The 114,347-nt window shown below is 57.1% G+C and carries 110 protein-coding genes (1 of these 110 running past the window's edge); 73 read left to right on the top strand and 37 right to left on the bottom strand.

Translation table 11 applies throughout. From position 1 onward, the window contains the following. A protein-coding gene (locus SB719_RS14050; RefSeq protein WP_065648506.1) for an ABC transporter ATP-binding protein crosses the window boundary here: on the bottom strand, positions 1-44 show its 5' portion. The gene continues 1,789 nt to the left of window position 1, outside the view; 44 of the gene's 1,833 nt are visible here — the first part of the coding sequence; the start codon lies at positions 42-44; its stop codon lies off the left edge, out of view. Positions 45-107: 63 nt separating this feature from the next. Between SB719_RS14050 and SB719_RS14045 the strand changes: the two genes are divergently transcribed. Next, positions 108-608: a GNAT family N-acetyltransferase gene (locus SB719_RS14045; RefSeq protein ID WP_065648507.1), complete on the top strand. Its 501-nt coding sequence runs from the start codon at positions 108-110 to the stop codon at positions 606-608. An 88-nt stretch (positions 609-696) separates the two neighbouring features. Here the strand turns inward: SB719_RS14045 and SB719_RS14040 are convergent, their stop codons facing one another. Further along, a complete protein-coding gene (locus SB719_RS14040; protein ID WP_412159313.1) occupies positions 697-1,611 on the bottom strand; it encodes a sugar ABC transporter substrate-binding protein in 915 nt (304 codons plus the stop codon). Positions 1,612-2,030: 419 nt separating this feature from the next. On the opposite strand from SB719_RS14040, the gene SB719_RS14035 reads away from it, so the two are divergent. The 8 genes from SB719_RS14035 (at position 2,031) to SB719_RS14000 (ending at position 12,588) form a co-directional block, all read left to right on the top strand. After that, positions 2,031-3,425: an MFS transporter gene (locus tag SB719_RS14035; RefSeq protein WP_065648509.1), complete on the top strand. Its 1,395-nt coding sequence runs from the start codon at positions 2,031-2,033 to the stop codon at positions 3,423-3,425. A gap of 155 nt (positions 3,426-3,580) precedes the next feature. After that, positions 3,581-4,744, top strand: a complete 1,164-nt coding sequence (locus SB719_RS14030; RefSeq protein WP_065648510.1) for an HD-GYP domain-containing protein — start codon at positions 3,581-3,583, stop codon at positions 4,742-4,744. Positions 4,745-4,852: 108 nt separating this feature from the next. After that, positions 4,853-4,942: a K(+)-transporting ATPase subunit F gene (gene kdpF, locus SB719_RS14025; RefSeq protein ID WP_139074177.1), complete on the top strand. Its 90-nt coding sequence runs from the start codon at positions 4,853-4,855 to the stop codon at positions 4,940-4,942. After that, positions 4,942-6,621: a potassium-transporting ATPase subunit KdpA gene (gene kdpA / locus SB719_RS14020; RefSeq protein ID WP_065648512.1), complete on the top strand. Its 1,680-nt coding sequence runs from the start codon at positions 4,942-4,944 to the stop codon at positions 6,619-6,621. Before kdpF ends, kdpA begins: the two co-directional genes overlap by 1 nt. Positions 6,622-6,628: 7 nt before the next feature. Further along, positions 6,629-8,677 carry a potassium-transporting ATPase subunit KdpB gene (gene kdpB, locus SB719_RS14015; protein WP_304234066.1) on the top strand — a complete coding sequence of 683 codons (2,049 nt, stop codon included), beginning with the start codon at positions 6,629-6,631 and terminating at the stop codon, positions 8,675-8,677. Positions 8,678-8,688: 11 nt separating this feature from the next. Next, on the top strand, positions 8,689-9,288 hold the full coding sequence (gene kdpC, locus SB719_RS14010; protein ID WP_304234069.1) for a potassium-transporting ATPase subunit KdpC: 600 nt from the start codon (positions 8,689-8,691) through the stop codon (positions 9,286-9,288). Between the two features lie 57 nt (positions 9,289-9,345). After that, positions 9,346-12,027 carry a two-component system sensor histidine kinase KdpD gene (gene kdpD / locus SB719_RS14005; RefSeq protein ID WP_314687312.1) on the top strand — a complete coding sequence of 894 codons (2,682 nt, stop codon included), beginning with the start codon at positions 9,346-9,348 and terminating at the stop codon, positions 12,025-12,027. A 54-nt stretch (positions 12,028-12,081) separates the two neighbouring features. Then, a complete protein-coding gene (locus SB719_RS14000) occupies positions 12,082-12,588 on the top strand; it encodes a TIGR00645 family protein (RefSeq protein WP_065648516.1) in 507 nt (168 codons plus the stop codon). Between the two features lie 5 nt (positions 12,589-12,593). On the opposite strand, the gene SB719_RS13995 is transcribed toward SB719_RS14000, so the two are convergent. Next, positions 12,594-13,526, bottom strand: coding sequence for a LysR family transcriptional regulator (locus SB719_RS13995; protein WP_304234071.1), 933 nt, complete (start codon positions 13,524-13,526; stop codon positions 12,594-12,596). A gap of 92 nt (positions 13,527-13,618) precedes the next feature. Between SB719_RS13995 and SB719_RS13990 the strand changes: the two genes are divergently transcribed. The 5 genes from SB719_RS13990 to SB719_RS13970 all read left to right on the top strand — a co-directional run bounded on the left by SB719_RS13990 (position 13,619) and on the right by SB719_RS13970 (position 18,802). Next, a complete protein-coding gene (locus SB719_RS13990) occupies positions 13,619-14,824 on the top strand; it encodes an MFS transporter (RefSeq protein WP_065648518.1) in 1,206 nt (401 codons plus the stop codon). A 54-nt stretch (positions 14,825-14,878) separates the two neighbouring features. Further along, entirely contained in the window at positions 14,879-16,228 is a 1,350-nt protein-coding gene (locus SB719_RS13985) for a cation:proton antiporter (RefSeq protein ID WP_065648519.1), read from the top strand. Positions 16,229-16,253: 25 nt separating this feature from the next. Then, positions 16,254-16,595 carry a hypothetical protein gene (locus tag SB719_RS13980; protein ID WP_065648520.1) on the top strand — a complete coding sequence of 114 codons (342 nt, stop codon included), beginning with the start codon at positions 16,254-16,256 and terminating at the stop codon, positions 16,593-16,595. Positions 16,596-16,781: 186 nt separating this feature from the next. Beyond that, a complete protein-coding gene (locus SB719_RS13975; RefSeq protein ID WP_412159312.1) occupies positions 16,782-17,678 on the top strand; it encodes an alpha/beta hydrolase in 897 nt (298 codons plus the stop codon). 107 nt (positions 17,679-17,785) lie between these two features. Next, a complete protein-coding gene (locus SB719_RS13970) occupies positions 17,786-18,802 on the top strand; it encodes a zinc-dependent alcohol dehydrogenase family protein (protein WP_293005848.1) in 1,017 nt (338 codons plus the stop codon). A 45-nt stretch (positions 18,803-18,847) separates the two neighbouring features. On the opposite strand, the gene gorA is transcribed toward SB719_RS13970, so the two are convergent. Then, the gene (gene gorA, locus SB719_RS13965) at positions 18,848-20,200 is read right to left on the bottom strand and encodes a glutathione-disulfide reductase (RefSeq protein ID WP_304234079.1); all 1,353 of its coding nucleotides are present in this window, start codon (positions 20,198-20,200) and stop codon (positions 18,848-18,850) included. Between the two features lie 186 nt (positions 20,201-20,386). Between gorA and SB719_RS13960 the strand changes: the two genes are divergently transcribed. Both SB719_RS13960 and rnz read left to right on the top strand, forming a co-directional pair. Beyond that, positions 20,387-21,508, top strand: coding sequence for an RNA-guided endonuclease TnpB family protein (locus SB719_RS13960; protein ID WP_314687286.1), 1,122 nt, complete (start codon positions 20,387-20,389; stop codon positions 21,506-21,508). A 103-nt stretch (positions 21,509-21,611) separates the two neighbouring features. Continuing rightward, entirely contained in the window at positions 21,612-22,523 is a 912-nt protein-coding gene (rnz, locus tag SB719_RS13955) for a ribonuclease Z (protein ID WP_293005854.1), read from the top strand. Between the two features lie 12 nt (positions 22,524-22,535). Here the strand turns inward: rnz and SB719_RS13950 are convergent, their stop codons facing one another. Further along, positions 22,536-23,378, bottom strand: coding sequence for a 23S rRNA (adenine(2030)-N(6))-methyltransferase RlmJ (locus SB719_RS13950; protein ID WP_304234086.1), 843 nt, complete (start codon positions 23,376-23,378; stop codon positions 22,536-22,538). Positions 23,379-23,734: 356 nt separating this feature from the next. Between SB719_RS13950 and prlC the strand changes: the two genes are divergently transcribed. Both prlC and rsmJ read left to right on the top strand, forming a co-directional pair. Next, on the top strand, positions 23,735-25,777 hold the full coding sequence (gene prlC, locus SB719_RS13945) for an oligopeptidase A (RefSeq protein WP_412159311.1): 2,043 nt from the start codon (positions 23,735-23,737) through the stop codon (positions 25,775-25,777). 8 nt (positions 25,778-25,785) lie between these two features. After that, complete coding sequence (rsmJ, locus tag SB719_RS13940) at positions 25,786-26,535, top strand: 16S rRNA (guanine(1516)-N(2))-methyltransferase RsmJ (protein WP_314687280.1); 750 nt, start codon at positions 25,786-25,788, stop codon at positions 26,533-26,535. A 55-nt stretch (positions 26,536-26,590) separates the two neighbouring features. Here rsmJ and uspA read toward each other — a convergent pair whose 3' ends face one another. Continuing rightward, positions 26,591-27,028, bottom strand: coding sequence for a universal stress protein UspA (gene uspA / locus SB719_RS13935; protein WP_065648529.1), 438 nt, complete (start codon positions 27,026-27,028; stop codon positions 26,591-26,593). Positions 27,029-27,092: 64 nt separating this feature from the next. Beyond that, complete coding sequence (locus tag SB719_RS13930; protein WP_412159310.1) at positions 27,093-27,302, bottom strand: hypothetical protein; 210 nt, start codon at positions 27,300-27,302, stop codon at positions 27,093-27,095. A 141-nt stretch (positions 27,303-27,443) separates the two neighbouring features. On the opposite strand from SB719_RS13930, the gene uspB reads away from it, so the two are divergent. Then, complete coding sequence (uspB, locus tag SB719_RS13925; protein WP_065648530.1) at positions 27,444-27,779, top strand: universal stress protein UspB; 336 nt, start codon at positions 27,444-27,446, stop codon at positions 27,777-27,779. Between the two features lie 77 nt (positions 27,780-27,856). Here the strand turns inward: uspB and pitA are convergent, their stop codons facing one another. Next, positions 27,857-29,356, bottom strand: coding sequence for an inorganic phosphate transporter PitA (pitA, locus tag SB719_RS13920; protein ID WP_065648531.1), 1,500 nt, complete (start codon positions 29,354-29,356; stop codon positions 27,857-27,859). A gap of 241 nt (positions 29,357-29,597) precedes the next feature. On the opposite strand from pitA, the gene SB719_RS13915 reads away from it, so the two are divergent. Then, positions 29,598-30,782: an NAD(P)/FAD-dependent oxidoreductase gene (locus SB719_RS13915; RefSeq protein ID WP_075050717.1), complete on the top strand. Its 1,185-nt coding sequence runs from the start codon at positions 29,598-29,600 to the stop codon at positions 30,780-30,782. A gap of 3 nt (positions 30,783-30,785) precedes the next feature. Here the strand turns inward: SB719_RS13915 and SB719_RS13910 are convergent, their stop codons facing one another. After that, positions 30,786-31,730, bottom strand: coding sequence for a glycosyltransferase family 32 protein (locus tag SB719_RS13910; RefSeq protein ID WP_065648533.1), 945 nt, complete (start codon positions 31,728-31,730; stop codon positions 30,786-30,788). A 268-nt stretch (positions 31,731-31,998) separates the two neighbouring features. Between SB719_RS13910 and SB719_RS13905 the strand changes: the two genes are divergently transcribed. Then, the gene (locus SB719_RS13905; protein ID WP_314687271.1) at positions 31,999-32,346 is read left to right on the top strand and encodes a hypothetical protein; all 348 of its coding nucleotides are present in this window, start codon (positions 31,999-32,001) and stop codon (positions 32,344-32,346) included. Between the two features lie 48 nt (positions 32,347-32,394). Here SB719_RS13905 and SB719_RS13900 read toward each other — a convergent pair whose 3' ends face one another. The 5 genes from SB719_RS13900 to SB719_RS13880 all read right to left on the bottom strand — a co-directional run bounded on the left by SB719_RS13900 (position 32,395) and on the right by SB719_RS13880 (position 38,943). Beyond that, a complete protein-coding gene (locus tag SB719_RS13900; protein ID WP_065648535.1) occupies positions 32,395-32,829 on the bottom strand; it encodes a helix-turn-helix domain-containing protein in 435 nt (144 codons plus the stop codon). Positions 32,830-33,100: 271 nt separating this feature from the next. Then, positions 33,101-34,078, bottom strand: coding sequence for a porphobilinogen synthase (gene hemB, locus SB719_RS13895; protein WP_065648536.1), 978 nt, complete (start codon positions 34,076-34,078; stop codon positions 33,101-33,103). Positions 34,079-34,213: 135 nt separating this feature from the next. Continuing rightward, positions 34,214-35,719: a glycine betaine/L-proline transporter ProP gene (gene proP, locus SB719_RS13890; protein WP_065648537.1), complete on the bottom strand. Its 1,506-nt coding sequence runs from the start codon at positions 35,717-35,719 to the stop codon at positions 34,214-34,216. A gap of 315 nt (positions 35,720-36,034) precedes the next feature. After that, positions 36,035-37,624, bottom strand: a complete 1,590-nt coding sequence (locus tag SB719_RS13885; RefSeq protein ID WP_412159309.1) for an EAL domain-containing protein — start codon at positions 37,622-37,624, stop codon at positions 36,035-36,037. Positions 37,625-37,875: 251 nt separating this feature from the next. After that, positions 37,876-38,943, bottom strand: a complete 1,068-nt coding sequence (locus SB719_RS13880; protein ID WP_065648539.1) for an AI-2E family transporter — start codon at positions 38,941-38,943, stop codon at positions 37,876-37,878. 204 nt (positions 38,944-39,147) lie between these two features. Between SB719_RS13880 and SB719_RS13875 the strand changes: the two genes are divergently transcribed. The 3 genes from SB719_RS13875 to iolB all read left to right on the top strand — a co-directional run bounded on the left by SB719_RS13875 (position 39,148) and on the right by iolB (position 43,108). After that, on the top strand, positions 39,148-40,356 hold the full coding sequence (locus tag SB719_RS13875; protein WP_412159308.1) for an MFS transporter: 1,209 nt from the start codon (positions 39,148-39,150) through the stop codon (positions 40,354-40,356). 406 nt (positions 40,357-40,762) lie between these two features. Next, positions 40,763-42,268 carry a CoA-acylating methylmalonate-semialdehyde dehydrogenase gene (locus tag SB719_RS13870; protein ID WP_065648541.1) on the top strand — a complete coding sequence of 502 codons (1,506 nt, stop codon included), beginning with the start codon at positions 40,763-40,765 and terminating at the stop codon, positions 42,266-42,268. A gap of 21 nt (positions 42,269-42,289) precedes the next feature. Next, positions 42,290-43,108 (top strand): 5-deoxy-glucuronate isomerase, encoded by an 819-nt coding sequence (gene iolB / locus SB719_RS13865; protein ID WP_412159307.1) that lies wholly within the window; start codon positions 42,290-42,292, stop codon positions 43,106-43,108. Positions 43,109-43,165: 57 nt separating this feature from the next. Here iolB and SB719_RS13860 read toward each other — a convergent pair whose 3' ends face one another. Together SB719_RS13860 and SB719_RS13855 are read right to left on the bottom strand one after the other, a co-directional pair. Then, positions 43,166-44,011, bottom strand: coding sequence for a MurR/RpiR family transcriptional regulator (locus tag SB719_RS13860; protein WP_065648543.1), 846 nt, complete (start codon positions 44,009-44,011; stop codon positions 43,166-43,168). A 261-nt stretch (positions 44,012-44,272) separates the two neighbouring features. After that, a complete protein-coding gene (locus SB719_RS13855; RefSeq protein WP_304234110.1) occupies positions 44,273-46,186 on the bottom strand; it encodes a bifunctional 5-dehydro-2-deoxygluconokinase/5-dehydro-2-deoxyphosphogluconate aldolase in 1,914 nt (637 codons plus the stop codon). Positions 46,187-46,724: 538 nt separating this feature from the next. Between SB719_RS13855 and iolD the strand changes: the two genes are divergently transcribed. The 3 genes from iolD to iolE are packed head-to-tail and all read left to right on the top strand — an operon-like array spanning position 46,725 to position 50,688. Continuing rightward, positions 46,725-48,659 (top strand): 3D-(3,5/4)-trihydroxycyclohexane-1,2-dione acylhydrolase (decyclizing), encoded by a 1,935-nt coding sequence (gene iolD / locus SB719_RS13850; protein WP_304234113.1) that lies wholly within the window; start codon positions 46,725-46,727, stop codon positions 48,657-48,659. A gap of 59 nt (positions 48,660-48,718) precedes the next feature. Beyond that, positions 48,719-49,732 carry a Gfo/Idh/MocA family protein gene (locus SB719_RS13845; RefSeq protein WP_065648546.1) on the top strand — a complete coding sequence of 338 codons (1,014 nt, stop codon included), beginning with the start codon at positions 48,719-48,721 and terminating at the stop codon, positions 49,730-49,732. A 59-nt stretch (positions 49,733-49,791) separates the two neighbouring features. Next, complete coding sequence (gene iolE / locus SB719_RS13840) at positions 49,792-50,688, top strand: myo-inosose-2 dehydratase (protein ID WP_292974371.1); 897 nt, start codon at positions 49,792-49,794, stop codon at positions 50,686-50,688. A gap of 174 nt (positions 50,689-50,862) precedes the next feature. On the opposite strand, the gene glpD is transcribed toward iolE, so the two are convergent. After that, positions 50,863-52,371, bottom strand: coding sequence for a glycerol-3-phosphate dehydrogenase (gene glpD, locus SB719_RS13835; RefSeq protein WP_065648548.1), 1,509 nt, complete (start codon positions 52,369-52,371; stop codon positions 50,863-50,865). A gap of 33 nt (positions 52,372-52,404) precedes the next feature. Between glpD and SB719_RS13830 the strand changes: the two genes are divergently transcribed. From SB719_RS13830 to malQ, 5 genes are all read left to right on the top strand, one after another. Beyond that, positions 52,405-52,590 carry a hypothetical protein gene (locus tag SB719_RS13830; protein WP_412159306.1) on the top strand — a complete coding sequence of 62 codons (186 nt, stop codon included), beginning with the start codon at positions 52,405-52,407 and terminating at the stop codon, positions 52,588-52,590. A gap of 9 nt (positions 52,591-52,599) precedes the next feature. Continuing rightward, complete coding sequence (gene glpE / locus SB719_RS13825; RefSeq protein ID WP_065648549.1) at positions 52,600-52,926, top strand: thiosulfate sulfurtransferase GlpE; 327 nt, start codon at positions 52,600-52,602, stop codon at positions 52,924-52,926. A gap of 33 nt (positions 52,927-52,959) precedes the next feature. Beyond that, complete coding sequence (glpG, locus tag SB719_RS13820) at positions 52,960-53,790, top strand: rhomboid family intramembrane serine protease GlpG (protein WP_412159318.1); 831 nt, start codon at positions 52,960-52,962, stop codon at positions 53,788-53,790. Positions 53,791-53,822: 32 nt separating this feature from the next. Beyond that, a complete protein-coding gene (locus tag SB719_RS13815; protein WP_065648550.1) occupies positions 53,823-54,581 on the top strand; it encodes a DeoR/GlpR family transcriptional regulator in 759 nt (252 codons plus the stop codon). A gap of 133 nt (positions 54,582-54,714) precedes the next feature. Beyond that, positions 54,715-56,769, top strand: a complete 2,055-nt coding sequence (gene malQ / locus SB719_RS13810) for a 4-alpha-glucanotransferase (protein ID WP_314687611.1) — start codon at positions 54,715-54,717, stop codon at positions 56,767-56,769. Positions 56,770-56,808: 39 nt separating this feature from the next. On the opposite strand, the gene nfuA is transcribed toward malQ, so the two are convergent. Together nfuA and gntX are read right to left on the bottom strand one after the other, a co-directional pair. After that, positions 56,809-57,384: a Fe-S biogenesis protein NfuA gene (gene nfuA / locus SB719_RS13805; protein WP_039380973.1), complete on the bottom strand. Its 576-nt coding sequence runs from the start codon at positions 57,382-57,384 to the stop codon at positions 56,809-56,811. A gap of 58 nt (positions 57,385-57,442) precedes the next feature. Continuing rightward, positions 57,443-58,120, bottom strand: a complete 678-nt coding sequence (gene gntX, locus SB719_RS13800; RefSeq protein WP_292974379.1) for a DNA utilization protein GntX — start codon at positions 58,118-58,120, stop codon at positions 57,443-57,445. A gap of 35 nt (positions 58,121-58,155) precedes the next feature. On the opposite strand from gntX, the gene bioH reads away from it, so the two are divergent. Beyond that, positions 58,156-58,929 carry a pimeloyl-ACP methyl ester esterase BioH gene (gene bioH, locus SB719_RS13795; RefSeq protein WP_065648553.1) on the top strand — a complete coding sequence of 258 codons (774 nt, stop codon included), beginning with the start codon at positions 58,156-58,158 and terminating at the stop codon, positions 58,927-58,929. Here bioH and SB719_RS13790 read toward each other — a convergent pair. Beyond that, entirely contained in the window at positions 58,910-60,595 is a 1,686-nt protein-coding gene (locus SB719_RS13790) for an alpha-amylase family glycosyl hydrolase (RefSeq protein ID WP_314687608.1), read from the bottom strand. The genes bioH and SB719_RS13790 overlap by 20 nt on opposite strands. Positions 60,596-60,721: 126 nt before the next feature. Next, positions 60,722-63,043 carry a Tex family protein gene (locus tag SB719_RS13785; protein ID WP_412159317.1) on the bottom strand — a complete coding sequence of 774 codons (2,322 nt, stop codon included), beginning with the start codon at positions 63,041-63,043 and terminating at the stop codon, positions 60,722-60,724. A gap of 191 nt (positions 63,044-63,234) precedes the next feature. Between SB719_RS13785 and greB the strand changes: the two genes are divergently transcribed. After that, positions 63,235-63,720, top strand: a complete 486-nt coding sequence (gene greB / locus SB719_RS13780; protein ID WP_065648556.1) for a transcription elongation factor GreB — start codon at positions 63,235-63,237, stop codon at positions 63,718-63,720. 56 nt (positions 63,721-63,776) lie between these two features. Here the strand turns inward: greB and yjbE are convergent, their stop codons facing one another. Continuing rightward, complete coding sequence (yjbE, locus tag SB719_RS13775) at positions 63,777-64,016, bottom strand: exopolysaccharide production protein YjbE (protein WP_304234141.1); 240 nt, start codon at positions 64,014-64,016, stop codon at positions 63,777-63,779. A 497-nt stretch (positions 64,017-64,513) separates the two neighbouring features. On the opposite strand from yjbE, the gene ompR reads away from it, so the two are divergent. Both ompR and envZ read left to right on the top strand, forming a co-directional pair. After that, positions 64,514-65,233, top strand: coding sequence for a two-component system response regulator OmpR (gene ompR / locus SB719_RS13770; RefSeq protein WP_001157751.1), 720 nt, complete (start codon positions 64,514-64,516; stop codon positions 65,231-65,233). Continuing rightward, entirely contained in the window at positions 65,230-66,588 is a 1,359-nt protein-coding gene (gene envZ, locus SB719_RS13765; RefSeq protein WP_065648558.1) for a two-component system sensor histidine kinase EnvZ, read from the top strand. Before ompR ends, envZ begins: the two co-directional genes overlap by 4 nt. Positions 66,589-66,641: 53 nt before the next feature. Here the strand turns inward: envZ and pckA are convergent, their stop codons facing one another. The 5 genes from pckA to SB719_RS13740 all read right to left on the bottom strand — a co-directional run bounded on the left by pckA (position 66,642) and on the right by SB719_RS13740 (position 72,311). Next, entirely contained in the window at positions 66,642-68,261 is a 1,620-nt protein-coding gene (pckA, locus tag SB719_RS13760; protein WP_314687601.1) for a phosphoenolpyruvate carboxykinase (ATP), read from the bottom strand. Between the two features lie 268 nt (positions 68,262-68,529). Next, positions 68,530-69,402 carry an Hsp33 family molecular chaperone HslO gene (hslO, locus tag SB719_RS13755; RefSeq protein WP_412159305.1) on the bottom strand — a complete coding sequence of 291 codons (873 nt, stop codon included), beginning with the start codon at positions 69,400-69,402 and terminating at the stop codon, positions 68,530-68,532. A 25-nt stretch (positions 69,403-69,427) separates the two neighbouring features. After that, positions 69,428-69,829: a ribosome-associated heat shock protein Hsp15 gene (gene hslR / locus SB719_RS13750; protein ID WP_065648561.1), complete on the bottom strand. Its 402-nt coding sequence runs from the start codon at positions 69,827-69,829 to the stop codon at positions 69,428-69,430. Positions 69,830-69,842: 13 nt separating this feature from the next. Further along, positions 69,843-70,133: a hypothetical protein gene (locus SB719_RS13745; RefSeq protein ID WP_292974406.1), complete on the bottom strand. Its 291-nt coding sequence runs from the start codon at positions 70,131-70,133 to the stop codon at positions 69,843-69,845. 42 nt (positions 70,134-70,175) lie between these two features. Further along, entirely contained in the window at positions 70,176-72,311 is a 2,136-nt protein-coding gene (locus tag SB719_RS13740; RefSeq protein ID WP_313066961.1) for an intracellular growth attenuator family protein, read from the bottom strand. 388 nt (positions 72,312-72,699) lie between these two features. Here SB719_RS13740 and nudE point away from each other — a divergent pair, with 388 nt between their 5' ends. Beyond that, positions 72,700-73,266: an ADP compounds hydrolase NudE gene (gene nudE, locus SB719_RS13735; RefSeq protein ID WP_065648563.1), complete on the top strand. Its 567-nt coding sequence runs from the start codon at positions 72,700-72,702 to the stop codon at positions 73,264-73,266. 31 nt (positions 73,267-73,297) lie between these two features. Here the strand turns inward: nudE and mrcA are convergent, their stop codons facing one another. After that, positions 73,298-75,847 (bottom strand): peptidoglycan glycosyltransferase/peptidoglycan DD-transpeptidase MrcA, encoded by a 2,550-nt coding sequence (mrcA, locus tag SB719_RS13730; protein ID WP_293005876.1) that lies wholly within the window; start codon positions 75,845-75,847, stop codon positions 73,298-73,300. Positions 75,848-76,000: 153 nt separating this feature from the next. Between mrcA and pilM the strand changes: the two genes are divergently transcribed. The 12 genes from pilM (at position 76,001) to trpS (ending at position 86,026) form a co-directional block, all read left to right on the top strand. After that, complete coding sequence (gene pilM / locus SB719_RS13725; protein ID WP_412159304.1) at positions 76,001-76,816, top strand: pilus assembly protein PilM; 816 nt, start codon at positions 76,001-76,003, stop codon at positions 76,814-76,816. Continuing rightward, complete coding sequence (locus SB719_RS13720) at positions 76,810-77,352, top strand: PilN domain-containing protein (RefSeq protein WP_304234176.1); 543 nt, start codon at positions 76,810-76,812, stop codon at positions 77,350-77,352. The genes pilM and SB719_RS13720 overlap by 7 nt, the downstream gene beginning before the upstream one ends. Then, positions 77,345-77,833, top strand: a complete 489-nt coding sequence (locus tag SB719_RS13715; protein ID WP_065648566.1) for a hypothetical protein — start codon at positions 77,345-77,347, stop codon at positions 77,831-77,833. The genes SB719_RS13720 and SB719_RS13715 overlap by 8 nt, the downstream gene beginning before the upstream one ends. Then, entirely contained in the window at positions 77,823-78,230 is a 408-nt protein-coding gene (locus SB719_RS13710) for a HofP DNA utilization family protein (RefSeq protein WP_314687591.1), read from the top strand. The genes SB719_RS13715 and SB719_RS13710 overlap by 11 nt, the downstream gene beginning before the upstream one ends. Continuing rightward, entirely contained in the window at positions 78,148-79,407 is a 1,260-nt protein-coding gene (gene hofQ, locus SB719_RS13705; RefSeq protein WP_304234182.1) for a DNA uptake porin HofQ, read from the top strand. Before SB719_RS13710 ends, hofQ begins: the two co-directional genes overlap by 83 nt. Positions 79,408-79,890: 483 nt before the next feature. Next, entirely contained in the window at positions 79,891-80,412 is a 522-nt protein-coding gene (aroK, locus tag SB719_RS13700) for a shikimate kinase AroK (protein WP_039380929.1), read from the top strand. A gap of 39 nt (positions 80,413-80,451) precedes the next feature. Beyond that, on the top strand, positions 80,452-81,540 hold the full coding sequence (gene aroB / locus SB719_RS13695; protein WP_065648569.1) for a 3-dehydroquinate synthase: 1,089 nt from the start codon (positions 80,452-80,454) through the stop codon (positions 81,538-81,540). 120 nt (positions 81,541-81,660) lie between these two features. Continuing rightward, positions 81,661-82,692, top strand: a complete 1,032-nt coding sequence (locus SB719_RS13690) for an SPOR domain-containing protein (protein ID WP_412159303.1) — start codon at positions 81,661-81,663, stop codon at positions 82,690-82,692. A 94-nt stretch (positions 82,693-82,786) separates the two neighbouring features. Further along, complete coding sequence (gene dam, locus SB719_RS13685) at positions 82,787-83,596, top strand: adenine-specific DNA-methyltransferase (protein WP_065648571.1); 810 nt, start codon at positions 82,787-82,789, stop codon at positions 83,594-83,596. Between the two features lie 65 nt (positions 83,597-83,661). Further along, on the top strand, positions 83,662-84,345 hold the full coding sequence (gene rpe / locus SB719_RS13680) for a ribulose-phosphate 3-epimerase (protein WP_065648572.1): 684 nt from the start codon (positions 83,662-83,664) through the stop codon (positions 84,343-84,345). After that, positions 84,329-85,006 carry a phosphoglycolate phosphatase gene (locus SB719_RS13675; protein WP_065648573.1) on the top strand — a complete coding sequence of 226 codons (678 nt, stop codon included), beginning with the start codon at positions 84,329-84,331 and terminating at the stop codon, positions 85,004-85,006. The genes rpe and SB719_RS13675 overlap by 17 nt, the downstream gene beginning before the upstream one ends. Before the next feature lie 15 nt (positions 85,007-85,021). Further along, positions 85,022-86,026 carry a tryptophan--tRNA ligase gene (trpS, locus tag SB719_RS13670; RefSeq protein WP_065648574.1) on the top strand — a complete coding sequence of 335 codons (1,005 nt, stop codon included), beginning with the start codon at positions 85,022-85,024 and terminating at the stop codon, positions 86,024-86,026. 90 nt (positions 86,027-86,116) lie between these two features. Here trpS and tsgA read toward each other — a convergent pair whose 3' ends face one another. Next, positions 86,117-87,295 carry an MFS transporter TsgA gene (tsgA, locus tag SB719_RS13665; protein WP_065648575.1) on the bottom strand — a complete coding sequence of 393 codons (1,179 nt, stop codon included), beginning with the start codon at positions 87,293-87,295 and terminating at the stop codon, positions 86,117-86,119. A gap of 260 nt (positions 87,296-87,555) precedes the next feature. Here tsgA and ppiA point away from each other — a divergent pair, with 260 nt between their 5' ends. From ppiA to argD, 5 genes are all read left to right on the top strand, one after another. Further along, a complete protein-coding gene (ppiA, locus tag SB719_RS13660) occupies positions 87,556-88,128 on the top strand; it encodes a peptidylprolyl isomerase A (RefSeq protein ID WP_065648576.1) in 573 nt (190 codons plus the stop codon). A 101-nt stretch (positions 88,129-88,229) separates the two neighbouring features. Then, a complete protein-coding gene (locus SB719_RS13655) occupies positions 88,230-88,400 on the top strand; it encodes a YhfG family protein (protein ID WP_075050720.1) in 171 nt (56 codons plus the stop codon). Next, positions 88,390-88,983, top strand: coding sequence for a putative adenosine monophosphate-protein transferase Fic (locus SB719_RS13650; RefSeq protein WP_065648577.1), 594 nt, complete (start codon positions 88,390-88,392; stop codon positions 88,981-88,983). The genes SB719_RS13655 and SB719_RS13650 overlap by 11 nt, the downstream gene beginning before the upstream one ends. A gap of 41 nt (positions 88,984-89,024) precedes the next feature. Beyond that, on the top strand, positions 89,025-89,600 hold the full coding sequence (locus SB719_RS13645) for an aminodeoxychorismate synthase component II (protein WP_065648578.1): 576 nt from the start codon (positions 89,025-89,027) through the stop codon (positions 89,598-89,600). 87 nt (positions 89,601-89,687) lie between these two features. Beyond that, positions 89,688-90,908 carry a bifunctional acetylornithine/succinyldiaminopimelate transaminase gene (gene argD, locus SB719_RS13640; RefSeq protein WP_412159302.1) on the top strand — a complete coding sequence of 407 codons (1,221 nt, stop codon included), beginning with the start codon at positions 89,688-89,690 and terminating at the stop codon, positions 90,906-90,908. Here argD and SB719_RS13635 read toward each other — a convergent pair whose 3' ends face one another. Together SB719_RS13635 and crp are read right to left on the bottom strand one after the other, a co-directional pair. After that, positions 90,909-92,984, bottom strand: coding sequence for a YccS/YhfK family putative transporter (locus SB719_RS13635; protein WP_065648580.1), 2,076 nt, complete (start codon positions 92,982-92,984; stop codon positions 90,909-90,911). A 59-nt stretch (positions 92,985-93,043) separates the two neighbouring features. After that, positions 93,044-93,676, bottom strand: a complete 633-nt coding sequence (gene crp / locus SB719_RS13630) for a cAMP-activated global transcriptional regulator CRP (RefSeq protein WP_000242755.1) — start codon at positions 93,674-93,676, stop codon at positions 93,044-93,046. Between the two features lie 290 nt (positions 93,677-93,966). On the opposite strand from crp, the gene SB719_RS13625 reads away from it, so the two are divergent. Beyond that, a complete protein-coding gene (locus SB719_RS13625; protein ID WP_039380892.1) occupies positions 93,967-94,371 on the top strand; it encodes an OsmC family protein in 405 nt (134 codons plus the stop codon). Positions 94,372-94,467: 96 nt separating this feature from the next. Here SB719_RS13625 and SB719_RS13620 read toward each other — a convergent pair whose 3' ends face one another. The 3 genes from SB719_RS13620 to SB719_RS13610 all read right to left on the bottom strand — a co-directional run bounded on the left by SB719_RS13620 (position 94,468) and on the right by SB719_RS13610 (position 96,636). Continuing rightward, positions 94,468-95,337, bottom strand: a complete 870-nt coding sequence (locus SB719_RS13620) for a phosphoribulokinase (protein ID WP_292975202.1) — start codon at positions 95,335-95,337, stop codon at positions 94,468-94,470. Between the two features lie 61 nt (positions 95,338-95,398). Further along, positions 95,399-95,617 (bottom strand): YheU family protein, encoded by a 219-nt coding sequence (locus SB719_RS13615; protein WP_065648582.1) that lies wholly within the window; start codon positions 95,615-95,617, stop codon positions 95,399-95,401. Then, positions 95,614-96,636 (bottom strand): hydrolase, encoded by a 1,023-nt coding sequence (locus tag SB719_RS13610; protein WP_304234215.1) that lies wholly within the window; start codon positions 96,634-96,636, stop codon positions 95,614-95,616. Before SB719_RS13610 ends, SB719_RS13615 begins: the two co-directional genes overlap by 4 nt. A gap of 60 nt (positions 96,637-96,696) precedes the next feature. Between SB719_RS13610 and SB719_RS13605 the strand changes: the two genes are divergently transcribed. After that, on the top strand, positions 96,697-97,299 hold the full coding sequence (locus SB719_RS13605; protein WP_065648584.1) for a LysE family translocator: 603 nt from the start codon (positions 96,697-96,699) through the stop codon (positions 97,297-97,299). A gap of 1 nt (position 97,300) precedes the next feature. Here SB719_RS13605 and SB719_RS13600 read toward each other — a convergent pair whose 3' ends face one another. Next, complete coding sequence (locus SB719_RS13600; RefSeq protein WP_292975206.1) at positions 97,301-98,281, bottom strand: LacI family DNA-binding transcriptional regulator; 981 nt, start codon at positions 98,279-98,281, stop codon at positions 97,301-97,303. A gap of 233 nt (positions 98,282-98,514) precedes the next feature. Here SB719_RS13600 and tauA point away from each other — a divergent pair, with 233 nt between their 5' ends. The 4 genes from tauA to tauD are packed head-to-tail and all read left to right on the top strand — an operon-like array spanning position 98,515 to position 101,936. Next, positions 98,515-99,495, top strand: coding sequence for a taurine ABC transporter substrate-binding protein (tauA, locus tag SB719_RS13595; protein ID WP_314688843.1), 981 nt, complete (start codon positions 98,515-98,517; stop codon positions 99,493-99,495). A 10-nt stretch (positions 99,496-99,505) separates the two neighbouring features. Then, on the top strand, positions 99,506-100,273 hold the full coding sequence (gene tauB, locus SB719_RS13590; protein WP_412159301.1) for a taurine ABC transporter ATP-binding subunit: 768 nt from the start codon (positions 99,506-99,508) through the stop codon (positions 100,271-100,273). Next, positions 100,270-101,100 (top strand): taurine ABC transporter permease TauC, encoded by an 831-nt coding sequence (tauC, locus tag SB719_RS13585; RefSeq protein ID WP_292975212.1) that lies wholly within the window; start codon positions 100,270-100,272, stop codon positions 101,098-101,100. The genes tauB and tauC overlap by 4 nt, the downstream gene beginning before the upstream one ends. After that, on the top strand, positions 101,097-101,936 hold the full coding sequence (tauD, locus tag SB719_RS13580; RefSeq protein WP_292975215.1) for a taurine dioxygenase: 840 nt from the start codon (positions 101,097-101,099) through the stop codon (positions 101,934-101,936). The genes tauC and tauD overlap by 4 nt, the downstream gene beginning before the upstream one ends. A 93-nt stretch (positions 101,937-102,029) precedes the next feature. Here tauD and SB719_RS13575 read toward each other — a convergent pair whose 3' ends face one another. Continuing rightward, positions 102,030-103,934 carry an ABC transporter ATP-binding protein gene (locus tag SB719_RS13575; protein WP_293005898.1) on the bottom strand — a complete coding sequence of 635 codons (1,905 nt, stop codon included), beginning with the start codon at positions 103,932-103,934 and terminating at the stop codon, positions 102,030-102,032. Positions 103,935-104,049: 115 nt separating this feature from the next. Here SB719_RS13575 and kefG point away from each other — a divergent pair, with 115 nt between their 5' ends. The 4 genes from kefG (at position 104,050) to slyD (ending at position 107,436) form a co-directional block, all read left to right on the top strand. Then, positions 104,050-104,601 carry a glutathione-regulated potassium-efflux system ancillary protein KefG gene (gene kefG, locus SB719_RS13570; protein WP_065648591.1) on the top strand — a complete coding sequence of 184 codons (552 nt, stop codon included), beginning with the start codon at positions 104,050-104,052 and terminating at the stop codon, positions 104,599-104,601. Further along, positions 104,601-106,403 carry a glutathione-regulated potassium-efflux system protein KefB gene (gene kefB, locus SB719_RS13565; RefSeq protein WP_412159300.1) on the top strand — a complete coding sequence of 601 codons (1,803 nt, stop codon included), beginning with the start codon at positions 104,601-104,603 and terminating at the stop codon, positions 106,401-106,403. Before kefG ends, kefB begins: the two co-directional genes overlap by 1 nt. 88 nt (positions 106,404-106,491) lie before the next feature. Next, positions 106,492-106,686 carry a YheV family putative zinc ribbon protein gene (locus SB719_RS13560; RefSeq protein WP_006120567.1) on the top strand — a complete coding sequence of 65 codons (195 nt, stop codon included), beginning with the start codon at positions 106,492-106,494 and terminating at the stop codon, positions 106,684-106,686. A gap of 195 nt (positions 106,687-106,881) precedes the next feature. Then, positions 106,882-107,436, top strand: a complete 555-nt coding sequence (slyD, locus tag SB719_RS13555) for a peptidylprolyl isomerase (protein ID WP_304234230.1) — start codon at positions 106,882-106,884, stop codon at positions 107,434-107,436. Positions 107,437-107,505: 69 nt separating this feature from the next. Here slyD and SB719_RS13550 read toward each other — a convergent pair whose 3' ends face one another. Continuing rightward, positions 107,506-107,724: a protein SlyX gene (locus SB719_RS13550; RefSeq protein WP_039380849.1), complete on the bottom strand. Its 219-nt coding sequence runs from the start codon at positions 107,722-107,724 to the stop codon at positions 107,506-107,508. Between the two features lie 279 nt (positions 107,725-108,003). Between SB719_RS13550 and fkpA the strand changes: the two genes are divergently transcribed. The 9 genes from fkpA to SB719_RS13505 form a co-directional block, all read left to right on the top strand. Continuing rightward, positions 108,004-108,834, top strand: a complete 831-nt coding sequence (gene fkpA, locus SB719_RS13545; protein ID WP_039380847.1) for an FKBP-type peptidyl-prolyl cis-trans isomerase — start codon at positions 108,004-108,006, stop codon at positions 108,832-108,834. Between the two features lie 196 nt (positions 108,835-109,030). Continuing rightward, positions 109,031-109,753, top strand: coding sequence for a transcriptional regulator (locus SB719_RS13540; RefSeq protein WP_065648594.1), 723 nt, complete (start codon positions 109,031-109,033; stop codon positions 109,751-109,753). After that, entirely contained in the window at positions 109,753-110,139 is a 387-nt protein-coding gene (gene tusD / locus SB719_RS13535; protein WP_065648595.1) for a sulfurtransferase complex subunit TusD, read from the top strand. Before SB719_RS13540 ends, tusD begins: the two co-directional genes overlap by 1 nt. After that, complete coding sequence (gene tusC, locus SB719_RS13530; protein ID WP_065648596.1) at positions 110,139-110,498, top strand: sulfurtransferase complex subunit TusC; 360 nt, start codon at positions 110,139-110,141, stop codon at positions 110,496-110,498. The genes tusD and tusC overlap by 1 nt, the downstream gene beginning before the upstream one ends. 9 nt (positions 110,499-110,507) lie before the next feature. After that, positions 110,508-110,795 (top strand): sulfurtransferase complex subunit TusB, encoded by a 288-nt coding sequence (gene tusB, locus SB719_RS13525; RefSeq protein WP_065648597.1) that lies wholly within the window; start codon positions 110,508-110,510, stop codon positions 110,793-110,795. Positions 110,796-110,919: 124 nt separating this feature from the next. Then, the gene (rpsL, locus tag SB719_RS13520; protein WP_010616440.1) at positions 110,920-111,294 is read left to right on the top strand and encodes a 30S ribosomal protein S12; all 375 of its coding nucleotides are present in this window, start codon (positions 110,920-110,922) and stop codon (positions 111,292-111,294) included. A gap of 96 nt (positions 111,295-111,390) precedes the next feature. Then, the gene (rpsG, locus tag SB719_RS13515) at positions 111,391-111,861 is read left to right on the top strand and encodes a 30S ribosomal protein S7 (RefSeq protein WP_007886246.1); all 471 of its coding nucleotides are present in this window, start codon (positions 111,391-111,393) and stop codon (positions 111,859-111,861) included. Between the two features lie 93 nt (positions 111,862-111,954). Beyond that, positions 111,955-114,069: an elongation factor G gene (gene fusA, locus SB719_RS13510; RefSeq protein WP_065648598.1), complete on the top strand. Its 2,115-nt coding sequence runs from the start codon at positions 111,955-111,957 to the stop codon at positions 114,067-114,069. A gap of 69 nt (positions 114,070-114,138) precedes the next feature. Continuing rightward, positions 114,139-114,347: GTP-binding protein (locus SB719_RS13505; protein WP_412159299.1), on the top strand; the 209-nt coding region annotated here is incomplete at its 3' end.

Below are 114,347 nucleotides of genomic sequence, written 5' to 3'. Positions count from 1 at the left end.
TCCTGGAAAATATTGATAAAACGTTCAAAACGGCGAAACAACATAGGGTCACTCTTTCCGGAAGGTCAGAGTTAACAGCTTAGTGCAATCAGACGGAGATCACGGATATGGAGATAAAGATTCGCGGCCGCGAACCGCGCGACGCCGCGGCTTACCAGCGCCTCTACAGTCAGCCAGAGGTCTATCGCTGGACCACGCAGCTGCCCTTTCCCAGCGTAGCCACGTGGGAGAAAAAATTTGAGCGTATGGATGCCGAAGGCTATATCGCGTTTGTCGCTGAGCTGGAGGGGCAGATGGTGGGCGAACTGACGCTGTTTACCGAACAGCGGCTGCGCACCCGCCACAGCCTGAGCTTTGGCATCAGCGTTGATCCGGCGTTTGCCGGACGCGGTATCGGCGAGCAGCTGATCCGCACCGGGCTTGACTACGCCTTTAACTGGATGGGAATTATCCGCGTGGAGCTGGAGGCATTTCATGACAACGCGCGCGCGCTGCGTCTCTATACGCGTCTGGGCTTTGAGCATGAGGGCGTAAAGCGCCAGGCCTGCCTGCGCGATGGCGACTATCACGATATCGTGGTGATGGCGAAACTGCGCGACCGTCAGTGACGGTGCGCGCGCATTCTGAGGTGCGCGAAAACAAGACCTGACAGCAGAGCCGCCGCACCGGGCGGCTCTGCTGCGTTCTCAGGCGGGGCTACTGGCTCTTTTTAACGTCGTTCTGCATATTCTCTTTGGTGACCAGCTCAAACGGGATCCAGACGTGAGAGGCAACCTTTTCACCGCCGATCAGCTTTTGTGCGACCTCAACAGACGTTTTGCCCTGGCCGATAGCGTCCTGAAATACGGTGACCTGGATTTTATCCTGCGCCAGCGCCTGCAGTCCGTCCGGCGTGGCGTCAATGCCGCCAATCAGCAGCTTTTTGTTGCTTTTTGCCAGCGCCATTGCCGCGCCGATTGCCATCTCATCGTTGTTCGCTGCGACGATATCAATCGACTCGCCGTTGCCAAGCCAGTTGAGCATTAAATCCATGCCTTCGTTGCGTGCATAGTTAGCGGGCTGTTTCTGCACCACCTTCATACCGGGATATTTCGCGACGACCTGCTCCACATCCTTCGTACGCTGCAGAGCGCCGGCATCAGTAAGATTGCCGATCATAATCGCCACATTGCCTTTGTAATTAGCCATCTTAGCCAGCGCTTCCATCTGCAGCGTGCCGGATTCGCGTTCATCTGAGCCAACAAACACTACGCCCGGCGGCAGCGCTTTATCGCCCGGCGTACGGTTCACATACACCAGCGGAATCTTTGCCTGCTGCGCCAGACGGGTAAGCTGTGGCGTGCTGGCCGAGTCGACCGGATCGACAATAATGGCGTCCACGCCCGCGCCGATAAAACTCTGTACCTGATCGGTCTGACGACCGACATCGCCGCGCGCATCCTCAAACTGTACCTCCAGCCCGCGCGCTTTCGCCTCTTTATCGATCGACTGGCGGATAATGGTTAAAAAATTCTGATCAAAGTAGGCCATCGACACGCCGATTTTATCCGCCAGTGACGACGCAGAGGCCGAAAGTAATCCCACCAGCAGCACCGCTTTTACTGTTTTCATTGCGTACTCCAGAGCATGAGAGAAAAGGGTTTGGAACAAATATTTCAGTAGAGTTGAAAATGACCTGTTGAAACCATTTGAGACTACGATCGGCGTACAAACCTGACAATCTGCCGGTGCGCGTTTTGCTGCCGGGAGCACATATCAGCCCGTACATAGTCAGCAGTAACCCGCTTTTCTTTCGCCTGGCGCACACTCTGCAGCGCTCGCCGGAGAAAGATCGGCAATCTGTGCGGCACAGCACGCTGCATTGTGCCAAACGCTAAAAGCGGGGACGTTTTTAACCTGCCGATCCCTGCAACCGCACAATGACCGCCCCCCAGCCCGCTTTCTATAGTTGCTGAACAGTAAAGATTGCGCGGTATTGCTGACCCCTGTCGCATCGCGGCAGGACGCTTCCCTTTCAAGGAACTGAGCCTATGTTGCAACGTCAAACCCGCAGTGAAACCAGCCGTGTGCGCCTCTGGATCCTGTGTCTGATCCTGTTTCTGTCGGTAGTGGCCTATGCTGACCGGTCGATCCTGTCGATCTCCGGTTCCGCGATCAAAGAGGAGTTCGGGCTTTCGGCGATCCAGCTTGGCCTGATCCTCTCCGCCTTCAGCTGGGCCTACGTGATTGGTCAGATCCCCGGCGGCCTGCTGCTCGACCGCTTCGGCACGAAAAAAGTCTACGGCGTGACGCTGGGGCTCTGGTCGATATCCACGCTGCTGATGGGCTTTGTCGGTGAGTTCTCAGCCGGCGTGACCATGACGCTGACGCTGATGTTTGCGCTGCGCTTTGCACTGGGCCTGATAGAAGCACCCAGCTTTCCCGCCAACGCCCGTGCGGTCATTATGTGGTTTCCCGGTGCCGAGCGCGGGCGCGCTTCATCGCTGTTTGCCTCTGCCCAGTATTTCGCCGTCGCCATTTTTTCGCCGATCTCAGGCTGGCTGGTCATGCGGTTTGGCTGGGAATGGCCGTTCTTTGTGCTGGGCACCCTCGGCATTCTGGCCGTGTTTGTCTGGATGGCGTGGATGCACACGCCGCGCCAGCATCCGCGCGTGTCAAAAAGCGAGCTGAACTACATCGAGCAGGGCGGTGCGCTGGTGGATATCGATGCCGCAGAGACGCTGAAAGCCCGTCCTCCGGTTGATAAACGCATGTTTAAACTGCTGCTCAGCAGCCGCATGCTGTGGTGTGTTTACCTCGGACAGTACTGCACTATCGCGCTCAGCTATTTCTTTATTACCTGGTTTCCCATCTATCTGGTCCAGGCGCGCGGTATGAATATTATGGATGCCGGGTTTGCCACGATTGCGCCCGCGCTGTTTGGCTTCCTGGGCGGGATCAGCGGCGGTTTTCTCTCTGACAAGCTGCTGGCACGCGGCTGGAGCCTCTCCTGGGCGCGCAAGGGGCCGTTTATCGCCGGTATGCTGATGGCGGCTTCGCTGACGCTGGCCGCGGTGATCCCGACCAACGCCGGCATTATCGCTATCATGTCTTTCGCCTTCTTTGGCAAGGGAGTGGCAGCCGGTGCCGGCACCTGGACCATTGTCAGTGACACCGCGCCAAAAGAGGCAGTGGGGCTGGCGGGCGCCATCTTCAACGGTATCGGGAATATGGCTGGCTTTATCACGCCGCTGCTGTTTGGCATTATTGTCGGGCTGACCGGCAGCTACAGCGTCGGCCTGCTGTTTGTCGGCGCGCACTGCGTTATTGCAGCCCTGCTGTTTCTGCTGGTGATGGGGCCGATTCAGCGCGCAGACAGCCAGACGCCAGCGGGCCAGACGCGCACGTCGCACCGTGAGCAGGGAGATGAAGCAAAAGCGCTCTGAGCCGGTAGTCTGGCCGCCGCCACCGGTAAAGGGCACCACCGGAAAAAATGTGCGCTTTACCGGCGGGCTCACAGTCGCACAAAACGCCTCTGAAGATTTTTTGATCAGCTGCCGATACCCCTCCTGACCATCCACAGCGAGTCAGGAGAGTATGTGTGATAAAGCTGATTTCCGTGGACGAACTGCAAGAGGGCATGTTTATCCACAAACTTGAGGTCTGGTGGCTGAAAGATCTGCGCATCCGCAACCTCATGCTGATTACTGACCAGCGCCAGATCGCCATGATCCGTAGTGAAGGGATCCGCAATGTCTGGATCGATCTCGATAAGTCGGTACCGATCCCGCGCAGCCTGCCTGTCAGAACGCCGGTAGCGGAAAGTGCCTTTTTCCGCGAGCTGGATCAGGCGCAGCAGATTTTCGCCCAGGGCAAACCGCGCGTGCTGGCGATGTTTAATGAAGCCCGTATGGGCCAGCGGCTTGACCTCAGCTTTACGCTCGATCTGGTTGAGCAGATAGCCGGATCGATTGCGCGTGAACCTTCGGCGCTGCTCAGCGTGGCGCGCCTGAAAAATCATGATGATTACACCTATCTGCACTCCATGGCGGTGTGCGGGCTGATGATCTCACTCGGTAAAAAACTGGGGCTGGAAGCCGATCAGCTGCGTCGCGTGGGCATGGCCGGCCTGCTGCACGATGTCGGCAAGGCGGCGGTGCCGCTGGCTATCCTTAATAAGCCCGGCAAACTGAGCGACGATGAGTTCGCGGTAATGCGTGAACACCCGATTGTTGGCGCACAGATGCTGATGGACGCGGATGCCGGCTACGATCTGCTGGATGTGGCGCTGCATCACCACGAAAAATTTGACGGCAGCGGCTATCCGCACGGCCTGCGCGGCGAGGAGATCACACTCTATGCCCGCATGTCCTCCGTCTGTGATGTTTATGACGCGCTCACCTCGCATCGTCCCTATCGTAAAGGCTGGACGCCCGCAGAAGCGATGCACAACATGCTGAGCTGGCGTGGCCATTTCGACCCGGCAGTGCTGCACAGTTTTGTGCGGGCGATTGGCATTTATCCGGTAGGATCGCTGGTACGGCTGGCGTCGGGACGGGTCGCGCTGGTGGTGCAGGCGGGCGAAAAATCGCTGCTGAAGCCTAAGCTGCACGTCTTCTGGTCGCTGCATGCCCGGCGCGAAGTCAAACCGGAAATTGTCGATTTAGGTGACAGCTTCTGCACCGACAGCATCACCGGCGCTGAAGAGGGGTCGCTGTGGCAGAACATTGACCTTAACCGCGTCTGGGCGCTGGAAAGCGCTTAATTTTCCGCTTTTTTTATACTTTCTTTACGCCTGCCTTCCGCCTTTTTATCTCTTCTTTATACCGCGCCGCGCATGCTTGTCGCTCTACTGATGACTCCGGAGGTTGCTGTGAGCATGGGCGTAATAGCGGGCATTGTGCTGCTGATTTTGTTGCTGGGCTATCTGGTATATGCCCTGCTTAATGCGGAGGCATTCTGATGGCGGCGAATGCCTTTTTATTGATCGCGCTGTTTCTGCTGGTGCTGATGGCGCTGGCGCAGCCGCTGGGGCGCTTTCTGGCGCGGCTGGTCGCGGATAAACCGCTGCTGCCGCGCACCGAGCGCCTGCTGTGGCAGCTGACGGGCGCCGGGGAGGCGGCGATGCGCTGGCAGCACTATCTGCTGGCACTGCTGCTGTTTAATGCCGTCGGCTTTGTGGTGCTGCTGGCGATACTGATGCTGCAGGGGACGCTGCCGCTTAATCCGCAGCAGATGCCGGGCCTGAGCTGGGATCTGGCGTTTAACACCGCCGTAAGCTTTGTCACCAATACTAACTGGCAGGCGTATGGCGGTGAGAGCAGCCTGAGCTACTTCAGCCAGATGGCGGGGCTGACGGTACAAAACGTTCTCTCTGCGGCAACCGGTATCGCCGTGGCGTTTGCCCTGATGCGCGGCTTTGCTAACCGCTCGCTGGCCACGCTCGGCAACGCCTGGCGTGATCTGACGCGCATCACGCTCTATGTCCTGCTGCCGCTCAGCCTGGTGCTTGCGCTGTTTTATGTCAGCCAGGGCACGATCCAGAGCTTTGCGCCTTATCACACCCTGACCACGCTGGAAGGCGCACAGCAGACGCTGCCGTTCGGTCCGGTGGCGTCACAGGAAGCCATCAAGATGCTCGGCACCAACGGCGGCGGGTTCTTTAACGCGAACTCTGCACACCCGTTTGAGAATCCAACCGCACTGACCAACGTTGTTCAGATGCTGAGCATTTTTCTGATCCCGGCGGCGCTCTGCTTTACGTTCGGGCAACACCTGGGCGATCGCCGTCAGGGTCATATGCTGCTGTGGACCATGAGCATTCTGTTTGTCCTCGCCGCATCGGCGGTGATGTGGGCAGAGGTGCGGGGCAACCCGCATTTCCTGGCGCTGGGCGCTGACAGCGCGCTCAACATGGAGGGCAAGGAGACGCGCTTCGGCATACTCAACTCTGGCCTGTTCGCGGTGGTCACCACGGCCGCCTCCTGCGGCGCGGTCAATGCGATGCACGACTCCTTTACCGCGCTGGGCGGCATGGTACCGATGTGGCTGATGCAGCTGGGCGAAGTGGTGTTCGGCGGCGTGGGTGCAGGGCTGTACGGCATGCTGCTGTTTGTCCTGCTGGCGGTGTTTATCGCCGGGCTGATGATCGGGCGCACCCCGGAGTATCGCGGTAAAAAAATCGACGTGTGGGAGATGAAAATGACCGCGCTGGCGATCCTGGTCACGCCCGCGCTGGTGCTGTCGGGCACTGCCCTGGCGCTGATGACCGATGCCGGCCGCGCAGCGATGGCCAACCCCGGCATTCACGGTTTCAGCGAGGTGCTTTATGCGGTGTCGTCTGCGGCAAATAACAACGGCAGTGCCTTTGCCGGACTTAGCGCCAGCACGCCGTTCTGGAACCTGCTGCTCGGGGTCTGCATGCTGGCGGGCCGCTTCGGCATCATCATTCCGGTCCTGGCGATTGCCGGATCGCTGGCGGCGAAAAACGTGCAGCCCGCGGGCAACGGGACGCTGCCGACGCACGGCCCGCTGTTTATCGGCCTGCTGATCGGCACCGTACTGCTGGTGGGTGCGCTGACCTTCATTCCCGCGCTGGCGCTTGGGCCGGTCGCGGAACATCTGCAACTGATTCAGGAATAACGCAATCATGAGTCGTCAACATCTGGCGCTGTTTGATGCACAGCTGACCCGCACCGCGCTGCTGGATGCGGTCAAAAAACTCGATCCGCGCGTGCAGTTCCGCAATCCGGTAATGTTTCTGGTGTGGCTGGGCAGCGTGCTGACGTCGCTGCTCGTCGCCGGCATGCTGGCCGGCTGGCTGAGCGGCAGCGCCGGCTTCACCGCCGCAATTGCCTTCTGGCTCTGGATCACCGTGCTGTTCGCCAGCTTTGCGGAAGCGCTGGCGGAAGGGCGCAGCAAAGCGCAGGCCAACAGCCTGAAAGGCATAAAGAAAACCAGCGAGGCGAAGAAGCTGGCGGCGCCGCACTATGGGGCAGCATGGCAGCCAGCCTCTGCTGATACGCTGCGCAAAGGTGACGTGGTACTGGCTGAAGCGGGAGATGTGATCCCCTGCGACGGCGAGGTTCTGGAAGGCGGCGCGTCGGTGGATGAGAGCGCCATTACCGGTGAGTCAGCGCCGGTGATACGCGAGTCCGGCGGTGATTTTGCTTCCGTGACCGGCGGCACGCGTATTCTGTCTGACTGGCTGGTGATCCGGTGCAGCGTGAATCCGGGTGAAACCTTTCTCGATCGCATGATCGCTATGGTGGAGGGCGCAAAACGTCGCAAAACCCCGAATGAGATCGCGCTGACCATTCTGCTGGTTTCACTGACCATCGTATTTCTGCTGGCAACCGCCACGCTGTGGCCGTTTTCCGCGTATGGCGGGACGCCGGTCAGCGTAACGGTGCTGGTGGCGCTGCTGGTCTGCCTTATCCCTACCACGATTGGTGGCCTGCTGTCGGCCATTGGTGTCGCGGGCATGAGCCGCATGCTGGGGGCAAACGTGATTGCCACCAGCGGACGCGCCGTAGAGGCGGCGGGGGATGTCGACGTCCTGCTGCTGGATAAAACCGGCACCATCACGCTCGGTAATCGCCAGGCGACGCAGTTTCTGCCCGCGCCGGGCGTCAGCGAAGAGCAGCTGGCGGATGCGGCACAGCTCGCCTCGCTGGCCGATGAAACGCCGGAAGGACGCAGTATTGTGGTGCTGGCAAAGCAGCGGTTTAACCTGCGCGAACGCGATCTCAGCGCCATGGGCGCCAGCTTTATCCCTTTTTCCGCCCAGACCCGCATGAGCGGCGTGAACGTGCAGAATCGGCTGATCCGCAAAGGCGCGGTGGATGCCGTGCGCCGTTATATTGATGCCGGCAATGGACGTTTTCCGGCGGAGGTCAACGCCCGGGTTGAGGAGGTGGCACGCGCCGGCGGTACGCCGCTGGTGGTGGCCGAAGGCGCGCAGGTTCTGGGCGTGGTGGCGCTGAAAGATATTGTCAAAGGCGGCATTAAAGAACGGTTTGCTGAACTGCGCCGGATGGGGATCAAAACCGTGATGATCACCGGCGACAACCCGCTGACCGCAGCGGCTATCGCGGCGGAAGCAGGCGTGGATGATTTTCTGTCAGAGGCGACGCCGGAAGCCAAGCTGGCGCTGATCCGTCAGTATCAGTCAGAAGGCCGGCTGGTGGCAATGACCGGCGACGGCACCAACGATGCGCCTGCGCTGGCGCAGGCAGACGTCGCGGTGGCGATGAATTCCGGCACCCAGGCGGCGAAAGAGGCAGGGAACATGGTCGATCTCGACTCTAATCCGACCAAACTGCTGGAGGTGGTGCATATCGGTAAACAGATGCTGATGACGCGGGGCTCGCTGACCACCTTCAGCATCGCCAACGACGTGGCAAAATATTTTGCCATTATTCCGGCGGCGTTTGCCGTGACCTACCCGCAGCTCAACATGCTCAACGTCATGGCGCTGCACTCTCCCGCTTCGGCGATTTTGTCGGCGGTGATGTTTAACGCCCTGGTGATTGTGTTTCTTATTCCGCTGGCGCTGAAAGGGGTGAGCTACCGGCCGATGAGCGCGGCGGCGCTGCTGCGACGCAATCTGTGGATTTACGGTGCGGGCGGGCTGGTGGTGCCTTTTATCGGTATCAAAGCGATTGACCTGCTGCTCACGCTGTCAGGCCTGGTATAAGGAGAAGAGAGATGAGTCAGTTACGTCCGGCTGTTGTATTGTTTATGGTGCTGATGCTGTTCACCGGTGCACTCTATCCGCTGCTGACCACCGGGCTGGCACAGTGGTGGTTTCCGCAGCAGGCGAGCGGTTCGCTGCTGGAGCAGGCGGGCAGCGTGCGCGGCTCGGCGCTGATTGGGCAGCTGTTCACTCAGCCCGGCTATTTCCAGGGACGGCCATCGGCCACGGCAGAGCATCCTTATAACGCCCGGGCCTCCGGCGGCAGCAACCTGGCCGGGAGTAACCCGGCGCTGGACAGTGCCGTCGCGGCGCGCGTGGCCGCACTGCGGGCAGCAAACCCGCAGGCGGCGGCTGCCGTGCCGGTTGAGCTGGTCACCGCGTCTGCCAGCGGGCTGGACCCCGATATTTCACCTGCGGCCGCGCGCTGGCAGGCGCCGCGCATTGCGGCGGCACGCGGTATCACACCGGCCCAGGTGGCCGCGCTGATTGCGCAGCTTACCGTGCGTCCGCTGCTGCCGTTTATCGGTGAAGAGACCGTTAACGTACTGCGGCTCAATCTGGCGCTGGATAATTTGAATCCGGTGCGCATTCATGCGCACCCGACACTGTAGGGTCACCCTTCATGGCGACCGTTTCAATGATGGTACGGAACTCACTCTTTGAACGACATGAATGATGAACTGTCCCGGCCCGATCCCGACGCGCTGCTGCTGACGCAGCAGGACGGGCATCGCGGCAAGCTGAAAATTTATTTTGGTGCCTGTGCCGGCGTGGGTAAAACCTTTGCGATGCTGCAGGAGGCGCAGCGGCTGCGTGCGCAGGGGCTGGATGTGCTGGCCGGTATTGTGGAGACCCATAATCGCGCAGAAACGGCGGCGCTGCTTGATGGCCTGACGCTGCTGCCGCGCCGCGCCGCCGGTCGCTCACACCATACGGAGTTCGATCTGGACGCGGCACTGGCGCGTCACCCGGCGGTGATCCTGATGGATGAGCTGGCGCATACCAACGTGCAGGGCGCGCGCCATCCTAAACGCTGGCAGGATATTGACGAGCTGCTTGATGCCGGCATCGATGTCATTACCACGGTTAACGTACAGCATCTCGAAAGCCTGAATGACGTGGTGGCCGGAATTACCGGGATCCAGGTGCGCGAAACCGTGCCCGATCCCTTTTTCGACAGCGCGGATGAGGTCGTGCTGGTGGACCTGCCGCCGGACGATCTGCGTCAGCGGCTGAAAGAGGGCAAGGTCTACATCGGCGACCGGGCCGAACGCGCGATTGAAAACTTTTTCCGCAAGGGCAACCTGTTTGCGCTGCGTGAACTGGCGCTGCGCCGTACTGCCGATCGCGTGGACGATCAGATGCGCGCCTGGCGTGATCAGCAGGGACGCGATCGGGTCTGGCATACCCGGGATGCGATTTTACTCTGTATTGGTGATGACACCGGCAGCGAAAAGCTGGTGCGCACCGCTGCGCGTCTGGCGGCACGGCTCGGCAGCGTCTGGCACGCCATTTATGTGGAAACCCCGCGCCTGCATCGCCTGCCGGAGACGCAGCGGCGCGCGATCCTGCGTACGCTGCAGCTGGCGCAGGAGCTGGGCGCAGAAACCGCCACGCTCGCCGATCCGGATGAAGTGCGCGCGGTGCTGCGCTACGCGCGCGAGCATAATCTGGGCAAAATTGTCGCCGGACGCCAGCCGCACCGGCGCTTCCGCCGCGACAGCTTCGCCCAGCGTCTCGGCGAGCTGGGGCCGGATCTCGATCTGCTGGTCGTGGCGCTGGATGAGCCGCTGCGTCCGGCGCTGCATGCGGCCAGCAGCAAACCGGCCAGCAGCGATAAGTGGCGGCTGCGGCTGCGCGGCTGCGTCATGGCGCTGCTGCTCTGCCTTGCGGTAACGTTTATCGGGCGCGGCCTGCTTGCGGAGTTCGACAGCGCCAATGCCGTCATGATCTATCTGCTGTCGGTGGTGCTGGTGGCGCTGCGCTACGGGCGCTGGCCCTCGGTGTTTGCCACCGTAATTAATGTTCTCGCGTTTGATCTGATGTTTGTCGCGCCCACCGGCACCGTCGCCGTTTCTGACCTGCAGTATCTGGTCACCTTTGGCGTGATGCTGGCGGTCGGCGTGATCGTCGGAAATCTCACCGCCGGGGTGCGCTATCAGGCCAGGGTGGCGCGCTATCGCGAGCAGCGCGCCCGCTACCTTTATGAGATGGCAAAATCGCTCGGCAGCGCGCTGACGCCGCAGGATATTGCCGCTACCGCACAGCGGGTCATTGAGGTGACATTGCAGGCGCGCAGTCAGCTGCTGCTGCCCGATGAGCAGGGGGAGCTGCAGGCGACCGGACCGGATTTACGCGGCACGCCGCCCGATGCCGGGATCGCAAAATGGAGCTACAGCAAAGGCCAGCCCGCCGGTGCCGGCACCGATACGCTGCCGGCCGTGCCCTATCAGATTGTGCCGCTGAAGAGCGGTCAGCAGTGCCGGGGTCTGCTGGTGGTCGAGCCGGAGAACCTGCGCCAGCTGATGATCCCGGAGCAGCAGCGGCTGGTGGAGACGTTTACCGTGCTGATCGCCAACGCGCTGGAGCGCATGGCGCTGACGCAGAGCGAAGCGGCGTCGCGCCTCGCAGCAGAGCGGGAGCAGCTGCGGAATGCGCTGCTGTCAGCGCTGTCACACGATCTGCGCACGCCGCTGACGGTGCTGTTTGGTCAGGCAGAGATGCTGATGCTCGACCTTGCGCATGCGCATGCGCAGTCGCCGTTTGTCGCGCAGGCCGGCCAGATCCGTGAGCAGACGCTGAGCACGATTCGCCTGGTCAGCAATATGCTGGATATGGCGCGCATTCAGTCCGGCGGCCTGCAGCTGCGCGAAGAGTGGGTGGCGCTGGATGAGGTGATCGATGGCGCGCTGCGCAGCATGGGGCCGATGCTGAAAGGTCACGCGTTTGAGCTGGCGCTGCCGTCGGAGCTGGTCCTGATTAAAGGCGACAGCGCGATGCTGGAGCGGGTATTTTCCAATCTGATTGAGAACAGCCTGAAGTATGCCGGTAACGCGGCGCAGCACGGTATTCGCGCCTGGCGCGACGGCACCCGGCTCGAAATCGGCGTCTGGGACAGCGGGCCGGGCATCGCGGGCGACAGCCTGACGCAGATTTTTGATAAGTTTGCCCGGGGCGATAAAGAGTCTGCCGTACCAGGGGTCGGGCTGGGGCTGGCGATCAGCAAGACCATCACCGAAGCGCATCGCGGACGCATCTGGGCGGAAAACCGTGCCAGCGGCGGGGCTGAATTTCGCCTGTCGCTGCCGCTCCCGGCGCCGCCGGAAATTTCCGAGGCCGCGCTTAAATAACTTCACACAAGTTCGGGTATACTCGGCAGCTTCGCTGCTAACTTATGGAAACTTATGGAACGTTTTACCGAAAACCTGATGTATTCATCACGCTGGCTGCTGGCACCGGTTTACATTGGACTTTCGCTGGGCCTGCTGGCGCTGACCGTTAAATTTTTTCAGGAAATTTTCCATCTGCTGCCGAACATCCTCAGCATTGCGGAAAACGATCTGATCCTGCTGCTGCTGTCGCTGGTTGACATGACGCTGGTCGGGGGGCTGCTGGTGATGGTGATGCTCTCCGGCTATGAAAACTTTGTCTCGAAGCTCGATATCGCCGAACACAAAGAGAAGCTGAGCTGGCTGGGCAAGATGGACTCCGGCTCGCTTAAAAATAAAGTCGCCGCCTCTATTGTCGCGATCTCCTCTATCCATCTGCTGCGCATCTTTATGGATGCGCGCAACGTCGCCAACGACAAACTGATGTGGTACGTGATCATCCATCTGACCTTTGTGCTCTCCGCGTTTGTTATGGGCTGGCTGGATAACATGTCCAAGATGGAGAAAAAGAAGGCTGACTGACCGGCTCAGCGTGCCGGCGGCCGGGTACCCAGCAGCTGCGGCATCACCGCTTTGATCAGCGTAAAAAAATGGCGCAGCCTTGCCGGATAGTAGCTGGCCCACGGATAGGTCAGCCAGACCGGCAGCGGCGGTGCCTGCCACGCCGGCAGCAGCTGCACCAGCGCGCCGGATGCCAGATCGTCCTGCACGACCCACGATGACACCACCGCAGCGCCCATTCCGGCCAGCGCGGCCTTGCGCACGGCATAGAGGCTGTCGCTGGCGAGCCGCGGCGCGATAGCCAGACTTACCATTGTGCTATCGCTGACGCGCTGCAGCGCAATCTCATTGCGATAAAAGCTGGTCAGCGCCAGCCACGGCAGCTGTGCCAGTTCATCGGTCTGCGTCACCGGGGGATGGGCGGCCAGCAGCGCCGGCGCCGCCACCACAATACGCGGCACCTCGGCCAGCAGCACGGCCACAATGCCCGGATCGTCGGGCGCGCCAACCTGAATCGCACAATCAATATTTTCACGGATAAAGTCCGGCGTGCGATCGTTGAGCATCCACTCCACATTCAGACGCGGGTAGCGCTGCAGCCAGGTCACCAGTGGCGTAATCAGCTGATCCTGTCCGAAGGCGTGCGGTGCGCGTACCCGCAGCGTGCCCGCCGGTTCATCATGCGACCCGGTCAGCTCATCTTCCAGCGCATACCACGTGGCCATTAACTGTCGCGCCTGCGTATAGCAGCGCTCCCCGTCATCCGTCAGTTTAAGCGCATGTGTGGTGCGCAGTATCAGCTTCAGGCCGAGATAGTGCTCCAGCGCCTGCAGACGGCGGCTGATGGTGGGCTGTGTGATGCTGAGCTGCCGCGCGGCGGCAGAGAGAGAGCCACTCTCAACGATACGGATAAAGGTCTGCATCAGGGCGATACGATCGGTACTGGTCAGGTTGTTCATACGTGTCATGCATAACAGTTGTGTGTTACCGCACTCTACCGCGTATGGCTGCCGTGCGCTTTACTGGATGCAACTTTTCAGGAGAACTGCCCATGTCTGTTTTATCCTCATCTGCCCGTCGCGCAGAAACGCTTCCCGCTCCGCTGCTGTTTACGCTTGCCGCCGGTGCCGGGCTGAGCGTCGCTTCTATTTATTACAGCCAGCCCATGCTGGATATCATCAGTAAAACATTTAACACCGGCATCAGCAGCACCGGTATGGTGCCGATGCTGACGCAGGCGGGCTATGCGCTGGGGATCCTGCTGCTGGCCCCGCTGGGCGATCGCCATGACCGGCGCACCATTATTCTGATTAAGGGATTACTGCTGGTGGCCTCGCTGCTGCTGTGCGGGTTTGCCGGCGGGATCGGCGCGCTGCTGATCGCCAGCTTTGTGACCGGACTGACCGCCACCGTGGCACAGGATATTGTGCCCGCTTCTGCCGCGCTGGCGCCTGAGCATCGCCGCGGCAGGGCGGTTGGCGTGGTAATGACCGGGTTGCTGGCGGGTATTCTGCTGTCGCGGGTGATCAGCGGTCTGGTGGCGGAGTATGCCGGCTGGCGTACGCTCTATTTTATCGCCGCGGGCGCTATGCTGCTGATGACGCTGGCACTCTGGCGCGTGCTGCCGCGCTTCACACCCGGTACCGCCGTCAGCTATCCGCGCCTGCTGCTGTCGCTGGCGCAGCTGTGGCGTCAGCATCAGACGCTGCGCCGCGCCGCGCTGGCACAGGGACTGTTATCCGTGGGATTCAGCGCCTTCTGGTCCACGCTGGCGCTGATGCTGAGCGAGCGCTTTCATTTCGACAGTGCCGTTGCGGGCGCGTTTGGCCTGGCGGGTGCGGCAGGGGCGCTGGCAGCCCCGCTGGCCGGTAGCGTGGCCGATCGCATCGGTCCGGCGCGGGTGACACAGTACGGCTCTGCGCTGGTGATGGGGTCGTTCGCGCTGATGTTCCTGCTGCCGCTGCTGCCGCTGCCAGCGCAGCCGGGCGTGATTATCCTGAGTACGGTGGGATTTGATCTGGGGGTGCAGGCGACGCTGGTCGCGCATCAGACGCTGGTCTACAGTCTGGCACCTGAGGCGCGCAGCCGCCTGAATGCCCTGATGTTTACCGTAATATTTGTCGGTATGGCCGCCGGTGCGGCACTGGGCAGCCTGGCCCTGGCGCATTTTGGCTGGAGCGGCGTGGTCACGCTGGCAACGGCGGCGGCACTGCTGGCCCTGCTGGTACGTCTGCGCAGCGCACACCTCAAAAACTAATTTTCAATCATGTGCCAGGCTTAAGAGAGTTATGTTTTTGAAAAGCGGAGCGTTATGAATTTCCTTGCCTGGACCGCCGTTGTCGGCGGTCTGTTACTGATCATGTCACTGGCCTCCGGCTGGATCCATCGCGGACCGGTGACCTCATTCGGCCTCTATCTTATCGCCGGGATTATCTGCGGTCCCTGGGTGCTGGATCTGCTGCGTATCGATATTGTGGGTCACTCTGAGCTGGTGGCGCATATCACCGAAATCACGATGGCCGCGTCGCTGTTTATCACCGGGCTGAAGCTGCGTCTGCCGCTGAAAGCGCACGCGTGGCGGGTCGGACTGCGGCTGGCATTTCCGGCGATGCTGCTGACGGTGGGCGGTATGGCGTGCCTGGTGCACTGGATCACCGGTTTTAACTGGCCGCTGTCGCTGGCGTTTGGCGCCATTGTTGCGCCAACCGATCCGGTGCTGGCCAGCCTGATTTCAGTCAACGATGCGCGCGATGATGATGCACTGCGCGTTGCGCTCTCCAGCGAAGCGGGGATGAACGATGGTTCGGCGCTGCCGCTGCTGATCCTGGCGCTGCTGCTGATGCGCCCGGAAGGGTTTGATCTCGCCAGCCTGGGGGAGTGGGCGACGCTGGATGTGCTCTGGTCTATTGGCGGTGGTATTGCGATTGGCTATCTGCTGGGGCGCATTATCGGCCAGCTGGCGGCGCGGCTGCGCAGCGCGCACGATGACGTAGCGCCAAACGATTTTCTTGCGCTGGCGCTTATTGCGTTCAGCTATGCTGCCTCGCAGGCGCTGGATGCCTCTGGCTTTCTGGCGACCTTCGCCGCAGGCGTCGGCCTGCGTCGCGCTGAACTGCGCGTAACGCGCTGTTTTCCGCTGGAAGATCTGCCGGAAGAGAAACAACATCTGCCGGCCGAGGTTATGGTGAACCCCAATCAGCGCGTACGGCAGAGCGGTGGCGGAATGGTTAAATCCGTGGGCCTGGTGATTGGCGATGCGCTCTCATTTGGCGATACGGTGGAACGCCTGCTGGCCGCCGCGCTGATGGTTGTGCTGGGCATTACGCTGGCGCACCACTGGAACCCGATGGGCATTGGCCTGGCGCTGCTGCTGTTTATCGTGGTGCGACCGCTGGCAGTCTGGCTTACTACCTGGCGCTGTGAAATGCCGCGCGCGCGCCGGCTGCTGATTGGCTGGCTCGGCATTCGCGGAATTGGCAGTATCAACTATATCGCTTTTGCCTGGGTGCACGGCCTGCAGGGCACTGAAGCGCAGCAGATGGTGGATATGGCCCTGACCATTGTAGTATGCAGCGTGGTGCTGCACGGTATCACAGTGACACCGCTCTTAAACTGGCGTGCTGCCCGTCAGGCGGCACGCGCGCAACAGGATGAAACCTGAGTTTCCGGAAACAACAGGAGCCTTTATGAAACGCTTATTGATTGCCCTGATGGGCTTAACCCTTTCTGCCGGTGCGCTGGCGGAAGAGGCGGATGCACAAGAGAATATCTACGCTGGTCAGCTCTGCCATCTGGTCAGCAGCGAGCAGAAAACCGGTGACATGGAGAGCTATACCGCGAAGCTGAAAGCGCAAATGGCCGCCAGCCAGTCGCCTTCTGCAATGAACAAGCCTGAGTTCGATGAAGAGATCGCACAGGAAGTGATCAACGGCTGGCTGGAACTGGGTGAAGAAGAGCGCGGTAAGCTGCGTCACGATCAGCAGCAGTGCGAGCAGACCGTCATGACGCAGTTTCAGCAGCAGGATTAAGCCGCGTCTTTGGTCTGCAGGCCGCCGCAGCTGTAACAATCACATTATACGCGCCTTTTACGGCGCGTTTTTTTATGGCTTTTTGGTGCGGAATGCGTACATTATCGCCGGATAGAAATCAGACTTTCGTCACACCAATAATCTGACCCGGAGCCGGGTGTTTCCTGAGAGTGGCTGGCACGCAACATGATGACACGTCGTCGTTTTTTACAGGCGAGCGGAGCAACCGTTCTCGCGATGACCACCGGCAAGCTGTTTGCCCGTGATGACATCATTCCGCTCTGGCCGGATGAGCCGCCGGGCGGTGGCGGCCCGTCTGGCTTGTTGAGGGTCAACACCAAAGGCTCATGGACCAACATCGTTTCACCCGCTATTCAGCGCTTTCGTCCGGAGAATCCCAACGGCGAGGCGGTGCTGATTGCCGCAGGCGGCGGTTATCGCTTTATCGGTATGGGCCGGGAGGCGTGGCCGGTTGCGCGCTGGCTGAATGCCAATGGCTATACCGCCTATGTGCTGAGCTATCGCCTGCCCGGTGAGAAGTGGCAGGCGGGCAATCTGGCACCGCTGCAGGATGCGCAGCGCGCCATTCGCATGGTGCGCGCGATGGAGTCGAACGTACACCTGCTCGGCTTTTCGGCCGGAGGTCATCTGATGGGCATGGCCGCCGCGCGGCCTGATTTTCGCACTTACCCGCAGCAGGACGCGCTGGATGAGATCGTGCCGTCGGCCAGCAGCGTAGGGCTTATCTATCCGGTGATCACGCTGGAAGCGCCGTTTCAGCATACGCAGACCCGCCTGATGATGGTGGGGGCACACGCCACCGCGACTCAGGCGGCAAACTGGTCAGTGCAAAACTATGTCACCCGCGTCTATCCACCGACGTTTCTCGCCCAGGCAGAGGACGATCGCACCTCTAATCCCTACAACACCGAACTGATGCGCGACGTCTGCCGGCGCATGCGCGTACCGGTTGAGCTGATTGAGCTTAGCAGCGGCGGGCACGGCTTTGGCCTGGGTAAAGCGGGCACGCCTGCTGCGCTCTGGGACCAGGCGTATGTGCGCTGGCTTGATAAACTGAGCTGATCGCTGCGGCGTGTCCGCCGCACACCTTACCAGGCACGAATGCTGTTGCACTGCCACACTCAGTAACCGGTAGCGCGTTATTGTGTGTTCTGACAGGAGAAAAGCGAATGAAAGCGATGATTCTTAACCAGCCCGGCGGCCTGGATAATCTGCAGCAGGTGGATCTGCCCGATCCTGGCAAGCCCGCTGCTGATGAGATCCGCGTCCGTATCCACGCCACCTCACTTAACTATCACGATCTGCTGGTCGCAGACGGCTCGATCCCGACTGAAGCAGGGCGCATCATGATGGCGGACGGCGCCGGCGTTGTGGAAGAGGTGGGCAGCAGCGTCAGCGAATTCCGGCCCGGCGACCATGTGGTCTCCTGCTTTTTCCCGCAGTGGCAGGATGGCCTGCCTTACGCCCGCGTGGGTGACTTTACCCGTACGCCAGGGGATGGTGCCCACGGCTTTGCCGCTGAAATCGTGGTGCGTCCGGCGCATCACTTTACGCTGGCACCGCGCGGCTGGAGCCATGCCGAAGCGGCGACTATCACCACCTCCGGGCTGACGGCGTGGCGGGCGCTGGTGGGGGATGCACAGATCAAAGCGGGTGATACCATCGTTACGCTCGGCACCGGCGGTGTCTCTATCACCGCACTGCAGATTGCTAAAGCGATGGGTGCACGGGTGATTGTCACGTCCTCTTCTGATGAAAAGCTGGCGCGTGCGCGCGAGCTGGGCGCCGATGCCGGTATCAACTATCGCACCACGCCCGGCTGGGGCAGCGAAGTACAGCAGCTGACGGAGGGTGTCGGTGCGGACGTGGTGATTGAACTGGGCGGACCCGGCACCATGGCAGAGTCGATCAAAGCAGTGCGCATCGGCGGACATATCGCGCTGATTGGCGTACTGACCGGCCATGAGGGTGTGATCCCGACCTCGCTGTTAATGGCGAAGCAGGCGCGGATCCAGGGGCTGATTGTGGGTCATCGTCGTCAGCAGCAGGAGTTTGTACGTGCGCTGGAGCAGATTGCGGTCCGGCCGGTAATCGGCGAGCATTTCAACGCTCTGGGCGAGCTGCCGGCGGCGTTCCGTCATCAGCAGGGTGCCAGCCACTTTGGCAAAATTACCGTCTCCTGGTAATAGGCTACGGCGATCAAAAAAGGCGCCCGTCCGGGCGCCTTTTTGTTAACGCATCGTCACAAACTCTTCCGCTGCGGTGGGGTGAATCGCCACGGTATTGTCGAAATCTTTTTTCGTGGCACCCATCTTCAGCGCCACGGCAAAGCCCTGCAGCATCTCATCCATGCCGCTGCCGATGCCGTGAATACCAACAATCTTCTCTTCCGGGCCGACGCAGACCAGCTTCATGCGGCACGGCTGGCGATGCTGCGTGACCGCGGTATACATGGCGGTAAAAGAGGATTTATAGACCTTCACATGATCGTCGCCATACTGCTCACGCGCCTGCGGTTCGGTCAGGCCCACCGTGCCGATAGGCGGATGGCTGAATACCACGGTCGGGACATTGCTGTAGTCGAGATGCTCATCCGGCTTGTTGTTAAACAGACGCTCAGAGAGGCGGCGGCCTGCCGCTACTGCCACCGGCGTCAGCTCGACGGCACCGGTGTTATCGCCCACCGCATAAATGCCGGCAACGCTGGTATTCTGAAACTTATCGACCCGGATATAGCCTTTCTCATCAAGCGCAACGCCGGTCACGTCAAGGTTGAGATTATCGGTCGCCGGTTCGCGGCCCACGGCCCAGACCAGGCAATCCACCGTCTGTTCGCTGCCATTTTCCAGCTGCAGCGTCAGGCTGCCGTCGGCATTTTTCACCACGGCTTTTGGCGTCGCTTCGGTGTGCAGCTGCGGGCCTTCCGCCTGCATCACCTCCACCAGCGTTTCACTCAATAGCGGATCAAAACTGCGCAGCGGAGCGTGTTTACGCACAAACAGATGCGTTTCCGCGCCCAGCGCATTGACCACGCCTGCCAGCTCAACGGCAATATAGCCTGCACCCACGACGGCCACGCGCCGCGGCAAAGATTCCAGCTCAAAGAAACCGTCAGAATCGATGCCATATTCTGCACCCGGCACAGCAGGGCGCACCGGGCGTCCGCCGGTGGCGATCAGGATATGATCGGCGGTGATCGTTTCACCATTCACTTCCACCGTGTGCGCATCCACAAAGCGGGCAAAGCCTTTGATGACCTCGACCTTGTTTTTGCCCAGTACGTTGTCATAGGAGCTGTGAATGCGATCGATATAGGCGCTGCGGTTTTTTACCAGCGTGGCCCAGTCAAAGCGATTCACCGTGGTGTCAAAGCCATAATCCGGTCCGTACAGGTGAATAGCTTCGGCGATCTGCGCCGCATGCCACATGACCTTTTTCGGCACGCAACCGACGTTAACGCAGGTGCCACCCAGCTCTTTCGCTTCGATCAGCGCACACGTCTGGCCGTGCATGGCTGCACGATTAATGGAGGCGATGCCGCCGCTGCCGCCGCCGATAGCGAGGTAGTCAAAATGTCTGGTCATCCGTTGTTTCCGTCTGTTGAGAAAATATGGCGTAAAGTTTACCGCTACCTGACGGAGCGGCGCAAAGGTTCCGCCTATGATTATCAATTTGCGCGTAAGACCTCGCCCAATCGGGCGGGGATATAAGCGCGGTAACTGCGTAACATTCCTTGACCTTCTTACATAATGCGCCATAATATGTAAAGCATGAAACGCGCATATAAATACAGATTCTATCCAACACCCGATCAGATTGAGTTACTGGCTCAAACGTTCGGTTGTGTGCGTTTTGTCTATAACAGCATCTTGCGCTGGCGCACCGATGCTTATTACGAACGACAAGAGAAGATCGGCTATACACAAGCCAGCGCACGATTAACCGCACTGAAAAAAGAGCCAGATTTTGCCTGGCTCAATGACGTTTCCAGCGTGCCACTACAGCAAGCCTTGCGCCACCAACAAGCCGCCTTTTCTAACTTCTTTGCAGGTCGGGCAAAGTATCCGACATTCAAAAGCAAGCGCCATAAACAGGCCGCTACGCTGACGGATGCCGCGTTTAAATACCGCGACGGCAAGTTGTACATGGCAAAGAGCAAAGCGCCTTTAGACGTGCGCTGGAGTCGCCCTTTGCCGTCCGTGCCGTCTACCGTCACCGTGTCCAAAGATTCAGCGGGGCGCTACTTTGTTTCGTGCCTCTGCGAGTTTGAACCTGTATCACTGCCGATCACCGCGTCCACGGTCGGCATTGATGTTGGTTTAAAAGATTTGTTCGTCACCGATACCGGATTCAAAACCGGCAATCCCCGCCATACTGCTAAATATGCGAAGCGATTAGCCCTGCTACAGCGACGTTTGAGCAAGAAACAAAAAGGCTCAAAGAACCGCGCCAAAGCCCGCGCCAAAGTCGCCCGCATTCACGTGAAAATTGCTGATTGCCGCCTGGATAACTTGCACAAGCTATCCCGCAAGCTCATTAACGAAAACCAAGTTGTTTGCGTCGAATCCCTGAAAGTGAAGAACATGATCCGTAACCCGAAGTTATCCAAAGCGATAGCAGACGCAAGCTGGGGTGAATTCGTGCGCCAGCTTGAATATAAGGGCGAATGGTCGGGGCGATCCGTGGTCGCCATTGACCAGTTTTTCCCGTCCTCAAAACGCTGTAGCGGTTGCGGCTATACCATGCCAAAGATGGCGCTTAACGTTCGTTCGTGGATCTGCCCTGAGTGCGGGGCTAACCATGATCGTGACGTAAACGCTGCGAAGAATATAAAAGCGGTCGGGCTGACCGCGTTAGCCCACGGAGCGACTGTAAACCCTAAAGCCGCGTAATGCGGCTTAGGTAGGTTGCGTTGAAGTAGGAATCCTCGCCCTTTAGGGCGGGGAGCAGTCAAGATAGAGTGAAATCCAGGTTTCGCTTACAGGTAAGGCTATTATGCATCTGACTTTTTTAGGCACCGGCGCGGGTGCGCCCAGTTTACAGCGCAACGTTACCGCGATCGCCCTGACGCTTTCAAAGCGTGGCGACACCTGGCTGTTTGACTGCGGTGAGGCGACGCAGCATCAGTTTATGCGCTCGGCGCTTCGCCCCGGCAAACTGGAGAAAATTTTCATTACGCACCTGCACGGCGATCACATCTTTGGCCTGCCGGGTCTGCTCACCAGCCGTTCAATGGCAGGCATGCCCGATCCGCTGACGATCTATGGACCTAAGGGACTGAAGGCGTTCGTTGAAAATGCGCTGAGCCTGAGCAGCTCCTGGACCACTTATCCGCTGGAAATTATAGAGATTGAGGCAGGTCCGGTGCTGGATAACGGCGAGTTCCGGGTGATCGCTTATCCGATGAACCACGTCGTGGAGTGCTATGGCTACCGCATTGAACAGCATGATAAGCCCGGATTTCTGGATGCTGCACGGCTGAAAGCCGAAGGCGTTCCGCGCGGTCCCTGGTATCAGGATTTAAAGCAGGGGAAAGTTATCCGTCTGGAGGACGGGCGCGAAATTAACGGCGCAGACTATCTGGGGCCCGCTACGCCAGGTAAAGTGCTGGCAATATTTGGCGATACCGCGCCGACCGACACCGCGCTGGCGCTGGCGGCCAATGCCGATGTAATGGTGCATGAAACCACGCTTGAAGCCGCAATGGCGGAAAAGGCCAACGGGCGGGGGCACTCAACAACGGTTCAGGCGGCAGCCGTGGCGCAGCAGGCGGGCGCCAGGCGTATGATCGCGACGCACTTCAGTTCGCGCTATCTCTCTGCGGATCGGGAAAAGCTGCTGGCAGAGTGCCAGTCGGTGTTTGCGGCAACCGAGCTGGCACACGATTTTGCTGTGGTGGAGATTTAACGCGCCGGGCCGTTACTCAGGTACCACCTGCGTGACGCTATAGTGCCCGGTGCCGGCGGGCACCAGCGTTTTGTGCAGCCACGGCAGCAGTTCTTCCATCTGCGCTTTGAGTTTCCACGGCGGATTGATCACAATCATGCCGGAGGCGGTCATGCCGCGCTGGTCGCTGTCCGGACGCACTGCCAGCTCAATCTGCAGAATATTGCGGATACCAGTGGCTTCCAGATCGCGAAGCATATGTTTGATCTGCTGACGCATCACAACCGGATACCAGAGCGCATAAATACCGGTGGCAAAGCGCTTATAGCCTTCCTGAATCCCTTTCACCACCTCCTGGTAGTCACTTTTCATCTCATAAGGGGGATCGATCAGGATCAGGCCGCGCCGCGCCGGCGGTGGCAGTTTCGCCTTCAGCTGCTGATAACCATCGCCGCGTTCCACGCGCGCGCGCGCATCTTTGCTGAACTCATTGCGTAACAGCGGATAGTCGCTGGGATGCAGTTCGGTCAGCTGCAGCTTATCCTCTTCGCGCAGCAGATAACGGGCGATCAGCGGTGAACCTGGGTAGTAGCGCAGGTTGCCACCGGGATTCAGGTTACGCACCGCGTTCAGATAGGGTTTCAGCAGCGCGGGCGCGTCAGGCTGCTGCCAGATGCGGGCGATGCCTTCCAGATATTCACCCGTGCGCTCGGCGTGTGCGCTGCTCAGCTGGTAGCGTCCGGCACCGGCGTGCGTATCCAGATAGAGAAAGGGCTTATCCTTCTCCATGAGTGCGGTCAGGATCAGGCTTTCAACGGTGTGTTTCAGCACGTCGGCATGGTTGCCGGCGTGAAAACTGTGGCGATAACTCAGCATAAAAAATGGGGGTCCGCAGTTGGATCAAAGGAGTTGACGATGGAATATGGCGCGATTATAGCCGGATCAAAGAGAAATTGCTGCGCTTTCGCGACACCCGACCCGGTGCTGCGGCTGCGCTGCGCAAACCGGAGCGGCTGCAGGAAAGCGCGACGGGCCAGCAAAATAGTAACGGGTCGATTTAGGCGAATGCTTAATTTGCTGTCAGATCGCGCCTGGAAATGCAATTTTGAGCGTTTTTTCCTACTTCTATTCCATTATACGGCATTGATTTTAATGTCCGGCGCCCGCATTTTAGTAAAATTGCGTAGCGCGAGTATTCGCGCCCATAATTCCATGATGAAAGGATCGCGCTTATGACTAACCCATTACTTACCCCTTTTACCCTGCCCCCTTTTTCTGCCATCAAACCTGAACATGTCGTGCCTGCCGTGACCGAGGTTCTTGAAGAGTGCCGCGATACGGTAGACCGTGTGGTGACGCGGGGAGCGCCTTACACCTGGGAGAGCCTGGTTCAGCCAATTGCAGAAGCAGACGATCGCCTGAGCCGTGTATTTTCACCGGTCAGCCATCTGAATGCGGTAAAAAATAATCCCGATTTGCGCGACGCTTTCGACAAAGCGCTGCCGCTGCTTTCTGAATATTCTACCTGGGTTGGCCAGCACGAGGGACTCTACAAGGCGTACCGCAGCCTGAAGCAAAGCGAAAGTTTTGCTGCACTCAGCCCGGAGCAGCAGCGCGCTATTGATAACAGCCTGCGTGATTTCGAGCTGTCAGGCATCGGGCTGGAAAGAGACAAACAGCGGCGCTATGGCAAAATTATGGCGCGCTTGTCGGAGCTGGGCTCAGCCTACAGCAACAATGTGCTGGACGCGACCATGGGCTGGAGCAAGCTGGTCACCGATGAAGCTGAGCTGGCAGGCGTACCGGAAGATGCGCTTTCTGCCGCCCGTGAGCAGGCCAAACTTCGCAAGCAGGAAGGCTGGCTGCTGACGCTGGATATCCCGAGCTATCTGCCGGTTATCACCTATTGCGACAACGCCGCGCTGCGTGAAGAGCTGTACCGTGCATACGCCACGCGCGCTTCCGATCAGGGACCCAACGCAGGCAAATGGGACAACGGCCCGATAATGGAAGAGCAGCTGGCACTGCGCCATGAGCTGGCCCAGCTGCTTGGCTATGACTCTTATGCCGATAAATCGCTGGTGACCAAAATGGCCGATAGCCCGTCTCAGGTGATCGACTTCCTGGGCGATCTGGCAAAACGCGCGCGTCCGCAGGCTGAACAGGAGCTGGCGCAGCTGCGCGAGTTTGCTAAAGAGGTGTACGGGGTTGATAACATGCAGCCCTGGGATATCACCTATTTTAGTGAAAAGCAGAAGCAGCATCTCTACGCGATCAGTGATGAACAGCTGCGTCCCTATTTCCCGGAAGCCCGCGTGTTAAAAGGTCTGTTTGAGGTCGTAAAACGTATCTACGGCATCAATGTAAAAGAGCGCAAGAACGTTGAGATCTATCATCACGATGTCCGCTTTTTCGACATCTTTGATGAAAGCGGTGAGCTGCGCGGCAGTTTTTATCTGGATCTCTACGCGCGCGAGCATAAGCGCGGTGGCGCCTGGATGGATAATTGCGTTGATAAAATGCGCAAAACAGACGGCAGCCTGCAGAAGCCGATCGCCTATCTGACCTGTAATTTCAGCCAGCCGCTGGCGGGCAAACCTGCCCTGTTTACGCACGATGAAGTTATCACGCTGTTCCATGAATTTGGCCATGGTCTGCACCATATGCTGACGCAGGTTGAGGTTCCGGGAATATCGGGTATCAACGGCGTGCCGTGGGATGCGGTCGAACTGCCGAGCCAGTTTATGGAAAACTGGTGCTGGGAACCGGATGCACTGGATTTTATCTCTGGCCACTACGAAACCGGCGCCTCCCTGCCGGACGAGCTGCTGGAAAAAATGCTGAAAGCGAAGAACTATCACGCGGCGCTGTTTATTCTGCGTCAGCTTGAATTCGGACTGTTCGATTTGCGGCTCCATACGGGTTTTGACCCGCAGCACGGAGCGAAGGTGATGGACACCCTGCATGCGGTCAAAAAACAGGTTGCCGTTGTGGAAGCGCCACAGTGGGGACGCTTCCCGCATGCGTTCAGCCATATCTTTGCAGGCGGATATGCCGCCGGTTACTACAGCTATTTATGGGCCGACGTGCTCGCAGCCGATGCGTGGGCGCGCCTCAGCGATGAGGGCATCTTCAATCGTGAAACCGGTCAGGCTTTCCTTGACAATATCCTGACGCGCGGCGGTGCTGAAGAGCCGATGGAGCTGTTCAAACGCTTCCGCGGCCGTGAGCCGCAGCTTGATGCCATGCTGAAAAGCTACGGGATTCAGGGATAAACCGGCTGGTGAACATTGGTTTAGTGGATGAAACAGGCGCCGGAAACGGCGCCTTATTACAACTGGCAACGCGCTGGGGGCTTGAGCAGGATGAGACCGCGCCGCTTGCGCTGGTACTTACCCCTTCGCATCTTGAGCTGCGCAAGCGCGATGAGCCAAAGCTGGGCGGTATTTTCGTCGATTTTGTCTCCGGTGCCATGGCGCACCGGCGCAAATTCGGCGGCGGACGCGGTGAGGCGGTGGCCAAAGCGGTGGGCATTAAGGGCGGCTATCTGCCGGATGTGGTCGACGCAACGGCCGGTCTCGGACGCGATGCGTTTGTGCTTGCTGCGCTGGGGTGCCGGGTACGGATGCTGGAGCGCCACCCGGTGGTCGCCGCGCTGCTTGAGGATGGCCTGCAGCGCGGCTATGCCGATAGCGAAATTGGCGGCTGGCTGCGCGAGCGGCTGACGCTGCTGCACGTAGCGAGCCAGCAGGCGCTGAGCGATATCGCACCCGCGCCGGATGTGGTCTATCTCGATCCCATGTATCCGCACAGGCAGAAAAGTGCGATGGTAAAAAAAGAGATGCGCGTATTTCAGTCGCTGGTCGGAGCCGATGAGGATGCCGATGCGCTGCTGGAGCCCGCCCGTCGCCTGGCGAAAAAGCGTATCGTGGTTAAGCGTCCTGACTACGCGCCGCCGCTGGCAGGCGTGGCAACACAGTCTGCCGTGGTAACAAAAAGCCACCGCTTCGATATCTATCCGCCGCTAACCTGAAGCGGCAAAGCAGGGCAGCAGAAATAAAACAGGCCGGTTCTCCCGGCCTGTTTTTTTATTCTTCTTCGGCGTCGCGCAGCGGCACAATCAGCATGTCGATATGCACGGTGTTAATCAGCTGACGCGCGGATGACATTAGCTTGCTCCAGAAATCCTGGTGATGACCGCAGACCACCAGATCCACGTCATATTTCCGGATTGCATCCACCAGCACCTGGCCCAAATCGCCGCTGCCGCTCAGCGTTTCGCCAACCGGATAGCCTGCGCTGGCAGAGAGGGCTTTCAGGGCGCTGTGCGTCTCCTCAGAAATACGCTTCTGCATATCGCCGAGGTTAACGTCAATCAGGCCGGTATAGAGATCGGAATAGTTAACGTCAACGTGAATAAGCGAGATTTTGGCGTCATAAGGGCGCGCCAGAGACACCGCTTTATCCACCAGCAGCTGGCTTTCCGGAGAGAGATCGACTGCAATCAGGATATGTTTATAGGCCATGATAAAACTCCTTTCTCAATATTCTGGGGGGCCACCCTCCCGCAAACCACGGCGGGCGTTTTCCTTAGCGCGAAGCGGCGATGATGCGCCGGTGACTCAATGAAACGGCAGGATCTGTTGTTATCTGCTGAGTATAGCCAGTGTCACCGGCAAATGCTGCACCGCTGCGCCTGAGTGTGATGACGATGCGCAGAGCAGGGAGCAGGTATAGAGTGACGATACGCGTCGCTGGAAAAAATTTGAGCAGATATTCTACACTGAAATTGCGTGCCACTTTTCTCTGGTGGCGAGGCGCAGATCTGTAAAACAACAATGCCAATCTGCTTATCGATGGCTGGCTTATTTTCCACAGGACGTTTGCAGCACTTCCCCGCTGCAGAACACGTCATTGCGGTACCAGCCAGAAGGGGGAACTATGATCAGCACTATCGCGCTTTTTTGGGCTCTTTGTGTGGTTTGTCTGGTGAATATGGCGCGCTACTTCTCTTCTTTACGTGCGCTGCTTTACGTATTGCGCGGCTGCGATCCGCTGTTATACCAGTATGTTGACGGGGCTGGCTTTTTTACGTCTCATGGTCAGCCGGGCAAGCAGGTACGGCTGGTACGCTATATCTGGCTGAAACGCTATCTTGACCATCATGACGATGAGTTTATCCGCCGCTGCGAACGCGTACGCGGTCAGTTTGTGCTGACCAGCGGGCTCTGTTTTCTGGTCGTGGTGAGCCTGGTGGCCATGGCGATCTGGCAGTAAAACGGCCTCCTCATGCCGGACGCCGGCAATAAAAAAGGGCGACACGGTTGTCGCCCTTTTGCCGGAATACTGCGGTATCAGATCAGATGCAATGCAATCCAGTAGAGTCCGCCTGACAGCAAAATACAGACCGGCAGCGTGAAGATCCACGCCATGGCGATGTTTTTGATGGTGCGACTCTGCAGTCCGCCGCCGTCAACCAGCATGGTGCCGGCCACAGAGGAAGAGAGGATATGCGTGGTTGAAACCGGCATACCGGTATAGCTTGCCACCCCAATCGATAGGGCAGCAGTCACCTGCGCTGACATACCCTGCGCATAGGTCATGCCTTTCTTACCGATTTTCTCACCGATGGTTGTCGCCACACGCCGCCAGCCGATCATAGTGCCGATGCCCAGCGCCAGCGCCACGGCAACGATAATCCAGACCGGCGCATACTCGATAGTGCCAAGCAGATCGCCCTTCAGCTTGCTGAGGAAGCGCTTATCATCCGCGCCGGTTTCCGGCAGCTTGGCCGCTTTATCCGCAGTATCAGAGATGCACAGCAGCAGACGACGCATCTGGCTACGCTGATCGACAGAGAGCTGATCGTAGCTCTGCAGATTGTTCAGCAGGCCCTGAGCCCGGCCGATTGCCTGCAGCGCACGCGCGCTGTCACAGTGGAACTCCTGCGGGCCGCTCGGAACTTCTTCCGGCGTTGGCAGTGCAGGCGGTGCCATCTGCACAATGTGCGTCAGTGAATCGCCGTGCTGGCGGTAATACTGTTCGAGATGATTAACCGCATCGCGCGTGCGGGTGATGTCATAACCTGACGCATTCATATTCACGACAAAACCCGCCGGAGCCACGCCAATCAGCACCAGCATGATCAGGCCAATGCCTTTCTGTCCGTCGTTAGCGCCGTGTGAATAGCTGACACCGATGGCCGAAACAATCAGCGCGATGCGCGTCCAGAACGGCGGCTTTTTCTTGCCGTCTATCTTTTCACGGTCAGCGGGAGTCATATGAATACGCGCGCGTTTCTTCGTACTGCTCCAGTAACGGCGCAGCAGGAAAATCAGGCCGCCGGCGATGATCAATCCAATAATCGGTGACAGGATCAGCGACAGAAAGATATTGATCACTTTCGGCAGATTGAGCGCATCCACCACAGAGGTGCCGGTCATCAGTGCATTGGTGAGACCAATACCGATAATCGCGCCAATCAGCGTATGAGAACTGGAGGCCGGCAGGCCCAGATACCAGGTGCCGAGGTTCCAGATAATGGCAGCCAGCAGCATGGAAAAGACCATGGCGAGGCCGTGCGCCGAACCGACATTCAACAGCAGATCGGTAGGAAGCATATGTACGATAGCGTAGGCCACGCTCAGACCGCCGAGCAGCACGCCAAAAAAGTTGAACACACCTGCCATCACCACTGCCAGCTGCGCCCGCATCGCACGGGTGTAGATGACGGTAGCGACCGCGTTGGCTGTGTCGTGGAAGCCGTTGATTGCCTCATAAAACAATACAAACAGCAGGGCAAGAACCAATAACAGGCCGGTACTCAGGTCAAGACCAGCAAACAGATGTAGCATAAACGTTACGCCATTTTGGAGGACATGAACGCGGCGCATTATCTGCGACAACGCACTGTATGGGAAAGAGAAATATAGCCTTTTTTTGTCTTAAAATGGTAACCCGGAGGACAAAACAAGGTAAAAGAGCCTAAAAATGAAACAGTTACATTATGACATATTTACAGCATTTTTTTGAAGGTGGCGCAAAAAGCCGCAGATCACTACAATCAGCGCCTTTCGTAATCAGGTGGACATCGCAGTGGAAAAGTTTGACGTTATCGTAATAGGGGCAGGCGCAGCCGGTATGTTCTGTGCAGCGCAGGCGGGACAGCGCGGGCGCCGCGTACTGCTGCTGGATAACGGCAAAAAAGCGGGCCGTAAGATCCTGATGTCAGGCGGCGGCCGCTGCAACTTTACGAATCTGTATACCGAGCCGGCGGCCTACCTGTCGCACAATCCGCACTTCTGCAAATCTGCGCTGGCGCGTTACACCCAGTGGGATTTTATCGATCTGGTTAACCGGTACGGCATCGCCTGGCACGAAAAAACGCTGGGTCAGCTGTTTTGCGACGACTCAGCGCAGCACATTGTCGATATGCTGCTGAAAGAGTGTGAGGCGGGTGCGGTGACGCTGCGGCTGCGCAGCGAAGTGCTGAGCACGGCACGCGACGGCGAGGGGTTCCGGTTGCAGCTTAATGGCACAGACGTATGGGCAGAGAAGCTGGTGATCGCCAGCGGCGGATTATCGATGCCGGGACTGGGTGCGTCGCCGTTTGGTTACAAAGTGGCAGAGCAGTTTGGTCTGCGCGTCTACCCGACCCGCGCCGGACTGGTGCCGTTTACGCTGCATAAACCGCTGCTGGAGCAGCTCAGCACGCTGTCGGGCGTTGCGCTGCCAGCCACCATTGAAGCGCAGGACGGCACGCTGTTTAAGGAAGCGATGCTGTTTACCCATCGCGGCCTATCTGGTCCGGCAGTGCTGCAGATCTCCAGTTACTGGCAGCCAGGGGAGTTTGTCAGCGTTAACCTGTTGCCGGCACTGGCGCTGACGGATTACCTCGATGAGCAGCGCAGCGCGCACCCCAACCTCAGCCTGAAAAACAGCCTGGCGAAGATCCTGCCGAAGCGACTGGTGGAGGTCCTGCAGGCGATGAACCAGATCCCGGATGTCACCCTGAAGCAGCTCAACAGCAAACAGCAGGCTGAGCTGGCGCAGTTACTGCACCAGTGGCGCGTACAGCCAAACGGCACCGAAGGCTATCGCACCGCGGAGGTTACGCTGGGCGGCGTTGATACCACGCAGCTCTCTTCAAAAACCATGGAAGCGCGTGACGTACCGGGCCTCTATTTCATTGGCGAAGTCGCGGATGTGACCGGCTGGCTGGGTGGCTATAATTTCCAGTGGGCGTGGAGTTCTGCCTGGGCCTGCGCCCAGGCACTCTGAGCATTACTGGCGGCTCAGCAGCAGCTGGCCCAGCAGGCTGTCGCGGTTAACCACGCCATATTTCAGATTGGTAGCGAGATATTTGCGATCAAATCCGGTGAGCTTGGTCAGCGGCGGCAGCACGTCTGGCAGGCGATCAACCATCAGCATGCGGCTCAGCCGGACCGGGCGCCACTCGCTCAGACTTTGATAGAGCAGCGCGCTGGCTTCGCACTTACGCAGATAAAGGTTGTAATCATTGCTTTCGCGCAGCGCCTGCTGCTGTGCCAGATAGACCACCAGGTAATCAGGTGGCGTAATGCCCTGTACCAGGGTGTCATAGTCAGGCTGCGCCAGCAGCTGCCGGAAGAAAGCTTCAGCACCCAGCGTGACAATCGGGCGGAAATAGTGCAGCCAGCGACCAATAAAGGCATTATGCGCGGGGGCCGCAAGGAACCACGACTCAATCACCGGATACGCCATATCGTGCGTTGAGCCGGCCCGGTAAAACGCAATCAGGTCGTAACGCGCATCGGCGTTAACGGCCAGCAGTGCATCCAGCGTCTGGTTGAGAATAATGGTGGCGTCCATCCAGATGCCGCCATAGCGATAAAGCAGCTCCAGCCGGATGACATCGCTTTTGTGCGACGGACGCATATCGGGATGCGTAAACTGCAGGTCCGGCAGATAGCGGGCGAGATTGCGATTGTTGATCACCGTCATCTGATAACCCGGGTTTTCCCGGACAATTTTATCCACAAAAATCTGCACTTCAGCGGGCAGCGTTTCGCTCTCCCAGTACATCCAGATCTGCTGCGGGATCGGCGTGCCGGTGGCGGGCTGGCTGCACATATTGATATCCTGCTCATCGCGCGGATTATAGCTTGCCAGCTGTTTACGCCGCGTCAGCATCTTCTCTGCCCGCAGACCCAGCGAGACCAGATGAGTTTTAAGATTATTTTTGTTCATGCTTTTTCCTGTCGCAGGCCGTCAGCTATCGCAGTTTTTATGCAGGCAAAAAAACTGGCCCTGTGGCAACGTCCTGAATGCACCCTGAGCGGCGCGAAATGAAGGTTAAAATTAACAAAGGGCGGGAAGTTGCTCAATCAATAAACCGTAAAACAACAACTTTAAGAGAATCCGCAGAAACCAGCGCTGATGGCCGATACGTGCGGGTAGCCATGCTGCTAATCTGCTATTATCGGCAGGTTTTTTACTCCGCTGATGCTGTGACACTATGTTAAAAATGAAATTTCTGCTGCCGGTTCTGCTTTTGCTGAGCGCCGCAGTATGGTGGCTGATGCCACATTATGATGATGAAGATAAAGCTTATTATATTGCCGTATTTTGTACGCTGACTCACGACGGGCGCGATAACAGCCCGCAGGCGATGCAGCAGATTATTGAAGGCAGTAACTCCGATTATGCCCTGCAGAAAATCCGCTTTAAGGCTGATCTGGCAACACATCTGCAGCAGGTGTGGCAGGATCTGACCTTGCCGCAGCAGCAGCAGGCGCATCAGGAAGCGCTGCGCTGCCGGCAGCTCATGTCAACCGTGATGCTGCCGGGTAAGCCAGTAGAGTAGAGGCTATAGCGCTGATCCGCGGCAGACGCAAAGCGTCTCACCGGATGGTTATGCCGTGTCTTCCTCCGGAGAACCCGGCTGACCCTCCATCCGCCGGCAAATTGCACAGGGATCATCACTGCTGCGGAGTTGCGCTTCCGCTTCGCGGCATAGCCTGCGTCTGCGGCACTGCAGCGGTGTGCAGCCCAGCGTCTGCTTAAAGGAACGGGTCAGTGATTGCTGACTTTCAAAATGGTATTTCAGCGCCAGGCGAATTATCGGCGTGTCGCTGTATTTAAGATCGGCAATACACTGTGTCAGCTTTTTCCTGCGAATATAGCGCGCCAGAGTTTCACTATAATAGCGGGCAAATAATTTCTGCAGATACCATTTCGAATATCCTGATTTCTGGGCGATATCGTCGATGCTTAAGCGTTGCTCCAGATTGTCAGTGAGCCACTCTTTGATCGTAGTGATAACCTGCTGATTATATTTCTGCTTCATGCCGATGTTTTCCTTCACGCGTCATCATGAAAGTCAATTAAACGGTATAAAGCAGAGGCGTGCTAAATTATTTTTTGAGTTTTAAGTAATATATTTTTATATCGGGAATAGTCTTGTATTTATATAAGTGATTTATCGCGCCTTCTGGAAATAACAGAATAAAAGCAGCGTTAATTATTTTAATTTATGCTCAGAAAGTATTATTCGCGTGTGTATGATTATTGAGTAAGGCCAGCCCGGCGATAGCGATCGCCGGGCTGTAAAATGCTTATCAGAGCAGCTTTTGCTCGGCGAGATCCAGCGCAAAGTAGCTGAATATCAGGTCGGCACCGGCACGCTTAATGGCGCCCAGGCTTTCCAGAACGACATTACGCTCGTCAATGGCGCCCGCCTGCGCGGCAAACTTGATCATCGCATATTCACCGCTTACCTGGTAAGCCGCCAGCGGCAGCGTGGTGCGTTCGCGAATATCACGCAGAATGTCGAGATAGGCACCGGCAGGTTTAACCATCAGTGAATCCGCACCTTCGGCTTCATCCAGCAGGGATTCGCGGATCGCCTCGCGGCGGTTCATCGGGTTCATCTGATACGTTTTGCGATCGCCTTTCAGCGCCGTGCCTGCCGCTTCACGGAACGGGCCGTAGAACGAGGACGCAAACTTAGTGGAGTAAGACATGATCGCCGTATCGGTAAAGCCCGCCCCATCCAGCGCCTGACGGATCGCCTTAACCTGACCATCCATAGCCGCTGAGGGAGCGATAAAGTCAGCACCTGCCTGCGCGGCAACCACCGCCTGTTTACCCAGATTAATCAGCGTCTGGTCATTATCCACACCGTGATCGCACAGCACACCGCAGTGGCCGTGGCTGGTGTATTCACAGAAGCAGGTATCGGACATCACGATCATCTCCGGCACCGTCTCTTTACAGATGCGCGCCATACGCGCCACCAGGCCATTTTCCTGCCACGCGTCGCTGCCGGTAGCGTCGGTATGATGGGAAATACCGAAGGTCATGACAGAACGGATACCCGCTTTGGCAATACGCTCAATTTCATACGCCAGACGTTTTTCCGGAATACGCATCACGCCCGGCATGGCGTTGATCGGGACGTAATCATCCACCTCTTCTTCGACAAAGATCGGCAGCGCCAGATCGTTGATGCTGAGGCCGGACTCCTGGAACATTGTGCGCATTGACGCGCTTTTACGCAGCCTTCTCGGGCGCTGGATCAGATTAAATTCAGACATGCTCACACAACTTATTCGGATGAAAATAGTGACTACAGTTTACTCTTTTTCGCGCCGGGTAATGAAGAATGTGTGCTGCTGACAGGTTCAGGCGGGAGATAAAAAAGTCCCGCCGGGCGGCGGGACTGGTGGATATTACTCTTTAATAACCGGATGCTGGTCGACCAGATTGCGACGTTTAGCCTCAAGGCGTGCAATCTCTGCATCAATATCTTCAATCTTCTGTTCGATATTGTCGTGATGCTCCTGCAGGATCTCACGCGCTTCATCAAGGTCAGACGCCGCAGGCGTGGCGCCACGCAGGGGCTTGTTCGCCGTCTCTTTCATATAGAGACCGGTAATCAGGCCCACCACAGCTACCACCATCAGATAGTAAGCTGGCATATAGAGATTATTGGTCGCTTCTACTGCCCAGGCGGTCACGGTTGGCGTCAGACCGGCAACCAGAATCGAGATGTTGAATGCACTGGCCAGCGCACTGTAGCGAATATGCGTCGGGAACATCGCCGGCAGGGAAGAGGCCATCACGCCGGTAAAGGCGTTGAGGATCACTGCCAGCAGCAGCAGGCCGGCAAAAATCAGCCCCAGCACGTTGCTGTTGATAAGCGTAAACGCAGGGATGGCACAGAAGAACAGCGCAATACTGCCGAGAATGATAAACGGACGACGGCCAAAGCGGTCGCTCAGCATACCCATCACCGGCTGTACAAACAGCATACCCATCATGATGGCGATGATGATCAGCACCCCATGATCTTCCGAGTAGTGCAGGTTATGCGACAGGTAGCTCGGCATGTAAGTCAGCAGCATGTAATAGGTCACGTTGGTAGCAAGTACCAGACCGATACAGGCCAGCAGGCTTTTCCAGTGTTTGGTGGCGATCTCTTTAAATGACACTTTCGGTCCATCGCGCAGACCGTCACGGTCACCCTGCTCCAGACCTTCAACGTGCTGCTGGAAAGCCGGGGTCTCTTCCAGCGCATGACGCAGGTAGAGGCCAATCAGACCCAGCGGCAGTGCCAGGAAGAAAGGTACGCGCCAGCCCCACTCAAGGAAGTTATCTTCCCCGATGATGGTTGAGAGCAGCACCACAACGCCTGCACCCAGTACGAAACCGGCGATAGAACCAAAGTCGAGCCAGCTGCCCATAAAGCCGCGCTTACGGTCCGGGGAGTACTCTGCGACAAAAATCGATGCGCCGGTATACTCGCCGCCGACCGAGAAGCCCTGTGCCATTTTGGCCAGCAGCAGCAGAATCGGTGCCCAGATGCCAATGGAGGCGTAGGAGGGGATCAGGCCGATACAGAACGTACTGATCGACATAATAACAATGGTGATAGAAAGAATTTTCTGCCGGCCATACTTGTCACCCAGCATGCCGAAGAAGAGCCCGCCCAGCGGACGGATCAGGAAGGGAACCGAAAAGGTACCCAGCGCCGCGATCATCTGCACGCCCGGGGAGGCGTCAGGGAAAAAGACTTTACCCAGCGCATAGGCAACAAAGCCATAGACACCAAAATCGAACCACTCCATCGCATTGCCCAGCGATGCTGCAGTAATAGCCTTGCGTAAGCGGGCGTCATCAATAATGGTGACGTCATCCAGCCCGATAGGTTTTACACGCTTCCTACGTAATTTCATGATGTTACCCTGTATTGGAATTCGAAAAATCCTCAACGCCGCAGGCTGTTTGCTATCAACTCAGTCCGCGGCGTTGAGAAGATTAAAGCATAGCCGTGAAAAAGGGTTTTTCCCTGGCCAGCCACAGCAATTATTACTCAGGTAATTATTGCGAACCGCGACAGAGTATACCGTTTTTATGTGATATTTGTCATGTTTTCACCAGTAAGTGGTTACTTTTTAACTGATTATATGGTCGTAAAGCAGTGTCATAAGGGTGAAAAATATTTTACTTTTTTTGACATAACCCACATACCATGCGGGCTGCGGCGGGAATTAATGCGGGGCGGAAGTAATGCCGGAAAGCGGCTGAGTACCGTGCTCTTCCATCCAGCGGAGGAACGTCTGGCTGGCAACAGGACGGGCATAATAATAGCCCTGAATAAAGGTGACCTGACGCTGCTGCAGATACGTGAGCTGCAGCGCGGTTTCTACCCCTTCGCCCAGCACCTCCAGCTTCAGTTTGTGGCAAAGATTGATAATGGCATCCAGCACCGGCGTTTCTATCTCCAGCCCTTCAATGGCATTGATAAAGCCGCGATCGATTTTCAGATAGTCGAGCGGGAAGGTCATCAGGTAGGAAAGGGAGCAGTGTCCGGTGCCAAAATCGTCAATGGCGACTTTCATGCCCTGCGCCTGCAGAAAACGCAGCTTGCGCGCGACTGCTTCGCCATCCTTAATCAAACTGCGCTCGGTAAGTTCAAGGGTGATCAGCATCTGCTTGTCGCGGATAGCCTGCGCAAATTGCATGATGTCCTGAGTAAAGTCTGTGTGTTGCAGATGATCTGCCGCCAGATTAAAACCGAGGTGAAAACCCGGCATCACCGGCCAGCTGGCAATATCTTCACTCATCAGTTCCAGCAGATGCCGGGTGAGATCCACAATCACCCCCTCCGACTCCGCGTGCGTAATAAAAATATCGGGCCGCACCATTTCACCATTGGGCAGCTGCCAGCGCAGCAGCGCCTCGGCCCCTGAACAGCGGGCAAGCGTATTGTTGTAAACCGGCTGATAGTGAACAGAAAACTGACGATTACGCATGGCGCGGCGGATCTCATCGGCCCAGGAAATACGCCGGCGCAGCCAGTTCGCCGTCAGTATCATCAGCATGATCGAGAAGATGGAAGCCATCGGCAGGAAAATAAACAGCGCCTGCCGCCAGGCGGCGATCAGCTCTGCCGGAGGCACAATTACGCTAACGCGAATAGGATAACGCTGTGATTCGCGCTGAAACGGCGTGCTCTGCATATAGCGTTCAGCGGGTGCTTCACCCTTACCGCTGGCGATAATTGCGCCCTCGCCGAACTGCAGGCTCATTTGATAGCTGCGTGACTCTCCCATTGCGTGCATAAAGTCCATCAGATACTGGCCATCAATGACCGCCCAGACGCCGCTGCTGTCCGGTAACTGGCGTACAAATATGACTGCCGGACGATGCGGTACGCCCGAGGTGCCTGGCAGCGAGAGGCTCCACGAAGCTTTACCGGTTACCGGTAGCGGACGCATCATCATCGCTTCAAGCGTGCCGTCACTGATGCCGTAAGCAGAGGAGCAGGTGATGTTATTGCCCTGCAAGATCCCCACCGACCGGAAATAGGCGTTAAGCGTGCCGATACGCTGCAGGTGCTGTTCAATGTTACTGCAGGGGCGAGACGGGTATTGTCCCAGTTCAGCAATCATGTTCCAGGCGTTGTCGCTCATCTTTTCTGCCTGAGCCAGCAAAATAGTGGCTGTCGCCACCTGCTGCTGCCGGACCATATGGCGCGCCTCAATCGCCGTACAGACGATACCCAGCACCAGCGGCAGGAGTCCGGCGCAGACAATATAGAGCCAGCCAAAATCACGACGTTTTTTTCGCAGAGGCACCAGACTCTCCTCGGTGGGGTTAGGCGTTTATCCGCCGCGCCAGCAGCATAACATCTTATTGACGCTGTGCAGGGCAGCGATTCGCCGGCTGTGCAGTCAGCCGACGCTGATGATCGCTGCCCGTTGCGCTTAATGCCCGCTTTTTTCTGCTCCGTTTGGATTTATTCAGCAGATAACTCGCGATTTTACAGTTAAAAGCAACGATAACGCGGTATTCCCCGGTAAAAGAAAAACGGCAGCGGAACCAGAGACTATCTGCTCTGTCGCGGTGGTTCGCGCCGTTTCAGACGTGGCCTGCCGGTGCCCAGCATGATCGCCAGACGGCTGCCGCCCGGCGTGGTTTCCATCAAAATTTTTGTCACGCTGGTCAGCGGCACCGAGAGCAGCATGCCGACCGGCCCCAGCAGCCAGCCCCAGAAGATCAGGGACAGAAAGACCACCAGCGTGGAAAGGCCCAGCCCGCGTCCCATCAGACGCGGTTCCAGCATATTGCCAAATACCATATGGATTGCGCTGAACAAAAACGCGACCAGCATCGCATCGTAAATATCGTTCAGCACCAGAGCCTGAATAAAGGGCGGAATGCCGGCGATAATCGGGCCGATATTGGGGATAAAATTAAGAATAAAGGCAACCACCCCCCAGAACAGCGCAAACTTCACGTCCAGCAGCAGCAGTACCAGCCACACGGAGAATCCGGTTATCAGACTCACCAGCGTTTTCAGCGCCAGATAGTGGGTCACGCCTTTGAGCGCTTTGTGCAGGCCCGCGATGCGGATTTGCGGGTTAGTCAGGGCGTTACGCATTTTATAGGGCAGGTGATGCACTTCAAACAGCATAAAGACCACGGTCAGGATCAGCAGCACTATATTGGTCATCGCGCCGGAAAACTGCGCCAGTACCGTAGTCGCCATGTTCATGATCAGATTCGGATCAAAGTGCTGCGCCAGCGTTTCGGTTGAAATATTAATGTGAAAACCGGCTGCCAGATGCTGGATCACCGTAAGTTTCTGCTCCAGCATGGCGCGGATTTGCGGATAGGTATCGCTGAACTCTCCGACTGAACTTGCCAGTACAGCCACCAGCAGCAGCATCATAATAAAGATAACGGTAATAACCAGTGAGATGGCCACACCGCGTCGTAAACCACGACGCATCAGTGTACTGACCAGCGGATTCAGCACGATAGCCAGAAAGCTGGCGAGCAGAAAGGGCACCAGTATGTCTGACGCGGCGCGGACGCCAGCCAGAATAATCACTAACATCGCCAGCTTGACCAGAATATTCTGGCCAATTCTCTCCTGTGGCTTTTCGTTCATTGCTGCTCCTGAGGGGATTTTTTCTGATCCAAGTGTAGCCGAAGGCGGGTAAGAGGTTGTTTATACACATGCAGGCAGCAGAGACGCCAGGGCACAGCGCCAGAAAGAGGGCGGCAATCCAGGGCGTTCAGCAGATGCATACCCTCTGAAAAGGCGTATAGTTAATTTTCTGTTATCAAATGCCTGTCGTGAGCGCGTTTATTTATGCCTGACCTGCCTGCTGCTACAGAGCACAGCCGTCTCCGGCTGAATCTGCAGATTCTGTCTGTCGTAAAATTTAATTTTGCCACCTATCTGACCATCGGACTGCCGCTGGCGGTGCTGCCCGGGTTCGTACATGACAATCTGGGGTATAGCGCGTTCTGGGCCGGAGTAGTCATCAGTCTGCAGTATATCGCCACGCTGCTCAGCCGGCCCTATGCCGGCCGCTTTGCCGACAGCTGGGGACCCAAACGCGTTGTGGTACTGGGGCTGGCAGGCAGCCTGCTAAGCGGCCTCTGTATGCTGCTCTCCGCTCTGACGCAGGAGCAGGCGTTACTCAGTCTGACGCTGCTCTGCCTGGGACGCATTATTCTCGGCGTCGGTCAGAGCTTTTGCGGCACCGGCACGTCGCTCTGGGGCGTGGCAAAAGCGGGCTCTTTGCACATCGGGCGTGTGATTTCCTGGAACGGGATCGTGACCTACGGTGCCATGGCGCTGGGGGCACCGCTGGGTGTCGCGTTGTTTCGCAGCGGCGGACTGCTGCAGCTCTCAGGAGTAATTGTGGCCATTAGTCTGCTGGCGATGGTGCTGGCGCTGCCACGGGCAGCGGTCAAAGGCAGTAAAGCGCGCCCGCTGCCGTTCCGGGCGGTACTGGGCAAAATATATGGTTTTGGACTGCTGCTGGCGATGGGATCGGCCGGATTTGGCGTGATTGCGACCTTTATTACCCTGTTTTACCGCGAACGTGGCTGGGAAGGCGCGGCTTTTGCCCTGACGCTGTTCAGCAGTGCGTTCGTGGGCATGCGCCTGCTGTTTCCGGATGCGATTAACAAATGGGGCGGGCTGCGCGTCGCCAGCGTCTGCTTTGCCATTGAGGCAGCGGGCCTGTTTCTGGTCGCAGGCGCAGCCGATCCGTGGATGGCAAAGCTGGGGGCTTTTCTGACCGGCGCAGGATTTTCCCTGGTGTTTCCGGCTATCGGCGTCGTTGCGGTTAAAGCGGTGCCGCAGCAAAACCAGGGCAGCGCGCTGGCAACCTATACCGCATTTATGGATCTGGCGCTGGGCATCACAGGGCCACTCGCCGGCCTGATCATGAGCTACGCCGGCGTATCACTGGTCTATCTGCTGACGGCGCTGCTGGTCTGTATTGCGCTGGGCTGCACGCTGCATATGATGAAATCCCGCCTGCAGGATGACGCAGATACGCCATAAAAAAAGGCCCCCGACCGGGGCCAGCAACGGCAAATGTATCCTGAAAGGACACCAATAAGGATCGCTGAGACATCTGCAGAGGCAAATGCACTGATGGAAAACAATAAGAACATTTATTTCATATTAATTGAATATTGAAACGTAAAAGATTAGATCTGCTTCGCAAAATTGTGCATTTGATTTCATTAAGCGCGCGCGATTTTTTGTCTGAGGCGCTGGAAATCGGCCCACCAGCCAGAAAAAATGCGATCCAGTCCGCTAAAAGTAAATCTTTCAAAAAAGAGTATTTGAAAAATTTATTTCATTGTAATAGCTTCATAGCACGCTTTTCATCTCACCTGCCCGGGTAGCCTGACGCTAACCCCTTTGCTGCCTGCAGGGCCCTTTACATCAATGAGGCATCGACATGACTATTATTGGAAACTTTATCGGTGGCAGCATCACGCACAGCGCCAGTAATGAAACCATTCCGGTTTACGATCCGGCAACCGGCAAAGTGGTGCGTGAGCTGACGCAAAGCACCGCTGCAGAAGTGGAGCAGGCGATTGCGGTAGCGCACGCTGCCTTTCCGGAATGGTCAAAAACCGCGCCGCTGCGTCGTGCGCGCGTCATGTTTAATTTCAAAGCGCTGATGGAAAAGCATCGTGAGGAGCTGGCAGAACTGATTGTTTCAGAGCATGGCAAGGTCTGGTCTGATGCGCTGGGTGAGCTGACGCGCGGTATTGAAGTGATTGAGTTTGCCTGCGGCATTCCGCACCTGCTGAAAGGTGAAAACTCACCGGGCGTAGGGACTGGCGTTGACAGCTATTCACTGATGCAGCCGGTGGGCGTGGTGGCAGGCATTACGCCATTTAACTTCCCGGCGATGGTGCCGCTCTGGATGTTCCCGATTGCGCTGGCGTGCGGTAATACCTTTATTCTCAAACCACCGGCCCTGGATCCATCCGCATCGGTACGTATGGCGGAGCTGCTGAAAGAGGCAGGCCTGCCGGATGGCGTATTCAATGTGGTGCACTCATCTAATGATGATGCAGAACAGCTGTATAAAGATCCGCGCATCGCGGCTGTCAGCTTTGTCGGCTCGTCCGGCGTGGCGGAGCACATCTATAAAACGGCCAGCGCGCACGGCAAACGCGTACAGGCGTTTGGCGCGGCGAAAAACCACGCTATCGTCATGCCGGATGCCGATCTGGATGCCACCGTCAATGCGATCATGGGCGGCGCGTTTGGCTCAGCAGGCGAGCGTTGCATGGCGCTGCCGGTGGTGGTTGCCGTCGGTGATGATACGGCAGATAAACTGATCGCCCGCCTGACGCCGCTGATCAAAGCGCTGCGCGTGGGGCCGGGCATGCAGCAGGGTGCAGAAGAGAATGAGATGGGACCGGTGGTCTCTGCCGCCCATCAGAAAAAAGTGCTGGGCTACATCGACAAAGGTGAGCAGGAGGGGGCGAAGCTGGTGGTCGATGGCCGCGCTATCCGGGTCGCGGGCCATGAAGAGGGCTACTATGTAGGCGGCACGCTGTTCGATAATGTTACGTCAGATATGGTGATCTGGCGTGAAGAGATCTTTGGTCCGGTGCTGAGCATTATGCGCGCCAGCGACTACAGCAGCGCACTGCAGCTGGTCAACAGCCATGAGTTTGGTAACGGCAGCGCCATCTTTACCAGCAACGGCCACACCGCGCGTGAGTTTATCCAGAATGTTGAGGCAGGCATGGTGGGCGTTAACGTTCCGGTCCCGGTTCCAATGGCATTCCACAGCTTTGGCGGCTGGAAACGTTCTGTATTTGGCGCGCTGAACGTGCACGGCCCGGATGGCGTACGCTTCTATACGCGGATGAAAACCGCCACCGTACGCTGGCCCAGCGGTCAGCAGACCGTATCGGAATTCAGTATGCCGACGCTGGGTTAAGGCGACGCACAGGAGGAAAGCATGTCCCTGATTTCAAAAGCACAGCAGCCTGACAGCAGCGGTCGTATTCAGCACGTCACGCCGCAGAGCGCGGGCTGGGAATATGTTGGTTTTGCGGCTTACCTGCTAAAACAGGGCGAGACGCTGACGCTGCAGAGCGGTGAGAACGAGCTCTGCCTGGTGCTGGTTGCCGGGCGGGCGTCGGTGAAAACCCGTCACGCTGCCTTTGCCGGCATTGGCAAACGCATGTCGCCGTTTGAGCGCATTCCCCCGTGGTCGGTCTATGTGCCGCATCACGATGAAGCGGAGATCACCGCAGAAACCGATCTTGAGCTGGCCGTATGCAGCGCGCCGGGGCATGGCGATCTGCCGGCCCGGCTCATCCCGCCGGAAGACGTAGGCATTGAGCATCGCGGCAAAGGGCGTAACCAGCGTCTGGTGCATAATATTCTGCCGGATAACAAAGCGGCGGACAGTCTGCTGGTGGTCGAGGTCTATACCGACGAAGGAGCAAGCAGCTCCTGGCCAAGCCATAAGCATGATGAGAAAGCGAGTCCGGATGAGACCTATCTGGAGGAGACTTACTATCATCGCTTTGACCCGGAACCCGGTTTTGCTATGCAGCGGGTCTATACCGACGATCGCTCACTCGATGTCTGTATGGCACCCGGCAATCGCGATGTTGTCATGGTGCCACGCGGTTATCACCCGGTCGCCACGCTGGCAGGGTATGACAACTACTATCTGAACGTGATGGCGGGGCCGGTGCGGCTGTGGAAATTTACCTGGGAGAAAGATCACGCCTGGGTAAATAGCGAAAACTACCCGCGCAGCCGCTGAGTCGCGGCATAAATGACAAGAGGGCAGCCAGCGCGCTGCCCTTTTTTATGGATGCGGTTATTCCTGCTCGCTGCTGTTATTCAGCGCCAGCGATACGGCCAGCGTCTGCGCCAGGCAGAGTGAGGCAACCTGAGAACGAAATCCATCGACCTGCGCTTCACGTACCACAAAGCAGACGTCGCTGAAGGCGGCCAGCGGGCTGACCTGACTGTCGGTGATGGCGATCTGATGTGCGCCGCGCCGGGCACCCAGTTCGACCAGCTCAACGGCTTCACGCGCATAAGGCGAGTAGCTGATAGCGATAACCACATCTTTGGGATTCACCATGCTCAGCTGCTCCGCAAACATGCCGCCGAGGCCATCAATCAGAAACGCACGGCGCTCAAGGTGACGCAGCGCGTAAACCAGATAGGAAGCCACGCTAAATGAACGGCGCAGGCCAATAATGTAGATATTCTCCGCCTCATTCAGCATCTGTACCGCTTTGTTGAGCTGCTCAGGGTTAATCTGCATCGCCAGCTGCTGCAGCGCCTGACTGTTCACCATGGTGAAGACGTTGAGGATCTCCATCGGGCTTTCCGGCGAGCTGGCGCTGTCATCGGTTGCCGTCTGGCGAAACAGGCGGGCGCGCTCGGTATAGTTAACGGTCTCTTCCATCAGGTGCTGACGAAATACCTGTTTCATTTCATTGAAGCCGCTGAAGCCAAAGGCGTTAGCAAAACGGATCAGCGTGGAGGGCGGCACATCAGCCTGCTGCGCGATAGAGGCTACGGTATCAAAGGCAATACTATTGCTGTTATCAAGAATATAACGAGCCACCTGCTTCAGACGCTTGCTCAGCGTCTCATAGCGACGACGGATATCGTCCTGTAACAGGGTCAGCTGGGTTGGATTATTGGTCATGACTTCGGCCCGTTAACAAAGAAAAAATGGCTGGATAATGAGCGCTATAGTATCAGATGGATGGAAAATTTCATTCAATTGTCATCTGCAGCGCATCTATTTCATCGGATTATGCAATACCTCACAAAACCGCGCGGCGGCGGCACATTTTGCGCTAAAGGGATCGGGACCGGATAGAGAGAAGCGGAAAAACAGCCTGTGCAGAGGGTTTTCACCCTCTCCGCCAGGGGAGAGGGTGTGCTGAAACACTACCTGCCTGGCTTAACCGCGCGCTGCGCGCCAGTAGCCAATCAGGCGCAGATAGTTGCCTTTTACTGTCTCAATCAGCGTCTGGTCATCCAGCTCGCCTTTCAGCCACTGACGTGACGGCTGACCAAAGATGGTGCGCCCGACGGCAAATCCTTTTACCCACTCCGCCTGCGCCGCAGCGGCAAAGCCCGCCTTGAGCTTATCTTCCGGCGCGTCCAGGCCAAGCAGCAGTATGCCGCGACAGTACGGATCCTGCTGCTCAATCAGTGCACCTATTTCCTGCCAGCTCTCTGCAGAAAGCGGCGGCAGTTTCCACCAGTCGGGCTGAATGCCCAGGCTGTAGAAATGGCTCAGCATCTCATGATAGTAAGACTCGTTATGATCGGGATTACTCTCCGGCAGGATCACTTCGACCAGCAGTTCATGACCGCTTTTGTTACAGCCGCGCCACACATCCAGCAGCAGGTCATCCTGCTCATTGCGCAGCTCCGCGCTGTCATGCGGATGGTAAAACACCAGACATTTCACCACATGCTCTGCCGGCCAGTCGATCAGCTGTGAGCCGATATTGCCATGCTCCAGCCGCAGCGGCCGCGATCCAGGCTGCTCAATCGGACGACCAATCCACCACTTTTTGCCGGTAATGGCGTTCAGCGCTTTCTGCCCGTAAGTGGTATCTGCCAGAATGCCGCTCTTTTCATTCAGGCCCGCTTCTGTCGCCGCCTCCTGCGCCGCCTGCAGCAGCAGGAGTTTTAACTGCGGAATGCGCTCTTCGCTGACGCCCGCTTCCTGCGCCATATCGGCCAGCTGTTTACGGTGGTCGAAGGCAAACACATTCAGCTCCGGCCACTGCTGCCGGCGCGTGGTGACACGGTGCAGGTGAGTAAGACGCGTATCGCGATCCGGTCGTTTAACCTCACGGTCGCGGCTGAGGAAATCATCCAGCTCCGCTTTGGTTGGCATTGCCGGTGCGCAGCCGTGCCGCGACACCACCAGCGCGCCACAGGCATTCGCGTAGCGACACGCCTGCTCCCAGCTCTCATCGTTCAGCCAGCCGCGCAGCAGACCGGACATAAATGCGTCGCCCGCGCCCAGTACATTCAGCACTTCAACCTGCACGCCGCTCTGCAGCCGGGTCTGCTCCCAGCTGTCCGGAATATCGCCCTCAAACACCACACAGCCCAGCGGGCCGCGTTTGCACACCAGCGTGGCCTGACTTGCCTGACGCACATTTTTCAGCGCCGTCAGCGTATCGGTGCTGCCGCCGGCGATGTGAAACTCCTCTTCGGTGCCAACAACAAGGTCAAAGTAGTGCAGGACTTCCTGCAGCTGGCGGGTCACCTGGCCCGATTCAATAAAGCGTGTTTCACCATCGCCCAGTGAGGTCAATCCCCACAACACCGGACGATAGTCGATATCCAGCGCGGTACGCAGCCCGTTGCGGCGGGCAATATCCAGCGCTTTCAGTACGGCGGCGCGGGTATCCGGATGGGAAAGGTGCGTGCCGGTAATGGCTACCGCGCGTGAGGACGTAATAAATGCCTCCTCTATATCATCCGGCACCAGTCCCATATCCGCGCAGTTATCGCGGTAGAAGATGAGCGGGAAGGTCTCTTCATCTTTAATACCCAGGATCACCAGTCCGGTCAGACGCGTTTTATCGGTGATCAGGCCGTCAGTATTACAGCCGACGCGCTGCAGCTCTTCACGTAAAAAACGACCATTGTGTTCATCGCCGACGCGCGCCAGCATCGCAGATTTCAGCCCCTGAATGGCCGTGCCGTAAGCAACATTGCCTGAGGAGCCACCCAGATACTTATTAAAGCTGGTCATATCTTCCAGGCGCGAACCGATTTGCTGGCCATAGAGATCAACGGCGATGCGTCCGATACAAATCACATCAAGCCGCTTCTGTTGTGTACTCATACCTATAGTTTCCTTCTGTGATAAGCAGGCACGAACGTCATCACCCGTGTCGGGTGCGCTGCTGTCGGGTTCTCAGATTGCCTGACTGGCTGGAAAATCAGTATGAGGAATGAATATTTCATAAACAACATAAAATGAAACATACATCTTTATTTTGTGAGCCAGGTAAAATTACCGTGCTGCACAGCAGCTCAGGGACAACACCGTAAACAGGCCCGGTATTTCCGGGCTGTGAACCCGATCGCAGGAAATATCTGGCAAATAGCGGAAGCTCTCCGGGTGAAACAAAAGTTCACAGCGCTGCCCCTCTTTCTGTCTTCTGTTCCACTTTAGCCACGCAGAAACGGCTGCTCAGCCCCGTTACTCTGCTGAATTTGATCTCCATCGCAAAATGAAATGTTTCTTCTGTAATTGTATTTTATGGAAAAAATATTTGTTTATAATCGCCGCATGTTTCACTTATGCGCGGGGCAGCCAGACACTCTGCTCCGGGTCGCAAGGCTCCTCTGCGGAGGCCGGCAAGTAAAGGAAAAGAGATATGGGCACGATCAGACTGACGACGGCACAGGCGCTGGTGAAGTTTCTCGATAATCAGTATCTGAATGTCGATGGCGCAGAGAACAAGTTTGTGAAAGGTGTGTTCGCCATTTTCGGCCACGGTAACGTACTCGGTATGGGCCAGGCGCTGGAGCAGGATAGCGGCGATCTGATTGTGTATCAGGGGCGTAACGAGCAGGGTATGGCGCATGCCGCGACCGGGTTTGCTAAACAGTCGCTGCGCCGTCAAATCATCGCCTGTACCTCGTCGGTAGGCCCGGGCGCAGCCAACATGATTACGGCTGCGGCTACTGCCACGGCTAACCGTATTCCGCTGCTGCTGCTGCCCGGAGATGTATTCGCGACCCGCCAGCCCGATCCGGTGCTGCAGCAGATTGAGCAGAGCCATGATTTAAGCATCAGTACCAATGATGCTTTCCGTGCCGTCAGCAAATACTGGGACCGCATCAGCCGGCCGGAGCAGCTGATGTCCGCCTGTATTAACGCCATGCGCGTGCTGACCGATCCCGCCGAAACCGGCGCAGTAACGCTCGCACTGCCGCAGGATGTGCAGGGTGAAGCCTGGGATTTTCCGGACTATTTCTTTCAGAAGCGGGTGCATCGGCTCGATCGCCGGCTGCCTTCTCCTGCGCAGCTGGAAGCAGCGCTGGCACTGATTGCGCGCAAGCACAAGCCAATGATTGTGGTGGGCGGCGGCGTGAAATATTCCGGCGCGGGCGAGGCGCTGCTGAAGTTTGCTGAACGCTTTGCCATTCCGTTTGCGGAAACGCAGGCGGGCAAGGGCACCCTGATTTCCGATCATCCGCTGAACCTGGGGGGCGTGGGAGAAACCGGCTCTCTGGCTGCGAATCTGCTGGCGAAAGAGGCCGATCTGGTCATCGGTATCGGCACCCGCTACACCGACTTTACCACCGCCTCAAAATGGATTTTCCGTCATCCGGAGGTCAGCTTCCTTAACCTCAACGTCAGTAACTTCGACAGCTACAAGCTGGATGGCGTACAGCTGCTGGCCGATGCGCGTGAAGGTCTGACCGCGCTGGCGCAGCAGCTGCAGGGTTTTGAAAGCCACTGGGGCGATCAGATTGAAGAGGCGCAGCGTCAGCTGCAGCAGGAGACGCAGCGCGTTTATGCTGCCACCTGGAACAGCCATGATTTTGTGCCGGAAATTGCCGATCATATCGATCGCGACGCGCTGTTTGCTGAATTTCAGCGCCTCACTCAATCCGTGCTGACGCAGAGCAGCGTACTCGGGACCCTGAACGAGCAGCTGCCTGATGATGCTGTGATAGTTGCCGCAGCGGGCAGCCTGCCGGGCGATCTGCAGCGCGTATGGCGCACCCGCAGTTACAACGATTATCACGTGGAATATGGCTACTCCTGCATGGGCTACGAAGTCAACGCCGCACTGGGCGCCAAGCTGGCTCAGCCGCAGCGTGAGGTCTATGCCATGGTCGGTGATGGCTCTTTTATGATGCTGCACTCAGAGCTGGTGACGTCGATTCAGGAGGGCGCAAAGATCAACGTCATCCTGCTGGATAACATGACCAACGGCTGCATTAACAATCTGCAGATGGAACACGGTATGGACAGCTTTACGACCGAATTCCGCTTCCGCAATCCGGAAGGGGGTCGGCTGGATGGGGGCTTTGTGCCGGTAGACTTTGCGGCCATTGCCGCCGGGTACGGCTGCAAAACCTACCGCGTTACCACGCTTGAGCAGCTGAAGGCGGCGCTGACCGATGCACAGCAGCAAAGCGTGTCCACCCTGATCGATATCAAAGTGCTGCCAAAAACCATGGTGCACAAATATTTCAGCTGGTGGAACGTCGGCGTGGCGCAAACCTCTGAATCTGAACGTACGCAGCAGGTTGCTGACAAGCTGAATCAGCACATTCAGCAGGCACGTAAATATTAACGCTTCTGGCCGGCGCAGACCGGCCGTCTTATCTCTTATCTGACTCTACAGGTGTAATCATGACGCTCAAACTCGGGGTAATCGGGACCGGTGCAATTGGTCAGGAGCATATCCGCCGCTGTAATAACGTATTGCAGGGCGCAAAAGTGGTGGCGGTTTCCGACATCAACGTTGAGGGAGCGCGGGCGGCGCTGCAGCGGCTGAACATCAGCGCAGAGGTTTATCAGGATGGTCATGAGGTCATCGCCTCACCGGAAGTGGACGCCATTCTGGTGACCTCCTGGGATCCGACCCATGAAGAATTTACGCTGGCGGCCATCGCCGCCGGCAAGCCGGTGTTCTGCGAAAAGCCGCTGGCGATGAGTGCGGAAGGCTGCCGCCGTATTGTGGATGCGGAAATTCAGCACGGCAAACGGCTGGTGCAGGTAGGCTTTATGCGCCCCTATGATGCGGGCTATCGCGCCCTGAAAAAAGTCATTACCGCAGGTGAGATTGGCGAACCGCTGATGCTGCACTGCGCGCACCGCAATCAGAGCGTGGGTGAGAATTACACTACCGATATGGCGATCACCAACACGCTGATCCATGAGCTGGACGTGCTGCGCTGGCTGACTGAGGATGACTACAAATCAGTGCAGGTGGTCTTTCCGCGTACCACATCAAAATCGCATGCGCAGCTGAAGGATCCGCAGATTGTTCTGTTTGAAACGCAGAAAGGGATCCGCATCGATGTGGAGATCTTTGTGAACTGCGCCTATGGCTACGATATCCAGTGTGAAGTGGTGGGCGAAGAGGGGATTGCGCGCCTGCCGGAGCCGTCGGCGATACAGACGCGTAAAAACGCATGCCTCGGCACGCCGCTGCTGACCGACTGGAAAGATCGCTTTATCGACGCCTATGACGTTGAGCTGCAGGCGTTTATCAACGACGTCAAAGCCGGTGAGCTTACCGGACCTTCTGCATGGGACGGCTTTGCTGCTTCCGTTGCGGCTGACGCCTGCCTGAAAGCGCAGAACAGTGGCGCGATTGAGCCGGTTGAAATGCCGCCGCGTCCGGCATTCTACAGCAACTAACCTGCTACCTATTTTGCGGCGGCACGGCTGTCCCGCCGCCCTGATTCCGGGATCTGAAGATGAACAAAGAGAATGTAAAGCTGGCGATAGCACCGATCGGCTGGACCAATGACGACATGCCCGATCTGGGCAAAGAGAACACTTTCCAGCAGACAGTCAGTGAAATGGCGCTGGCCGGGTTTACCGGCAGCGAAGTCGGCAGTAAATACCCGCGCGATCCGGCTATTCTGAAACCGATGCTTGATATTCGCGGCATTGAGATCTGCAACGCCTGGTTCAGCACCTTTTTTGCTAATGGCGATAAAGCGAAGACCATCGATGAGTTCGTTAATCATATGAACTTTCTGCACGCCATGGGCGCGCGCGTTATCGGCTGTTCAGAGCAGAGCAAAAGTATTCAGGGCACTACGCTGGCGGTGTTTGAGCAGAAACCGGTGTTCAGCGATGAAGAGTGGCGTCTGACGGCAGAAGGCTATAACGAACTGGCGCAGCTGGCTGCAGAAAAGGGCATGCGCGTGACGCTGCATCACCATATGGGCACCGGGATCCAGACGCCGGAAGAGATTGACCGCTTTATGGCGCTGACCCATGACAATGTAGGCCTGCTCTATGATACCGGCCATATTTACTACTCCGAAGGCTCACAGCAGGCGATGCTGGATGTGCTGACCACGCATCTGCCGCGTATTTTCCACGTGCATCTGAAAGATGTCCGCGACGAAGTGGTGGCTGAAGTACGTGAGAACTCCCTGTCGTTTCTTGATGGCGTGAAGAAAGGCACCTTTACCGTGCCGGGAGATGGCGCGATCGATTTCGCGCCGGTGTTTAAAATTCTCGACGATGCGGGTTATAAAGGCTGGATGGTGGTAGAGGCGGAACAGGATCCGGCTATTGCCAACCCGTTTGAGTATGCGGTAAAAGCGCGCAACTATATCCGGGAACACGCCGGACTCTGACAACGGCTGCTGTGCCTCTGCACCCCTGCGCCGCTGCCGCTCCCCGGAGCCGCCGCGGCGCTCGCTTATTGCCACGCCGTACCGCTGGCATCTGCGCCCCTGACTGAAACGCTTATCCGGCGACATAAAAAAACCCCGCAGCGTGTGCGGGGTCGGGAAAGCGAGGAACGGCGTTTATGATGCGAGCGAAAGCGCCGGCTTCTGGCTGTTGCGGGCCAGCCACTCGCTGATGCGCGCCTGCTGGGCCTTGTTCAGCCACATACCCTGCTTGGTACGACGCCAGATGGCATCATCCAGTTCGCGTACCCACTCGTTTTTCACCAGGTAGCGCAGTTCAGCTTCATAAAACTCATGGCCAAAGTTCTCACCCAGATCGGTCAGGCTGGTGGCACCCTCAAGCAGCATTTCGGTACGGCTGCCGTAGGTGCGGGCATAGTGCCGCGCCATGTTTTCACTGATAAACGGATAGCGGCGACGCAGGCTGGCAGCGTAGTCGTCACGCGTGCCGGAGAAGTCACCACCCGGCAGCACGGCGCTCTTCGTCCAGGCCGGACCGGCGTTCGGATAGTACTTCGCCAGTTTCTCCATTGCGTGCTCAGCCAGCTTGCGATAAGTGGTCAGCTTGCCGCCAAACACCGACAGCAGCGGCGCTTCACCGTTATCGTCACGCACGTCCAGCGTATAATCACGGGTGATCGCCTGCGGTGAATCTGACTCATCATCACACAGCGGGCGTACGCCGGAGTAGCTCCAGACGATATCGTCTGCGGTCAGCTGCTTTTTAAAGTGCGCGTTAAACACCTTCAGCAGATAGCGCGTCTCTTCCTCGTCAATCTTGACGTTTTTCGGATCGCCTTTGTACTCTACGTCAGTGGTACCGATGATAGAAAACTCATCCATCCACGGGATCACAAACACAATACGATTATCTTCGTTCTGCAGAATATACGCCTGCTTCTCGGTGTGCACACGCGGCACCACAATGTGGCTGCCTTTGATCAGGCGAATACCGTAGGGTGATTTCAGCTGCAGGCCGTCGTCAAACAGCTGTTTAACCCACGGACCGGCTGCGTTGACCAGGCCTTTAGCGCGCCAGGTCAGGATTTTGCCGGTATCGACCTCTTCTGCCTCAACCATCCACATGCCGCCTTCACGCCATGCGCGATTAACGCGGGTGCGGGTGCGCACTTCGCCACCTTTGCGCTCAACTTCCTGCGCATTCAGCACCACCATACGGGCATCATCCACCCAGCAGTCGGAATATTCGAAACCGCGCGTAATTTCCGGCTTCAGCGCTGACTCCGCGCCAAAACGCAGGCCTTTACTGCCTGGCAGCGTGGTGCGCTTGCCGAGACGGTCATACATAAACAGGCCCATGCGGATCATCCACGCCGGGCGCAGGTGCGGGCGGTGCGGCAGACGAAAGCGCATCGGGAAAGCGATGTGCGGTGCCATTTTTAACAGCACTTCACGCTCTGCCAGCGCTTCGCCGACCAGGCGAAACTCGTAGTGCTCAAGATAGCGCAGGCCACCGTGAATCAGTTTTGAACTGGCGGAGGAGGTGGCACACGCCAGATCCCGCGCCTCCAGCATCAGCACAGACAGTCCGCGTCCTGCAGCGTCCACTGCAATGCCGGCTCCGTTGATGCCGCCGCCGATCACGATCAGGTCTTTGGTTTCCACGTCATCTCCTCCGATGTTCGGAATAGTTCTAAAATGTTCGTTTTCGAGCGTAATGATAATCGGAAACCAACATTTTCGCCAGTCTTTAACGCAATAAAAACATTCCTGCGTGATGCAGCTAACATTCCGGCAGGAAAAAAAACAGATAACCCTTTTCTTTATCAGGTTATGGCACCTGTTTCTCAGGGTAAACTAGGCGCAAACAGAACAGCGGAATGAGAGATAACGATGGAAACCTTCGAGTGTATTAATGTTCAGCAGGCAAACGCGCAGCTGGCGCAGGGCGCACAGTTAGTCGATATTCGCGACCCGCAAAGTTTCGCCATGGGACATGCTGCTGGCGCGCAGCATCTCTCTAATGACAACCTGGCAGACTTTATTGCACAGGCCCGCCATGACCTGCCGGTACTGGTGATGTGTTATCACGGCAACAGCAGTAAAGGCGCAGCACAATTTCTGCTGGGGCAGGGTTTCAGCGAGGTATACAGCATTGATGGCGGTTTTGATGCCTGGCGTGCAGCGTTTCCTGCGCAGACCGCGACCGGCAGTCTCTGATCCGCCATTTTATCCTGAGGAGAGCACCGCATGATGCGTATTACTCAGTTCAGTCACGCCCGCACCGCGCAGGCGTTTGTGGATTATATGGCGACGCGCGGTGTGACGCTGCGCATAGAGCAGGAAAGTCACTCCGTGATCGTGCTGGATGATGAGAGCCAGCTGCAGATGGTCGAAAACGAACTTGCACAATTCGTTCGCGACCCCAATCACCCGCGCTATCAGGCGGCCAGCTGGCACAGCGGCACTACCCGCAGCGGGCTGCGCTATGAGCGCAGCAATATCTGGGCCGCTATCCGGGAGCGTGCCGGACCACTGACGCTTTCGGTTATGACGCTCTGCGTCGCCGTGTTTATTCTGATGCAGATAGCAGGCGATGATGTCGCGCTGGCATGGCTGGGGTGGCCGGCTGACGCCTCGCAATATTTTCAGGTGTGGCGCTGGTTCAGCCATGCGCTGCTGCACTTTTCGCTGCTTCATATCCTGTTTAACCTGATGTGGTGGTGGTATCTGGGCGGGGCGGTAGAGAAACGACTCGGCAGCGGTAAGCTGTTTGTTATTACGCTGATTTCTGCGCTGCTCAGCGGCTGGATGCAGGCCAAATTCAGTGGCGTGCTCTTTGGTGGTCTCTCAGGTGTGGTGTATGCGCTGATGGGCTATTGCTGGCTGCGCGGCGAGCGCGATCCCGAAAGCGGTATTTATCTGGAGCGCGGACTGATTGGTTTCGCTATTGTATGGCTGGTGATTGGCTGGTATGGCGCGTTTGGTCTGGCAATTGCCAACGCCGCGCACGTGACCGGCCTGCTGGTCGGGCTGGCCATGGCTTTTATGGATACCCGCCGCGCCGTCCGTCATCAGAGATAAAAAGAACACGGCTGCAAGCCGAGGAGAGAGATGTGAAGCAGACGCAACGTCATGACGCCATTATCGATCTGGTCCGGCGTCAGGGGTATGTCAGTACGGAAGAGCTGGTTGAGCATTTTGCGGTCAGTCCGCAAACCATCCGCCGCGATTTAAACGATCTGGCCGATCAGAACAAAATTCAGCGCCATCACGGCGGCGCGGCACTCCCCTCCAGTTCGGAAAACACCGCCTGGCAGGATCGCAAAATGATGTGGTCAGCAGAAAAAGCCCGCATTGCCGCGCGCGTGGCCAGCCAGATCCCCGATGGCGCAACGCTGTTTATTGATATTGGCACCACCCCGGAAGCGGTAGCCCATGCGCTGCTGAACCATAACGATCTGCGCATTGTCACTAATAATCTGAACGTTGCCATTCTGCTGATGGGCAAGCCCGATTTCCGGGTGATCATTGCCGGCGGAGAAGTGCGCACGCGTGATGGCGGGATCATGGGCGAAGCCACGCTCGACTTTATTTCTCAGTTCCGCCTCGACTACGGCATTCTCGGTATCAGCGGCATCGATATGGACGGCTCGCTGCTGGAGTTTGACTATCATGAAGTGCGCACCAAACGGGCCATCATCGACAATTCGCGCTGCGTAATGCTGGTTGTGGATCACTCAAAGTTCGGGCGTAACGCCATGGTCAATCTGGGCAACATGGGACTGATTGATTATATGTATACGGACCAGAAGCCTCCTGCCAGCGTGCTTAAAGTGATCGAGCAGCACGAGGTCCATCTCGAACTCTGCTGATCCTGTGCCGGGCTGTGTGCCCGGCCAGCTATTTTTATCCTCTCCGTCCTGATCCGGTCGCTTTTTTCACCAGGCGCGACTTTACTTATCCTTTTGAGCAGTAGCCGCTAGCCCGGACGCGAAAGGAGCGTTGATGTCTCTCAGTAAACTGGATAAGGCCGCAGAAGCGGCGGGAATTGCTTTGCGTTTTGTGAATGCCAGAGGGGAACAGGAAACCATCAGCGATGAGACTAAAGAGGCGCTGCTGAGGGTGATGGAAGCGCCTGCCGGCAAAACGCCGCCGGTGCCGCCGGTGCAGGTCTTTGTGGCGCGCGCACGACGTGAACTCACGGTGAATGGCAAAGGAGAATTTACCTGGCATCTGACCACCGAGCAGGGTAAAAGCCACAGCGGCACGGTACAGGGCGGTGAGCGGCTGACGCTGCCGCCGCGTCTGGCGCAGGGCTACCATCAGCTCAGCCTGCGTAAGGGACGTCAGCAGTGGCAGTCGCGCCTGATTATCGCGCCGCGTCGCTGCTATCTGCCTGAGCCGCTGGCACAGGGAGAAAAGCGCTGGGGGGCGCTGGTGCAGCTCTATACGCTGCGCTCAGAGCAGAACTGGGGTATCGGCGACTTTGGCGATTTAAAGCGCATGCTGGAACAGGTGGCGGCGCACGGTGGCGATTTTATCGGCCTTAACCCGCTGCATGCGCTCTATCCGGCGCAGCCTGAACTTGCCAGCCCCTATAGCCCGGCATCGCGCCGCTGGCTGAATATTCTCTATATTGACGTCAGCCAGGTGGCAGGGTTTCAGCAGAGCGCAGCGGCGCAGCGCTGGTGGAAAAGTGCCAAAACCCGTAAGGCGCTGGAGAATGCGCGTGCGGCAGAGGCGGTTGACTATACGGCGGTAGCGGCACTCAAGCTGGAGGCGCTGCGTCTCGCCTGGCAGCAGTATCAGCCGCAGGCGGCGGATGACACGGCGTTCCAGGCATTTCTGACGGCGGGCGGCGAGCCTTTACGTTACCAGGCGGCGTTTGACGGCATTCTGGCTGAGCGCAGCGGGCAGGATCGGCAGGCGTGGGGCTGGGAAACGTGGCCGGAGGGCTGGCGCAATGCCGCACAGCCTGAAGTACAGACGTGGTGCGCGCAGCATGAAGAAGAAATTGGCTTCTGGAGCTGGCTGCAGTGGCTGGCGCATCAGCAGTTCAGCGACTGCTGGCTGCGCAGTCAGGAGCTGGGTATGGCGGTGGGTCTCTACCGCGATCTGGCGGTGGGTGTGGCTGAACATAGTGCAGAAACCTGGCAGGATCCGCAGCTGTATAAACTTGGCGCCTCGGTCGGTGCGCCGCCCGATCCGCTGGGACCGCTGGGACAGAACTGGGGGCTGCCGCCGCTCGATCCGCACGTGCTGCGCGCACGTGGTTATCAGCCGTTTATCGACCTGCTGCGCGCAAATATGCGCGACTGTGGCGCGCTGCGCATCGACCATGTGATGTCCCTGCTGCGGCTGTGGTGGATCCCGCACGGGGAAAACGCGGATAAAGGTGCCTATGTCTCCTATCCGGTAGACGATCTGCTGGCGATTCTGGCGCTGGAGAGTCAGCGGCTGCGCTGCATGGTGATTGGTGAAGATCTCGGCACCGTGCCGCAGGAAATTGTCAGACTGCTACGTGACAGCGGCGTTTTTTCCTGGAAAGTACTGTTCTTTGAGCAGGAAAAAGAGGGGCGCTATCGCCTGCCCGACAGCTATCCGCAGCAATCTATCGCCAGTGCCAGCACCCACGATCTGCCTACGCTGAGCGGCTTCTGGCAGGCAGACGATCTGGCGCTGGGTGAGAAGCTGGGGATGTATAAAGGCAGCACGCTGCAGTCGCTGCAGGCGCAGCGCGTTAAGCAGAAGCAGGCGCTGCTGGATGCGCTGCATCAGGCTGGCGCAATGCCGGCGCGCAGTGTAAAGCAGGCAGAAAAGCAGGCGCTGACGCCGGCGTTTAATCAGGCTATCCATCGTTTTCTGGCGCTCACCGGCAGCGCGCTGCTGGGCCTGCAGCCGGAAGACTGGATGGGCATGACGACCCCGGTTAACGTACCGGGCACGACAGATGAGTATCCTAACTGGCGACGCAAATGGAGCTTTACGCTGGAAGAGGCGTTTGCGGATAACAACGTGAAGAAGCTGCTGAAAACGGTAAGCGAGGCGCGCAAAGCGTAGCGAAAATGCGGCAGCACAGCGTGCTGCCGCATGAAACCATCAATAGTAGGAGTGTTCGCCGCGCTGATGTTCAGTGAGATCGCGGACACCTTTCAGTTCCGGGAAGGCCGCCAGCAGCTCTTTCTCAATGCCATCTTTGAGCGTGACATCAATCATCGAGCAACCGTTACAGCCGCCGCCAAACTGCAGAACGGCGATGCCATCATCAGTGATCTCCATCAGCGAAACACGGCCGCCGTGGCTGGCCAGCTGCGGATTGATTTGTGCCTGCAGCAGATACTCTACCCGCTCTGCCATCGGTGCATCGTCAGAGACTTTACGCATTTTCGCGTTTGGCGCTTTCAGGGTCAGCTGGGAGCCGAGATTATCCGTAACGAAGTCAATCTCTGCATCTTCAAGATAGGGCGCGCTCAGCTCGTCCACATAGGCGGAGAGTTTATCGAACTTCAGTTCGGTATCCGTGGCTTCTACCGCGTCAGGCGGGCAGTAGGAGACGCCGCACTCGGCGGTTGGCGTACCCGGGTTGATAACGAATACGCGGATCTGGGTGCCATCTTCCTGTTTTGACAGCAGTTTTGCGAAATGCTCTTGCGCAGTATCAGTAATACGGATCATGGCGATTGCTCAATAGTTGACTAAATTACCTGGTTATAATACGCCCAACACCGACGCTCTACAAGGTACGGCACAGGCAGCCAATATGGATGCTGGCAGCGCCCTGAGCCTGCAGCAGGCGGCTGATTTCCGCTACGGTGCTGCCGGTGGTGACCACATCATCAATCAGCAGGATATGGCGATTCTGCACCGGCATTTCAAGGCGGAATGCGCTACGCAGATTATGACGGCGCGCGCGGGCATCAAGCTGATGCTGGACGCTGCTCTGCCGTATCCGGCTGACACCTTCACGATATTCACAGCGCAGCCAGCGTGCCAGCGGCTGCGCGAGCAGCGCAGACTGATTAAAGCCACGCTGCCAGGCGCGCTGGTGATGCAGCGGCACGCTCAGCACCAAATCGAACGCGGGATCGGGTTCACTCCGGCGCTTTGTTAACAATTTTAACAAAAGCAGCCGCGCCAGCATCACCCTGAGTGCTATCGCGCGGGAAAATTTCAGCTGCTGTACCCAGTGACTCAGGGGCGGAATGTAATCGCTGACGCAGGTTAAGCTGTGCCACGGCGGCGGCTGATTCAGGCAGCGTCCGCAGCGCTGCGGTGTGGTGGCAGGCAGGCCGCAGCAGGGGCAGAGCGCGGGCAGAGCGGGCAGCTGATGCAGACAAAGACTGCACAGACCGTGATGGGCAATCTGCAGCGGAAGATGGCATAGCCAGCAGCGGGCCGGGGTTGATAGCATAGCGACCTCTTTTTCTCTTTTCGGGAGTGTAACCGATGAGTTCGCTTTACTGGCACACCACGGGCACGGGCGATCGCGATCTTGTGCTGCTGCACGGCTGGGGACTGAACGCCGAAGTGTGGCAACACATTGTTCCGCGACTCAGCCCTCATTTTCGCCTGCATCTGGTGGATCTGCCCGGGTTTGGCCGCAGCGCCGCGGCTGGTCCGCTGACGCTGATGCAGATGGCGCAACACCTGCTGCCGCAGCTGCCTGATCGCGCCACGCTGCTGGGCTGGTCACTGGGCGGGCTGGTGGCCAGCCAGCTGGCGCTGCTGCAGCCCGCGCGTGTGGCTGCGTTAATCAGCGTGGCCTCCTCACCCTGCTTCACCGCACAGGCGAGCTGGCCGGGTATTAAACCCGACACGCTGACCGGCTTTCAGCAGCAGCTCAGTGACGATTTCCGGCGTACCGTTGAGCGCTTTCTGGCATTGCAGACCATGGGGACAGAAAACGCCCGTCAGGATGCGCGTCAGCTGAAAGAGGTGGTGCTGTCGCAGCCGATGCCGTCAGTGGCGGCGCTGCAGGGCGGTCTGGAGATTTTGCGGCAGAGTGATTTACGTCAGGCGCTGGACCACCTTAGCGTGCCGTTTCTGCGCCTGTATGGTGCACTGGATGGGCTGGTCCCGCGCCGTATTGCCGGTGAGCTGGATACGCGCTGGCCCGGCTCCCCGTCGGTGATAATGGAGAAGGCGGCGCACGCACCGTTTATTTCACACCCTGAGGCGTTCTGCGGGCACGTAACGCAGTTTATCCGCGCAGCCACATAAACTGCCATGCGGCCAGCGTCACCGGCGCGCCGCCGTCCACTTTTTGGCCGCTGACCAGATCCTGATAATGGCGCGCCTGGGGCAGCGTGGTGGTCATTTCACGGCTGCTCAGGTTGAACAGACACAGCAGCCCCTCCTCATCTGGCGCATGGCGGCGAAACAGCAGGAGTGCATTGTCGCTCTCCAGCAGCGTCATGGCATTATCAGGATGAAACGCGGGCTGACGGGTGCGCAGCTGGATCAGCGCACTCAGCCGTTCAAACACCTGCTGACGCAGCCAGTCGCCACCGCTGATCCACTGCTCCATTTCGCGCAGGCTATATTTTTCGCGATTGATGGCGCGGTTGTGGCCGGCAGCGCGCACCCCTTCGTTATCGTTACGCGAGCCGAGGATGCTCTGAATATAAATGGCGGGCACGCCCGGAAACGCCAGCAGAATGGCGTGCGCCAGCAGGAAACGGCGCAGGCGCGTCTCATCATCGTCGGTCTGGTGGTTAAGCGCATCGAGATAGGTAACGTTGATTTCATAAGGGCTGGTGGTGCCGTCAGGATTATTTTTATACGACACCAGCGCCCCCTCCAGCGCCAGTTCACGCACCAGCGCAACAATTTCAGGCTCTGACAGAATGCCGCGCGCCGGATTCAGGCCAATACCGTCGTGCGAGGCGAGAAAGTTAAAAAAGGTGGTGCTGCCGCTGCCAGGCGTCAGCGAGGCGGCCCACTGACGCAGCGCGCGCGCTGAACCGGCATGGATCGCCTGCAGCACCAGCGGCGGCAGAGAAAACTGATACACCATCTGCGCCTCGTCGTCACCGCGGCCAAAGTAGCTGATGTTATCCTGATGCGGCACATTGGTTTCTGTGATGATCACCGTACCCGGTGCGACGACATCGGCAACGGCCCGGAACAGCTTCACCAGCAAATGGGTTTTGTGCAGGTGAATGCAGCGCGTGCCTGGTGTTTTCCACATATAGCCAACCGCATCCAGCCGCACATAGTCCGCACCTTTTTTCAGGTAGTCGAGCAGTACCCCGATCATGCGGATCAGCACATCCGGGCTGGCGAAGTTAAGGTCGATTTGGTCGGCGCTGAAGGTGGTCCAGATATAGCGCGTGGTACCATCGGCCAGGGTAAAAGGCGTGAGCAGCGGCGAAGTACGCGGGCGGGTTACGGCGCTGAGATCGGTGGCTGGCGGCATGCTGATAAAAAAATCATCCCAGCCCGGATCCTGCGCCAGATAGTGGCGAAACCAGGCGCTGTGCGCCGAGATATGATTACAGACAAAATCGAACATCAGCCGCGTCTGGCTGTGCAGCGCCGCAATCTGCTGCCAGTCACCGCAAATCGGATTGACGTTATGGTAGTCGATAACCGAAAAGCCATCATCGGACGAATAGGGGAAAAAGGGCAGCAGGTGCACCAGGTTAAAGACCGATTGCAGGTGCTGCTGATAAAAGCGCGTAAAACTGGCGAGGGTGGGCTGTTCCGGCTCACGAAACTGATCGGCGTAAGTGATGAGCACCACATCTTTCTCATCCCAGTGCGCTTTGCGCGGCAGCTTTACGCTGTCACGCGCGGCGCGAATATGTGACAGCAGGCGCTCGCGCGCCATGGCGGGCAGGCGTCCTTCATAGATCTCATCGAGCAGGGCGTTGATTTTATCCATCAGATTGTCAGGCCACGCGGAAGGTCAGTGGATCACACAGATTTTTTCAGCGTAGCCTGACAGGACGATTTCGCAACCCGTTACCTGCAGCCCCGGGCCGGCTGCAGGCAAATCTGGGGGCTGAAATCAGCGCTTTTTACCAAAAGCCGCAGCCAGCGCATCGCCCATTGCGCTGTTGCCCGCCGCCGCAGGCTTACCGCGTGCTTTGGCCGGATTCGCTGCGCGCGCCGGTTCTCTGGCAGCCGGACGGCTACCGCTGCGCGCGTTGCTCTCACCCGGCTGCTCATCCAGACGCATCGTGAGCGCGATACGTTTACGCTGCAGATCCACTTCCATGACTTTGACCTTCACGATATCACCCGCTTTCACCACCTGATGCGGATCTTCCACGAAGCGATCGGAGAGGGAAGAGATATGCACCAGTCCGTCCTGATGCACGCCGATATCCACGAAAGCACCGAAATTCGTCACGTTGGTGACGGCACCTTCCAGAATCATGCCGGGCAGCAGATCGTTCATGGTTTCCACGCCTTCGGCAAACTGCGCGGTTTTGAATTCAGGACGCGGATCGCGGCCTGGCTTTTCCAGCTCTTTGATGATGTCGGTTACGGTTGGCAGACCAAAGCGTTCATCGGTAAAGTCGCGCGCGTTAAGATCGCGCAGGCTGCCGGGATTCCCCATTAGCGCATCCAGCGCCTGCTCAGTGGCAGACAGAATGCGCTCCACCAGCGGATACGCTTCCGGATGCACCGTAGAGGCATCCAGCGGATTATCACCGTGATTGATCCGCAGAAAGCCGGCGCACTGTTCAAACGCTTTTGGCCCGAGACGGCTCACTTTCAGCAGCTGCTGACGATTCTGAAAACGCCCGTTTTCATCGCGCCAGCTGACAATATTCTGCGCCATCATGCGCGTCAGGCCCGCCACGCGCGTGAGCAGCGCGACCGAGGCGGTATTGAGATCGACGCCGACGGCGTTGACGCAATCTTCAACCACCGCATCCAGTTTTTTCGCCAGCTGGCTCTGACTGACATCATGCTGATACTGGCCGACACCAATTGATTTAGGGTCGATTTTCACCAGCTCGGCCAGCGGATCCTGCAGGCGGCGGGCAATAGAGACTGCACCGCGCAGCGAGACGTCGAGGTCGGGGAATTCCAGAGCCGCCAGCTCGGAGGCGGAGTAAACAGAGGCGCCCGCTTCACTGACAATCACTTTTTGCGCGCTGACCTGCGGGAACTGTTTCTGCACATCGAGGAAAAAGCGCTCGGTTTCACGCGAGGCGGTTCCGTTACCAATCGCCACCAGCTCAACCTGATGTTTTATGCAGAGTGCTGCAACGGCAGCAGCAGCTTTCGCCGCCTGACCGGTATGCGGATAGACCGTATCGGTGGCCACCAGCTTGCCGGTCGCATCGACTACGGCAACTTTCACGCCCGTGCGCAGGCCGGGATCGAGACCCATTGTCGCGCGCATCCCGGCCGGAGCGGCCATCAGCAGATCGTGCAGATTGCGGGCAAAGACGTTGATCGCTTCATCTTCAGCGCGTTCGCGGATAGTTCCCATCAGTTCAGTTTCGAGATGCAGCAGCACCTTGATGCGCCATGTCCAGCTAACCACCGCTTTGCGCCAGCTGTCAGCCGGCGCATTGTTCAGCCGCAGACCCAGGTGATCGGCAATCAGCGTTTCGCCATAGCTTTCACGTGGTGCCTCTTCACTCTGCGGATCGGCATTCAGCGACAGCTGCAGTACACCTTCGTTGCGGCCGCGAAACATCGCCAGAGCGCGGTGCGAAGGCACGCTGCTCAGCGCCTCGTGATGATCGAAGTAATCGCGGAATTTAGCGCCCGCATCTTCTTTGCCTTCAATGACGCGTGCCGTCAGGTGGGCATTTTTCCACAAATAGTCGCGCACTTTAGCCAGCAGCGCAGCGTCCTCGGCAAACCGCTCCATCAGGATATAGCGTGCACCATCAAGCGCTGCGCGCGTATCCGCCACGCCTTTATCCGCATCCACAAAGCCTGCCGCAACCGCTTCCGGCTGCTGCGAGGGATCGTTCCACAATGACTCAGCCAGCGGTTCCAGGCCCGCTTCAATGGCGATCTGCCCGCGCGTACGGCGCTTCTGCTTATAGGGCAGATAGAGATCTTCCAGCTCGGTTTTACTCAGCGTGCTGTTGATAGCCTGCGCCAGTTCCGGCGAGAGTTTGCCCTGATCGTCAATCGACTTCAGAATTGACTGGCGGCGATCGTCCAGCTCGCGCAGATAGCTCAGGCGGCTCTCCAGCGCGCGTAGCTGGGTATCATCCAGCCCGCCGGTGACTTCCTTACGGTAACGTGCAATAAAGGGGACGGTATTCCCTTCATCCAGCAGGCGTACGGCGGCATCGACCTGTTCGGCGCGTGCCTGCAACTCACCTGCGATAATCTGGCTCAGCGAATCTTTCATCATCAGTAACGATCTTGCTTATCCGGGGTTAAAAACAGGGGACAGTTATACGGACTGAGGGCGTAAATTGCCAGCCGGCAGGGCGGCAATCCATCTTTTTCTGAATGGCGCCCGCATCTTGCTGCCTGCGGCAGCGTCGCTTATTGTACGCAGCTGGCGACCTGCAAAACTGACATGAATGAGCCGATGTAATGAAAACTCAACTGATAACCCGCGAAGGCTATAACAAGCTGCGTGCCGAGCACGATCATCTGTGGAATGAGAAGCGTCCGGAGGTCACCCGTATCGTCTCCTGGGCCGCCAGCCTCGGCGATCGGTCAGAAAATGCGGACTACACCTATAACAAGCGCCTGCTGCGGCAGATCGACCGGCGGGTACGCTACCTGCGCAAATGCCTCGCTGAACTGAAAATTGTTGATTACGCCCCACAGCAGGAGGGCAAGGTCTTTTTCGGCGCGTGGGTTGAAGTGGAGAATGAGCAGGGTGAGAAAAAGCGTTTTCGCATCGTCGGACCGGATGAGATCTATGGCGACAATGTGAAAGCGTACATCTCTATTGATTCTCCCATGGCGCGGGCGCTGATCAAAAAAGAGGTCGATGATGAAGTCACCGTTAATACGCCTGAAGGACAAAAGACCTGGTTTGTGAATCAGATTAACTATCACAACCCGGCATGAGTGAACTGCGCTGCACGTGACGACAGTCACAGGCAGCGCAGGCCGCTTTATGACGCTTACTTGCCCGGCACCGTTGCGGTCGTGGTTGAGGTGCTGCTGCCATTACCATCACCACCGCCCATGGTCGCCAGCGCCACACCCAGCAATGCTGCTACCGCGCCCACGCCAATTGCATCCGAGTTGCCTTTTGCCGTCGTTGACGCCTGCGTACCCGCGGCTTCACCGACTGACGTTGCCGCCTGAACCTGGGTAAGGCTGGAGAGAACCAGCGCGCTCAGCAGAACAACTTTTTTCATTTTTCTTCTCCACATGACACCGATAGGGTCGATACAGCAGAAGTGTCGGAGATCATCGGGCCGGACGAAAGTAGTGTTTACTCGCTGATTTAACTGTCTTTATTTACAAGTGGTCTTGGATCGTACCGCTGCTGGCACTCTTCCGAGAGCGTTATCAGGAGCTAACCGGAATCTGCGCAGTTTTGTGCTGCTGGGGGGTGCTATCCCGCTGAATTGGGGGGAAAGTACAGGGCAGGCCGTCACACAGCCAGAAAAGTGTGACTGAACCACGCGCAGTGAGAAAAAGTGCCGTTTTTTCAGACAAGCGCTAAAGAGGGTAAAATCAGCGCCCAAAAGCGGGAGCAGAGCCGCATTTCAGGCAAGAAATTAAATATAAGCTCCTGTTTAATATGCTTTGTAACAATTTCGCTTAGAATATAAACCATAAATGTCTGTCACAGACAGGTCCCTTATCCTCACAATATTGCTTCAGGCAATGGCGCCTTTGGGAGTTGAACATGCAAGAGAACTACAAAATTCTGGTCGTTGATGACGATATGCGTCTGCGCGCGCTGCTGGAACGCTATCTCACCGAACAGGGCTTTCAGGTGCGCAGTGTCGCGAATGCTGAACAGATGGATCGCCTGCTGACGCGTGAATCTTTTCATCTGATGGTGCTGGATTTAATGCTGCCGGGTGAAGATGGCCTCTCTATTTGTCGCCGTCTGCGCAGCCAGAGCAACCCGATGCCGATTATCATGGTAACGGCTAAGGGTGAAGAGGTTGACCGCATTGTCGGACTGGAAATCGGCGCCGATGACTATATTCCCAAGCCGTTTAACCCGCGTGAACTGCTGGCGCGTATCCGCGCGGTACTGCGCCGTCAGGCCAACGAGCTGCCGGGTGCGCCGTCACAGGAAGAGGCGGTAATCGCGTTTGGTAAATTCAAACTGAACCTCGGCACACGTGAAATGTTCCGTGAAGATGAGCCTATGCCGCTGACCAGCGGAGAATTTGCCGTGCTGAAAGCGCTGGTGAGTCATCCGCGCGAGCCGCTTTCGCGTGACAAGCTGATGAACCTGGCCCGCGGGCGTGAATACAGCGCCATGGAACGTTCAATCGACGTGCAGATTTCGCGCCTGCGCCGCATGGTGGAAGAAGATCCCGCGCATCCGCGCTATATCCAGACCGTCTGGGGTCTGGGCTACGTCTTTGTGCCGGACGGCAGTAAAGCATGAGGCGACTGCGCTTCTCGCCCCGCAGCTCCTTTGCCCGCACCCTGCTGCTGATCGTTACCCTGCTGTTTGTCAGCCTGGTAACGACGTATCTGGTGGTGCTGAACTTCGCTATTCTTCCCAGCCTGCAGCAGTTTAATAAGGTACTAGCCTACGAAGTGCGTATGCTGATGACCGATCGGCTGCAGCTGGAAGATGGGACACAGCTGGAAGTGCCACCCGCCTTCCGGCGCGAAATTTACCGCGAGCTGGGGATTTCGCTCTATACCAACGCGGCGGCAGAGGAGAGCGGGCTGCGCTGGGCGCAGCACTATGAGTTTCTTAGTGAGCAGATGGCGCAGCAGCTTGGCGGCCCGACCGATGTGCGCGTCGAGGTCAACAAAAACTCGCCGGTCGTCTGGCTGAAAACCTGGCTTTCGCCCGATATCTGGGTACGGGTGCCGCTGACGGAAATTCATCAGGGCGACTTCTCACCGCTGTTCCGCTACACGCTGGCGATTATGCTGCTGGCGATTGGCGGAGCCTGGCTGTTTATCCGGATGCAAAACCGGCCGCTGGTGGATCTGGAGCACGCGGCGCTGCAGGTGGGCAAAGGCATTATTCCGCCACCGCTGCGTGAATATGGTGCCTCTGAGGTCCGTTCGGTGACACGCGCCTTTAATCAGATGGCGGCAGGGGTCAAGCAGCTGGCTGACGATCGCACATTGCTGATGGCGGGTGTCAGCCACGATCTGCGCACGCCGCTGACGCGCATCCGTCTTGCGACCGAAATGATGGGTGAGCAGGATGGCTATCTGGCTGAGTCGATTAATAAAGATATCGAAGAGTGCAACGCCATCATTGAGCAGTTTATCGATTATCTGCGCACCGGGCAGGAGATGCAGACCGAGCGGGCCGATCTCAACAGCGTGCTGGGAGAAGTGGTTGCGGCTGAAAGCGGTTATGAACGCGAGATTGAAAATGCGGTCATGACCGATGAGCTCATACTGGATATCAATCCGCTCTCTATTAAACGCGCGGTGGCGAATCTGGTGGTCAACGCTGCGCGTTATGGTAACGGCTGGATCAAAGTCAGCAGCGGTCAGGAGCTTAACCGCGCCTGGTTCCAGGTGGATGATGATGGTCCCGGCATTAAACCCGATCAGCTGCAGCATCTGTTCCAGCCATTTGTGCGCGGCGACAGCGCCCGCAGCACCAGCGGCACCGGGCTGGGACTGGCGATTGTGCAGCGCATAATCGATGCGCATGAAGGGTCGCTGGAGATCGGGGCCAGCGAGCGCGGCGGATTGCGTATCCGCGCCTGGCTGCCGATGCCGGAAAACAGCACCGCGCTGGCCAGCGTCGCGCACAGCGCCTGAACAGATAAAAAAGGGCGGCAATAATGCCGCCCGCTGCCACTGCTCAGCCGTGCTTACAGCTGCGGACCCGCCTGTACCAGCGCTTTACCCGCGTCGTTGTCAGTATACTTCTCAAAGTTGGTGATAAAACGCTGTGCCAGATCCTGCGCGGCCTGCTGCCACTCCGCTTCGCTCTGCCAGCTGCGGCGCGGATCCAGCGTGGCGGCGTCCACCCCGGTCAGCTGCGTCGGGATCTGCAGATTGAACACCGGCAGGGTCTCGGTCGCAGCGTTATCCAGCTCGCCTGCCAGAATCGCATTGATGATCGCCCGCGTATCTTTCAGTGAGTTACGCTTGCCGCTGCCGTTCCAGCCGGTGTTAACCAGATAAGCCTGTGCGCCTGCCGCTTCCATGCGCTTAACCAGCACTTCAGCATATTGCGTCGGATGCAGGGTCAGAAATGCGGCGCCAAAGCAGGCAGAGAAGGTGGGCGTCGGCTGCGTAACGCCGCGTTCCGTGCCGGCCAGCTTGGCTGTGAAGCCGGAAAGGAAATGATACTGCGTCTGCTCTGGCGTGAGCCGTGACACCGGCGGCAGCACGCCAAACGCGTCAGCCGTAAGGAAAATCACCTTTTTCGCGTGACCCGCCCTGGACACCGGCTGCACGATGTTTTCGATGTGATTGATCGGATAGGAGACGCGGGTGTTTTCGGTTTTGCTGCCATCGGCGTAATCCACGCTGCCGTCGGCACGCACTACCACGTTTTCCAGCAGCGCATCGCGACGGATGGCGCGATAGATTTCCGGCTCTGCCTGTTCAGACAGGTTGATGGTTTTTGCATAGCAGCCGCCTTCGAAATTAAAGACGCCGTCGTCATCCCAGCCGTGCTCATCATCGCCAATCAGCTGCCGTTCAGGATCGGTGGAGAGCGTGGTCTTACCGGTGCCGGAGAGGCCAAAGAACACGGCCACGTCGCCCGCTTTACCCACGTTTGCGGAGCAGTGCATTGAGGCGATGCCTTTCAGCGGCAGCAGGTAGTTCATGATGGCAAACAGGCCTTTCTTCATTTCGCCGCCGTACCAGGTGCCGCCGATCAGCTGCATGCGCTCAGTGAGGTTAAATGCAACGAAGTTTTCTGAGTTCAGCCCCTGCGCCTGCCAGTCCGGATTGGTGCACTGCGCCGCGTTCATCACCACAAAATCAGGCGTGAAGCTGGCCAGCTCTTCATCGGTCGGACGGATAAACATGTTTTTGACAAAGTGCGCCTGCCAGGCGACTTCCATCACAAAGCGTACGCTCAGGCGGGAGTCAGGATTGGCACCGCAAAATGCATCAATCACAAACAGGCGTTTGCCTGAAAGCTGCTGCGTACAGCGATCCTTCAGCGCCTGCCAGGTCTCCTGGGAAAGCGGCTGATTATCGTTTTTACCGTTGCCGGTACCGTTCCACCACAGCGTGTCACGCGTCGTGTCATCGCGGACAATATATTTATCTTTCGGTGAGCGGCCAGTGAAAATGCCGGTATCCACGGCGATAGCGCCGCTCTGCGTCAGGGTGCCTCGCGCATAACCCTCCAGCTCCGGGCGGGTTTCTTCCTGAAACAGCGTGTCATAGTCAGGGTTATACACCACTTCGGTAGTGCCGCTGATGCCCAGGTCGGCGAGGTCTTGCGATGTCAGGCCGTTAACGCGCATGTGACTGCTCCTTAAATCGGTACTTCATTGCATTTTTAGGGGGTGTCTGCCGCGTGGCGCACTCGGTTGCGCAGAACAGATCGCGCGCAGTGTACACATCTGAGCAGAAGCGGAAAGTGAAGATAGTTAAAAATGCGAACTGGAACGTGACAAGCGGAGAAATCGGCTACTTATAAAAGTAAAGTTAGCGAAAATTAGTTAATTTCCGTGAAAAAACATAGAGGTATAGTTTTATGCAAAACGGGCGGCGTGGCCGCCCGCGGCGGGATTAATGCAGCTGGTCGCTGTCGCTGACAGATTCGTTACGGATGGCGGCAATATCCACTGCATCATAGACATAGTGCGTGCCGCAATAGTCACAATGCATATCGATTTTGCCATCTTCCGCCAGGATCTCATCCACTTCGCTTTCTGGCAGCGTTTTAAGCACTTCACCGCAGCGCTGGCGTGAGCAGGTGCACTTGAAGATAACGGGCAGCGGATCGTAAACAGTGGCTTCTTCCTGATGGTAGAGGCGCCACAGCACATCGTTTGCCGGCAGCGTAATCAGCTCTTCCGCTTTAACCGTTTCAGTCAGCATGGCCAGATGATTGAAATCATCCTGACTGGTATCCTGCGCAGGCAGAACCTGCAGTAAAATACCGGCCGCGCCCTGCTCATTGGTGCGGATAAACAGGCGGGTAGGCAGCTGCTCAGAACGCATGAAATAGTCTTCCAGGCAGCCTGCCAGCGTATCCGCCTCCAGTCCTACCACACCCTGATAGCGCTCGCCTTTTTCTGGCGTAATGGTAATCACCAGATAGCCGTTACCCACCATTTCTTTCAGCGTACTGCCGGAGGCAATCTTTGCATCCTCTTTCACACGCGCCACGCCACGCAGCTCCTGGCGGTTATTACCGTTGATCACTGCCAGCGTCAGCGGGCCGTCGCCCTGCAGCTGTACCGTAATGTCCCCGTCAAATTTCAGCGTGGCGGTCAGCAGACTGGTTGCGACCAGCAGCTCGCCCAGCAGCGTTTTTACCGGCTCTGCGTAGTCATGGTTACGCACAATTTCATGCCAGGTGTGGGAGACATTGACCAGCTCGCCGCGTACGGCAACGTTTTCAAACAGGTAACGGTGTAATTGATCTTGAACAGACATAAGTTTTCTCTCACAGGGGTGCGAACTATTCATCACCCGACAGTTTAAATTTCATCAAATCACGGCGCTCTTTTTTATCAGGCCGGCGATCCGGATGTGGCATGGTCAGCGCATTCATCTTGCGCGCCAGCGCCGTTTTTTCCCGCTTTTCCACGCTGGCGTCGGTTTCGCTATACATCAGCTGCGCTTCGCTGGCGGGACGGCGCTGATCGCTGATGGCGTTGATAATAACCGTCCGCTCGTCGTTTCCCTGTCGCAGCGTTAATTCTGCGCCGGACTCAACCAGCTTGCTGGGTTTACTGCGCTGGCCGTTATAGTGAACTTTGCCGCCTTCGATCATTTCACGTGCCAGCGCGCGGGTTTTATAGAAGCGCGCGGCCCACAGCCATTTATCAAGGCGTACGCCGTCGCTGATTTTTTCTTTCATTGTGGCTCCTGCTTTAACGCAGCGTTTCATCTTTACCGGTAAACGGGTCCGGCAGCGCGGCGCTGAAAAAGGGTAGCGGCCGACTGGCGTCGAAGCGGCTGACGCCTGAGTCTCTGCGCCGGACGTTAGCCGGAACGGGTTCACTGTCATTAACGTGTCGCGCAGTATGCGACAGGCTATGCGGCGACACGCCGCAGAGACAAATCGGCAGATATCCGGAAATATGGGCAGAAAGTGAGAAATCAAGGTGCGACGCGATGCCGCACTCTATCAGTTTAGCGTAAATGCCGGCTCCGTCAGCCACTGCCAAAAAACGCGCGACAGGGTAGCACACAAGGGCGGAGGGTCAGAACAGCGAGCGCACGCTCTGCATAGTGCTGAGATTATGATTAAAGCATTTATCGTAGTATTGCTGAATTTCCGCCATACGCAGCCGGTTACGATGGATGCGTCGCAGCGTCAGCAAGCCGTTTACCACCGCTGAAACCAGCAGTATCAGCATCAGCACAACGCTGCCAATGTAGCGCCACTGCGCCATTGCATCGGGTTCGTTATGCAGCATGATATGGCGCGTCCCGTTCGCATCCGTACTCATGCTGGTGATAATACCGCTGGCGCTGAACGGGGTATGCAGCAGCATGCCCGCGATACGCTGCAGCTCGCGCCACTGCGAAGGCGCGTCAAGATCAAACAGGGAAACGGCAGGCTGCGGCTGCGTCACCAGCTGACGTCCTTCATCGCTGATAATGAGAAAACCGCCCGGCGGCGGACTGTTAAGCGTTTCCGCAGCACGACGGGTCTCACGGGAAAAGAAGGTCGAGGTCGCGGTATTCACCAGATTTTCCAGCGCTTCGGCACTGACAGGCCTTAACAGCACATTCATGCCGCTGAGTTTGCCGGTATCTGCACGATGGATCAGCGAATCCCAGTCTTTGGCATTGCCCAGATTCACCAGGGCATTTTTCAGCCGGACACAATCCTGCTGCTGACTGCAGAGATCCTGTGTCCTGAGCACCAGCTCTGAAAAATCATCCAGCAGAATCATGCCTGACTTCTGAATCGCGGAGGCGAGCTGCGGATTAAGCTTGGGATCGGTGCTGGTTTCCGGATGCAGCTGGCGCAGGGTGGTATCCAGCAGCGCGGCGGCCTTATCGATAATGTCAGACTGCGGCTGCGGCAGCGGAGCGGCTTTGTTCCAGTAGATAGCCGAGCAGTCAAAAGGCATGTAAGTGTAGGTGCGATTACTTTGGTAATTGCCTGGCACAGAGCACATACCGGTCCCCGTTACCCTGAGTACATCGCCGACGTGCAGCGGCAGGGCAGAGAGCTTATCCACGCTGTCGACCTGAATACTTTCCGTACCTTTGACCCACGCCAGACTCAGCTTGAGCGGCATACTGAGCGGGATCCATGTCAGCAGCATCGCCAGCACCAGCAGTGAACCGCAGGTCAGTACCAGATTCTTGCGCCACCGTTGTACCGGAAAATTTCTGACCTCATCCTGCAGCGACAAAAAATGCCCCTGACGCACGACCTGGCGGTTCAGATAGATATCCACTTCGGTGATCTGTCCAAGATCGTGGGTAATGTAGGGCTGCCAGTGCGGCGGATAAATGAGATCGATAATACCCAGCGAAATATTGCTCTGCTCCTGGTTCGATTCACCAAACAGGCCCCAGCGTTTCGGCGCGCCGCGCAGACAGTGAATATCGCGCAGGCCTTTCTCTCCGGGAAAACGACAGAGAAACCAGAGGCTGACGGCGATCATCACGCAGCCAGGGGCTACCAGCCAGATCAGGAGATTGCCTGGCAGCACCAGACCGAGAAAAAACAGCAGAAAAGCGCAGCAGATAACCACGGCTTCACGCGTACCGTCAGGCCGCGAAAGCTGGTACTCCTCATGCGACTCTTTGCGTACCCGCAGTAATTCGACGTTTTCGCTCTCTGCTTTGCGGATAGAGGCGTTGGTACTGGCAGGCTGTATCAGCGGCGGCAGAGCAGGTTGCTCAATGGCGTAATTAACCAGCGAGTGACCATTCAGAGAGATGACCAGCGGCAGCGACTGCGTGCGGATCAGCTCAACGTAGTTTTCGTCTGCAATATACTGTTCCCAGAGCGGCGGCAGATGTACTTCAACTTCATCCAGATAGTAGCGCCATTTATGGGGATCGTCGGTTGAGAGGCCGTAACGGGTAATAGAACGGGTAACAGGATAGACATTGTTGCTTTGTGCCGTCAGCGTTAGCGCTTCCGCCTCCCTGGTAAAGCGCGCACGGGTGCGCGGCGGCTGACGTTTAGCCAGCGCAGCCAGATACTTTTCTACTGCAGTGCGCTCATCATCAGAGAGTTTGCGGCAGGGCGGACTGATAAACGGCAGGGGTCGCGCTAACGGCGGACGATGCCGCATAGCGTACCAGTAAGCGATACCAGCTAATGATGAGCCGACCAGCATCACTGTCAGGATGACAATAAAAGTGCTCATGCTACGCTCATTCCAGCCAACGAAATGCCTTCACGTTAACGTTCTACTCCCGGCGAAAATCGTAAGATGTGTCAATTCTGGCGAGCAGATGAGGTTCTGACAAGAAGAAACACAGATAAAATAATGCGCTAAATCATCGGATTATAAATTATTAGATTAATCCCTGATAGGATGGTAACCAGGCAATACTCAATTAAATATCGGCATTTTCTGAATTTGGATCCAAAGCGTTGACTTACGCTTAAAACAGGCAGGCAGAGAACACGCCGTACTTCGGGCTGCGCAATCCGGCGGCGGCTTAGCCTACGTTGCCTGTCGCACATTTGCGCGGCCTTCGGTATGCTGGCGTTATCGCATTTCACAAGGTTGTGCAACGTCTGAGGCTGATATGACCACTCCATTGAAAAAACCTGACATCCTCAAGGTAGAAGCGGTGGCGCGCTCCCGCCTGTTTACCATTGAAGCCGTCGATCTCGCTTTCAGCAATGGTGCACGCCGTGTTTATGAGCGCATGAAACCTTCTGAACGCGAAGCGGTAATGATTGTGCCGATTCTCGGCGACGACGTGATTCTGATTCAGGAGTATGGGGTAGGGCTGGAAAGCTATGAGCTTGGTTTCCCTAAGGGACTGATCGATCCGGGCGAAAGCGCCTTTGAGGCGGCTGACCGCGAACTGAAAGAAGAGGTCGGCTACGGAGCGACCCGCCTTGAAGCGCTGGGCAAGCTCACGATGGCACCCTCTTACTTCTCCAGTAAAATGAATATCGTTGTGGCAGAAGGACTCTATGAAGAGAAACTGGAAGGTGATGAGCCTGAGCCACTGGTGGTACGGCGCTGGCCGCTGAAGAACCTGCTGGCGCTGCTGGAAGAACCTGATTTCAGCGAGGCGCGTAATGTCAGTGCGCTGTTTCTGGTGCGCGAATGGCTGGTAAAACAGGGCCGGCTTGATTACTGAATAAAGAAAGGCGCCCGCAGGCGCCTTATTATCAGAACAGTTCGTGGCTTTCGCCATTGTCCATAATGGTCGTGCCGACGTCGTGCACCGTATACTCCGTGGGCTGTGTACCGTTGATGAAATATTCCTGACGCGTATTGCCACCGCCGTTAGCCAGTTTACCGGTTGCACGGTCGATGGTAACGGTCACCACGCCATCCGGCGGCGTCAGCGGCTGCACCGGGACGCCCTCCAGCGCAGATTTCATGTAGTCATCCCACGCCGGCTGCGCGCTCTTGGCGCCGCCTTCATAACCGGAAATCTGATCCGGAATTGCCCCCGACACGGTTGAACGTCCCAGCGCGCGTGAATCATCAAAGCCGATCCAGACCGACGTCACCACACCCGGACCATAGCCGGAGAACCAGGCATCTTTAGAGCTGTTGGTCGTACCGGTTTTTCCGCCAATGTCATTCCGCTTCAGATCGCGTCCGGCACGCCAGCCTGTACCCATCCAGCCGGGCTCGCCAAAAATATTGGAGTTAAGCGCGCTTTTGATCAGGAACGAGAGCGGCGTATTAATCACATGCGGTGCATACTGCTGATCGCCTGCTGGCTGCGACTGTGCCGGAACCTGCTCCAGCGCCGGCTTTGGCACCGACTGGTTCTGCGACTCATCAGAGGTGGCAACGTTCTCCACGCTCTCTTCATTCAGCGCGACTGACTTCCTGGTATCGCCGTAAATCACCGGCAGATTACACTGCGGACAGGCGATTTTAGGCCGGGTTTCAAAAATTACGCCGCCCTGCTCATCCTCAATGCGGGTGATGAAATAGGGGTCAACCAGAAAACCGCCGTTTGCCATGACCGCATAGCCACGCGCCACCTGCAGCGGTGTAAATGAAGCGGCACCCAGCGCCAGCGATTCGGTATGAACAATATTCTGCGCCGGGAAGCCAAAGCGCTGCAGATATTCTGCAGCATAATCGACACCCATGGCGCGCATGGCGCGTACCATCACCACGTTTTTAGATTCTCCCAGCCCCTGACGCAAACGGATAGGGCCGGCATAGGTTGGCGGCGAGTTTTTAGGCCGCCAGTCAGCGCCGGCACCGGCATCCCAGCGGGAGATCGGAACATCATTGAGGATCGAAGCCAGCGTCAGGCCACGATCCATCGCGGCGGTATAGAGAAACGGCTTGATGTTTGATCCCACCTGACGCAGCGCCTGGGTAGCACGGTTAAACATGCTCTGATTAAAATCGAATCCGCCCACCAGCGCACGCACCGCGCCATCTTCCGGATTCAGTGATACCAGCGCAGAGTTCACCAGCGGAACCTGACCCAGCCACCACTCATCGCCCACTTTACGCACCCAGATCTGCTGACCGGCCTGCAGCACCTGCGTAATGGTGCGCGGTGTCGGTCCCTGCAGCGTGTCTGATTTATAAGGCCGAGCCCAGCGCACGCCGGAGAGCTTCAGCGCGACCGTGCTGCCATCTTTCAGTAAGGCCGTGGCCTCCTGAGCACTGGCACTGGTCACCACTGCCGCATTCAGCGGTCCGTAGGCAGGCAGCGTTTTCAGCGTTTTCAGAATACGGGCCTGATCCCAGCTTGTCTCACCGACTTTCCATAACACGGTGGTCGGGCCGCGGTAGCCATGGCGCATATCATAAGCCATGACATTGTTACGTACCGCCTGCTGCGCCGCTTCCTGCAGGCGACGGGTTACGGTGGTATATACCTTGTAGCCGTCGTCATAGGCGCGGTCGCCGTAACGTTTCACCATCTCCTGACGCACCATTTCACTGAGATAAGGGGCAGAAAAAGCGATCTCAGGACCGTGATAGCTGGCGGTCAGCGGCGTATTACGGGCCTCTTCATACTGCTGCTGTGTGATGTCATTTTGATCCAGCATGCGCGCCAGTACTACATTACGGCGCGCCAGCGCCCGGCTGTGCGAATAGAGCGGGTTAAAGGTTGAGGGCGCTTTTGGCAGACCCGCGATCATCGCCATTTCACTTAGCGACAGCTGATCGACCGTTTTACCAAAATAGACCTGAGCCGCCGCGCCAACGCCATAAGCGCGATAGCCGAGGTAGATTTTATTAAGGTAGAGCTCAAGGATCTCATCTTTGCTCAGCAGCTGTTCAATGCGGATCGCCAGGAACGCTTCTTTGATTTTACGCATCAGCGTACGTTCAGGGCTCAGAAAGAAGTTACGCGCCAGCTGCTGAGTAATCGTACTGGCTCCCTGCGAGGCATGGCCTGACATCAGTGCGATGCTGGCAGCACGAAAAATCCCCACCGGATCGACGCCGTGATGCTCATAAAAGCGGCTATCTTCGGTAGCGATAAATGCTTTGATCAGTTCTGGCGGCATCTGCTTCAGCGTCAGCGGTACGCGGCGTTTCTCACCATACTGGGCGATCAGCTCGCCCTCGGCGCTGTAAACCTGCATCGGCGTCTGCAGACGCACATCTTTCAATGTGTTCACATCGGGCAGCTGCGGCTCTATGTATTTGTACAAGCCATAAACCGTACCGGCTCCCAGCAAAATGCAACACACTGCAAGAATCAATAAATACTTTACGAACTTCACCTGAGAATTCCCATCTGTTGGCGTTTGGGCAGTTTATAAACAATCGCGCGGTAGTATAAAGGCAAGCCTGACGCTTTGATATACCCGTCATTTGTCTGTCATTCAGCATAGCCGGGTTTAGCGTTGACCTTTGATAATAAGGAGATTGCGCATATGGCTTTTCAGCGCTGGCAAATTGGACTGGATATTCAGAACAGGCACCTGTGTGCGCTGGGTATTGAACGCCGTCGTCATGGCTGGCAGCTGCGACACTGGTGGCAGCAAGTGCTGCCGCACGATACGTTACGCAACGGTGTGTTGCAAAGCTCGCCGCTGTTACAGGAGATGTTAGCGGCGTGGCGGCGGCAGCTACCGGCGCAGTTTTCACTGCGCATTGGCCTGCCGCCACAACTGGTGCTGCAGCGGACATTGCCGCTGCCTGGCACCACGCTGCGTGAACCCGCTTTAAATCGTTATGTCACTGCCGCCGCCCGCAATCTCTTCCCGATGGAAACCGCGCTGCTGGCGTTTGACTACCAGTGTGACGCTGCTGCAAACACGCTGCAGGTGACGGCTGCCCGGCGGGACGTGATGGCCCAGTGGCTTCAGCCGCTGCAGCAGGCCGGTCTTGAGCCTGACATCTTTGAACTGAGCACGCAGGCTTTGATGCAGGTCGCACAACAGCTGCCGCTTGCCCTGCATACGCTGCTGATCCACACGACAGGCGATCACGCCTTCTGGGCGTTTAACGACGGCGCGCTGCGCTGCGGGGCCGTTGCAGGGACGCTCAATGCAGACATCATTGCGCAGCTGTTTCCGCAGGTGTCCGATCAGCTTTGTACCTCTACGTCAGCCCCGACCGCGCGGCAGGCAAAGCTGTGCCTGCCGCTGTCACTATTACGTTATCAGCAGCCGCCACTGCCCGCACAACAGGGAGATTTTACCCTGGCGTTGGGGCTGGCACTGCGTCCCGGAGACAGCGCATGCTAAGCGTTAATCTGCTGCCGTGGCGCGAACGGCTGTGGCAGAAACGCTGCCGGCAGACGCAATATCTGCTGGTTACCGCGTTAACGCTGCCGCTGCTCACTGCCCTGATCCTGGGAGGGTATAACAGACAACAGCTTTTTCAGGCAGAAAGCGCGACAGAGCAGGCCCGGCAGCAGCTGCTTACGCTGCAGCACCTGCGCACGCAGCAGCAATCACTGCTGCAGGCGCGCGACAGGCTGCTGGAGACAGAGCGTCAGCGACAGCAGGTAATGCGGCAATATCAGCACTGGCAACATTTCTGGCAGCAGCTGCCGGCGCTACTGCCGGAGGCATTATGGCTGGAGCGTATTGAGCGTCAGCAGCTGCTGCTGCGGGTAGAAGGGTGGAGTGACAGCGTGGCGGCGGTGAGTGAGCTGCGCCACCGGTTGCTGGCGCAGCCGCTGTTTGCGGCCGTCAGACAGAGGGCAATAGTCCGGCAGTCAGAGGGCAGATACCGGTTTACGCTGCAGGCACGACTGCGGGAGCAGCCCGATGAATGAGCTGATGTGGCGCTATGTGCTGTGGCCTTTTGCCTGGCGTGCCGGTTGCAGCGTGCTGGTTGTCGCAACAATGCTGCTGCTGCTCTGGCTGCTGCAGCTGCGTCCTCAACACCAGGCGCTGGCACAGCAGCGGACAGCGCTGGCAGAGCTTACCGTGCAGCAGCGTCAGCTGCAGCAGGCGTTACATCCGTCAATAGACAGCCTTGCAACAGAGATCGCTAAGCTGCAGGCGCGGCAGCGCGAGAGCGCGACAACGTCATCGCTGGAGCAACTGGTGAACACGCGTGGCGCGCAGCTGCAAAACTGGCAGCCGCAGGCTCAGCCATCAGAACTGGTATTGCAGTTAGCCTGGCGTGAATTTATGCCGCTGTTTGGTGAGCTGGCCGGAACCGCGCAGCCGATACCGCAGCGTTTCTCACTGCGGTCCGGACCGCGTTTGCTGACGGCAGAGCTGTGGCTGGAGCCATCTGATGCGGAGTAGCGCACTGCTGTGTCTGTTGCTCTGGCATGGCGCCGCAGCGGCACGCGATCCTTTTATGCCTCTGATTACCCGCGCCTGCGAACCTGCCGCGGCAGCGCCGCAGAACTGGCGTCTGCAGGGCGTAGCAGGTCGTGCACCTCACTTCGTCGCCTGGGTGATATCTCCCGAGGGGAAAAGCTATCGGCTGGTGCCATTCTCCCCTTTTCCGGTTTATCCCTGGCAGGTCGCGGAGATAACCGCGCGTACGCTGACGTTAACTGCACCGCGCCGCTGTGTGCAGCAACAGATAGTCTGGGCAATTAAAGGAGGCTTTTATGAAACGGATCGGGATGCTGCTGGGGCTTATGTTAAGCGCCCCGCTGCAGGCGCAGACCAGCACGCTAAGCCTGGTATTTGACGATGCGCCGGTGGAGCGCATTCTGCAGGCGCTGGCGGACTATCAGCAGACTAACCTGCTGATTGCGCCCGGCGTTGAGGGCCGGCTGTCGCTGCGTCTGGAGAAGGTAAGCGCAGAGCATGCCCTGACGCTGATTTCACGTCTGGCGGACCTGGTGCTGGTAGAAGAGGAGGGGGTGCTGCTGGTTTATCCGCAAAGCTGGCAGCAGCGTCAGACGCAGCGGGTCAGGCAGGAACAGGAAGAGAAGCAGGCGCAGCGGCCCCTGGAGCAGCGCACAGTTGCGCTGCATTATGCCAGCGCCAGCGACATTCATCGCAGCCTGCAGGGCGAGCCCTCTCTGATGTCAGCGCGCGGCAGCGTTACGGTGGATAGCCGTACTAACTCACTGCTGCTGCGCGATATGCCGCAGGCCCTGGAAAACACAACGCGCTGGATCAAAGCCCTTGATCGGCCGCTGGAACAGGTGGAGTTGCAGGCACATATCGTTACGCTGAACGAAGAGCATCTGCGCGAACTGGGCGTCAGCTGGCAGCTCTCACCGGCAGATGCGGTGGCGGCGACGCTGCGCAATCCGCAGCTTAGTCTGCCGCTGGCCGTCAGTGCGCCTGCACTGCGCGCCGGAGTGACGCTGGGAAAAATGAGCGGTGAATTGCTCACTCTTGAGCTGAGCGCGCTGGAGCAGGAGAATCAGATCGATATCATCGCCAGTCCGCGGCTTTTTACTGCGCATCAGCAGACCGCGACCATTAAGCAGGGCACCGAAATTCCGTATGAGGTGAAGTCAGGCAACAGCGGCGCGACGGCCATTGAGTTCAAAGAGGCGGTGCTGGGTATGGAGGTCACTCCCTCGGTACTGGGCAACGGCCGCATTCAGCTGCAGCTGCGTCTGAGCCAGAACATGCCTGGCCGCAGCCTGACGCTGGGAGAGAATCAGGTACTCAGCATTGAAAAGCAGGAAATTGAGACACAGGTGACGCTGCGTGATGGCGAAACGCTGGCGCTGGGCGGCATTTTTCAGCAGCAGCGCACGCAGAGTGAAAAACGCGTGCCGTGGCTGGGAGAGATGCCCCTGCTTGGTGCGCTGTTCCGGCAGCAGCTGCAGGAACAGAAAAAGCGTGAGCTGGTTATCTTTATTACCCCCAGACTGGTCAGGGAAGCAGCGCTTTCTGCCGGATAAAGCGGAAAATTCGTTCTGTAGTGCCGTGCGCGTTGACGCCGGAGAGGAATTAGCTTACAAGGTTTAGCGATTTTAAAACGGTGTAGCGGTACGCGGCAGGATAATCTTCCGACGGGCGTCAGTCACAAGCGATACTGGCGTCAAAAAAGAAATATGCCAGCATAAAGCGGGCAGCAGCAAGCAGATAAAGGGCAGGTTTCAGCGCTAATATCAGCCGATGATAAGCACCGACAACCCCCGGCCTGCGCAGCTGTAGCCCATTTCATGAAGGCACGTAAGGAAGAGCGTTACCGTCTCGCGAACCAAAGACCATACCTGTGTGCAGGTTGCCGGAGGCGATTTATTCGGTTGCCAAACGGCCATGAGTGTTGAGATAATTTTCTATCTGACTCTTGCTAATGCTTATGAGGTCTCAGTTCCTGTCCCGCCAGCAACGCGCTGAACGCGGGGTATCATCAACGAATTCTTAGTAATACCGACAAAATGGCAGAGAAACGCAATATCTTTCTGGTTGGGCCGATGGGTGCCGGCAAAAGCACTATTGGTCGTCAGTTAGCTCAGCAACTCAATATGGAATTTTTCGATTCCGATCAGGAAATTGAGCGACGTACCGGAGCGGATGTAGGCTGGGTATTTGATGTGGAAGGCGAAGCTGGTTTCCGCGATCGCGAAGAAAAAATCATTAACGAGCTGACCGAGAAACAAGGCATCGTACTGGCGACCGGCGGCGGTTCCGTCAAATCCCGTGAAACGCGCAATCGTCTCTCCGCCCGCGGCGTGGTTGTCTATCTGGAAACCACCATCGAAAAGCAGCTTGCCCGCACGCAGCGCGATAAAAAGCGCCCGCTGCTGCAGGTTGATGAACCGCCTCGTGAAGTGCTTGAAGCACTGGCAGATGAACGTAATCCGCTTTATGAAGAGATCGCTGACGTCACTATTCGCACTGATGATCAAAGTGCCAAAGTGGTCGCCAATCAGATCATCAACATGCTGGAAAAAAATTAATCCAGCATCCTGAGGGCTCAGCAACAGGTATCGGTCATCATGGAGAAGATCACTGTCTCACTGGGGGATCGTAGTTACCCCATTACCATTGCTGCCGGATTGTTTAATGATCCGGCTTCTTTTTGGCCGCTGAAGGCAGGCGATCGCGCCATGCTGGTAACCAACCAGACGCTGGCCCCGCTCTATCTCGGGAAAGTAGCAACGCTGCTGACTCAGGCGGGTATCCATGTTGATCAGGTGATTTTGCCTGATGGTGAGCAGTATAAAACGCTGACCGTCATGGATGAGGTCTTTACCGCGCTGCTGCAGAAGCCGCACGGCCGTGACACCACGCTGATTGCGCTGGGTGGCGGCGTGATAGGCGATCTCACCGGATTTGCCGCTGCAAGCTATCAGCGCGGCGTCCGATTTATTCAGGTGCCCACCACACTGCTGGCGCAGGTTGACTCGTCAGTAGGCGGAAAAACCGCCGTCAATCATCCACTGGGTAAAAATATGATTGGCGCGTTTTATCAGCCCGCCTCGGTGGTCATTGACACCGATTGCCTCTCCACGCTACCGCCGCGCGAGCTGGCGTCTGGCCTGGCAGAAGTGATCAAATATGGCATCATTCTGGACGGTGAATTCTTCCACTGGCTGGAACAAAATCTTGATGCGCTGCTGGCGCTGGATGCGCGCGCAATCGCCTGGTGTATTCGCCGCTGCTGCGAGCTGAAAGCAGAAGTGGTTGCTGCCGATGAGCGTGAAAACGGCCAGCGTGCGCTGCTCAACCTGGGCCATACGTTTGGTCATGCGATTGAAGCGCATATGGGCTATGGCAACTGGCTGCATGGCGAAGCCGTGGCCGCCGGTATGGTGATGGCCGCGCGAACGGCGCAACGGCTGGGGCAATTTACCGCCGCAGAGAGCGAACGCGTGATTGCGCTGCTGCAGCGCGCGGGCTTGCCGGTAACCGGTCCCGCTGAGATGACAGCGGAAGCGTATCTGCCGCATATGATGCGCGACAAAAAAGTAGTAGGGGGCGAACTGCGTCTGGTGCTGCCTCTCGCTATTGGTCGCTCTGAAGTGCGTGCCGGTGTTGCTCATGATATGGTGCTGGCTGCAATTAACGATTGTCGCAGTAACTGAGCGCGAAGGTAGCGTTCTGACAGCAGACCGTCATAGACCGCTGCGGCAGGCAAGTTCAGGCTGAAGAAGAACGTTGTGATACGGTGCGTCGGACGCGTGCCGTTTTACGGAGGAGGCGAGATGGATGAGTTCAAACCGGAAGATGAGTTAAAACCTGATGCCAGCGATCGCCGTCCCGCGCGATCCCGTAAAGCGTCTTCTGCGCCAAAAGCCAAAGCGCCGGTCTCCCGTCAGCATATGATGATGGGAATTGGCATTCTGGTGTTGCTGGTTCTGGTGCTGGGCATTGGTTCAGCGCTGACCGGGCCGGATGATAAACCGGCGGCTAACCGTAACAGCGGCAGTGCGGCGACATCTGGCGGCAGTGAAAAACATATCGATCTCTCTGACTCCACCTCCATGAGCGGCCAGCAGACAGCGGCACCAACGGCTGAAGGCAGCGCGCCGCAGGATACCACCCAGCCAGCAGCAGGCGGTGAGGGACAGGCGATCTCAATGCCTTCCGTTTCATCTACGCCAACGCAGGCGCAGGTAACAGAGGCGCCTGCGAATCAGCAGCGCGTCACGTTGCCGGGCGATCTCAATAGCGCGCTGAGTAATCAGCAGGGCCCGGTAGACGCTGCGGCGCAGGGTGCACAGGGCGGCTCATCTCTGCCCACCGCGCCGGCTACCGTAAGCGGTAATGCTGGCAGCACAGCAGCAAAAGCGGTTACGCCGCCAGCTGTGCGGGCGGATAACGCGCCGCGTGCCAGCAGCAATACTTCACGCTCAACCGCATCCGGGAGCAGTCATAAATCTGCGGCTGCGGCAAAACCGTCTGCGACCCGAGAGAGCCAGACCCACACCACGGCAGCGCACAACCCGCCTGCCAGCAGCGCCAGTAAGTCTTTGCCTTCAGGTGGCAACTATACGCTGCAGCTGAGCGGGTCATCGAAGCAGGAAAGCCTGACGGCGTGGGCAAAAAAACAGAATCTGAGCGGTTATCACGTGTATAAAACCACACGTAATGGTCAGCCCTGGTACGTGCTGGTCAGCGGTGCTTACGCGACGCCTGCCGAAGCAAAAAGGGCTGTAGCTGCACTGCCTGCTGAAGTACGTGCGGTCAATCCGTGGGTAAAACCGCTGAGCCAGGTTAAAAAAGAGAGTCAGTAAATTGATGTGGGGCCTGCTACTGCGGCCCCGTTTAAGCGCAGATCTGCTGTCGGTTTCACCACAGCTACAATGAAGATGTAATAACCACGACAGCATGAAAAAAAATCGCGCTTTCCTGAAATGGGCCGGTGGGAAATACCCACTGCTTGACGATATTCGTCGTCACCTGCCACAAGGCGACTGTTTAGTTGAACCCTTTGTGGGCGCCGGTTCCGTATTTCTCAATACCGATTATGACCGCTATCATCTGGCGGACATCAACGGCGATCTCATCAATCTTTACAACATCGTCAAAACGCGTACGCAGACCTTTATTGCGGATGCGCGTCAGCTTTTTACGCCAGAAGGAAACAGCGCAGAGCATTACTATGCGCAGCGGCTGGCATTTAACGCCAGCCGCGATCCCTACCAGCGCGCCGTGCTGTTCCTCTATCTGAATCGTCACGGTTATAACGGCCTGTGTCGCTATAATCTGCGCGGTGAATTTAACGTGCCTTTTGGCCGCTATCGCAAACCCTATTTTCCGGAAGCTGAACTACTCTGGTTTGCAGAGCGCGCGCAGAAAGCGACCTTTGTCTGTGAATCGTACGATGTTACCCTGAACAGGGCTGCTGCAGGTTCAGTGGTCTATTGCGATCCGCCCTATGCACCGCTGTCGGCAACGGCCAACTTCACGGCCTATCACACCAACAGTTTCAGCCTGCGCGAGCAGCAGCATCTTGCTGAGCTGGCCGGGAAGCTGGCACAGAGCCAGATACCGGTCCTGATTTCCAATCACGATACGCTGCTGACCCGGGAGTGGTATCAGAACGCGGATTTACATGTAGTAAAAGCCCGGCGTTCTATCAGCCGAAGCATAAGTGGTCGTACGCAGGTGGACGAACTGCTGGCGCTTTTCCGCTAGCCTGTTTCGTCCGCGACCAACGCATTACGTCAGTTGAGGCTGGCGCACAACATTGGGAGAATCGGATGAAACAATTTTTACTGGCCCCTTCAATTCTTGCCGCTGACTTTGCCCGTCTGGGTGAAGATACCGCCAAAGCACTGGCGGCAGGCGGCGATGTCGTGCATTTCGATGTGATGGATAATCACTACGTGCCCAATCTGACAATGGGACCCATGGTGCTGAAAGCGCTGCGTGACTACGGCATCACGGCACCGATTGATGTGCACCTGATGGTAAAGCCAGTGGACGCACTTATCCCGGAGTTTGCTAAAGCGGGTGCCAGCTACATCACTTTCCACCCGGAAGCCAGTGACCACGTGGATCGCACCCTGCAGCTTATTAAAGAGCATGGCTGTAAGGCGGGCCTGGTATTTAATCCGGCAACGCCGCTGAGCTACCTTGACTATGTGATGGATAAGCTGGATATCATCCTGCTGATGTCAGTTAATCCTGGCTTCGGCGGCCAGTCATTTATACCGGGCACGCTGGATAAACTGCGTGAGGCGCGCCGGCTGATCGATCAGAGCGGCTATAACATCCGGCTTGAAGTGGATGGCGGCGTGAAGATTGACAATATCGGACAGATTGCCGCCGCCGGTGCGGATATGTTTGTTGCCGGTTCAGCCATCTTCGGTCATCCCGATTATAAAAAAGTCATTGATGAAATGCGCACTGAACTGGAGAAAGTCAATGGCTCATTTCACTGATATCCGCGCGCTGGCGTTCGACCTCGACGGCACGCTGGTGCATAGCGCACCCGGTCTGTCACAGGCGATCGACCGGGCGCTGGGCGATCTGCAGCTGCCGGCACCGGGTATTGAACGCGCGTCCACCTGGATTGGTAACGGCGCCGATATCATGATGGCGCGCGCCCTGACCTGGGCGCTGGGCCGTGAGCCGCATGCGGAAGAGCAGCGTGATGCACGCGCCTGTTTTGATCGCCACTATGCTGACACGGTTGAGTCTGGCAGCACGCTATTTCCGCAGGTAAAAGAGACGCTGCTTGCACTGCGCGGGCAGGGGTTGCCCCTCGCTATCGTCACCAATAAACCGACGCCGTTTGTTGCTCCGCTGCTGGCATCGCTCGGCATCAGCGACTGTTTTTCACTGATCATCGGCGGTGATGATGTTGCGGTGAAAAAGCCGCACCCGGCCGGCATCTTCCTCGTGCTGGGGCATTTTGGCGTACTGCCGGGAGAGTTGTTGTTTGTCGGGGATTCGCGCAATGATATCCTCGCGGCACAGGCTGCCGGTGTACCGAATGTCGGTATGACATTTGGCTACAACTACGGTGAGTCCATTACCACCAGCCAGCCCGATTTAACTCTCGACACTTTTAGCGAACTTCTGCCCGCACTCGGGCTGTGATTATCAGGATATAACATGAGCAAACCCATCGTTTTCAGCGGCGCCCAGCCTTCAGGTGAACTGACCATTGGCAACTACATGGGTGCGCTGCGTCAGTGGGTGCAGATGCAGGATGACTATCACTGCATTTACTGCATCGTCGATCTGCACGCGATCACCGTGCGTCAGGACCCGGCCACGCTGCGTAAAGCGACGCTGGATACGCTGGCGCTCTATCTGGCCTGCGGCATTGATCCGGAAAAAAGCACTATTTTTGTTCAGTCGCACGTGCCGGAGCATACGCAGCTGAGCTGGATCCTGAACTGCTACGCCTATTTTGGCGAGCTGAGCCGTATGACACAGTTCAAGGATAAATCTGCCCGTTATGAAGAGAACATCAACGCCGGTCTGTTTGATTACCCGGTACTGATGGCCGCCGATATTCTGCTGTATCAGACCAATCAGGTGCCGGTAGGCGAGGATCAGAAGCAGCATCTGGAGCTGAGCCGCGATATTGCTGCCCGCTTCAACGCGCTCTATGGTGACGTGTTTAAGGTTCCGGAGCCGTTTATCCCGAAATCGGGCGCACGTGTGATGTCGCTGCTGGAGCCGACGAAAAAGATGTCGAAGTCGGATGACAACCGCAACAACGTTATCGGCCTGCTGGAAGATACCAAATCGGTTGTGAAAAAGATCAAGCGGGCGGTCACTGACTCCGAAGAGCCACCGGTGGTGCGCTATGATGTGAAGGAGAAAGCGGGCGTCTCTAACCTGCTGGATATTCTCTCGGGCGTTACCGGCAAACCGATTCCGGAACTTGAACAGCATTTTGAAGGCAAAATGTACGGACACCTCAAGGGCGAGGTTGCCGATGCGGTATCCGGCATGCTGACTGAACTGCAGGCGCGCTATCATCACTTCCGCAACGATGAAGCGCTGCTCAATCAGGTGATGCGTGACGGTGCTGCCAAAGCGCGTGCGCATGCGCAGGAGACGCTGAAGAAGGTGTACGACGCAGTCGGTTTCGTCGCACAGCCGTAAACCAGCGCGGATGACATAAAAAAGGCGAGCCAGGAGGCTCGCCTTTTTATTGGGCCGCATCTGCCGCGGGAGACGGCAGTGCCGGAATCATCAGTGGGTCACATGACCGTGCTGACGGTGCTTTGTGACAAAGCCGAGCAGCACACACATGACAAACACCACGGCATAAAGGCCGTTTGCGGTAGAGAGCGCCGCATGCGCGCCACCTTTGGCCACGATCGGGCCGGTAACCACAAAGGTCAGCATGGTGCCGACGGTGCCACAGGTCAGGATAAAGTTAACCAGTTTAGGGGATGCCGCTTTGGTCTGCAGCGATCCCAGCGTAATGATGGTGGTATAAATTGCGCTGGAGAAGAAGCCAAGCGCCATAATGATCCAGTGCAGCATGCCCGCCTCCCGGGAGGAGACAAACCAGTACATGAGGCCGGTAGCCAGCGCAGCCAGCACCATCAGAATGCGCTGCAGGTCAAAGAAGCGCAGCAGGAAGCTAAACGCCCACATACCCACCATGTAAGCGGTCCAGAAGTTACCGACCAGCTGGCCGGCAGAGGCGATATCCATGCCCATCGATTTGGTTGCGTACTCCGGTACCCAGGAGATAAAGCCCAGCTGACCCAGAATATAACAAAGCGCAGCGATGGAGAGGAACAGCACGCCCACGCCCCATTTCTCTTTTTCTCCGCCCTGAACGGCCGCTTCGCTTTTAAGCACCGGAAATTCCACCATCAGCGTCAGCACGAAAATAGCCAGATAGATAACGCCAATGCAGGCATATACCCAGTACCACGGCAGCGCACGCGCCAGCAGGACGCCAGCAATGATCGGGAATATCGTCCCTGCCATGCTGAAAAATGAATCTGTAAACAGTAGGCGTGAACCACGCTGACGGCCATCGTAGATATGGGTGATCAGGAAGGTACCTATCGACATGGTAATGCCGCTGACCACGCCCAGAATAAACATGCAGAGGGAAAAGATCTGCAGATTATGGCTGGTCATCAGGCCCGCAACCGCCAGAATCATCAGCACGAAGCCAAAAATCAGCTGGCGTTTCAGCGGCACAATAACCATCAACCAGGCGTTCAGGAAAACGGCAACCAGAATGCCGGCGTTAAGAAAAGTGAAGGTGTTGCTCATCTCTGAGATGGGCAGCTGGAAATATTGCGCGATATTATCCAGCACCATACCGGTCACAATCACCAGTGCGCCAGTGAGCGCATAAGAGAAAAAGCTGATCCAGGTAAGGCCGATGCGATTACGGTTTGTCATGTTCATAACCTGTGGGGGGACGATGAAGCGAAAGTGTCATGAATTGTAAATGGAACTGTGATCTTAATAAACAAGCAGTGAAATAAGCTACGCAAATTTCATGATATGTGTGATTTCAATCACGCAAATGATTGCGCAGCGGCAAAAGTATGACGTTTGCAACATTCGGGTAAATATAGGTAAAACGCTGGCTCTTGTATTACATGCTCTTTACAATCAATTCTGTTTTTTAAGCCGATCTCCAGGGTAAGGACTCTTCCATGCTTAAACGTACTTTGACAGCGGCGCTCGCCCTGTTAGCACTCTCTTCCGTATCTGCTTCTGCACTGGCTGCAAAAGGGGATACACATGTACTGCTTACCACGTCGGCAGGCAACATTGAACTTGAGCTGGATAACCAGAAAGCGCCGGTTTCAGTAAAAAACTTTGTGGATTACGTTAATAACGGTTTCTACAACAACACCATTTTTCATCGTGTGATCCCGGGCTTTATGATTCAGGGCGGCGGCTTTACCACGGATATGCAGCAGAAGCAGACCACTGCGCCAATCAAAAACGAAGCTGATAACGGGCTGCGTAATCTGCGCGGTACCATCTCTATGGCGCGTACCGCTGAGAAAGACAGCGCAACCAGCCAGTTTTTCCTGAATGTGGCAGACAACGCTTTCCTGGATCACGGACAGCGTGACTTCGGTTATGCGGTATTTGGTAAAGTTGTGAAAGGGATGGATGTCATCGATAAGATTGCCCAGGTCCCGACTAAAGACGTGGGCCCGTATCAGAATGTACCGGCAAAACCGGTTGTTATTACCGCCGCGAAAATCCTGCCTTAATCTGTTTCAGCGTCGCCTTTAGCGTGACGCCGCTGACCGCGCTCCGGCAAAGCCAGAATTTGCTCTTATACTTAGGGCAAATCCTGTCAGCCGGAGGCACTATGCCGCAGAAACTCACTGAAAAACAGAAAGCCACTTTGTGGCTGCAGCGTCGTGCTGCCAGCTATCAGGCCAGCTGCAGGCTGTCTGGTTATACCCTGACTGAGCCTGCTGTCACCGCTGAGACAGCGGAAGATCGGCTCACTTCGCTGAGGAGGCAGTATGGCGGATAATTCACTGGCGGTACGTGATCCCTACCTGTGGCACAACGACGATGTGCTGAAAAACCGACTGGAAATTCATGATGCCGCGCAGCTGCGCAAGGCGGAGCTGGCGTTCAGTGCCGCGCGGCTGGCGACGCTGGATTTAGGTCCGCGCATACCGGGCCTGCCGCGTTTACGTCATATTCATCGCACGCTGTTTCAGGATCTCTACAGCTGGGCGGGCGAGCTCCGCACCATCGATATCTGGCGCGATGAGACCCCTTACTGCCACTGTGAATACATTGAGAAAGAGGGCAATGCGCTGATGAGCGCGCTTGAGGAGGAGCAGGGGCTGGCCGATCTGGATGCGGACGCCTTTGTTGCCCGTCTGGCGCACTACTATTGTGAACTCTATGTGCTGCATCCGTTCCGGGCAGGCAATGGACGCGCTCAGCGTATCTTTTTTGAGCAGCTGGCGCTGCACGCTGGCTATCTGCTGGAATGGGATCGGCTGGAACCGGCGCCGTGGCGGGACGCAATCCACGAAGCGGTCACCGGCGATCTTACGGCACTGACCGCACAGCTGACAAAAGTGGTAAGCCCGGCGCGATAAAGTGCGTAGAATAGCGGCGGTTTGATCGACCTGAGGTCATGATGCTGCTGCTGCTTGATAACTACGACTCTTTTACCTGGAATCTTTACCAGTATTTTTGCGAGCTGGGCGCACAGGTGCGCGTTGTGCGCAACGACGCCATTTCGCTGGCTGAGATGGCGGCATTACCGCTGAGCCATCTGGTCATCTCACCCGGCCCCTGCACGCCCGATCAGGCGGGTGTTTCCCTGGATGCCATTCGTTATTTTGCCGGCCGGCTGCCGGTGCTGGGGGTCTGCCTCGGACACCAGGCCATCGCGCAGGCGTTTGGCGGAAAGGTAGTACGCGCGCGTCAGGTGATGCACGGGAAAACCTCTCCGGTACGCCATAACGGAGAGGGGGTGTTTCGCAACCTCGCTAATCCCCTTACCGTTACGCGTTATCACTCGCTGATTGTGGCGAGTGAATCGCTGCCTGACGCATTTGAGATCACCGCCTGGAGCCTGCGTGATAACCAGCCTGATGAAATCATGGGCTTTCGTCACCGCACGCTGCCGCTGGAAGGCGTGCAGTTTCATCCGGAAAGCGTGCTCAGCGAACAGGGCCATCAGCTGCTGAAAAATTTCCTTGAGCGCTAACTTCCGTTTGCCATTCTTTGATTTTTTATGCATATTTCGTGATTATAATTTCATTTTAAATCACCTAATAACCGGATGAGGTCAGCAATGGCAGCGGAAAACATAGCGGTAACCCGGGAGACGTTTGATAACGTTATTTTGCCTGTTTATGCACCTGCGCAGTTTGTGCCCGTAAAGGGCAAAGGCAGCCGCGTCTGGGATCAGCAGGGTAAAGAGTATATCGACTTCTCTGGCGGTATAGCGGTCACCGCGCTGGGCCACTGCCATCCGGCACTGGTAGAGACGCTGAAGCGCCAGGGCGAAACCCTGTGGCACACCAGTAATGTCTTTACCAACGAGCCGGCGCTGCGTCTGGCGAGTAAGCTGATTGCCGCCACCTTCGCCGATCGCGTTTTTTTTGGTAATTCCGGTGCGGAAGCCAACGAAGCCGCGTTCAAGCTGGCGCGCTATTACGCCTGTAAAAAGCACTCCCCGTTTAAAAGTAAGATCATCGCGTTTCATAATGCTTTCCACGGCCGTACGCTGTTTACCGTCTCCGTTGGCGGACAGCCTAAATACTCTGACGGTTTCGGTCCGAAACCGGCGGATATTGTCCACGTTCCGTTCAACGATCTGGCAGCGGTAAAAGCTGTGATTGATGATCATACCTGCGCGATTGTGGTGGAACCGATTCAGGGTGAGGGCGGTGTGATGCCGGCAACGCCGGAATTCATGCAGGGGCTGCGTGCGCTGTGTGATAAACATGATGCGCTGCTGGTGCTGGATGAGGTGCAGAGCGGCATGGGGCGCAGCGGCAAGCTGTTCAGCTATGAGCACTACGGCGTTCAGCCTGATATTCTCACCACCGCTAAAGCGCTGGGCGGCGGTTTCCCGGTCAGCGCGATGCTGACCACGCATGAGATCGCTTCCGTTATGGCGCCTGGCGTACATGGCACTACCTACGGCGGCAATCCGCTCGCCTGCGCGATTGCAGAAACCGCGCTGGATATCATTAACACGCCGGCGGTGCTTGCCGGCGTGGAAGCCCGGCGGCAACAGTTTACTGACGCGCTGACGGCGCTGGATCGTGAGCTGGGCCTCTTTAGCGAAATTCGCGGTAAAGGTCTGCTGATTGGCGCCGTACTGAAAGCAGAACATGCCAGTAAAGCCCGCGATATTCTCAATGCGGCGGCGGCAGAAGGCGTGATGATCCTGACAGCCGGCAGCGATGTGATCCGCTTTGTGCCCTCGCTGGTCATCGCACCGGAGGAGATTGATGCCGGTATGACGCGGTTTGCTGCCGCACTGCGCAAGGTTCTCGCGGCCTGACTATCCTTTCGGACGGATAGCCCGCAGCCAGCGGCCATGATGCGGCCGCTGGCTCCACGCCAGAGATGAGATGGTGTGCATGACGCTGAGATGCTGCAAAATGCGTTTAACATGCTGCTCGACAATGGTCACCGGCCCTTCATGCAGGTTTTCCGGCGCCTCCATCACATTGTTCTCACTGCCCGGTCCGTCGTAAGTCAGCCGCTGCTGGCAGCGCTGCAGCGCAATTTCGCACGACTGCAGATAGCGCTCTGCCAGAGCCGGCGTCAGCATGGTGTGCTCACGCGCCAGGATGGTCATGGCGTTGATATGCTCCACGATGAACTGACTGTGCGTTACCCAGAGTCGCATATCCTTCAGATACTGCGCGTTGAAACCGGGTTCGCTGGTCGCCTGATTCAGCGCATTGAACAGCGCGTTATGCGCCTGATTCACCTTTACCCGCTGATAAGCCAGCTTTTCCGGCGAGTGTTCCGGCCCCAGCAGCATGCGCAGCGCCTCCTGATAGGCCTCCAGCGCATCGTGCGCATTCTGCCGCAGCAAACCGCTCTGCCACTGCGGCCATAGCCAGATCATACCGGCGAATGCAATCAGACATCCCATCAGCGTATCCATCATGCGCGGCAGCAGAAACTGAGCACCGTTCAGCGACAGCAGCTGCAGTGAATACACCGCCGTCACGGTAAAGCCAATCATCGACCAGCCATAATATTTGCGCGTCACCAGATAACTGGCCAGCGTGATGGCCAGCATAAACAGCAGCGCGATCGACTCCGGTACGGCGAAACGCAGCGAGGCGGCGGCAATCAGGAGTCCGGCAAAGGTCCCGAGCGCCCGGTGCTGAATGCGCACGCGCGTAGCGCTGTAGCCGTTCTGACTGACAAACATAATGGTCATCAGGATCCAGTAGGGCTTGGGAATATTGAAAAACAGCGCAATAAAGCTGCCGAACATCAGCATAACGGCAAAGCGGGCTGCGCTGCGCAGGGCGCCGGACCTGAACGACAGATAGCTGCGCAGGGCGGGCAGCAGCGGCAGACGCCGCTGGCGATCGGCCATCAGGTCGCGCGTATAAAGCGGTTTCTGAGTGCGCAGCACGCGGGCGATACGGCTGAAATGATAAAGACAGAAGTGACCAACCGGATTATCCGGATGCTGCCGCGCTATCTTTTCCAGCGCGCTGAGCGGCTTTTCCATCTGAAAGCGGGCGGGCAGCTGATGATAGAGAATGGCATCCGCCAGCAGCCTGAGCTGTGCCGAAATGGTTTTTGCATTCCAGCGGATAACGGCTTCGGCATGACTCTGCTCGACCAGCTTCTGCACTTTCTCCGGCTGGTGCAGGCTGACAGCGATGTGCTCCTGCAGATCGAGTGCCACCTGGAAAGCACGCGTCAGCCGCTTATGGCTGTTGTCGCGACTGGCAGAGAGCATATGCATCTGCTGATAGCAGGTGGTGATCAGATCAACTGCTTTCTGCTGACGCGCCAGCAGCGGTGGCAGCGCTTTCTCCGGATCGGTCAGCTGCGTCAGCAGGGTATATTTGGCATCGCAGTAATCCGCCAGTTCACGATAGAGCAGGCTCAGCGTTTCACGCATCGGCTGCTCTTTCCACAGCCAGTACCAGAACCAGTTAAACAGGCCATACCAGAACGTGCCGCCAATATAGAGCAGCGGCGGCACCCAGATCGGCATGCGTCCTGCCAGACTCAGCGTAAAAATAGCGGCAATCAGCGTGCCGGGCAGCAGACGTCCGTGCAGCGGGCTGATTTCGCCCGTCACGCCAATAAGCAGCGGCAGCACCAGCATAATAAGCGGCAGCGGGATCGCGGCGTCAGTGAGATACTGGATCAGGAAACTGCCGGTGGCGAAAAGCGTACCGCCCACGATCAGACGTTTGAAAAAGCGTTTATGCGGCGTATCAAGGCCGGCAATATTGCAGCAGGCGGGCACCAGCGAGAACAGCAGGCCTTTTTGCAGATCGCCACACAGCCATCCCAGCGCGACAGGCAGGCACAGCACCAGCGTCTGACGCAGAGCGTAGTTGACTTCGGGATGGTAGATGATTCGGCGCCACATCAGCTTATCGCAAACAGAAACGGCGTGATGGTGCCATCACGCCGTGAGGGTGAAACAGCTTAGCGGGTGCCGTAGACGACGATGGTTTTACCGTGTGCGGAGATCAGATTCTGATCTTCCAGCATTTTCAGGATGCGGCCAACGGTTTCCCGTGAGCAACCCACGATCTGACCAATCTCCTGACGGGTGATTTTAATTTGCATACCGTCAGGATGCGTCATGGCATCCGGCTGTTTAGCCAGATTAAGCAGCGTCTGTGCAATGCGGCCGGTAACGTCCAGGAAGGCCAGGTTACCCACTTTTTCTGATGTCACCTGCAGGCGACGTGCCATCTGCGCCGACAGGCGCATCAAAATATCCGGGTTAACCTGAATCAGCTGACGAAATTTTTTGTATGAAATTTCAGCAACTTCGCAGGCTGTTTTCGCACGCACCCAGGCGCTGCGCTCCTGGCCCTCTTCAAACAGGCCGAGTTCGCCGATGAAATCTCCCTGATTGAGATAGGAGAGGATCATCTCTTTGCCTTCTTCATCTTTAATCAGTACCGCAACGGAACCTTTAACGATGTAGTAGAGCGTTTCTGCTTTTTCACCCTGATGAATCAGCGTGCTTTTGGATGGATATTTGTGAATATGGCAATGGGACAGGAACCATTCGAGTGTAGGGTCTGTTTGCGGTTTGCCGAGAACCATTCGCTATTATCCTCTATTGTAATCGTGCCCAAAATACAGGGGCATTCATTCCCTGTCAGGCGATGAAATCGTCCAGCGCGTCCTGTTAATAAAAATTATCCGGGCGGATGTGTAAGCTCTGCTTTTGATTCTGCCCGTCTTCATCAGCCACGACGAAGAAATTTTCAGCTCTGTTTGTAGCACAGCTTTTGCAGGCTGTCTTGTGTTGTCTCGCTTCAGCAGGCGGGCGATTGCTGTTTGCCGGATGAACGCGTACTCTGGCGCAAAACGCCGCTTCAGGAGAAAGAATAATGCAGGCACGTGTAAAATGGGTGGAAGGGCTGACCTTTCTCGGAGAATCCTCATCGGGACATCAGTTATTAATGGACGGGAATTCAGGCGATAAAGCGCCAAGCCCGATGGAGATGGTACTGATGGCTGCCGGTGGCTGCAGCGCGATTGATGTGGTGTCGATCCTGCAAAAAGGGCGCAATGATGTGGCTGACTGTGAGGTCAAACTCACCTCAGAACGGCGTGAAGAAGCGCCACGTATTTTTACACAGATTAACCTGCATTTTATCGTCAGTGGAAAAGCGCTGAGCGAGAAAGCGGTAGCGCGTGCGGTTGACCTGTCGGCAGAAAAATATTGCTCAGTGGCGATCATGCTCGGCAAAGGCGTGGAGATCACCCATAGCCACGAGGTGGTTGAGCTGTAACAGGCGCCGCTGCACGTCCCTCTGTACCCGTGAAACAGGCTATGCAGGGTCGCCATTCATGGCGACCGATGTCACGCCGACTGGCAGGCACTGACCCTATTCAATCCGCTTGCCTTCGATGAGCCGCTGCACCAGCGGCATCATAATCAGCTCCATCGCCAGCCCCATCTTGCCGCCCGGTACCACCAGCGTATTCATATGCGAAATAAACGATCCCTGAATCATCGCCAGCAGATAGGGGAAAGCAATGCCTTCCAGGCCGCGAAAATGGATCACCACAAAACTCTCATCCAGTGAGGGGATCTCGCGGGCGGCAAACGGATTGGAGGTATCAACGGTCGGTACGCGCTGAAAGTTAAGGTGCGTGCGGGAAAACTGCGGCGTAATGTAATTGATGTAATCTTCCATCGACCGTACCACGGAATCCATTACCGCTTCGCGCGAGTGGCCCCGTTCGCTGGTATCGCGCACCAGTTTCTGGATCCACTCAAGGTTAACGATGGGCACCACGCCAACCAGCAGGTCAACATGCTCTGCCACGTTATGCTGCTGCGTGACCACCCCGCCGTGCAGGCCCTCATAAAACAGCACGTCGGTGTTTTCCGGCAGCGGCTGCCAGGGGGTAAACGTGCCCGGTACCTGATTCCACGGCACCGCTTCGTCATAGGTGTGCAGATATTTACGCGACTCTCCGATGCCGTTTTCACCATAATGCCGGAACGTCTGCTCCAGCAGGCCAAAATCATTGGCGTCCGGACCAAAATAGCTGATGTGACGGCCCAGATCGCGTGCTTTACGGATCGCCATATCCATTTCCGGCCGGGTATAGCGATGAAAACTGTCGCCTTCTACTTCGGCCGCATGCAGCCCCAGCTGCTGAAAAATTTTACGGAAGGCAAGGCTGGTTGTCGTGGTACCGGCGCCGCTGGAACCGGTAACGGCGATAACGGGGTGTCTGGCTGACATACGGGTGCTCCCTGTGAGATCGGGCGATGAGCATTGTTACCATGAATTATCCGGCAGCGCATCAGCCACGAAACTCGCGCCGCGGCATAATATTGACCGTTTCATGCAGCTCAGACCAGACCAGCACCACCTCGCCCTGCTGCAGCTGGCGGCGCACGTCAGCGACTTTCTGCGCCAGGCTACGCTCCTGCTCACCGTAGTCAGTGCCTTCGCGCAGGACAAAACTTTCAATCAGGTTTTCCAGCGTTGTTACTTCCAGTTCCTGCCACGGAATAATCACAATTGTCCATCCAGATAAGTTGAGAGCCACTCCGGCACGCGCTGCTCCAGCCACATATGGGGTTTAAGCAGGCTGCCGCCGACAAAGCCAACGTGTCCACCCTGCTGCGTCAGCTGATACTCAATTGTGGCAGACAATTGCTGCGGCTGCGGGATCACCGCGTCTGTCATAAAGGGATCGTCTTTGGCGTGAATGATCAGCATCGGCTTGCGCACGCCGGTCAACAGCGGCAGGGCGCTGGCGCGCTGATAGTAATCGCTGGCGTCGAGAAAACCGTGCGCGCGGGCGGTGATCGCATCGTCAAATTCGCGCAGACGACGGAACGCGCGCAGCTGCAGCACATCAACCGGCAGCGTGCCGGGCCAGGCGCGCAGTTTGCGCATTGCATTCTTTTTCAGCTGCGTCAGCAAATAATGCTGATAGAAGCGGGAAAAGCCGATATCCAGTTTTTCACTGCAGGGCGCCAGCGCCAGCGGCGCGGATATCGCCACGGCTGCATCCAGCGGTGCCTCGTTGCCCTGCAGGCCGAGTAAGCAGGCGAGCATGTTACCGCCCAGCGATACGCCCACCGCCGCCGTCGGCACGCTGCCCCATTCCCGCCGCAGCCAGTGCAGGAAATAGGTCGCGTCTTCGGTTTCACCGGAGTGATAAATGCGCTCCAGCCGGTTAGGTTCGCCGCTGCAGCCGCGGAAGTGCATGACCACGCCAAGCCAGCCGCGCGCTTTACACGCCTGCATCAGACCGTGTGCGTAAGGGCTGCGAAAGTGGCCTTCAAGCCCGTGGAACATCACCATGCGCGGTTTGTGTTGCGCCCGGGCCGGATCCTCGCTCCAGGCGAGATCGACAAAGTCGCCATCCGGCAGCTCCAGCCGCTGCCAGTGGGGGTTGAGCGTGACGCGCCGCCGCAGCAGGCGCGGCAGCAGGGTCTGCAAATGCGCATTGCCGAAGCCGCGCAGCGGAACAAAAGGATTGCCGGTGACGCAATCTAAATAACCAGGGATAGTGCTTGTCTGATGCATAACTCGCTGATAGCTTCGATGGGTTGTCTGCTTTTAAGGATGAGGAGCATCCGGATACTCATGGAACTCAGTCTTTTTTTGTCGATGTTAGGTTTTCTCTGGGTCGCGGCCATCACGCCGGGGCCCAATAATATGTTACTTACGGCCTCAGGTGCTAATTTTGGCTTTCTGCGCACGCTGCCGCTGCTTATTGGTATCATGCTGGGTATGCAGGTGATGTTGCTGATGGTGGCATTTGGTATCGGCGGCCTGATTCTGCTCTACCCGTCGCTGCATCTGGTGCTGAAGATTGCCGGCAGTCTCTATCTGCTCTGGCTGGCGTGGAAAATTGCGACGGCCACTTATGAGACGCTGGAAACCGAAGACCGCTCGGTAAAGCAGATGCCCTTCTGGCAGGGCGGACTGCTGCAGTTAATTAACCCTAAAGCCTGGCTGATGGCGCTGGGAGCGATAGCAAGTTTCAGCCTGGCGGGGGCAGCCTATCAGCATTCCGTAGTGGCGATCAGCATGGGGATGGCGCTGGTGAATCTGCTATCCGGCCTTATCTGGATGGGATTTGGTTCACTGATTGGCCGCCTGCTGCACAGCCCGCGCGCCTGGAAGCTGTTTAACCTGGCGATGGGCGCTCTGACCGCTGCCTGTGTGCTGCTGATCTGGCGCTAGGTTAGCTGGATGCGCGCTCCAGACGCTGCCAGGGGAGCACTTCGTGCACGATAGCGGTATGCGGCTGGCGAATGCGGTTCAGCAGTAGCTGCACGCTGCGGGCACCCATCTGATTCATCGGTTGCGCGATGGTGGTCAGCGGCGGATTCAGGCTACTGGTAAACGGAATACCGTCAAAACCCACCACGGCCAGATCCTCCGGTACGCGCAGCCCTGCTTCCAGCGCCGCGTGAATAACACCCACGGCCAGCACATCTGACACAGTAAAAATGGCGTCGGGCGGAGAGGGCTGTGCCAGCAGCGTATGCAGCGCGGCGCTGCCCGCTTCGCAGGAGATATCTTCCGCATACGCTACGCGATTCCACGTCATATTCAGCGCTGTCAGCGCCTCGCGGTAGCCGCTTTCACGCTGATGTGAATAGAGATAGCGCATGTCGCAGTTGACCAGCGCAATCTGTTTTCGGCCTTTTCCTGCCAGGTACTGCACCGTCTCAAAGGCCGCCTGCCGGTTATCAATGGTCACGCTGGATGCATTAATAGAGGGATCATATTCGGCGCACTGCACCCACGGCGCATCGCCAATCAGATCTTTTAATCCCTGCAAACAGGCGGCGGCATCCATGGTGATCACACCATCAACGACCTTGCCGGCCAGCAGCGCCAGATAAGCGGTTTCACGTCGCAGCTGAGAGGCGCTGTTGCAGAGCAAAATATGATAACCCTGCGCCTCTGCCTCCGCTTCAATCCCCTGTACCACGCGTGAGCAGAAGGGATTGGTAATATCTGAAATCAGCACCAGCAGCATGTTGCTTTGCGCCGTGCGCAGCTGGCGCGCCAGCAAATTAGGCTGGTAGTCGCATGCGCTGATCGCCGCCAGCACTTTGCTGCGCGTATCGGGACGCACGCCGGGGTGCTGGTTCAGAACCCGGGAAACGGTAGCTTTTGATACGCCTGCCAGGCGTGCGACTTTTTCGATGGACATAGAAATAACAACCGCCAGTCAGGTGATGAAATCAGGAAGAGATCAATAACACAGTCAGGATGTGAGCGCCTGACAAATTTGTCACCGTTTCTGTCCGGCCTATTTGCTTTTTTTGCATAGCCTTGCCTGATGTTGATCTAAGAACTGATTGGCATGAGGGATAATTTTTAATTCCTTTATGAAACTTTCGCCGCTGGCGACACTGCCGTCATAACTTCACTTCGGGGAACAGGATGATGGCAATGCAAAAAACAGTAATTTCGCTGGCGGCGGCGCTGGGACTGATAGCGTTTCAGGCGCAGGCGCTCAATGTCACCGTGGCGTATCAGACCTCTGCAGAGCCTGCCAAAGTCGCCCAGGCGGATAACACCTTTGCCCGGGAGAGCGGGGCAACCGTGGACTGGCGCAAGTTCGACAGCGGGGCCAGCGTGCTGCGTGCGCTGGCGTCGGGCGATGTGCAGATTGGCAATATCGGCTCAAGCCCGCTGGCGATCGCTGCCACACAGCAGCTGCCGATTGAAGCGTTTCTGCTTGCCTCACAGCTGGGTAACTCCGAGGCGCTGGTGGTCAAAAAAGAGATCAGCGATCCGGCACAGCTGAAAGGCAAACGTATTGCCGTGCCTTTCATCTCCACGACCCATTACAGCCTGCTGGCAGCGCTGAAACACTGGGGCATTAAGCCTTCAGAGGTGCAGTTAGTGAACCTGCAGCCGCCTGCAATCGTTGCCGCCTGGCAGCGTGGCGATATTGACGGCGCGTACGTCTGGGCGCCCGCCGTGAATGAACTGGAAAAAGAGGGGCATGTGCTGACCGATTCCTCGCAGGTGGGGCAATGGGGCTCACCAACGCTGGATGTCTGGGTAGTGCGTAAAGATTTTGCGCAGCAGCATCCGGAGGTGGTGACCGCGTTTGCCCGCAGCGCCATTAACGCGCAGCAGGCCTATCTCGCTCAGCCTGAACAGTGGCTGAAGCAGCCGGATAACCTCAGCAAGCTGTCGCGTCTGAGCGGCGTGCCGGAAGGCGATGTGCCGGGCCTGGTCAAAGGTAATACCTACCTGACGGCACAACAGCAGGTTGAGCAACTCAGTAAACCGGTGAATCAAGCCATTGTCGATACCGTGCATTTCCTGAAAGAGCAGGGGCGGGTACCTGAAGCGGCCGGCGACTACAGCCGCTTTGTTACCAGCCGCTTTGTTGCGCCTTTAGCGAAATAACGGAGGCCGTATGCTTAGCGTCACGCATCTCAACGCACGTTATGCCGGTCAGCCCGTACTGCAGGATATCCATCTGCAGCTGGACAGCCGTGAATTGCTGGTGGTGCTGGGGCCGTCCGGCTGTGGCAAAACCACGCTGCTGAACTTAATTGCCGGCTTTCTGCCGCTGGAGTCCGGCAGCATTACGCTGGATGGCAAGGCGGTGACAGGGCCAGGCGCCGGGCGCGGCGTGGTGTTTCAGAATGAAGGGCTGCTGCCGTGGCGCAATGTGATCGATAACGTGGCATTGGGTCTGCAGCTGGCCGGTATGGCAAAAGCGGAACGTCATGCCGTTGCCCGCCGGCTGATCCGCAACGTCGGTCTGGAAGGGGCAGAAAAACGTTTTATCTGGCAGCTCTCCGGGGGGCAACGTCAGCGCGTGGGAATTGCGCGTGCGCTGGCGGCCGATCCGCAGCTGCTGCTGCTGGATGAGCCCTTTGGCGCGCTGGATGCGTTTACCCGCGAGCAGATGCAAACCCTGTTGCTGACGCTGTGGCGCGATACCGGCAAGCAGATCCTGCTGATTACCCATGACATTGAAGAAGCAGTGTTTCTGGCCAGCGAACTGGTGCTGCTGTCGCCCGGACCTGGACGCATTGTGGAACGGCTGAAGCTCGACTTTGGCCAGCGCTTCGCTGGCGGTGAACCGTGCCGCAGCATCAAATCCGATCCGGCGTTTATCGAGCGCCGTGAAAATGTGCTTAATCAGGTGTTTGCCCGGCGGGAGGCGTTTGTATGAGTGCGGTGATCGATGAGAAACGTGGTGCAGCGCGCGCCCGTGGTCTGCGCTGGCCACTGTCGCGCCAGCTGTCGCTTAGCCTGCTGAGCACAGGGCTGCTGCTGGTGATGTGGTGGGGCGTGACGGCGCTGGGGCTGATTGCGCCACTGTTTCTGCCCGCGCCGCAGCAGGTGCTGCAGAAACTGCTGCTGATTGCCAGTGCGCAGGGCTTTATGGACGCCACGCTGTGGCAGCATCTGGGCGCAAGCCTGACGCGCATGCTGGTGGCGCTGTTCTTTGCCGCACTGATTGGTATTCCGACCGGCATTGCTATGGGACTGAGCCCGGCGCTGCGCGGGCTGCTCGATCCGCTGATTGAGCTTTACCGGCCGGTGCCGCCGCTGGCCTACCTGCCGCTGATGGTGATCTGGTTTGGTATTGGTGAAACCTCAAAAATTCTGCTTATCTACCTGGCGATTTTTGCACCGGTGACGCTGGCGACGCTGGCCGGCGTGAAGCAGTGCCGTCAGGTACGCGTGCGCGCGGCGCAGGCGCTGGGCGCATCCCGCTGGCAGGTGCTGCGCTTTGTGATCCTGCCTGGCGCGCTGCCGGAGATCCTGACCGGTCTGCGTATCGGGCTGGGCGTCGGCTGGTCCACGCTGGTCGCTGCAGAGCTCATCGCCGCCACGCGGGGCCTGGGGTTTATGGTGCAGTCTGCAGGAGAGTTTCTGGCCACGGATGTGGTGCTGGCGGGTATCGGCGTCATTGCCGTTATCGCATTTAGTTTAGAACTGGGTCTGCGCGCGCTGCAACGCCGCCTGACGCCCTGGTATGGAGAGCAGCAATGAACGAACGTCTTACTTTTACCGCGCTGGGTCCCTGGATCGGCGCGCAGGTCAGCGATGTCGATCTCAGCCGCCCGCTGAGCGATGCACAGTTTGAACAGCTCTATCACGGCCTGCTGCGTTATCAGGTGCTGTTTTTACGTAACCAGGTGATTACGCCACAGCAGCAGCGGGCGCTGGCGGTGCGTTTTGGCGATCTGCATATTCATCCGGTCTACCCGCATGCGGCAGGCGTGGAAGAGATCATCGAGCTGGATACCCATCAGGATAACCCGCCGGATAATGACAACTGGCATACCGATGTTACCTTTATTGAAACGCCGCCGGCCATTGCCCTGCTGGCCGCGAAACTGTTGCCGGAAAGCGGGGGCGATACGCTCTGGAGCAGCGGGATAGCCGCTTATGAAACGCTTTCTGAGCCGGTTAAACAGCTGCTGAGCGGGCTGCAGGCGGAGCACGACTTTAAGAAGTCGTTTCAGGAGTATAAATATCGCCGCACGCCGGAGGAGCATCAGCGCTGGCAGCAGGCGGTGGCTAAACATCCGCCGGTCTGCCATCCGGCGATCCGCACCCATCCGGTCAGCGGGCGTAAAGCGCTGTTTGTGAACGAGGGGTTCACCACACGTCTGACGGGCGTCAGTGAAAAAGAGAGCGACGCGCTGCTGAATTATCTGTTTGCGCACGCCACTAAACCAGAGTTTCAGGTGCGCTGGCGCTGGCAGGAGAACGACATTGCTATCTGGGATAACCGCGTGACGCAGCATTACGCCAACGCAGATTATTATCCGGCGCGCCGGGTAATGCATCGCGCGACGGTGCTGGGGGATGTGCCGGTTTGATTGGGTAGTGTTGGTTGCGGAGGCGGCCAGGTCGGCATACATGCCGACCCTGTAGCAGAGGCTACTCTGTAGGGGCAGCATGCAGGCTGACCGTTAATTCGCCAGCATCTGCTCCAGCTGCTCCTGCGCATCCAGCCACGCCATTTCAACTTCTTCCAGCGCTGATTTGCTTTCCGCCTGGCGCTGCAGGGCGGCAGTTAAATCGGCTTTACGGCTTTGGTCGTAAATCGCGCTGTCGGCCAGCAGGGCTTCTGCCTCGCTCAGCTGACTCTGCCACTTTGTCATCTGCTTCTCCAGCTTCTCGATCTCTTTGCGCAGCGGTTGCGTCTGCGCGCGCAGCTCAGCATCACGGCGCTTCTGATCTTTGCGGGACTGGGCGCTATTGGCATTATCCTGCCTGGGTGCGGCATCCTGCTGCGCCTGCTGCTTCTGCAGATCGCTCAGCCACTGCTGATAGTCGTCCAGATCGCCTTCGAATACGTCGACTTTGCGATCGTGGACCAGATAGAGATCGTCAGTAGTGGAACGCAGCAAATGCCGGTCATGCGACACCACCACCAGCGCGCCTTCAAAATCGATCAGGGCTTCGGTAAGCGCCTGACGCATGTCGAGATCGAGATGGTTAGTGGGCTCATCCAGCAGCAGCAGGTTGGGACGCTGCCAGACGATCAGCGCCAGCACCAGGCGTGCTTTTTCGCCGCCGGAGAAGCGGGCGGTGGCTTCACTGACTTTATCACCCTGAAAGCCAAAGCCGCCCAGGTAATCGCGCAGCTGCTGCTCCAGCACGGCTGGCGCGATACGCGCCAGATGCTGCAGCGGCGACTCTTCAGCCCGCAGATACTCAAGCTGATGCTGGGCGAAGTAACCGAGCTTAATGCCTTTCGCCAGACCCACCTTGCCCTCCAGCGGATCGAGTTCTCCCGCCAGCAGCTTGATCAGCGTTGATTTACCCGCACCGTTACGCCCCAGCAGGCCGATACGCGAGCCCGGCACCAGATTGAGTTTGATCGCATCAAGAATAATGCGCTCGCCGTAGCCCGCCGTGACCTTCTCCATTTTCAGCAGCGGATTGGGCAGGCTCTCCGGCGCGCGGAAGCTGAAGCTGAACGGGTTATCCACGTGTGCAGGCGCAATCAGCTCCATGCGCTCCAGCATCTTGATGCGGCTCTGTGCCTGTTTGGCTTTGGTCGCCTGAGCGCGGAAGCGATCGATATACTTCTGCAGGTGCGACACTTTTTCCTGCTGGCTTTGATAGAGCGCCTGCTGCTGTGCCAGTTTGGCGACGCGCTGCCGCTCAAAGGAGCTGTAGTTACCGGTATATTCGATAAGCGTCTGCTGCTCAATGTGAATAATTTTGTCCACCACCGGATCGAGGAAATCGCGGTCATGCGAAATCAGGATCAGCGTGCCCTCATAGCTTTTCAGCCAGCGCTCCAGCCAGATTACGGCGTCGAGATCGAGGTGGTTGGTTGGCTCATCCAGCAGCAGCAAGTCAGAGCGACACACCAGCGCCTGTGCCAGATTGAGACGCATGCGCCAGCCGCCGGAGAAGTCGCTGACCGGCCGCGTCAGCTGCTCCTGGCTAAAGCCCAGGCCGTGCAGCAGACTGGCGGCGCGTGCGTGTATACTCCACGCCTGAATCGCATCCAGCTTGCCGTGCAGCAGCGCAATCGCGTTGCCATCATCGCGCACGTTGGCATCCGCTAATTCAGATTCCAGCTGACGATATTCACGGTCGCCGTCGATAACATACTCCAGCGCGGCTTTACTCAGCGCAGGCGTCTCCTGGTTGACCCACGCCAGCGCCCAGCTGCCGGGGAAGGTGACGCTGCCGGCGTCGCTGCTGATTTCACCTTTAAGCAGTGACAGCAGGGTAGATTTGCCGCAGCCGTTTTTACCCACCAGGCCCACTTTCTGGCCGGGATTAATGGTTGCGGTTGCGTTGTCCAGCAGCACAGTAGTGCCACGTCGTATCTGTAGTGCGGAAAAGACAATCATAGGCGCCGTATCGTCAGAATATGGTAATTTATCGGCAACATAATTCAATAATGTTTAGTTGCGTTGAGCATGGTAGCGGAATTCCGCTGCGGTGACGACGCTTTGGAGGGGAAGGATGTCGCAGCCACCAAAAGTTTTGCTGCTTTATGCCCATCCGGAGTCACAGGATTCGATCGCCAATCGGGTTTTGCTGCAGTCGGCCAGGGAACTTGAACACGTCACCGTGCACGATTTATATGCCCACTATCCGGATTTTTTTATAGATATTCACTATGAACAGCAGCTGCTGCGCGATCACGAGATCGTGGTGTTTCAGCATCCACTCTATACCTACAGCTGTCCTGCTCTGCTGAAAGAGTGGCTGGATCGCGTGCTGTCGCGCGGTTTTGCCAGCGGCGTGGATGGGAACGCACTGGAAGGTAAATACTGGCGGAGCGTCGTGACGACCGGTGAGCCTGAAGCGGCCTATCATCACGACGGCCTGAACCGCTATCCCATGAGCGATATTATGCGGCCATTTGAGCTCACAGCGCAGATGTGCCGTATGCACTGGATGACACCGATGGTGATCCACTGGGCGCGGCGGCAGACGCCAGAAACGCTGCGTCATTTTGCCCGCGCCTATGGCGACTGGCTCACATCACCACTGCCGCAGGGAGGAGTGTAATGCAAGGCGAAACGTTACTGACCGCTGGCGTCATCTATCTGGTGGCGGCGGTACTGGTGGTGCCTGTTGCCGCCCGACTGGGGATTGGTGCGGTGCTGGGCTATCTGCTCGCAGGTATTGCGATTGGTCCGTGGGGGCTGGGCTTTATCAGCGATGTGGATGAGATCCTGCACTTCTCTGAGCTGGGCGTCGTGTTCCTGATGTTTATTATTGGCCTGGAGCTCAATCCTGCCAAACTCTGGTCACTGCGGCGCTCCATTTTCGGCGTCGGGGCGGCGCAGGTAATATTTTCTGCAGCGATCCTCGGCGTACTGCTGTGGCTGAGCGATTTCAGCTGGCAGGCGGCCGTGATAGGCGGCATTGGTGTGGCCATGTCCTCTACGGCTATGGCGCTGCAGCTGATGCGTGATAAAGGGATGAACCGCAACGAATCGGGACAGCTGGGCTTTTCGGTACTGCTGTTTCAGGATCTGGCGGTGATACCGGCGCTGGCGCTGGTGCCGTTACTGGCTGGCGGCGACAGTGGTCATGTTGACTGGCTTAAAGTCGCGATGAAAGTGCTGGCCTTTGCCGGCATGCTGGTTGGCGGGCGATATTTACTGCGGCCCATTTTGCGCTTTATTGCGGCTTCCGGCGTCAGGGAAGTCTTTACCGCCGCCTCACTGCTGCTGGTGCTGGGATCGGCGCTGTTTATGGATGCGCTTGGCCTGTCGATGGCGCTGGGGACCTTTATTGCCGGTATTCTGCTGGCGGAGAGCGAGTACCGGCATGAACTTGAAGTCGCTATTGAACCGTTCAAGGGGCTGCTGCTGGGCCTGTTCTTTATTTCTGTTGGCATGGCGCTGAACCTTGGCGTGCTCTACACGCATATCGTGGCGATTCTGATCGGCGTGCTGGTACTGGTGGCGGTAAAAGCGCTGGTGCTTTACGTGCTGGCGCGCATTTACGGCCTGCGTAGCTCAGAGCGTCTGCAGTTTGCGGGCGTGCTCAGCCAGGGCGGCGAATTCGCGTTTGTCCTGTTCTCTGCGGCGTCATCAGCCCATCTGTTCAGCGGCGATCAGCTGCCGCTGCTGCTGGTCACGGTGACCCTCTCAATGATGACCACCCCGCTGCTGATGCAGGGTGTGGATAAGATTCTGGCCCGCCGCTTTAACGACAAAGAGGACAGTGATGAGAAGCCTTTTGTAGAGGACGATCAGCCACAGGTCATCGTGGTCGGGTTTGGTCGCTTCGGGCAGGTCGTAGGCCGTTTGCTGATGGCCAACAACAAACGCATCACGGTGCTGGAGCGGGATATTTCTGCAGTCAGCCTGATGCGCAAATATGGCTATAAAGTTTACTACGGTGACGCCACCGAGCTGGAGCTGTTACGCGCCGCTGGCGCAGAGAATGCGCAGTCAATTGTGATCACCTGCAGCGATCCGGAAGATGCCATGACGATTGTGCACCTTTGCCAGCACCATTTTCCGCAGCTGGAGATCCTGGCGCGGGCGCGCGGGCGTGTGGAGGCGCACGAATTACTGCAGGCGGGCGTCACACTGTTCTCCCGTGAAACCTTCTCCAGTGCGCTGGAGCTTGGCCGCAAGGCGCTGATTTCTCTTGGTATGCATCCTCATCAGGCGCAGCGTGCGCAGCAGCATTTTCGCCGGCTTGATATGCGAATGCTGCGCGAGCTGATGCCCGGCCACGATGACAGCGTGCAGGTCTCCCGCGTGCGTGAGGCACGACGCGAACTGGAGGATATCTTCCAGCGTGAGATGCAGCATGAGAAGCGACAGATAAACGGCTGGGACGATGAATAAGGTGCCATTCAGAGCCATCGCTGCAATTTGCGGTGTGCAGGGTATACACTTAAGGTATCCGTGAACAACGAGCGGGCAGGAAAAAAAGATGCGTAAACGTTTTATCGCCGGTGCGGTCTGTCCGCACTGTCAGGAAAAAGATACCCTGGCCATGTGGCGCGAAAACAATGTCGATGTGGTTGAATGCGTAAAATGCGGACATCAGATGCGTGAGGCAGATAAGCAGGCGCGCGATCAGGTTCGCAGTAATGAGCAGGTGATTGGCATTTTTCATCCTGAGTAGCGTGCCGGCACAGCTTTTTTTACGCTTAGACTTACAGTGGTGTTGAATTCCGTTACAATCGGCGCCACTAACGCTGAATGGTCTGCATTTTTTGCAGGGAAAATCTGTTCAGCCTTAAACCTTTCTGGTTGGTTATTGCACGCAAAAATAGACCAATGAGACGGGATCCTTAGTTCTCAACGGTTAGGAGATATCATGAAAGTAGCAAAAGACCTGGTGGTGAGCCTGGCGTATCAGGTTCGTACCGAAGATGGTGTGTTAGTTGACGAGTCGCCGGTAAGTGCACCGTTAGACTATCTGCACGGTCATGGTTCCCTGATTTCTGGTCTGGAAAAAGCGCTGGAAAATCACGCGGTCGGCGACAAGTTTGACGTGCATATTCCGGCAAACGACGCCTATGGCCAGTATGATGACAATCTGGTACAGCGCGTACCTAAAGATGTCTTCATGGGTGTGGACGAACTGCAGGTTGGCATGCGCTTCCTGGCAGAAACCGACCAGGGCCCGGTGCCGGTTGAAATCACTGAAGTAGAAGATGAGCACGTTGTGGTTGATGGTAACCACATGCTTGCTGGTCAGAACCTGAACTTCAACGTGGAAGTGGTTGCTATCCGCGAAGCCACGGAAGAAGAGCTGGCGCACGGTCACGTGCATGGCGCTGATGGTCATCATCATGACCACGAGCATGGTCATGAACACGACCACGGCCACGATCATGGCCACGGTGGCGGTTGCGGCTGCAATCACTAAGCGTTGCCGGTACAAAAAGGCCACCTGCGGGTGGCCTTTCTGTTTTTTGCTTTTCGCTGCCGGCAGGCATTAATAATGCGGCGGGGGCGTCTCTTCCGACGGCGAAGCGACCATTGAGGGCGCTGCCGCTTTAACTTTGTCGACCAGCAAGCGGACATGTTCCCGCAGTCTGCTCATCTCCAGTTCATGTTCGACTACCGTCTGATTAAGCTGCTCAATGGTGTCTTCCTGAAAAGCCAGCTTGCTCTCCAGCGCTTCAAGGCGCCGATCCCAGTCTGTCTGTTGCATCATCACTCCTCCTGTCATCGTACTGCGCATTGATATGAACCGGCGTGATTCTACGGCGTTTGTGGTCAGAATCACCTGATATTTACCCGGCATTTATCTCCTGCCATTGAATTTACCCGCAGCGCCTACATCTCAGATGAAACTTCCTGAAGCAAAAAAGGTCGGAGGTTAACCGGGTAATTACACTGCGGGAGTGTTCGTTACTGCCGCGTAAAGTTATAGTGTGGACCACTGTCCGCAATGATTCCCGAGGTTTGAAGCTTCGGTTTTGGAGAAAGGATGAAATCACTGTTTAAAGTCACATTGTTAGCTACCACTATGGCTGTCGCACTTAATGCACCGCTGGCGATGGCAGCAGAAACCGCTGCCGCTCCGGCTGACGCGGCGCAGGCTGCGCCACAGGCACCAAAAAATGCTGCTTTCAAAAATGAAGATCAGCAATCTGCCTATGCACTGGGTGCCTCGCTGGGTCGCTACATGGACAACTCTCTGAAGGAACAGGAGAAACTGGGCATCAAACTGGACAAAGATCAGCTGATTGCTGGTGTTCAGGACGCATTTGGCGGTAAAAGCAAACTCTCTGATCAGGAGATCGAGCAGACCCTGCAGGCCTTTGAAGGCCGCGTGAAGGGCGCCGCTCAGGCGAAGCTGGAAAAAGATGCAAAAGAGAATGCTGATAAAGGCAACGCTTTTGCTGAAAAATTCGCAAAAGAGAAGGGCGTGAAGAAGACTGAATCAGGCCTGCTCTATCAGGTTGAGAAAGAGGGTAGCGGCGCCGCGCCTAAAGACAGCGACACTGTTGTGGTCAACTACAAAGGCACACTGATTGACGGTACCGAGTTTGATAACTCTTACACCCGTGGCGAACCGCTCTCTTTCCGTCTGGATGGCGTCATCCCGGGCTGGACCGAAGGCCTGAAGCACGTGAAAAAAGGTGGCAAGATCAAACTGGTGATCCCACCGAACCTCGCCTATGGCAAAAACGGCGTACCGGGCATTCCGGCCAACTCTACGCTGGTGTTTGATGTTGAACTGCTGGATATTAAAGCAGCGCCAAAAGCGGATGAAAAAGCACAGGCTCCGGCCGCTGCTGAGAAGAAAGCACAGTAATTGTTGTGTTCTGCCGCCGCCTCCGGGCGGCGGTTCCCTCTGCATTTCCCCTGTACGTTCAATTCCTGCTGCATATGTGCAAAGCTCTGGCTAAAGCGGGCGACATTTGCCAGACTAACGCCTGCATAATGATCATAAGATGAGTCTGCCCCAATGCTGTCGCGACAGGCTCCAGCCACGTAGGGTAATGTCTTCGATGTCTAATCCATTTAATCCCGGTGAACTGACTGACTTCGATTTACTGGAGCAGCGCCCTTTTGAGCAAGCTGATTACGATATTCTCAAATCTTACGAAGCAGTGGTTGATGGCCTGGCGATGCTGATTGGCTCGCACTGCGAAATCGTGCTGCACTCGCTGGAAGATCTGAAATGTTCAGCCGTGCGTATCGCTAACGGCGAACATACGGGGCGCAAAGTGGGATCGCCGATTACCGATCTGGCGCTGCGCATGCTGCATGATATGCATGGCGCTGACAGCAATGTCTCCCGCGCCTATTTTACGCGTGCCAAAAGCGGTGTTCTGATGAAGTCGGTCACCATCGCTATTCGTAATCGCCAGCAGCGCGTCATTGGTCTGCTCTGCATCAATATGAATCTGGATGTACCGTTCTCGCAAATCATGTCAACCTTTATGCCGCCAGAGATGCAGCAGGTTGATTCAAGCGTAAACTTTGCCAGTTCGGTTGAAGATCTGGTGATGCAGACGCTGGAATTCACGATTGAAGAGGTCAGCGCGGATCGCAACGTGTCTAACAACGCCAAGAACCGGCAGATCGTACTTAATCTGTATGAGAAAGGTATTTTTGACATCAAAGATGCCATTAACCAGGTTGCCGCTCGTCTGAATATCTCCAGACATACGGTCTACCTCTACATACGTCAGTTTAAGAATGGCGATTTTCAGGGGCAGGATCGCTGATGCGTTACACCCTGCTGGTGACCGGACCGGCTTACGGCACCCAGAATGCAACCAGTGCACTGCTGTTTGCCCGTGCGCTGATTGCTGCAGGGCACGTGCTGGAGAGCGTATTTTTTTATCGTGAAGGCGTGCTGAATGCCAGCGAACTGAGCGCACCTGCCAGTGATGAAACTGACGTTGTGCGCGCCTGGCAGCATCTGCACGACGCCTGCGGCGTTGCGCTTAACGTCTGCGTGGCTGCTGCACTGCGGCGGGGCATTACTGATCGGCAGGAAGCGACGCGTCTGCAGCTGGCGGGCAGTAATCTGCAGCCGGGTTTTGAACTCAGTGGTCTGGGCGCTCTGGCTGAAGCGGCGCTCAGCTGCGACAGACTGGTGCAATTCTGATGAACCGCATTGCGTTTCTGTTTACCCGTGCTCCGCACGGCAGCAGCGCCGGCAGAGAAGGGCTGGATGCCGTTCTCGCTACCGGCGCGCTGAGCGAAGATATCGGCCTCTTTTTTATCGGCGACGGTGTGCTGCAGCTCGCTGAACAGCAGCAGCCAGAGACTATACTGGCGCGCGACTATATCGCTACCTTTGGTGTGCTGGCACTTTATGATATTGAGCAGTGCTATATCTGCCGGCATTCGCTATTGGCACGCGGAGTGAGCCTGAGCGCAGAACGCGTATTGTCTGCTGAAGTGCTGGAGAGTGACACTCTGCGCCAGACGCTGGCCTCTTTCGATCGCATTATCTGTTTTTGAGAAATCGCCATGCTTTATACGCTGATGAACTCCCCCTGGCAGTGTGATATCGAAACGCTGCTGCTTTTGCTGCGGCCGGAGGATGATCTGCTGCTGTTACAGGATGGCGTCACCGGAGCGCTACAGGGCAGTACGATGCTCAGCCGGCTCCTTGCATCGCCCGCGACGCTGTGGGTACTGGAAGAGGATGTCATCGCGCGTGGATTGTCTGCTCAAATTTCAACCAGTATTGTTCGTGTGGACTATACTGGATTCGTTGCGCTGACGGCAAAGCATCAACAGCAAGTGGCCTGGTAAACGCGAAAACCTGGTTATTTCTTGACACCCTATAGGCACAGCCCTAAAATTCTGCCTCCTCGTAGAAATACGAGGCGATTTATTACGTGTTTACGAAGCAAAAGCTAAATCCAGGAGCTATTTAATGGCAACAGTTAACCAGCTGGTTCGCAAACCACGCGTTCGTCAGGTTGCTAAAAGCAACGTGCCGGCGCTGGAAGCTTGCCCGCAAAAACGTGGTGTTTGTACTCGTGTTTACACCACTACCCCGAAAAAACCAAACTCCGCACTGCGTAAAGTATGCCGTGTGCGTTTGACCAACGGTTTTGAAGTTACCTCCTATATTGGTGGTGAAGGTCATAACCTGCAGGAGCACTCCGTGATCCTGATCCGTGGCGGTCGTGTTAAAGACCTGCCAGGTGTGCGTTACCACACCGTTCGTGGCGCGCTGGACTGCTCAGGTGTTAAAGACCGTAAGCAGGCTCGCTCCAAGTATGGCGTGAAGAAGCCAAAGGCTTAATGGTTCTCCGTTAAGTAAGGCCAAACGTTTTAACTTTAATGTCAAAATAAACTCGTAGAGTTTTGGACAATCCTGAATTAACAACGGAGTATTTCCATGCCACGTCGTCGCGTCATTGGTCAGCGTAAAATTCTGCCGGATCCTAAGTTCGGATCAGAGCTGCTGGCTAAATTTGTAAATATCCTGATGGTAGATGGTAAAAAATCTACTGCAGAATCTATCGTCTATACCGCACTTGATACCCTGGCTCAGCGTGCTGGTAAAGATGGTCTGGAAGCTTTTGAAGTTGCACTCGAAAACGTACGTCCGACTGTCGAAGTGAAGTCACGTCGCGTTGGTGGTTCAACCTACCAGGTTCCAGTTGAAGTCCGTCCGGTTCGTCGTAATGCTCTGGCAATGCGTTGGATCGTAGAAGCTGCTCGTAAACGCGGTGATAAATCAATGGCTCTTCGCCTGGCGAACGAACTTTCTGACGCTGCAGAGAACAAAGGTACTGCAGTTAAGAAACGTGAAGACGTTCACCGTATGGCTGAAGCCAACAAGGCGTTCGCACACTACCGCTGGTAACAGCCGCGTAGTTGTTATTAACCCAGCGGGCGTCCCAGTGGCTTACCTGCTGGGCTTTTTTAACTATGAACGTCTCAGAATCAGAGGAATCAAATGGCTCGTAAAACACCCATTGAGCGCTATCGTAATATCGGTATCAGTGCTCACATCGACGCCGGTAAAACTACCACTACCGAACGTGTTCTGTTCTACACCGGTGTAAACCACAAAATCGGTGAAGTTCATGACGGCGCCGCAACCATGGACTGGATGGAGCAGGAACAGGAACGTGGTATCACCATCACTTCCGCTGCGACCACCTGCTACTGGTCTGGTATGGCTAAGCAGTTTGAGCCACACCACGTCAACATCATTGACACCCCAGGACACGTTGACTTCACCATCGAAGTAGAACGTTCTATGCGTGTGCTTGATGGCGCAGTAATGGTTTACTGTGCAGTTGGTGGTGTTCAGCCACAGTCTGAAACCGTATGGCGTCAGGCTAACAAATATAAAGTTCCACGCATCGCGTTCGTTAACAAAATGGACCGCATGGGTGCTAACTTCCTGAAAGTTGTTGATCAGATGAAAGTGCGCCTGGGTGCAAACCCGGTTCCACTTCAGCTGGCAATCGGCGCTGAAGAGAAATTCACCGGTGTTATCGACCTGGTGAAAATGAAAGCCATCAACTGGAACGATGAAGACCAGGGCGTTACTTTCGTCTACGAAGATATCCCGGCTGATATGCAGGATCTGGCTGACGAATGGCGTGCGAAGCTGGTTGAATCCGCAGCTGAAGGTTCTGATGAGCTGATGGAGAAATTCTTCGGCGGTGAAGAACTGACTGAAGAAGAGATCAAAACGTCTCTGCGTAAGCGCGTTCTGAACAACGAAATCATCCTGGTAACCTGTGGTTCTGCATTTAAGAACAAAGGTGTTCAGGCGATGCTGGATGCAGTAGTTGAATACCTGCCAGCACCGACTGACGTTACCGCGATCAACGGTATGCTGGACGACGGTAAAGATACGCCGGCTGAGCGTCATTCTGACGACAACGAGCCGTTTGCTGCGCTGGCGTTCAAAATCGCAACCGACCCGTTTGTTGGTAACCTGACCTTCTTCCGCGTGTACTCGGGTATTGTTAACACGGGTGATACTGTGTTTAACCCGGTTAAGTCAAACCGTGAGCGTCTGGGCCGTATCGTTCAGATGCACGCTAACAAGCGTGAAGAGATCAAAGAAGTTCGCGCGGGCGATATCGCCGCTGCGATCGGCCTGAAAGATGTGACTACCGGTGACACTCTGTGTGATCCGGATAACGTCATCATCCTCGAGCGTATGGAATTCCCGGAGCCGGTAATTTCTATCGCCGTTGAGCCGAAAACCAAAGCTGACCAGGAAAAAATGGGTCTGGCTCTGGGTCGTCTGGCGAAAGAGGATCCATCATTCCGCGTATGGACTGATGAAGAATCTAACCAGACCATCATCGCTGGTATGGGTGAGCTGCACCTCGACATCATCGTTGACCGCATGAAGCGTGAATTCAACGTTGAAGCAAACATCGGTAAACCTCAGGTTGCGTATCGCGAAGCGATCCGCTCTAAAGTTACCGGTATTGAAGGTAAACACGCCAAGCAGTCTGGTGGTCGTGGTCAGTATGGTCATGTTGTTATCGACATGTACCCACTGGAGCCGGGCTCAAACCCGAAAGGCTACGAGTTTGTTAACGACATCAAAGGTGGTGTGATTCCTGGTGAATACATCCCTGCCGTTGATAAAGGTATCCAGGAGCAGCTGAAGTCTGGTCCACTGGCGGGTTACCCGGTAGTTGATCTGGGCGTGCGTCTGCACTTCGGTTCTTACCATGACGTTGACTCCTCTGAGCTGGCGTTTAAACTGGCTGCTTCTCTTGCGTTTAAAGACGGCTTTAAGAAAGCAACCCCGGTTCTGCTTGAGCCAATCATGAAGGTTGAAGTAGAAACGCCAGAAGAGAACACCGGTGACGTTATCGGTGACCTGAGCCGCCGTCGTGGTATGCTTAAAGGTCAGGAATCTAACGCTACTGGCGTTCAGATTCACGCTGAAGTTCCGCTTTCCGAAATGTTCGGTTATGCAACTCAGCTGCGTTCTCTGACAAAAGGCCGTGCTTCTTACTCCATGGAGTTCCTGAAGTACGATGATGCGCCGAACAACGTCGCTCAGGCCGTTATTGAAGCTCGTGGCAAATAAGGCTACGGTTTAAAAATTGTTAACTGATGCCTTCATCAATGATGAAGGCATAACGTAAGGATTATCGCCATGGCGAAAGAGCAATTTCAGCGTAACAAACTGCACGTAAACGTGGGCACCATCGGTCACGTTGACCACGGTAAAACCACCCTGACTGCAGCAATCACCACCGTTCTGGCTAAAACCAACGGCGGCCAGGCTCGTGCATTCGACCAGATCGACAGCACCCCTGAAGAAAAAGCACGTGGTATCACCATCAACACCGCTCACGTAGAGTA

Origin of the sequence: Pantoea sp. SIMBA_079, assembly GCF_046940275.1 — a bacterium.
In the GTDB taxonomy this organism is placed as follows: Bacteria; Pseudomonadota; Gammaproteobacteria; order Enterobacterales; family Enterobacteriaceae; genus Pantoea; species Pantoea borealis.
Note: the sequence above shows the minus strand (reverse complement) of the source record. Positions and strands in the feature narration are given on the sequence as shown.

Bases quoted from the DNA above. Each gene is read 5' to 3' on its own strand.
- SB719_RS14045 (WP_065648507.1), top strand. From the start codon at position 108: ATGGAGATAAAGATTCGCGGCCGCGAACCGCGCGACGCCGCGGCTTAC.
- SB719_RS14040 (WP_412159313.1), bottom strand. From the start codon at position 1,611: ATGAAAACAGTAAAAGCGGTGCTGCTGGTGGGATTACTTTCGGCCTCT.
- SB719_RS14035 (WP_065648509.1), top strand. From the start codon at position 2,031: ATGTTGCAACGTCAAACCCGCAGTGAAACCAGCCGTGTGCGCCTCTGG.
- kdpA (WP_065648512.1), top strand. From the start codon at position 4,942: ATGGCGGCGAATGCCTTTTTATTGATCGCGCTGTTTCTGCTGGTGCTG.
- kdpB (WP_304234066.1), top strand. From the start codon at position 6,629: ATGAGTCGTCAACATCTGGCGCTGTTTGATGCACAGCTGACCCGCACC.
- kdpC (WP_304234069.1), top strand. From the start codon at position 8,689: ATGAGTCAGTTACGTCCGGCTGTTGTATTGTTTATGGTGCTGATGCTG.
- kdpD (WP_314687312.1), top strand. From the start codon at position 9,346: ATGAATGATGAACTGTCCCGGCCCGATCCCGACGCGCTGCTGCTGACG.
- SB719_RS14000 (WP_065648516.1), top strand. From the start codon at position 12,082: ATGGAACGTTTTACCGAAAACCTGATGTATTCATCACGCTGGCTGCTG.
- SB719_RS13995 (WP_304234071.1), bottom strand. From the start codon at position 13,526: ATGAACAACCTGACCAGTACCGATCGTATCGCCCTGATGCAGACCTTT.
- SB719_RS13990 (WP_065648518.1), top strand. From the start codon at position 13,619: ATGTCTGTTTTATCCTCATCTGCCCGTCGCGCAGAAACGCTTCCCGCT.
- SB719_RS13985 (WP_065648519.1), top strand. From the start codon at position 14,879: ATGAATTTCCTTGCCTGGACCGCCGTTGTCGGCGGTCTGTTACTGATC.
- SB719_RS13980 (WP_065648520.1), top strand. From the start codon at position 16,254: ATGAAACGCTTATTGATTGCCCTGATGGGCTTAACCCTTTCTGCCGGT.
- SB719_RS13975 (WP_412159312.1), top strand. From the start codon at position 16,782: ATGATGACACGTCGTCGTTTTTTACAGGCGAGCGGAGCAACCGTTCTC.
- SB719_RS13970 (WP_293005848.1), top strand. From the start codon at position 17,786: ATGAAAGCGATGATTCTTAACCAGCCCGGCGGCCTGGATAATCTGCAG.
- gorA (WP_304234079.1), bottom strand. From the start codon at position 20,200: ATGACCAGACATTTTGACTACCTCGCTATCGGCGGCGGCAGCGGCGGC.
- SB719_RS13960 (WP_314687286.1), top strand. From the start codon at position 20,387: ATGAAACGCGCATATAAATACAGATTCTATCCAACACCCGATCAGATT.
- rnz (WP_293005854.1), top strand. From the start codon at position 21,612: ATGCATCTGACTTTTTTAGGCACCGGCGCGGGTGCGCCCAGTTTACAG.
- SB719_RS13950 (WP_304234086.1), bottom strand. From the start codon at position 23,378: ATGCTGAGTTATCGCCACAGTTTTCACGCCGGCAACCATGCCGACGTG.
- prlC (WP_412159311.1), top strand. From the start codon at position 23,735: ATGACTAACCCATTACTTACCCCTTTTACCCTGCCCCCTTTTTCTGCC.
- uspA (WP_065648529.1), bottom strand. From the start codon at position 27,028: ATGGCCTATAAACATATCCTGATTGCAGTCGATCTCTCTCCGGAAAGC.
- uspB (WP_065648530.1), top strand. From the start codon at position 27,444: ATGATCAGCACTATCGCGCTTTTTTGGGCTCTTTGTGTGGTTTGTCTG.
- pitA (WP_065648531.1), bottom strand. From the start codon at position 29,356: ATGCTACATCTGTTTGCTGGTCTTGACCTGAGTACCGGCCTGTTATTG.
- SB719_RS13910 (WP_065648533.1), bottom strand. From the start codon at position 31,730: ATGAACAAAAATAATCTTAAAACTCATCTGGTCTCGCTGGGTCTGCGG.
- SB719_RS13905 (WP_314687271.1), top strand. From the start codon at position 31,999: ATGTTAAAAATGAAATTTCTGCTGCCGGTTCTGCTTTTGCTGAGCGCC.
- SB719_RS13900 (WP_065648535.1), bottom strand. From the start codon at position 32,829: ATGAAGCAGAAATATAATCAGCAGGTTATCACTACGATCAAAGAGTGG.
- hemB (WP_065648536.1), bottom strand. From the start codon at position 34,078: ATGTCTGAATTTAATCTGATCCAGCGCCCGAGAAGGCTGCGTAAAAGC.
- proP (WP_065648537.1), bottom strand. From the start codon at position 35,719: ATGAAATTACGTAGGAAGCGTGTAAAACCTATCGGGCTGGATGACGTC.
- SB719_RS13880 (WP_065648539.1), bottom strand. From the start codon at position 38,943: ATGAACGAAAAGCCACAGGAGAGAATTGGCCAGAATATTCTGGTCAAG.
- SB719_RS13875 (WP_412159308.1), top strand. From the start codon at position 39,148: ATGCCTGACCTGCCTGCTGCTACAGAGCACAGCCGTCTCCGGCTGAAT.
- SB719_RS13870 (WP_065648541.1), top strand. From the start codon at position 40,763: ATGACTATTATTGGAAACTTTATCGGTGGCAGCATCACGCACAGCGCC.
- iolB (WP_412159307.1), top strand. From the start codon at position 42,290: ATGTCCCTGATTTCAAAAGCACAGCAGCCTGACAGCAGCGGTCGTATT.
- SB719_RS13860 (WP_065648543.1), bottom strand. From the start codon at position 44,011: ATGACCAATAATCCAACCCAGCTGACCCTGTTACAGGACGATATCCGT.
- SB719_RS13855 (WP_304234110.1), bottom strand. From the start codon at position 46,186: ATGAGTACACAACAGAAGCGGCTTGATGTGATTTGTATCGGACGCATC.
- iolD (WP_304234113.1), top strand. From the start codon at position 46,725: ATGGGCACGATCAGACTGACGACGGCACAGGCGCTGGTGAAGTTTCTC.
- SB719_RS13845 (WP_065648546.1), top strand. From the start codon at position 48,719: ATGACGCTCAAACTCGGGGTAATCGGGACCGGTGCAATTGGTCAGGAG.
- iolE (WP_292974371.1), top strand. From the start codon at position 49,792: ATGAACAAAGAGAATGTAAAGCTGGCGATAGCACCGATCGGCTGGACC.
- SB719_RS13830 (WP_412159306.1), top strand. From the start codon at position 52,405: ATGTTCGTTTTCGAGCGTAATGATAATCGGAAACCAACATTTTCGCCA.
- glpE (WP_065648549.1), top strand. From the start codon at position 52,600: ATGGAAACCTTCGAGTGTATTAATGTTCAGCAGGCAAACGCGCAGCTG.
- glpG (WP_412159318.1), top strand. From the start codon at position 52,960: ATGCGTATTACTCAGTTCAGTCACGCCCGCACCGCGCAGGCGTTTGTG.
- malQ (WP_314687611.1), top strand. From the start codon at position 54,715: ATGTCTCTCAGTAAACTGGATAAGGCCGCAGAAGCGGCGGGAATTGCT.
- nfuA (WP_039380973.1), bottom strand. From the start codon at position 57,384: ATGATCCGTATTACTGATACTGCGCAAGAGCATTTCGCAAAACTGCTG.
- gntX (WP_292974379.1), bottom strand. From the start codon at position 58,120: ATGCTATCAACCCCGGCCCGCTGCTGGCTATGCCATCTTCCGCTGCAG.
- bioH (WP_065648553.1), top strand. From the start codon at position 58,156: ATGAGTTCGCTTTACTGGCACACCACGGGCACGGGCGATCGCGATCTT.
- SB719_RS13790 (WP_314687608.1), bottom strand. From the start codon at position 60,595: ATGGATAAAATCAACGCCCTGCTCGATGAGATCTATGAAGGACGCCTG.
- SB719_RS13785 (WP_412159317.1), bottom strand. From the start codon at position 63,043: ATGAAAGATTCGCTGAGCCAGATTATCGCAGGTGAGTTGCAGGCACGC.
- greB (WP_065648556.1), top strand. From the start codon at position 63,235: ATGAAAACTCAACTGATAACCCGCGAAGGCTATAACAAGCTGCGTGCC.
- yjbE (WP_304234141.1), bottom strand. From the start codon at position 64,016: ATGAAAAAAGTTGTTCTGCTGAGCGCGCTGGTTCTCTCCAGCCTTACC.
- ompR (WP_001157751.1), top strand. From the start codon at position 64,514: ATGCAAGAGAACTACAAAATTCTGGTCGTTGATGACGATATGCGTCTG.
- envZ (WP_065648558.1), top strand. From the start codon at position 65,230: ATGAGGCGACTGCGCTTCTCGCCCCGCAGCTCCTTTGCCCGCACCCTG.
- pckA (WP_314687601.1), bottom strand. From the start codon at position 68,261: ATGCGCGTTAACGGCCTGACATCGCAAGACCTCGCCGACCTGGGCATC.
- hslO (WP_412159305.1), bottom strand. From the start codon at position 69,402: ATGTCTGTTCAAGATCAATTACACCGTTACCTGTTTGAAAACGTTGCC.
- hslR (WP_065648561.1), bottom strand. From the start codon at position 69,829: ATGAAAGAAAAAATCAGCGACGGCGTACGCCTTGATAAATGGCTGTGG.
- SB719_RS13740 (WP_313066961.1), bottom strand. From the start codon at position 72,311: ATGAGCACTTTTATTGTCATCCTGACAGTGATGCTGGTCGGCTCATCA.
- nudE (WP_065648563.1), top strand. From the start codon at position 72,700: ATGACCACTCCATTGAAAAAACCTGACATCCTCAAGGTAGAAGCGGTG.
- pilM (WP_412159304.1), top strand. From the start codon at position 76,001: ATGGCTTTTCAGCGCTGGCAAATTGGACTGGATATTCAGAACAGGCAC.
- SB719_RS13720 (WP_304234176.1), top strand. From the start codon at position 76,810: ATGCTAAGCGTTAATCTGCTGCCGTGGCGCGAACGGCTGTGGCAGAAA.
- SB719_RS13715 (WP_065648566.1), top strand. From the start codon at position 77,345: ATGAATGAGCTGATGTGGCGCTATGTGCTGTGGCCTTTTGCCTGGCGT.
- SB719_RS13710 (WP_314687591.1), top strand. From the start codon at position 77,823: ATGCGGAGTAGCGCACTGCTGTGTCTGTTGCTCTGGCATGGCGCCGCA.
- hofQ (WP_304234182.1), top strand. From the start codon at position 78,148: ATGAAACGGATCGGGATGCTGCTGGGGCTTATGTTAAGCGCCCCGCTG.
- aroK (WP_039380929.1), top strand. From the start codon at position 79,891: ATGGCAGAGAAACGCAATATCTTTCTGGTTGGGCCGATGGGTGCCGGC.
- aroB (WP_065648569.1), top strand. From the start codon at position 80,452: ATGGAGAAGATCACTGTCTCACTGGGGGATCGTAGTTACCCCATTACC.
- SB719_RS13690 (WP_412159303.1), top strand. From the start codon at position 81,661: ATGGATGAGTTCAAACCGGAAGATGAGTTAAAACCTGATGCCAGCGAT.
- dam (WP_065648571.1), top strand. From the start codon at position 82,787: ATGAAAAAAAATCGCGCTTTCCTGAAATGGGCCGGTGGGAAATACCCA.
- rpe (WP_065648572.1), top strand. From the start codon at position 83,662: ATGAAACAATTTTTACTGGCCCCTTCAATTCTTGCCGCTGACTTTGCC.
- SB719_RS13675 (WP_065648573.1), top strand. From the start codon at position 84,329: ATGGCTCATTTCACTGATATCCGCGCGCTGGCGTTCGACCTCGACGGC.
- trpS (WP_065648574.1), top strand. From the start codon at position 85,022: ATGAGCAAACCCATCGTTTTCAGCGGCGCCCAGCCTTCAGGTGAACTG.
- tsgA (WP_065648575.1), bottom strand. From the start codon at position 87,295: ATGACAAACCGTAATCGCATCGGCCTTACCTGGATCAGCTTTTTCTCT.
- ppiA (WP_065648576.1), top strand. From the start codon at position 87,556: ATGCTTAAACGTACTTTGACAGCGGCGCTCGCCCTGTTAGCACTCTCT.
- SB719_RS13655 (WP_075050720.1), top strand. From the start codon at position 88,230: ATGCCGCAGAAACTCACTGAAAAACAGAAAGCCACTTTGTGGCTGCAG.
- SB719_RS13650 (WP_065648577.1), top strand. From the start codon at position 88,390: ATGGCGGATAATTCACTGGCGGTACGTGATCCCTACCTGTGGCACAAC.
- SB719_RS13645 (WP_065648578.1), top strand. From the start codon at position 89,025: ATGCTGCTGCTGCTTGATAACTACGACTCTTTTACCTGGAATCTTTAC.
- argD (WP_412159302.1), top strand. From the start codon at position 89,688: ATGGCAGCGGAAAACATAGCGGTAACCCGGGAGACGTTTGATAACGTT.
- SB719_RS13635 (WP_065648580.1), bottom strand. From the start codon at position 92,984: ATGTGGCGCCGAATCATCTACCATCCCGAAGTCAACTACGCTCTGCGT.
- crp (WP_000242755.1), bottom strand. From the start codon at position 93,676: ATGGTTCTCGGCAAACCGCAAACAGACCCTACACTCGAATGGTTCCTG.
- SB719_RS13625 (WP_039380892.1), top strand. From the start codon at position 93,967: ATGCAGGCACGTGTAAAATGGGTGGAAGGGCTGACCTTTCTCGGAGAA.
- SB719_RS13620 (WP_292975202.1), bottom strand. From the start codon at position 95,337: ATGTCAGCCAGACACCCCGTTATCGCCGTTACCGGTTCCAGCGGCGCC.
- SB719_RS13610 (WP_304234215.1), bottom strand. From the start codon at position 96,636: ATGCATCAGACAAGCACTATCCCTGGTTATTTAGATTGCGTCACCGGC.
- SB719_RS13605 (WP_065648584.1), top strand. From the start codon at position 96,697: ATGGAACTCAGTCTTTTTTTGTCGATGTTAGGTTTTCTCTGGGTCGCG.
- SB719_RS13600 (WP_292975206.1), bottom strand. From the start codon at position 98,281: ATGTCCATCGAAAAAGTCGCACGCCTGGCAGGCGTATCAAAAGCTACC.
- tauA (WP_314688843.1), top strand. From the start codon at position 98,515: ATGATGGCAATGCAAAAAACAGTAATTTCGCTGGCGGCGGCGCTGGGA.
- tauB (WP_412159301.1), top strand. From the start codon at position 99,506: ATGCTTAGCGTCACGCATCTCAACGCACGTTATGCCGGTCAGCCCGTA.
- tauC (WP_292975212.1), top strand. From the start codon at position 100,270: ATGAGTGCGGTGATCGATGAGAAACGTGGTGCAGCGCGCGCCCGTGGT.
- tauD (WP_292975215.1), top strand. From the start codon at position 101,097: ATGAACGAACGTCTTACTTTTACCGCGCTGGGTCCCTGGATCGGCGCG.
- SB719_RS13575 (WP_293005898.1), bottom strand. From the start codon at position 103,934: ATGATTGTCTTTTCCGCACTACAGATACGACGTGGCACTACTGTGCTG.
- kefG (WP_065648591.1), top strand. From the start codon at position 104,050: ATGTCGCAGCCACCAAAAGTTTTGCTGCTTTATGCCCATCCGGAGTCA.
- kefB (WP_412159300.1), top strand. From the start codon at position 104,601: ATGCAAGGCGAAACGTTACTGACCGCTGGCGTCATCTATCTGGTGGCG.
- SB719_RS13560 (WP_006120567.1), top strand. From the start codon at position 106,492: ATGCGTAAACGTTTTATCGCCGGTGCGGTCTGTCCGCACTGTCAGGAA.
- slyD (WP_304234230.1), top strand. From the start codon at position 106,882: ATGAAAGTAGCAAAAGACCTGGTGGTGAGCCTGGCGTATCAGGTTCGT.
- SB719_RS13550 (WP_039380849.1), bottom strand. From the start codon at position 107,724: ATGCAACAGACAGACTGGGATCGGCGCCTTGAAGCGCTGGAGAGCAAG.
- fkpA (WP_039380847.1), top strand. From the start codon at position 108,004: ATGAAATCACTGTTTAAAGTCACATTGTTAGCTACCACTATGGCTGTC.
- SB719_RS13540 (WP_065648594.1), top strand. From the start codon at position 109,031: ATGTCTAATCCATTTAATCCCGGTGAACTGACTGACTTCGATTTACTG.
- tusD (WP_065648595.1), top strand. From the start codon at position 109,753: ATGCGTTACACCCTGCTGGTGACCGGACCGGCTTACGGCACCCAGAAT.
- tusC (WP_065648596.1), top strand. From the start codon at position 110,139: ATGAACCGCATTGCGTTTCTGTTTACCCGTGCTCCGCACGGCAGCAGC.
- tusB (WP_065648597.1), top strand. From the start codon at position 110,508: ATGCTTTATACGCTGATGAACTCCCCCTGGCAGTGTGATATCGAAACG.
- rpsL (WP_010616440.1), top strand. From the start codon at position 110,920: ATGGCAACAGTTAACCAGCTGGTTCGCAAACCACGCGTTCGTCAGGTT.
- rpsG (WP_007886246.1), top strand. From the start codon at position 111,391: ATGCCACGTCGTCGCGTCATTGGTCAGCGTAAAATTCTGCCGGATCCT.
- fusA (WP_065648598.1), top strand. From the start codon at position 111,955: ATGGCTCGTAAAACACCCATTGAGCGCTATCGTAATATCGGTATCAGT.